This is a genomic window from Blautia sp. aa_0143, assembly GCF_004167315.1.
GTDB classification, from domain to species: domain Bacteria; phylum Bacillota; class Clostridia; order Lachnospirales; family Lachnospiraceae; genus Blautia_A; species Blautia_A fusiformis.
In genome coordinates, this window is the sequence record NZ_RCXU01000005.1 from 1 (window position 1) to 115,343 (window position 115,343).

The 115,343-nt window shown below is 45.3% G+C and carries 101 protein-coding genes, 4 tRNA genes, 1 other RNA gene, 1 CRISPR repeat array and 1 riboswitch (1 of these 108 running past the window's edge); of the genes, 96 read left to right on the forward strand and 10 right to left on the reverse strand.

Features of this window, described 5'->3' with window-relative positions; genetic code table 11:
* The 18 genes from aspS to rnpB all read left to right on the forward strand — a co-directional run.
* On the forward strand, positions 1-841 hold an 841-nt coding region (gene aspS / locus EAI83_RS03215; RefSeq protein WP_129974609.1), incomplete at its 5' end, for an aspartate--tRNA(Asn) ligase.
* Positions 842-855: 14 nt separating this feature from the next.
* Complete coding sequence (gatC, locus tag EAI83_RS03220) at positions 856-1,149, forward strand: Asp-tRNA(Asn)/Glu-tRNA(Gln) amidotransferase subunit GatC (RefSeq protein WP_129974610.1); 294 nt, start codon at positions 856-858, stop codon at positions 1,147-1,149.
* 15 nt (positions 1,150-1,164) lie between these two features.
* Positions 1,165-2,637, forward strand: a complete 1,473-nt coding sequence (gatA, locus tag EAI83_RS03225) for an Asp-tRNA(Asn)/Glu-tRNA(Gln) amidotransferase subunit GatA (RefSeq protein WP_114001433.1) — start codon at positions 1,165-1,167, stop codon at positions 2,635-2,637.
* Positions 2,634-4,073 carry an Asp-tRNA(Asn)/Glu-tRNA(Gln) amidotransferase subunit GatB gene (gatB, locus tag EAI83_RS03230; protein ID WP_129974611.1) on the forward strand — a complete coding sequence of 480 codons (1,440 nt, stop codon included), beginning with the start codon at positions 2,634-2,636 and terminating at the stop codon, positions 4,071-4,073. The genes gatA and gatB overlap by 4 nt, the downstream gene beginning before the upstream one ends.
* Before the next feature lie 6 nt (positions 4,074-4,079).
* Positions 4,080-5,303, forward strand: a complete 1,224-nt coding sequence (locus EAI83_RS03235) for an LL-diaminopimelate aminotransferase (RefSeq protein WP_110102029.1) — start codon at positions 4,080-4,082, stop codon at positions 5,301-5,303.
* A 307-nt stretch (positions 5,304-5,610) separates the two neighbouring features.
* Positions 5,611-5,937 (forward strand): cupin domain-containing protein, encoded by a 327-nt coding sequence (locus tag EAI83_RS03240; protein WP_015525755.1) that lies wholly within the window; start codon positions 5,611-5,613, stop codon positions 5,935-5,937.
* Between the two features lie 272 nt (positions 5,938-6,209).
* Positions 6,210-6,294: transfer RNA gene (locus tag EAI83_RS03245), tRNA-Leu, on the forward strand.
* Positions 6,295-6,432: 138 nt separating this feature from the next.
* The gene (locus EAI83_RS03250) at positions 6,433-8,676 is read left to right on the forward strand and encodes a leucine-rich repeat domain-containing protein (protein WP_161206336.1); all 2,244 of its coding nucleotides are present in this window, start codon (positions 6,433-6,435) and stop codon (positions 8,674-8,676) included.
* Positions 8,677-8,795: 119 nt separating this feature from the next.
* A tRNA-Leu gene (locus EAI83_RS03255) sits at positions 8,796-8,880 on the forward strand.
* Positions 8,881-9,169: 289 nt separating this feature from the next.
* The gene (locus EAI83_RS03260) at positions 9,170-10,180 is read left to right on the forward strand and encodes a deoxyguanosinetriphosphate triphosphohydrolase (protein ID WP_022426754.1); all 1,011 of its coding nucleotides are present in this window, start codon (positions 9,170-9,172) and stop codon (positions 10,178-10,180) included.
* A gap of 19 nt (positions 10,181-10,199) precedes the next feature.
* Positions 10,200-11,993 (forward strand): DNA primase, encoded by a 1,794-nt coding sequence (gene dnaG / locus EAI83_RS03265; protein ID WP_129974613.1) that lies wholly within the window; start codon positions 10,200-10,202, stop codon positions 11,991-11,993.
* A 39-nt stretch (positions 11,994-12,032) separates the two neighbouring features.
* Entirely contained in the window at positions 12,033-13,160 is a 1,128-nt protein-coding gene (gene rpoD / locus EAI83_RS03270) for an RNA polymerase sigma factor RpoD (protein WP_021651146.1), read from the forward strand.
* Positions 13,153-13,881, forward strand: coding sequence for a tRNA (adenine(22)-N(1))-methyltransferase (locus EAI83_RS03275; RefSeq protein ID WP_243113438.1), 729 nt, complete (start codon positions 13,153-13,155; stop codon positions 13,879-13,881). Before rpoD ends, EAI83_RS03275 begins: the two co-directional genes overlap by 8 nt.
* Positions 13,868-14,650, forward strand: coding sequence for a Nif3-like dinuclear metal center hexameric protein (locus EAI83_RS03280; RefSeq protein ID WP_129974614.1), 783 nt, complete (start codon positions 13,868-13,870; stop codon positions 14,648-14,650). The genes EAI83_RS03275 and EAI83_RS03280 overlap by 14 nt, the downstream gene beginning before the upstream one ends.
* A 147-nt stretch (positions 14,651-14,797) precedes the next feature.
* The gene (locus tag EAI83_RS03285; protein WP_192926463.1) at positions 14,798-16,465 is read left to right on the forward strand and encodes a nucleoside kinase; all 1,668 of its coding nucleotides are present in this window, start codon (positions 14,798-14,800) and stop codon (positions 16,463-16,465) included.
* Positions 16,466-16,680: 215 nt separating this feature from the next.
* Entirely contained in the window at positions 16,681-17,715 is a 1,035-nt protein-coding gene (gene selD / locus EAI83_RS03290; protein WP_330547750.1) for a selenide, water dikinase SelD, read from the forward strand.
* Positions 17,716-18,380: 665 nt separating this feature from the next.
* Complete coding sequence (locus EAI83_RS03295; protein ID WP_129974616.1) at positions 18,381-19,754, forward strand: sodium-dependent transporter; 1,374 nt, start codon at positions 18,381-18,383, stop codon at positions 19,752-19,754.
* A 68-nt stretch (positions 19,755-19,822) separates the two neighbouring features.
* Positions 19,823-20,173, forward strand: an RNA gene (gene rnpB / locus EAI83_RS03300) — RNase P RNA component class A.
* 335 nt (positions 20,174-20,508) lie between these two features.
* Here rnpB and EAI83_RS03305 read toward each other — a convergent pair.
* The 3 genes from EAI83_RS03305 to EAI83_RS03315 form a co-directional block, all read right to left on the reverse strand.
* A complete protein-coding gene (locus EAI83_RS03305; RefSeq protein ID WP_015525765.1) occupies positions 20,509-20,946 on the reverse strand; it encodes an aspartate carbamoyltransferase regulatory subunit in 438 nt (145 codons plus the stop codon).
* On the reverse strand, positions 20,940-21,863 hold the full coding sequence (gene pyrB, locus EAI83_RS03310) for an aspartate carbamoyltransferase (protein WP_022426605.1): 924 nt from the start codon (positions 21,861-21,863) through the stop codon (positions 20,940-20,942). The genes EAI83_RS03305 and pyrB overlap by 7 nt, the downstream gene beginning before the upstream one ends.
* A 69-nt stretch (positions 21,864-21,932) precedes the next feature.
* Positions 21,933-22,334 (reverse strand): putative ABC transporter permease, encoded by a 402-nt coding sequence (locus EAI83_RS03315; RefSeq protein ID WP_022426606.1) that lies wholly within the window; start codon positions 22,332-22,334, stop codon positions 21,933-21,935.
* A gap of 252 nt (positions 22,335-22,586) precedes the next feature.
* On the opposite strand from EAI83_RS03315, the gene EAI83_RS03320 reads away from it, so the two are divergent.
* The 5 genes from EAI83_RS03320 to EAI83_RS03340 are packed head-to-tail and all read left to right on the forward strand — an operon-like array spanning position 22,587 to position 30,094.
* Positions 22,587-23,885 carry a bifunctional folylpolyglutamate synthase/dihydrofolate synthase gene (locus EAI83_RS03320; RefSeq protein WP_129974617.1) on the forward strand — a complete coding sequence of 433 codons (1,299 nt, stop codon included), beginning with the start codon at positions 22,587-22,589 and terminating at the stop codon, positions 23,883-23,885.
* Positions 23,882-25,012 (forward strand): prephenate dehydratase, encoded by a 1,131-nt coding sequence (gene pheA / locus EAI83_RS03325; protein ID WP_021650329.1) that lies wholly within the window; start codon positions 23,882-23,884, stop codon positions 25,010-25,012. Before EAI83_RS03320 ends, pheA begins: the two co-directional genes overlap by 4 nt.
* Positions 25,013-25,037: 25 nt before the next feature.
* Positions 25,038-26,354 (forward strand): ATP-binding protein, encoded by a 1,317-nt coding sequence (locus EAI83_RS03330; RefSeq protein WP_044960616.1) that lies wholly within the window; start codon positions 25,038-25,040, stop codon positions 26,352-26,354.
* A 34-nt stretch (positions 26,355-26,388) separates the two neighbouring features.
* Complete coding sequence (locus EAI83_RS03335; RefSeq protein WP_129974618.1) at positions 26,389-27,924, forward strand: Ppx/GppA phosphatase family protein; 1,536 nt, start codon at positions 26,389-26,391, stop codon at positions 27,922-27,924.
* Between the two features lie 16 nt (positions 27,925-27,940).
* Positions 27,941-30,094 carry an RNA degradosome polyphosphate kinase gene (locus tag EAI83_RS03340; RefSeq protein WP_129974619.1) on the forward strand — a complete coding sequence of 718 codons (2,154 nt, stop codon included), beginning with the start codon at positions 27,941-27,943 and terminating at the stop codon, positions 30,092-30,094.
* A gap of 127 nt (positions 30,095-30,221) precedes the next feature.
* On the opposite strand, the gene EAI83_RS03345 is transcribed toward EAI83_RS03340, so the two are convergent.
* Both EAI83_RS03345 and EAI83_RS03350 read right to left on the reverse strand, forming a co-directional pair.
* A complete protein-coding gene (locus EAI83_RS03345; protein WP_129974620.1) occupies positions 30,222-31,385 on the reverse strand; it encodes a ComEC/Rec2 family competence protein in 1,164 nt (387 codons plus the stop codon).
* A 224-nt stretch (positions 31,386-31,609) separates the two neighbouring features.
* Positions 31,610-31,681: transfer RNA gene (locus EAI83_RS03350), tRNA-Glu, on the reverse strand.
* Between the two features lie 213 nt (positions 31,682-31,894).
* Here EAI83_RS03350 and EAI83_RS03355 point away from each other — a divergent pair.
* From EAI83_RS03355 to EAI83_RS03370, 4 genes are all read left to right on the forward strand, one after another.
* A complete protein-coding gene (locus EAI83_RS03355) occupies positions 31,895-33,574 on the forward strand; it encodes a GGDEF domain-containing protein (protein WP_129974621.1) in 1,680 nt (559 codons plus the stop codon).
* A complete protein-coding gene (locus EAI83_RS03360; protein ID WP_243113439.1) occupies positions 33,561-35,465 on the forward strand; it encodes a GGDEF domain-containing phosphodiesterase in 1,905 nt (634 codons plus the stop codon). Before EAI83_RS03355 ends, EAI83_RS03360 begins: the two co-directional genes overlap by 14 nt.
* Before the next feature lie 287 nt (positions 35,466-35,752).
* On the forward strand, positions 35,753-37,678 hold the full coding sequence (locus tag EAI83_RS03365) for a DNA gyrase/topoisomerase IV subunit B (RefSeq protein WP_022426613.1): 1,926 nt from the start codon (positions 35,753-35,755) through the stop codon (positions 37,676-37,678).
* Between the two features lie 15 nt (positions 37,679-37,693).
* Entirely contained in the window at positions 37,694-39,940 is a 2,247-nt protein-coding gene (locus tag EAI83_RS03370) for a DNA gyrase/topoisomerase IV subunit A (RefSeq protein WP_129974622.1), read from the forward strand.
* Between the two features lie 70 nt (positions 39,941-40,010).
* Here EAI83_RS03370 and EAI83_RS17160 read toward each other — a convergent pair whose 3' ends face one another.
* A complete protein-coding gene (locus tag EAI83_RS17160; protein ID WP_173733046.1) occupies positions 40,011-40,151 on the reverse strand; it encodes a hypothetical protein in 141 nt (46 codons plus the stop codon).
* A gap of 150 nt (positions 40,152-40,301) precedes the next feature.
* Here EAI83_RS17160 and cas3 point away from each other — a divergent pair, with 150 nt between their 5' ends.
* The 22 genes from cas3 (at position 40,302) to EAI83_RS03480 (ending at position 62,392) form a co-directional block, all read left to right on the forward strand.
* On the forward strand, positions 40,302-42,437 hold the full coding sequence (gene cas3, locus EAI83_RS03375) for a CRISPR-associated helicase Cas3' (protein WP_129974636.1): 2,136 nt from the start codon (positions 40,302-40,304) through the stop codon (positions 42,435-42,437).
* A gap of 331 nt (positions 42,438-42,768) precedes the next feature.
* Positions 42,769-43,236: a DUF3990 domain-containing protein gene (locus EAI83_RS03380; protein ID WP_015525783.1), complete on the forward strand. Its 468-nt coding sequence runs from the start codon at positions 42,769-42,771 to the stop codon at positions 43,234-43,236.
* Positions 43,220-43,660: a hypothetical protein gene (locus EAI83_RS03385; RefSeq protein ID WP_059085218.1), complete on the forward strand. Its 441-nt coding sequence runs from the start codon at positions 43,220-43,222 to the stop codon at positions 43,658-43,660. Before EAI83_RS03380 ends, EAI83_RS03385 begins: the two co-directional genes overlap by 17 nt.
* 19 nt (positions 43,661-43,679) lie before the next feature.
* Complete coding sequence (cas5c, locus tag EAI83_RS03390) at positions 43,680-44,342, forward strand: type I-C CRISPR-associated protein Cas5c (RefSeq protein WP_015525785.1); 663 nt, start codon at positions 43,680-43,682, stop codon at positions 44,340-44,342.
* Complete coding sequence (gene cas8c, locus EAI83_RS03395) at positions 44,339-46,075, forward strand: type I-C CRISPR-associated protein Cas8c/Csd1 (RefSeq protein WP_059085217.1); 1,737 nt, start codon at positions 44,339-44,341, stop codon at positions 46,073-46,075. Before cas5c ends, cas8c begins: the two co-directional genes overlap by 4 nt.
* On the forward strand, positions 46,072-46,983 hold the full coding sequence (cas7c, locus tag EAI83_RS03400; RefSeq protein ID WP_059085216.1) for a type I-C CRISPR-associated protein Cas7/Csd2: 912 nt from the start codon (positions 46,072-46,074) through the stop codon (positions 46,981-46,983). The genes cas8c and cas7c overlap by 4 nt, the downstream gene beginning before the upstream one ends.
* Complete coding sequence (cas4, locus tag EAI83_RS03405) at positions 46,983-47,648, forward strand: CRISPR-associated protein Cas4 (protein WP_059085215.1); 666 nt, start codon at positions 46,983-46,985, stop codon at positions 47,646-47,648. The genes cas7c and cas4 overlap by 1 nt, the downstream gene beginning before the upstream one ends.
* Complete coding sequence (gene cas1c / locus EAI83_RS03410; protein WP_015525792.1) at positions 47,645-48,676, forward strand: type I-C CRISPR-associated endonuclease Cas1c; 1,032 nt, start codon at positions 47,645-47,647, stop codon at positions 48,674-48,676. Before cas4 ends, cas1c begins: the two co-directional genes overlap by 4 nt.
* 9 nt (positions 48,677-48,685) lie before the next feature.
* Positions 48,686-48,976 (forward strand): CRISPR-associated endonuclease Cas2, encoded by a 291-nt coding sequence (gene cas2, locus EAI83_RS03415; RefSeq protein ID WP_059085214.1) that lies wholly within the window; start codon positions 48,686-48,688, stop codon positions 48,974-48,976.
* Positions 48,977-49,136: 160 nt separating this feature from the next.
* Positions 49,137-50,216: a CRISPR direct-repeat array (repeat unit 32 nt; unit sequence GTCGTTCCCCACGAGGGAACGTGGATTGAAAT).
* Positions 50,217-50,432: 216 nt separating this feature from the next.
* The gene (rimP, locus tag EAI83_RS03420; RefSeq protein ID WP_021650312.1) at positions 50,433-50,897 is read left to right on the forward strand and encodes a ribosome maturation factor RimP; all 465 of its coding nucleotides are present in this window, start codon (positions 50,433-50,435) and stop codon (positions 50,895-50,897) included.
* A 41-nt stretch (positions 50,898-50,938) separates the two neighbouring features.
* On the forward strand, positions 50,939-52,132 hold the full coding sequence (gene nusA / locus EAI83_RS03425; RefSeq protein WP_059085213.1) for a transcription termination factor NusA: 1,194 nt from the start codon (positions 50,939-50,941) through the stop codon (positions 52,130-52,132).
* Entirely contained in the window at positions 52,132-52,410 is a 279-nt protein-coding gene (gene rnpM, locus EAI83_RS03430; RefSeq protein WP_015525795.1) for an RNase P modulator RnpM, read from the forward strand. The genes nusA and rnpM overlap by 1 nt, the downstream gene beginning before the upstream one ends.
* Positions 52,397-52,714: a L7Ae/L30e/S12e/Gadd45 family ribosomal protein gene (locus tag EAI83_RS03435; protein ID WP_021650310.1), complete on the forward strand. Its 318-nt coding sequence runs from the start codon at positions 52,397-52,399 to the stop codon at positions 52,712-52,714. The genes rnpM and EAI83_RS03435 overlap by 14 nt, the downstream gene beginning before the upstream one ends.
* A 42-nt stretch (positions 52,715-52,756) precedes the next feature.
* Positions 52,757-55,450, forward strand: coding sequence for a translation initiation factor IF-2 (infB, locus tag EAI83_RS03440; protein ID WP_129974623.1), 2,694 nt, complete (start codon positions 52,757-52,759; stop codon positions 55,448-55,450).
* A 12-nt stretch (positions 55,451-55,462) separates the two neighbouring features.
* Positions 55,463-55,831, forward strand: a complete 369-nt coding sequence (gene rbfA, locus EAI83_RS03445) for a 30S ribosome-binding factor RbfA (protein WP_015525797.1) — start codon at positions 55,463-55,465, stop codon at positions 55,829-55,831.
* A gap of 9 nt (positions 55,832-55,840) precedes the next feature.
* Complete coding sequence (locus EAI83_RS03450; protein ID WP_022426620.1) at positions 55,841-56,797, forward strand: DHH family phosphoesterase; 957 nt, start codon at positions 55,841-55,843, stop codon at positions 56,795-56,797.
* A gap of 7 nt (positions 56,798-56,804) precedes the next feature.
* Positions 56,805-57,695, forward strand: a complete 891-nt coding sequence (truB, locus tag EAI83_RS03455; RefSeq protein WP_412357322.1) for a tRNA pseudouridine(55) synthase TruB — start codon at positions 56,805-56,807, stop codon at positions 57,693-57,695.
* Between the two features lie 34 nt (positions 57,696-57,729).
* Positions 57,730-58,629: a bifunctional riboflavin kinase/FAD synthetase gene (locus EAI83_RS03460; protein ID WP_015525800.1), complete on the forward strand. Its 900-nt coding sequence runs from the start codon at positions 57,730-57,732 to the stop codon at positions 58,627-58,629.
* Between the two features lie 155 nt (positions 58,630-58,784).
* Complete coding sequence (gene rpsO / locus EAI83_RS03465; protein ID WP_015525801.1) at positions 58,785-59,051, forward strand: 30S ribosomal protein S15; 267 nt, start codon at positions 58,785-58,787, stop codon at positions 59,049-59,051.
* Positions 59,052-59,248: 197 nt separating this feature from the next.
* Positions 59,249-61,342 carry a polyribonucleotide nucleotidyltransferase gene (locus EAI83_RS03470; protein WP_015525802.1) on the forward strand — a complete coding sequence of 698 codons (2,094 nt, stop codon included), beginning with the start codon at positions 59,249-59,251 and terminating at the stop codon, positions 61,340-61,342.
* A 3-nt stretch (positions 61,343-61,345) separates the two neighbouring features.
* Entirely contained in the window at positions 61,346-61,837 is a 492-nt protein-coding gene (gene nrdG, locus EAI83_RS03475) for an anaerobic ribonucleoside-triphosphate reductase activating protein (protein ID WP_044961222.1), read from the forward strand.
* A 42-nt stretch (positions 61,838-61,879) separates the two neighbouring features.
* Positions 61,880-62,392: a deoxyuridine 5'-triphosphate nucleotidohydrolase gene (locus tag EAI83_RS03480; RefSeq protein WP_015525804.1), complete on the forward strand. Its 513-nt coding sequence runs from the start codon at positions 61,880-61,882 to the stop codon at positions 62,390-62,392.
* A 94-nt stretch (positions 62,393-62,486) separates the two neighbouring features.
* Here the strand turns inward: EAI83_RS03480 and EAI83_RS03485 are convergent, their stop codons facing one another.
* Positions 62,487-62,861 carry a DUF1292 domain-containing protein gene (locus tag EAI83_RS03485; RefSeq protein WP_015525805.1) on the reverse strand — a complete coding sequence of 125 codons (375 nt, stop codon included), beginning with the start codon at positions 62,859-62,861 and terminating at the stop codon, positions 62,487-62,489.
* A gap of 200 nt (positions 62,862-63,061) precedes the next feature.
* On the opposite strand from EAI83_RS03485, the gene EAI83_RS03490 reads away from it, so the two are divergent.
* From EAI83_RS03490 to EAI83_RS03525, 8 genes are all read left to right on the forward strand, one after another.
* Entirely contained in the window at positions 63,062-63,817 is a 756-nt protein-coding gene (locus tag EAI83_RS03490; RefSeq protein WP_015525806.1) for an exodeoxyribonuclease III, read from the forward strand.
* A gap of 62 nt (positions 63,818-63,879) precedes the next feature.
* Entirely contained in the window at positions 63,880-65,805 is a 1,926-nt protein-coding gene (locus EAI83_RS03495; RefSeq protein WP_059085211.1) for a Type II secretory pathway, pullulanase PulA and related glycosidase, read from the forward strand.
* Positions 65,756-66,349: a DUF5662 family protein gene (locus tag EAI83_RS03500; protein ID WP_021977109.1), complete on the forward strand. Its 594-nt coding sequence runs from the start codon at positions 65,756-65,758 to the stop codon at positions 66,347-66,349. The genes EAI83_RS03495 and EAI83_RS03500 overlap by 50 nt, the downstream gene beginning before the upstream one ends.
* A gap of 57 nt (positions 66,350-66,406) precedes the next feature.
* Positions 66,407-66,985, forward strand: a complete 579-nt coding sequence (locus EAI83_RS03505; RefSeq protein ID WP_110102003.1) for a DUF6553 family protein — start codon at positions 66,407-66,409, stop codon at positions 66,983-66,985.
* A 141-nt stretch (positions 66,986-67,126) separates the two neighbouring features.
* The gene (locus tag EAI83_RS03510) at positions 67,127-70,048 is read left to right on the forward strand and encodes an insulinase family protein (RefSeq protein ID WP_129974624.1); all 2,922 of its coding nucleotides are present in this window, start codon (positions 67,127-67,129) and stop codon (positions 70,046-70,048) included.
* 68 nt (positions 70,049-70,116) lie between these two features.
* On the forward strand, positions 70,117-71,025 hold the full coding sequence (gene era / locus EAI83_RS03515; RefSeq protein ID WP_129974625.1) for a GTPase Era: 909 nt from the start codon (positions 70,117-70,119) through the stop codon (positions 71,023-71,025).
* Positions 71,026-71,027: 2 nt separating this feature from the next.
* Positions 71,028-71,786 carry a DNA repair protein RecO gene (gene recO / locus EAI83_RS03520; protein WP_129974626.1) on the forward strand — a complete coding sequence of 253 codons (759 nt, stop codon included), beginning with the start codon at positions 71,028-71,030 and terminating at the stop codon, positions 71,784-71,786.
* Between the two features lie 193 nt (positions 71,787-71,979).
* Entirely contained in the window at positions 71,980-73,374 is a 1,395-nt protein-coding gene (locus EAI83_RS03525; RefSeq protein WP_092069375.1) for a glycine--tRNA ligase, read from the forward strand.
* 31 nt (positions 73,375-73,405) lie between these two features.
* Here the strand turns inward: EAI83_RS03525 and EAI83_RS03530 are convergent, their stop codons facing one another.
* Positions 73,406-74,278 carry an AraC family transcriptional regulator gene (locus tag EAI83_RS03530; RefSeq protein ID WP_022426301.1) on the reverse strand — a complete coding sequence of 291 codons (873 nt, stop codon included), beginning with the start codon at positions 74,276-74,278 and terminating at the stop codon, positions 73,406-73,408.
* 461 nt (positions 74,279-74,739) lie between these two features.
* On the opposite strand from EAI83_RS03530, the gene EAI83_RS03535 reads away from it, so the two are divergent.
* The 4 genes from EAI83_RS03535 to EAI83_RS03550 are packed head-to-tail and all read left to right on the forward strand — an operon-like array spanning position 74,740 to position 79,966.
* The gene (locus EAI83_RS03535) at positions 74,740-76,035 is read left to right on the forward strand and encodes an ABC transporter substrate-binding protein (protein ID WP_015525814.1); all 1,296 of its coding nucleotides are present in this window, start codon (positions 74,740-74,742) and stop codon (positions 76,033-76,035) included.
* Between the two features lie 2 nt (positions 76,036-76,037).
* Complete coding sequence (locus EAI83_RS03540) at positions 76,038-76,916, forward strand: carbohydrate ABC transporter permease (RefSeq protein ID WP_092069381.1); 879 nt, start codon at positions 76,038-76,040, stop codon at positions 76,914-76,916.
* Positions 76,916-77,758, forward strand: a complete 843-nt coding sequence (locus EAI83_RS03545; RefSeq protein ID WP_015525816.1) for a carbohydrate ABC transporter permease — start codon at positions 76,916-76,918, stop codon at positions 77,756-77,758. The genes EAI83_RS03540 and EAI83_RS03545 overlap by 1 nt, the downstream gene beginning before the upstream one ends.
* Before the next feature lie 27 nt (positions 77,759-77,785).
* Entirely contained in the window at positions 77,786-79,966 is a 2,181-nt protein-coding gene (locus EAI83_RS03550) for an alpha-galactosidase (protein ID WP_129974627.1), read from the forward strand.
* Positions 79,967-80,056: 90 nt separating this feature from the next.
* Here EAI83_RS03550 and EAI83_RS03555 read toward each other — a convergent pair whose 3' ends face one another.
* A complete protein-coding gene (locus EAI83_RS03555; RefSeq protein WP_015525818.1) occupies positions 80,057-80,935 on the reverse strand; it encodes an aldose 1-epimerase family protein in 879 nt (292 codons plus the stop codon).
* Between the two features lie 271 nt (positions 80,936-81,206).
* Between EAI83_RS03555 and ppdK the strand changes: the two genes are divergently transcribed.
* The 12 genes from ppdK (at position 81,207) to EAI83_RS03615 (ending at position 94,714) form a co-directional block, all read left to right on the forward strand.
* Positions 81,207-83,837 (forward strand): pyruvate, phosphate dikinase, encoded by a 2,631-nt coding sequence (gene ppdK, locus EAI83_RS03560; RefSeq protein ID WP_059085207.1) that lies wholly within the window; start codon positions 81,207-81,209, stop codon positions 83,835-83,837.
* A 195-nt stretch (positions 83,838-84,032) separates the two neighbouring features.
* Positions 84,033-85,085: a 16S rRNA (cytosine(1402)-N(4))-methyltransferase RsmH gene (rsmH, locus tag EAI83_RS03565; RefSeq protein WP_129974628.1), complete on the forward strand. Its 1,053-nt coding sequence runs from the start codon at positions 84,033-84,035 to the stop codon at positions 85,083-85,085.
* Between the two features lie 141 nt (positions 85,086-85,226).
* Positions 85,227-85,691, forward strand: a complete 465-nt coding sequence (locus EAI83_RS03570) for a GtrA family protein (protein WP_015525821.1) — start codon at positions 85,227-85,229, stop codon at positions 85,689-85,691.
* A 62-nt stretch (positions 85,692-85,753) separates the two neighbouring features.
* Positions 85,754-87,091, forward strand: coding sequence for an MATE family efflux transporter (locus EAI83_RS03575; RefSeq protein ID WP_021650998.1), 1,338 nt, complete (start codon positions 85,754-85,756; stop codon positions 87,089-87,091).
* A gap of 144 nt (positions 87,092-87,235) precedes the next feature.
* Complete coding sequence (locus EAI83_RS03580) at positions 87,236-87,445, forward strand: DUF1858 domain-containing protein (RefSeq protein WP_021650997.1); 210 nt, start codon at positions 87,236-87,238, stop codon at positions 87,443-87,445.
* Positions 87,446-87,598: 153 nt separating this feature from the next.
* Complete coding sequence (locus EAI83_RS03585; protein WP_044961185.1) at positions 87,599-88,186, forward strand: anthranilate synthase component II; 588 nt, start codon at positions 87,599-87,601, stop codon at positions 88,184-88,186.
* A 4-nt stretch (positions 88,187-88,190) separates the two neighbouring features.
* On the forward strand, positions 88,191-89,612 hold the full coding sequence (gene pabB, locus EAI83_RS03590; protein WP_129974630.1) for an aminodeoxychorismate synthase component I: 1,422 nt from the start codon (positions 88,191-88,193) through the stop codon (positions 89,610-89,612).
* A gap of 86 nt (positions 89,613-89,698) precedes the next feature.
* Positions 89,699-90,493 carry an aminotransferase class IV gene (locus EAI83_RS03595; RefSeq protein ID WP_129974631.1) on the forward strand — a complete coding sequence of 265 codons (795 nt, stop codon included), beginning with the start codon at positions 89,699-89,701 and terminating at the stop codon, positions 90,491-90,493.
* A 264-nt stretch (positions 90,494-90,757) separates the two neighbouring features.
* Positions 90,758-91,669, forward strand: coding sequence for a 1-phosphofructokinase (gene pfkB, locus EAI83_RS03600; RefSeq protein WP_118608277.1), 912 nt, complete (start codon positions 90,758-90,760; stop codon positions 91,667-91,669).
* A gap of 20 nt (positions 91,670-91,689) precedes the next feature.
* Entirely contained in the window at positions 91,690-93,603 is a 1,914-nt protein-coding gene (locus EAI83_RS03605) for a PTS fructose transporter subunit IIABC (protein WP_015525830.1), read from the forward strand.
* A gap of 38 nt (positions 93,604-93,641) precedes the next feature.
* Complete coding sequence (locus tag EAI83_RS03610) at positions 93,642-93,899, forward strand: HPr family phosphocarrier protein (protein WP_015525831.1); 258 nt, start codon at positions 93,642-93,644, stop codon at positions 93,897-93,899.
* A gap of 71 nt (positions 93,900-93,970) precedes the next feature.
* The gene (locus tag EAI83_RS03615) at positions 93,971-94,714 is read left to right on the forward strand and encodes a DeoR/GlpR family DNA-binding transcription regulator (RefSeq protein ID WP_044961183.1); all 744 of its coding nucleotides are present in this window, start codon (positions 93,971-93,973) and stop codon (positions 94,712-94,714) included.
* A gap of 74 nt (positions 94,715-94,788) precedes the next feature.
* On the opposite strand, the gene EAI83_RS03620 is transcribed toward EAI83_RS03615, so the two are convergent.
* Positions 94,789-95,043, reverse strand: a complete 255-nt coding sequence (locus EAI83_RS03620) for a hypothetical protein (RefSeq protein ID WP_015525832.1) — start codon at positions 95,041-95,043, stop codon at positions 94,789-94,791.
* A 135-nt stretch (positions 95,044-95,178) separates the two neighbouring features.
* Here EAI83_RS03620 and EAI83_RS03625 point away from each other — a divergent pair, with 135 nt between their 5' ends.
* From EAI83_RS03625 to EAI83_RS17475, 23 genes are all read left to right on the forward strand, one after another.
* Positions 95,179-96,045 (forward strand): GGDEF domain-containing protein, encoded by an 867-nt coding sequence (locus tag EAI83_RS03625; protein ID WP_161206337.1) that lies wholly within the window; start codon positions 95,179-95,181, stop codon positions 96,043-96,045.
* An 87-nt stretch (positions 96,046-96,132) separates the two neighbouring features.
* On the forward strand, positions 96,133-96,822 hold the full coding sequence (gene tsaA / locus EAI83_RS03630; protein ID WP_021650988.1) for a tRNA (N6-threonylcarbamoyladenosine(37)-N6)-methyltransferase TrmO: 690 nt from the start codon (positions 96,133-96,135) through the stop codon (positions 96,820-96,822).
* A 143-nt stretch (positions 96,823-96,965) separates the two neighbouring features.
* A complete protein-coding gene (locus tag EAI83_RS03635; RefSeq protein ID WP_015525835.1) occupies positions 96,966-97,247 on the forward strand; it encodes a DUF2325 domain-containing protein in 282 nt (93 codons plus the stop codon).
* Positions 97,248-97,429: 182 nt separating this feature from the next.
* On the forward strand, positions 97,430-98,749 hold the full coding sequence (locus EAI83_RS03640; protein WP_015525836.1) for an aspartate kinase: 1,320 nt from the start codon (positions 97,430-97,432) through the stop codon (positions 98,747-98,749).
* Between the two features lie 334 nt (positions 98,750-99,083).
* Positions 99,084-99,305 carry an HPr family phosphocarrier protein gene (locus tag EAI83_RS03645; RefSeq protein ID WP_015525837.1) on the forward strand — a complete coding sequence of 74 codons (222 nt, stop codon included), beginning with the start codon at positions 99,084-99,086 and terminating at the stop codon, positions 99,303-99,305.
* A gap of 178 nt (positions 99,306-99,483) precedes the next feature.
* Positions 99,484-101,850, forward strand: a complete 2,367-nt coding sequence (locus EAI83_RS03650; RefSeq protein WP_059085249.1) for an ATP-dependent DNA helicase — start codon at positions 99,484-99,486, stop codon at positions 101,848-101,850.
* A gap of 123 nt (positions 101,851-101,973) precedes the next feature.
* Positions 101,974-103,440: a serine hydrolase gene (locus EAI83_RS03655; RefSeq protein ID WP_059085173.1), complete on the forward strand. Its 1,467-nt coding sequence runs from the start codon at positions 101,974-101,976 to the stop codon at positions 103,438-103,440.
* Between the two features lie 94 nt (positions 103,441-103,534).
* Positions 103,535-103,909 carry a RidA family protein gene (locus EAI83_RS03660; protein ID WP_015525839.1) on the forward strand — a complete coding sequence of 125 codons (375 nt, stop codon included), beginning with the start codon at positions 103,535-103,537 and terminating at the stop codon, positions 103,907-103,909.
* Positions 103,910-104,108: 199 nt separating this feature from the next.
* A riboswitch (cyclic di-GMP riboswitch) is annotated at positions 104,109-104,184 on the forward strand.
* Between the two features lie 36 nt (positions 104,185-104,220).
* On the forward strand, positions 104,221-104,364 hold the full coding sequence (locus EAI83_RS17165) for a hypothetical protein (RefSeq protein ID WP_015525840.1): 144 nt from the start codon (positions 104,221-104,223) through the stop codon (positions 104,362-104,364).
* Positions 104,365-104,814: 450 nt separating this feature from the next.
* Positions 104,815-105,978, forward strand: coding sequence for a sn-glycerol-1-phosphate dehydrogenase (locus EAI83_RS03665; RefSeq protein ID WP_243113440.1), 1,164 nt, complete (start codon positions 104,815-104,817; stop codon positions 105,976-105,978).
* Positions 105,979-106,048: 70 nt separating this feature from the next.
* Positions 106,049-106,540 carry a 2-C-methyl-D-erythritol 2,4-cyclodiphosphate synthase gene (gene ispF / locus EAI83_RS03670; protein WP_044961210.1) on the forward strand — a complete coding sequence of 164 codons (492 nt, stop codon included), beginning with the start codon at positions 106,049-106,051 and terminating at the stop codon, positions 106,538-106,540.
* Position 106,541: 1 nt separating this feature from the next.
* Positions 106,542-107,951, forward strand: coding sequence for a cysteine--tRNA ligase (gene cysS, locus EAI83_RS03675; protein WP_021650981.1), 1,410 nt, complete (start codon positions 106,542-106,544; stop codon positions 107,949-107,951).
* The gene (locus EAI83_RS03680) at positions 107,936-108,361 is read left to right on the forward strand and encodes a Mini-ribonuclease 3 (protein WP_022426226.1); all 426 of its coding nucleotides are present in this window, start codon (positions 107,936-107,938) and stop codon (positions 108,359-108,361) included. The genes cysS and EAI83_RS03680 overlap by 16 nt, the downstream gene beginning before the upstream one ends.
* A gap of 10 nt (positions 108,362-108,371) precedes the next feature.
* Entirely contained in the window at positions 108,372-109,097 is a 726-nt protein-coding gene (gene rlmB, locus EAI83_RS03685) for a 23S rRNA (guanosine(2251)-2'-O)-methyltransferase RlmB (RefSeq protein WP_227573913.1), read from the forward strand.
* Positions 109,098-109,133: 36 nt separating this feature from the next.
* Positions 109,134-109,718: an RNA polymerase sporulation sigma factor SigH gene (sigH, locus tag EAI83_RS03690; RefSeq protein WP_022426224.1), complete on the forward strand. Its 585-nt coding sequence runs from the start codon at positions 109,134-109,136 to the stop codon at positions 109,716-109,718.
* Between the two features lie 84 nt (positions 109,719-109,802).
* Positions 109,803-110,156 (forward strand): hypothetical protein, encoded by a 354-nt coding sequence (locus EAI83_RS03695; protein ID WP_059085171.1) that lies wholly within the window; start codon positions 109,803-109,805, stop codon positions 110,154-110,156.
* Positions 110,157-110,320: 164 nt separating this feature from the next.
* Positions 110,321-110,393, forward strand: a tRNA-Thr gene (locus tag EAI83_RS03700).
* A 114-nt stretch (positions 110,394-110,507) separates the two neighbouring features.
* Entirely contained in the window at positions 110,508-112,175 is a 1,668-nt protein-coding gene (locus EAI83_RS03705) for a glutamine--tRNA ligase/YqeY domain fusion protein (protein WP_015525883.1), read from the forward strand.
* 189 nt (positions 112,176-112,364) lie between these two features.
* Positions 112,365-112,970 carry a Maf family protein gene (locus EAI83_RS03710; protein ID WP_022426223.1) on the forward strand — a complete coding sequence of 202 codons (606 nt, stop codon included), beginning with the start codon at positions 112,365-112,367 and terminating at the stop codon, positions 112,968-112,970.
* Positions 112,971-112,978: 8 nt separating this feature from the next.
* Positions 112,979-113,644, forward strand: coding sequence for an HAD family hydrolase (locus tag EAI83_RS03715; protein ID WP_044961208.1), 666 nt, complete (start codon positions 112,979-112,981; stop codon positions 113,642-113,644).
* Entirely contained in the window at positions 113,637-114,440 is an 804-nt protein-coding gene (locus EAI83_RS03720) for a Cof-type HAD-IIB family hydrolase (RefSeq protein ID WP_021650974.1), read from the forward strand. The genes EAI83_RS03715 and EAI83_RS03720 overlap by 8 nt, the downstream gene beginning before the upstream one ends.
* Before the next feature lies 1 nt (position 114,441).
* The gene (locus tag EAI83_RS03725; RefSeq protein WP_015525887.1) at positions 114,442-114,699 is read left to right on the forward strand and encodes a hypothetical protein; all 258 of its coding nucleotides are present in this window, start codon (positions 114,442-114,444) and stop codon (positions 114,697-114,699) included.
* A 120-nt stretch (positions 114,700-114,819) separates the two neighbouring features.
* Positions 114,820-115,343: the 5' portion of a hypothetical protein gene (locus EAI83_RS17475; RefSeq protein ID WP_235812322.1), read on the forward strand. The gene runs 2,491 nt beyond the window's last position; only the first 524 of its 3,015 coding nucleotides appear in the window; its start codon is at positions 114,820-114,822; its stop codon lies off the right edge, out of view.

Genomic DNA, 115,343 nt, shown 5'->3' on the forward strand with positions numbered 1-115,343 from the left:
GATCCACACACCGAAGATCGGAGCCAGAGGTGCAGAGGGTGGTGCAAACCTGTTCAAGCTGAGCTATTTCCATAAACCGGCAGTTCTGGCACAGAGCCCGCAGTTTTATAAACAGATGATGGTAGGTGTTTTTGACCGTGTATTTGAGACCGGTCCTGTATTCCGTGCAGAGAAGCATAACACAAAACGTCATCTGAATGAATATACAAGCCTTGATTTTGAGATGGGCTATATCAACGGATTTGAGGATATCATGGAGATGGAAACCGGATTTCTCCAGTATGCGGTAGAACTTCTTAAGAAAGACTACGCTCATGAGCTTTCCATTCTGAAGGTGGAGCTTCCGAAGGTGGACAAGATCCCGGCAGTACGTTTTGACAAGGCCAAAGAGCTGGTAGCTGAAAAATATAAACGTAAGATCCGCAACCCATATGATCTGGAGCCGGAGGAAGAAGCGCTGATCGGAAGATATTTCAAAGAAGAATATGATGCTGATTTTGTTTTTGTCACACATTATCCGTCTAAGAAGCGTCCGTTCTACGCAATGGATGATCCGTCAGATGAGAAATTTACATTAAGCTTTGACCTTCTGTTCAAGGGACTTGAGGTAACTACAGGCGGACAGCGTATCCATGATTATCAGATGCTGAAGGATAAGATCGCAGCCCGTGGTATGGATGAAGAGGGTATGGAGCAGTACCTGGATACCTTCAAGCATGGAATGCCGCCTCACGGAGGACTTGGAATCGGACTGGAACGTCTTACCATGCAGATCCTCGGAGAAGAAAACGTTCGTGAGACCTGTCTGTTCCCACGTGATATGAACAGACTTGAGCCGTAATAAGGAGAAAAAAGATGGCAAAGATAATCGATGATGAAACAATGAAAAATGTCTGCATCCTTGCAAAGCTTTCTCTGACAGAGGATGAAAAGGAAAAAGCAAAAGAGGATATGCAGAAGATGCTGGACTATGTAGACAAGCTGGATGAGCTTGACACCTCTTCCGTAGAGCCTATGTCCCATATTTTTGAGGACGAAAACGTATTCCGTGAAGATGTTGTGACAAACGGAGACAACCATGAGGCGATGCTTGCCAATGCACCGAAGCAGAAAGAAAACCAGTATCAGGTTCCGAAAACAATTGGATAAGACAGGAGACAGGACATGGATTTGGGAAAATTAACCGCATTACAGCTTGCGGAAAAGATCAAGCAGCATCAGATAAGCGTCCTGGACGGTGTGAAATACGTATTTGATCAGATCGAAGCAAAAGAGGACAAGGTCCACGCTTATCTTGATACTTACAAAAAAGAAGCCTATGCAAGAGCAAAAGAGGTACAGAAGGGCATTGAGGATGGAACCTATACAGGACCTCTTGCCGGTGTACCTATTGCAATTAAGGATAATATCTGCATTAAGGGAAAAACAACTACCTGTGCATCAAAGATCCTTGAGAATTTTGTGCCGCAGTACAATGCCGAGGTTATTGACCGTCTGGAACAGGCAGGTCTTGTGATCATCGGAAAGACAAACATGGATGAGTTCGCCATGGGAAGTACCACAGAGACATCCGCTTACGGCGTCACCAGAAACCCGTGGGATCTGGAGCATGTTCCGGGCGGCTCCTCCGGCGGCTCCTGTGCGGCAGTGGCAGCAGGAGAGACTTACCTGGCACTGGGTTCTGATACCGGCGGTTCCATCCGTCAGCCAAGCTCCTACTGCGGTGTTACCGGAATCAAACCGACCTACGGAACAGTATCCCGTTACGGACTGGTTGCCTATGCATCCTCTCTGGATCAGATCGGACCGGTAGGAAAGGATGTTGCAGACTGTGCGGCACTCCTTGAGATCATTGCCGGACACGATGCCAAGGACAGCACCTCCATGAAGAGAGAGAATCTTGACTTCTCCGCTTCTATGACAGATAAGATCGTGGGAATGAAATTCGGCGTGCCGAAGGAATATCTCTCAGAGGGACTGAACCCGGAGGTAAAAGAGGCCTTTATGAATACGCTGAAGAGCCTTACCGAGATGGGCGCAGTGGTAGAATTTTTCTCCATGAAGACAACAGAATATATGATCCCTGCCTACTACATCATTGCCAGCGCAGAGGCCAGCTCCAATCTGGAGCGCTTTGACGGTGTGAAGTACGGCTTCCGTGCAAAAGAGTACGAGGGACTTCATGATATGTACAAGAAGACAAGGACTGAAGGTTTCGGCGAGGAAGTAAAACGCCGTATCATGCTTGGCTCCTTTGTGTTAAGCTCCGGTTACTACGATGCTTACTATCTGAAAGCACTTCGCACAAAAGCCCTTATCAAAAAGGAATTTGATCAGGCCTTTTCCAAATATGACGTTCTTCTTGCCCCGGCATCACCCTTTACGGCGCCGAAGCTGGGAGAGAGTCTGAAAGATCCTCTTGCCATGTATCTTGGCGATATTTATACGGTAGCAGTAAACCTGTGCGGACTTCCCGGAATCACAGTTCCATGCGGAAAAGACGCAGCAGGACTTCCAATCGGGATCCAGATGATCGGCGACTGCTTCAAAGAAAACAACCTGTTCCGCGCAGCACACGCCTATGAGAAAAAACGCGGTGATTTCGGAACAGCAATGGAAGGGGGAGAAAAGGCATGAAACAGTATGAGACAGTCATAGGACTTGAGGTGCATGTGGAGCTTGCCACAAAAACAAAGATCTTCTGCGGATGCTCCACAGAATTCGGAGGCGCACCAAATACACATACCTGCCCGGTCTGCACCGGTATGCCGGGCTCTCTTCCGGTCCTCAACAAAAAAGTGGTAGAGTTTGCCATCAAGGCAGGTCTTGCGGCAAACTGTCATATCCATCAGTACTGTAAGTTTGACCGTAAGAACTATTTTTACCCGGATAACCCCCAGAACTATCAGATCTCTCAGCTGTATCTGCCAATCTGCTATGACGGAGCTGTTGAGATCGAGACTTCCGCAGGCAAAAAGACTGTACGTATCCATGAGATGCATATGGAGGAGGATGCCGGTAAGCTGATCCATGATGAGTGGGAAGACTGCTCCCTGGTTGACTACAACCGAAGCGGGGTACCACTGATCGAGATCGTATCCGAGCCGGATATGAGAAGCTCCGAGGAGGTTATCGCATATCTGGAAAAGCTCCGCTGCACCATGCAGTATCTTGGAGTTTCTGACTGTAAGCTCCAGGAGGGCTCCATGCGTGCCGATGTCAACCTTTCCGTCCGTGAGGTGGGAAGTGAGACCTTCGGAACAAGAACAGAGATGAAGAACCTGAACTCCTTCAAGGCCATTGCGAGAGCGATTGAAGGAGAGAGAGAACGTCAGATCGAGCTTCTGGAAGAAGGAAGAGCCGTTGTACAGGAGACAAGAAGATGGGACGATAACAAAGAGTCTTCCCATGCTATGCGTTCCAAGGAGGATGCAAAGGATTACCGTTACTTCCCGGACCCGGATCTTCCGCCGATCCACATTTCCGATGCATGGATCGAAGAGCTGCGTACTTCCATTCCGGAGCTTCGTGAAGCCAAGATGGAGCGTTATCAGAAGGAGTATGAGCTTCCGGCTTATGATGCAGGGATCCTGACCGAATCCAGACATCTGGCAGGACTTTTTGAGGAGACAGCAGTTCTTCTCGGAAACCCGAAAAAGGTGGCAAACTGGTTTATGGTGGAGGTTCTCCGCCTGACAAAGGACAAGGGCCTTGATCCGGAAATGGTAAGCTTTACCCCGAAGCATCTGGCAGACCTTCTTTCCATGGTGGAGAAAAAAGAGGTCAGCGCACAGAATGCCAAGAAAGTATTTGAAAAAGTGTTTGACGAGGATATTGATCCGGTTGTATATATAGAAGAGAATGGTCTTAAGATCGTAGAAGATACAAGCCTTCTCACCGAAACTGTGAAAAAGATCGTAGATGCAAACCCTGGACCGCTGGCAGAGCTTCTGGGCGGCAAGGATAAGGTTATGGGATTTTTTGTAGGACAGCTGATGAGAGAGCTGAAAGGCAAGGCAAATCCTGACAGCGTCAGAAAAGCACTGGCAGAGGAAATTGAGAGAAGGAGATAAAATACTATGGTTACAGTAAATCAGAATTATTTAAAACTTCCGGGAAGCTATCTGTTTTCCAATATCGCAAAGAAGGTAAGCGCATATAAGGAGGCCAATCCGGAATTTAAGGATTCTGTGATCAGTCTTGGAATCGGTGATGTGACACAGCCCCTTGCACCGGCGATCATCGATGCCCTTCATAAATCCGTAGACGAGATGGCACACGCAGAAACCTTCCACGGATATGCTCCGGATCTCGGATATGAGTTCTTAAGAAGTGCCATTGCAAAAAATGATTATCAGTCCAGAGGCTGCGACATCAGCGCAGATGAGATCTTTGTTTCCGATGGAGCAAAAAGTGATTCCGGAAACATCCAGGAGATTTTCGGACTGGATAACAAGGTTGCGGTCTGCGACCCGGTTTATCCTGTATATGTAGATACCAACGTTATGGCTGGACGTACTGGCCTTTATAACAAAGAGCGTGAGAATTTTGACGGTGTGATCTACATGCCCTGCAAAGAGGAGAATGGTTTCCTTCCGGAGATCCCGGCAGATGAAGTACCGGATCTGATCTATCTCTGCTTCCCGAACAATCCCACCGGTGGTGCGATCACAAAGGCAGCTCTTCAGGAGTGGGTCGACTACGCCAACAAAAACGGCTGCGTGATCATCTATGATGCAGCATATGAGGCATATATTTCTGAGGAGGATGTCCCGCACAGCATTTATGAGTGCGAGGGTGCAAGAACCTGTGCCATCGAGCTTCGAAGCTTTTCCAAAAATGCTGGCTTTACAGGCGTTCGTCTTGGCTTTACCGTTGTTCCGAAGGAACTGGTGCGTGATGGCGTAGAGCTTCACAGTCTCTGGGCAAGACGCCACGGAACCAAGTTTAACGGTGCTCCGTACATTGTACAGAGAGCAGGCGAGGCTGTTTACTCTCCGGAGGGAAAAGTACAGCTGAAGGAGCAGATCGCTTATTACATGCGTAATGCAAAGACGATCCTGGAGGGCCTTTCCGCAGCAGGATTTTCCGTGTCCGGTGGAAAAAATGCTCCATATATCTGGCTGAAAACACCGGATCAGATGACCTCCTGGGAGTTCTTTGATTATCTCCTTGAGAAAGCACACATCGTAGGAACACCAGGTTCAGGCTTTGGTGCACATGGTGAGGGATATTTCCGTCTGACAGCATTCGGAAGCTATGAGAATACTCTTGAGGCAATTGAGAGAATTAAAAATTTGTAATATGAGTATAAATTGCGGAGTAGGTCTTTGAAAAAGAGCTGCTTCGTTTTTTAACCGGATCAAAGAAGTATCCTGCTTCAATTGCGAATGTCCACTTGCTCTGAATCAAAGAAGCTCCCGGCAGGGCTGCGAAAAGCAATAAACAGTGGAAAAAATTTGCCTGTAAGTTAATTTGCGAAAATAACAATAAGGATTGCGAAAATTTATCATATCATTTATAATTGTACAGGAAGTAAGGCACAGGCCGCAGAAAGCCTGTGTTCATAAAATTTCACAAATTTATGCAATCACGAAAGGGGATTTTATCATGGGTATCAGAAGAGTAGAAAATATGTGCGGCGGTAAAGGTCATGTGATCATCAAAGACATCCTTGAGGGAGACGAGCTGAAGGGAAAATGCGGACTTTACGCACAGGTTACCATCGAAAAAGGATGTTCTCTGGGATACCATGAGCATCATGGCGAGACAGAAACCTACTATATCTTAAGCGGCGAAGGCGAGTACGACGATAACGGCGTGAAACGCCCGGTAAAGGCCGGCGACATCACCATCACACCAGATGGAAAAGGACACGGTCTTACCAATACAGGCGACACAGATCTTGTGTTTATGGCACTGATCATTTTTGACTGATCCATATAGAAGAAAACAGAAGTGAGACAGAAGGGCGGCCTTTTTGAAGAGGCTGCTCTTTTTACGACTGAGGCGTAACCTGTGTCGGAGTATAAATTCTGGGATGAAAGATTCTCTGTCTCAGATTGTTATTAAACGAAATGTATTAATTGTATAAACAAAAAATATTTTTGGATTTTTTTAGAAAAAAACTGTTGACATACAAAAAGCACTTTGCTATACTATCACTTGTCGCGAGGGAGAAGATAAAGAATCCCGAAGAAATGCGATATGCGGAAGTGTCGGAACTGGCAGACGAGCAAGACTAAGGATCTTGTGAGCATTGCGCTCGTGTGGGTTCAAGTCCCATCTTCCGCATTTTTTATTTAGGAAACCTGCATCTGGAAACGGATGCAGGTTTTTTTGTTACCTAAAAATATCTGTAAAAAAGGAATCCGGATAGAATATATCGTGTTTATATGTTATGATAGAAGAAAATGGAAGGAGCATAGTCATATGAGAAGAAAAAGTGCAGGAAAAAAGCTCATGGCCGTACTTATAGCGGCAAGCCTGGCGCTGACTCCGGCAGAGCTGACAGTGGCGGCAGAAATGGAACCAGAGGGTGAGGAAGCAGCATTTTTGGCAGAAGAAAGTGGAGATACTGCATCCTCAGATCCGGAAGATACTGCAGAGACGGAAACAGAGATCACAGATGGATCAGCTGCCATAGAGGAGCAGGAAACCACAGATACAGATACCGGGAACAACGTACAGGAGAATGCGGAAACCGGCGTAATGGAGCCTGGTGAAGAAGCGCCAGAGGGTACTGCGGAAGAGGAAGAACTGGAGGCTCCGGAAGCGGCAATGGATGAAGAGGAAGCGTTGGAGGAATGCGAACAGGCAGAAGAAAACGCAGCTTTTGATGATGGAACGAAGGATGCAGTGCAGGCATCCGCAGAATACTCTGATGGAAAATTTACGTGGGTACTGGACGGGAATGGAACACTGACCATTACGGGAAATAACATGGAGTTGACAAAAAATGAGATATCTGAAAGTGCTTTGGAGAAGGCAGGCATCGATTTTTCTAGAGTAAATAAGCTTGTAATCGGGAATGGGATCACAGGCTTTGATAGATGGGGCATGTGGAATCTGAAAAAATATATTAAGGAACTGGAAATCCATGGAAATGCAGGCATGAATATGCCGGAGCAATGCTTTTACGATGTGCCAAATATAGAGAGTGTGGTGATATCCGGTGCAGTGGATGTGCCGAGAGATATGTTTGGAAAATGTACCGGGCTGAAAAAGGTTACATTAAAAAATGGAGTGAGGTCTATTGGAGAGGATGCCTTTCGAGATTGCAGCAGTCTGGAGGGTGTGATATTTGAGAATACAGTATTGGAAAAAATCAGTGACGGAGCATTTTGGGGCTGCAGTGCGCTGAGTTCTATTGCGTTACCGGATTCCGTAACAGAAATAGAAAGGAATGCATTTTTCGAGACCGGACTCAGAAATATCCAGCTTCCGGAAAAACTGACGCTGATAGGAGGAGGGGCATTTTGTAACTGCAAAAATCTGAAGCAGGTACAGCTTCCGCCTCAATTAAAAGAGCTGGGTGAGGGTGCATTTTTTAACTGCGAAAATCTGACACAGATCCAGCTTCCGGCTCAGTTAAATAAATTAGGGACAGATGCATTCAGAAATTGTACATCATTGGATAAGATTGACATACCTGCCGGTCTGACGCAGATCGAGCCTGATACATTTTGCAATACCGGGCTGACCAGTGTGACCTTACATGAGGGACTGACGAAGATCGAAGATGGGGCGTTTCATGATTGCCTTAAGCTGAAAAAGATCCGTATTCCGAAATCAGTTACAGATATTGGTGGACTGGCATTAGGAATACGTTATAACAGGGGAAATGGTGCAGAGGAAGTTATTCCCGGGGGTTTTACAGTAGAAGGTTATACAGGCTCGGCAGCGGAACGATATGTAAAGAGAATGCATCAATGTGAAAATTTATATCATGTATTTTTTAAAGATGTGAAATTTGTTTCCATTGGTGGACAGACTGCAGCGGTTACCAATATCAGCAAAACAAAGATATCCGCACTTAAGACCGGGGCCTTTACCGGAAAGCCGCTGACCCAGGCACTCACCATAACCTACGGCGGTAAGAAGCTTGTAAACGGAAGGGATTACACCCTTACCTGGAAGAATAATAAAAACATCGGAACTGCATCCGTTACGATCAAAGGAAAAGGAAAATATAACGGTTCTGTTACAAAAAAATTCCGGATCACGGTTCAGAAAAACGCAGTCTATACAGTCAGCAGGCTGAAATATAAGATATCCAATGCAGACACATCCGGCAAGGGAACCGTAGTCTTTACCGGAGCTACGGATAAGGCAGCAAGAAAGACACTTACGATCCCGACGACAGTAAAGATTGGTGGAAAGAGCTTTCGTGTAACAGCCATTGGCACCTCTGCAATGTCCGGAGCGAAGAAGCTGACAACAGTGAAAATCGGAGCGAATATAATGACAGTAGGTGCGAAAGCCTTCTGCGGCTGCAGTAAACTCTCCAATGTAACGATCTTCAGCACAAAGCTTACGACAGCGAAGACCGGAGCCAATGCATTTAAGGGGATCCGTTCCAACTGCAGATTTAAAGTACCGGCTTCCAGGGTAAGTGCATACAAAAAACTCCTCCGTGCAAAGGGTGCCGGACCAAAGATAATCGTGACAAAATAACAGAAAAACCGAAAAAATAGAAAACTTTTGAAAAAAGGTGTTGACATACAAGATCCACTTTGCTATACTATCACTTGTCGCGAGGGAGAAAATAAAAAATCCCAAGGAAATGCGGTCATGCGGAAGTGTCGGAACTGGCAGACGAGCAAGACTAAGGATCTTGTGAGCATTGCGCTCGTGTGGGTTCAAGTCCCATCTTCCGCATGACTTTAAGGCAGAGCTGTGAATCGCAGCTCTGTTTTTGGCTATATGAAAGTAAATTATTGCATGCCTGCACTGGTGAGAAGCTGAAATGGGAAGATCTGCGTGATATATTTGTATTCGTTTCATATACAATAGGATAATTTTGGACATCTTAAGGGCTGATCAGACCGTAACTCCAATATTTTTTGAATTATTTTTTCAGAAAAGAGGAATTTGTGGTTTTGTGTAGAATATAATTAACAGAGGGTATTTTGTCGCCGCTGTTTGTCAGACTGTGGAGGAAATGCTTATGAACATCAGAGAGAGCATGGAACAGAGAGAACGGGAGCTTTTGAGTCCTTATGCTTCTCACAGCGCAGATACCAGAGGCCGGGAGCACCCGGAAGAGGAATGCGATGTGCGGACAACGTATCAGAGAGACAGAGACAGGATCCTTCACTGTAAAGCTTTTCGCCGTATGAAGGATAAGACACAGGTGTTTCTGGCACCACAGGGAGATCATTACCGTACCAGGCTGACACATACACTGGAGGTATCGCAGATCGCCCGGACTATTGCCAAGGCACTTCGCTTAAATGAAGATCTGGTGGAAGCAATCGCTCTGGGGCATGATCTGGGGCATACGCCTTTTGGACATGCAGGAGAGAGAGCACTGGATCAGGTACATCCGGGTGGCTTTGCACACTATAAGCAGAGCGTCCGGGTCGTGGAAGTACTGGAGAAGAACGGAAACGGGCTGAACCTTACCTGGGAAGTCCGCAATGGGATCATGAATCACCGCACCAGCGGAAATCCTTTCACACTGGAAGGACAGGTGGTACGTTTTTCTGACAAGATTGCCTATATCCACCATGATATGGACGATGCCCAGCGGGCAGGGATCATCACAGAAGATGATATTCCTGTCACAATGAGAACTTTTCTGGGCTATACCACGAGAGAACGGCTGAATACTTTCGTACATAATATTATAGAGAACAGTATGGGGAAAGACAGCATCTCCATGTCGCCGGATGTTTTTGAGGCGATGATGGAGCTTCGGGCGTTGATGTTCCGGAATGTCTATGAGAATCCGGTTGCCAGGAAGGAAGAGGATAAAGTGATCCAGATGCTGAGTGAACTGTACGGATATTATACTGACCATCCGGAGGCAATGTCCCGGGAATACAGGGAACTGGTGGAATACCGGGGAGTACCTAAGGAACAGGCAGTATGTGATTATATTTCGGGAATGACGGATCAGTATTCCATGGAGAAATTCAGGGAGATCTATATACCGAGAGCCTGGGAGGTCTATTAAATGGAAAAGAGGGATAAGCATGCGTTATTCAGATGACATCATAGAAGAAGTCCGAATGAAAAATGACATTGTAGACGTGATATCCCAGTATGTGAAACTGACACGGAGGGGGAGTTCCTATTTTGGGCTGTGTCCCTTCCATAATGAGAAAACCCCTTCCTTTTCCGTAACACCATCCAAGCAGATGTATTACTGCTTTGGCTGCGGGGCAGGAGGAAACGTATACAATTTTATCATGGAATATGAGAATTACTCGTTTGGTGAGGCGCTGTCACATCTGGCTGACCGGGCAGGGGTAGAGCTTCCGAAGATCGAGTATTCCAGAGAAGCCAGAGAAAAAGCAGAACAGAGAGCAAATCTTCTGGAGATCAACAAGCTGGCAGCACAGTACTTTTATTATCAGCTCCGGAGAGAAGGCGGAAAGACGGCTTACGGATATCTGACAGGAAGAGGTCTTTCCGAGGAAACCATCCGTAAATTCGGTCTTGGATATTCGGATAAGTATAGTGATGATCTGTACAAATATCTTAAGGGTAAGGGCTACAGTGATGAACTTCTCAGGGAATCCGGCCTGTTCAATGTAGATGAGCGGCGAGGCATGTATGATAAGTTCTGGAACCGTGTGATCTTCCCGATCATGGATGTAAACAACCGGGTCATTGGTTTCGGAGGTCGTGTCATGGGAGATGGCAAGCCCAAGTACCTGAATTCACCGGAGACGAAGATCTTTGATAAGAGTCGGAATCTTTACGGGCTGAATGTGGCCAGGACCACCAGGAAGAATTATCTGATCCTCTGTGAGGGATATATGGATGTGATCGCCATGCATCAGGCAGGCTTTACCAATGCAGTGGCGTCGCTTGGAACTGCACTGACCTCTGGACATGCAAGTCTTGTGAAACGTTACACCAAGGAAGTCCTGCTTCTTTATGACAGTGACGGTGCAGGGATCCGGGCGGCCCTTCGTGCGATCCCGATCCTGCGGGAGGCGGGAGTCACGTCTAGGGTAGTAAGCCTGAAGCCCTGGAAGGATCCGGACGAGTTCATCAAGAATGAAGGAGCGGAGGCCTTTGAGGAACGTCTGGACCGGGCCATGGACAGCTTTATGTTCCGTGTACATATTGCGGAACAGGAATTTGCCATGGATGCACCCCAGGGACAGAATCAGTTTTTTGAGCGGTGTGCCGGGATGCTTCTGGAGCTTTCTGATGAACTGGAGAGGAATCTTTATATAGAAGCCATTGTAAAGGAATACGGCCGCTATGGAGTGGGCACGGAGGATATCCGGAAAAGGGTCAACACGCTGGCTCTGAAGGGAACGCCTGCAGAGAAACGGATCCAGCCAAAGTCCGGGACTCCGGAAACAAAGAAAAAGGAATCCGCCGCAGATAAGGCCCAGAAGCTGATGCTTACCTGGCTTGTGAATTATCCGGGAATCTTTGAACAGGTGGAGAAATATATATCACCGTCAGATTTTGTGGTGCCGCTGTATAAAGAAGTGGCCCAGATGCTGTTTGACCAGCATAAAGAAGGGGAGACCAATCCGGGAAAACTTCTCAATGCGTTTACAGACAGCGAGGAACAGAGAGAAGTAGCGTCACTTTTTAATGCCACCATTCATCTGGAAAACGAAGGAGAACAGCAGAGGGCTTTTTCCGATGCGCTGTTGCGGATCAAGGAAGAAAGCCTCAAAGAAAAAAACCGTACCTGGGACCCGTCAGACATGGCCGGGCTTCAGGAACTGATAAAAGCCAAAAAAGAACTGGAAGACCTTGGAAGAAAGAGGCAGCAGCTGCATATTTCTTTCAATTAAGGATAAAATATAAACACTATATGGAGGTATAGAGCACCTATGGAAATGAATATGGCAAAATTCAGCGAGAAACTTGTAGAGCTTCTTGAACTTGCAAAAAAGAAAAAGAATGTGCTGGAATATCAGGAGATCAGCGACTTTTTCAAGGACTCTCCACTGGAAGTGGATCAGATGGAGAAGGTTTTTGACTTCCTGGAGGCCAGCGGTGTGGACGTTCTCCGTATCACAGAAAACAGCGGTGACGAACTCCTCCTTGATAACGATATGGATATGGATGGGATGGAAGATGAAGAAGAGGTAGAGCTTGATAAGATCGACCTCTCTGTACCGGAAGGTGTCAGCATCGAGGATCCGGTCCGTATGTACCTGAAAGAGATCGGTAAAGTCAGTCTGTTAAGTGCGGATGAGGAGATCGAGCTTGCCAAGAGAATGGAAAAGGGGGATGAGGCTGCCAAGAAACGTCTGGCAGAAGCCAATCTCCGTCTTGTTGTCAGCATTGCAAAGCGTTATGTTGGACGTGGAATGCTGTTCCTCGACCTGATCCAGGAGGGAAATCTTGGCCTTATCAAAGCTGTTGAAAAATTTGATTACAGAAAAGGCTACAAGTTCAGTACCTATGCAACCTGGTGGATCCGTCAGGCTATCACAAGAGCCATTGCGGATCAGGCACGTACCATCCGTATCCCTGTGCATATGGTTGAGACCATCAACAAGCTGATCCGTGTTTCCCGTCAGCTGCTCCAGGAGCTTGGACGTGAACCTACGCCGGAGGAAATCGCTGAGGAGATGGACATGCCGGTAGACCGTGTACGTGAGATCCTTAAGATCTCTCAGGAGCCGGTATCTCTGGAAACTCCTATCGGTGAGGAGGAAGACAGTCATCTTGGCGATTTCATCCAGGATGATAATGTTCCGGTACCTGCAGATGCAGCTGCATTTACACTTCTGAAGGAGCAGCTGGTAGAAGTCTTAAGTACGCTTACTGACCGTGAACAGAAGGTTCTCCGCCTCCGTTTCGGACTGGACGACGGACGTGCCAGAACTCTGGAGGAAGTTGGTAAAGAGTTCAATGTCACAAGAGAGCGTATCCGTCAGATCGAGGCAAAAGCTCTGCGCAAGCTGCGTCATCCCAGCCGCAGCCGCAAGCTGAAGGATTATCTTGACTGATAAAAATATATCCGTACAGCTTTCCATGCGTCTTCGTGCCATTGCCGGTATGGTAACAAAAGGAAACCGGCTGGCAGACGTAGGATGTGACCATGGCTATCTGTCGATCTGGCTTGTCAGTGAAAAAACAGTTCCGTCAGCCATTGCCATGGATGTACGTCCGGGACCGCTTTCAAGAGCTAGGGAGAATATTACCCGTTATGGCCTTGAAGATTACATAGAGACCCGTTTGAGCGACGGGCTTGCGAAGCTTGAGCCGGGAGAAGGTGATACCCTGGTGATCGCGGGAATGGGTGGTCCTCTGATGGAAAGGATATTAAAGGATGGAGCGAAGGTCCGGGAGGGGTTTCAGGAACTGATCCTGCAGCCTCAGTCGGACCTTCCTCATTTCCGACATTTTCTTTCTGAGATCGGCTGGGAGATCGTAAGGGAAGAAATGATAAAAGAAGACGGAAAATTTTATCCTATGATGAAAGCGGTACGTAACAATTCGGGAGAAAAGACTGTTTACACAGAGGAAGAGGCCTGGTTTGGACCTCTCCTTCTGAAAAAATGTCACCCGGTCCTTAAAGAGTATCTTCTACGGGAGGAAATGATCCGTAAGAAAATACTTGCCGGTCTTTCCGGGGCAGAGTCTGTTTCCGCAAAAACTCGTCTGGCAGAAGTAAAGGAGGAAATGGAGCTGATCCATACAGCTCTGAAACGATATGAAAGCATATGAACTGATCGAATGGCTGAATGAGCATCATCCGCAAAAATTTGCGGAGGACTGGGATAATGTGGGACTGCTGGTGGGAGATGACCAGAAAGAGATTTCCCATGTATTTCTTGCGCTGGATCTTACGGAACCGGTGTTGGATGAGGCGGTGGCTGCTGGTGCGGATATGATCCTTACCCATCACCCAATGATCTTTTCCGGAATCAAAAAGATCAACAATCATACCTTTACCGGAAGAAAGATCCTCCGTCTGATAAAGGAGGATATCCCGTATTTTGCCATGCATACCAATTATGATGTGATCGGAATGGCAGATTTAAGCGCAGATCATCTGAAGCTTCAGGATACAAGGGTGCTTACAGTTACCGATGAATCCGGGGAGCAGCCGGAAGGGTTCGGAAGAGTAGGAAAGCTTCCCCATGTTATGACTCTTGGTGAGTTTGGAAAATATGTAAAAGAATGCAATCATCTTCCGGATGTGCGGGTTTACGGTGATCTGGATCGGAAGATCGAGACTGTGGCAATCTGTACAGGAAGCGGAAAGAGTATGATCGGTGATGTAATGGCCGCCGGTGCGGATGTATATGTGACCGGAGATATTGATTATCATACTGCCATCGATACTATGGCAGATGGTCTGGCGATCGTAGATGCCGGACATTACGGTACGGAGTATATTTTTGCGGAAGCTATGGAGAAGGAACTGAATGAGGCATTCTCTGCGCTTAAGACAACCTGCGCCAGTGTGAAAAATCCATATACTGTTTTGTAAAAGCGGATCGCAAAAAGTGCTTGTATTCATGAATATGTAGTGGGACGGAATACGATTATCCGTTTCGGAAAAATGAATTGTGAAACACATGGCTGTCCGAAAAATCGGGCAGCTGTATAAATATATAAGCCTGTGGAGGGGATCGTTATGGAACAGACAATGATTAAAGTGACCATAAACGGAGAAACAAGGGAATACCCCAAAATGACACCGTATTCTGAGATCATAAGGGATTATGAGGGCAAAACAGAGTATCCGGTGATCCTTGTGACTGAGAACGGAAAGCTCCGTGAGCTTCACAAGAAGCTTCAGCATGACTGTACACTGGGATTTATAACCGCAAAGGACAGTGCCGGTCGAAAAACCTATCGGAGAAGTGCGATCTTTATTCTTTTGAAGGCAATTTTTGATGTAGCTGGAAAAGAGAATGTGGATCATGTTGTGATCCATTATTCTATTGGAAATGCTCTTTATTTTACCATGAAAGGCAGTGCTACCCTGGATCAGGAGCTTCTTGACCGGGTAAAAGTGCGGATGCGGGAACTGGTAGACCGGAGGCTTCCGATCTGCAAACGCAGTGTCAGCACGGATGATGCCGTTTCCATGTTCCACAGGCATCATATGTATGATAAAGAAAAGCTGTTCCGTTATCGGCGGGTTTCCAGAGTGAATATTTACAGCCTGGAAAATTTCGAGGATTATTTTTACGGATTTATGGCACCAGATACCGGCTATGTGAAGTATTTTGATCTGCAGCTTTATGATGAAGGCTTTGTGCTGATTCTTCCGAGACAGAAGAACCCGGATGTGCTGGAGCCTTTTGAACCCCAGGATAAGATCTTCCATGTGCAGAAGGAATCGGAAGAGTGGGGTGATAAGCTGGATGTTGCCACTGTAGGAGATCTCAATGACCGGATCACAAGAGAAGGTGTGCAGAGCCTGATGCTGATCCAGGAGGCACTCCATGAGGCCAAGATTTCTTCGATTGCCGAGGAGATCCGGAGAAGGGGCAATGTAAAGTTCGTAATGATCGCAGGCCCGTCTTCTTCCGGAAAGACCAGTTTTTCTCACAGATTATCTATTCAGCTTTCTGCTCATGGTCTGAAGCCGCATCCCATTGCTGTGGATAACTATTTTGTGGATCGTGAACATACGCCGCTGGATGAATTCGGAGAAAAGAATTATGAGTGTCTGGAAGCCATTGACACGAAGCAGTTTAATGAAGATATGCTGAATCTTCTTTCGGGAAAAACCGTGGATCTTCCTACATTTAATTTCAAGACCGGATGCAGGGAATACCGGGGAGACCAGCTTCAGCTTGGAAAAGATGATATCCTGGTCATCGAAGGCATTCACGGGCTTAATGACAAGCTGAGTTATGCTCTTCCAAAAGAGAGTAAGTTTAAGATCTATATCAGTGCGTTGACACAGCTGAACATTGATGAGCATAACCGGATCCCCACAACGGATGGAAGGCTGATCCGTCGGATTGTCCGTGATGCACGTACACGTGGAACTTCCGCAAAGGATACCATTGCAAGGTGGCCTTCTGTACGGAGAGGCGAGGAGCAGAATATTTTTCCGTTCCAGGAGGAAGCAGATGTGATGTTTAATTCTGCTCTTGTGTATGAGCTTGCCTGCCTGAAGGTTTATGCGGAACCGCTGCTTTTTGGAATTGACAAGAGTGAACCGGAGTATCAGGAGGCGAAGCGGCTTTTGAAGTTCCTGGATTATTTTGTGCCGGTGCCCAGTGAGGGTGTTCCGTTTAATTCGCTTCTGAGGGAGTTTATTGGCGGTAGTTGTTTTAATGTATAAATTAATTGTATGAATAAAAAAAGCCATATGTAGATATAAGGCTCTATGCAGTGCAGATATCGGTTGGCACAAAGATGAGAAGATTAGGATTTCTCTGTGCATAGGATCTGTGGTGTGTGGAGCCTTTTGAGTGTGAATCGGAAAAGTTAAAGTCCTCTGTGGTGCTGCGGATGGATGTCGGGATTTACAGGGTTTAAAGGAAAGGGAAAATGATCATGAAAGAAAAAGTACAACTGACAAAACTGGCTCCAAACTGTGGCTGTGCAGCTAAGGTAGGACCGGGGACTCTGGCGGGAGTTCTTGGCGGGCTGCCAAAGTTCTGTGATCCGGATCTTCTGGTTGGAACGGACACTTCGGATGATGCTGCAGTTTACCGGGTGAGTGATGATCTGGCGCTGATCCAGACACTGGATTTTTTTACGCCTGTGGCAGATGATCCTTATGATTTCGGGCAGATCGCAGCAGCCAATGCGTTGAGTGATGTGTATGCTATGGGTGGAACTCCAAAGACGGCTTTGAATATTGTGGCGTTTCCGAAGGATATGGATGTGGAGATCCTCGGGGAGATCCTGCGTGGTGGTGCAGATAAGGTGATGGAGGCCGGGGCGGTTCTTGCCGGTGGCCATACGATCCAGGATGATACACCAAAGTATGGGCTCAGTGTGACGGGTTTTGTACATCCGAGGAAGTTCTGGAAGAATTTTGGAGCGCAGATAGGGGATAAGCTGATCCTGACGAAGGCGCTGGGTGCGGGGATCGTGAATACGGCGATCAAGGCGGAGCTGGTGACGGAAGGTGCACGTAAGGCGGTTTTGGCTTCCATGAAGAAACTGAACCGGGACGCCTGTGAGGTTTTTAAAGACTTTGAGGTTCATGCCTGTACGGATGTGACGGGGTTTGGTCTTGGGGGACATGCTACGGAGATGGCTGTGGCCAGTGACCGGACGGTTGTGATCGATACGGAAAAGCTGCCGGTGCTTCCGGATGTGGAGGAGTTTGCTTCTATGGGATTGCTTCCGGGTGGGGCTTACAGGAACCGGGAGTTTGCTGAGAAAACCGGAGTGAAGAGTTCGGCGGTACTCTGGCGGGAGGATCTGGTGTTTGATCCGCAGACTTCTGGGGGATTGCTGGCGGCGGTTCCGGAGAGGGATGTGCAGGAGATCATGAAGCGGCTGGATGAGGCTGGTCTGCAGGCTGGGGTGATCGGTGAGGTTGTGGATCGGCAGGAGTGGACGTTGGTGCTCCGGTAAGAAATTAATTTACGAACGAATGTTTGGACGATAACGTCAGAGTGGATGGTTGCGTAGGGGGGATACTGCTGGGGAAAGTGGTGGTAGCAGAATGACGGACGACGGACGCCTGGGGGAGAGGATATCGGTCCGGGCAGGGACTCCGTCGGGGGATACTACTAGGACTCCGTGAGTCGGCTAAAAGCATTGCGGCAGGGCCAGAACTCGCCGTTGGCTCAGACAGCTGACCCTGCCGCAATAACGCCGACTCCCGCAGCCCAAGTAGTTATCACCCCTCCTCCGCAGCAGCCCAAACCGATATCCTCTCCCCCAGGCTGGTGCATCCAGCTGGTAGGAAAAACATAAAATGTGCGGAGAGTATGGTTGTGGGATGCAGAACAGGAAAATTACTGTTTACTGATAATATTCCGCGAGGTGTTTTTTGTGAGCGAAGGTCACAGAAAACCCGAGTCATACTGCGCGAATTTATGTGATTAGCATAAATTCTGTGCATCGCGAAGCGTGTTACTGAGAATGGAGTGAACAGTAATTCAGGAAATATAGGCTCTGTATTTTTTTAATATATTGTTTGCCTGAGGGATAAAAGCATGGTATTATCATATGAGCGGAAATTGAGAAGACATAAAGAATATGAAAAACAAATATGTGACGGGAAAGGAAGAATTATGGAGAAACATAAACATGAGAGGAGTACATTTTCCGGGAAGATTGGATTTGTACTGTCTGCAGCTGGTGCTTCGGTAGGGCTTGGGAATATATGGAGATTCCCTTATCTGGCGGCAAAGTACGGCGGTGGAATTTTTTTACTGATCTATATCATTCTGGCATTGACCTTCGGATATTCTATGATCGTGGCAGAGACAGCTCTGGGACGTATGACAAAGAAAAGTCCGGTAGGTGCGTTTGGAACTTTTGGTAAATCAAAGTGGCTGTCTTTGGGCGGTTGGATCAATGCGATCATACCGGTTCTGATCGTGCCGTATTATTCCGTGATCGGTGGCTGGGTAATTAAATACCTGGTGGAATATGTAAAGGGAGGCAGTCAGACTCTTGCTGAAGACGGATATTTTTCTGCTTTTATAGCGGATGGATTTTCTACAGAAACCTGTTTCCTGTTTTTTACACTGCTTACGCTGGTGATCATTTATGCAGGTGTGCAGAATGGCGTGGAACGAGTTTCCAAATTAATGATGCCGATACTGGTATTCTTGTCTATAGTCATTGTCATTTATTCGGTAACAAGACCAGGAGCACTGGAAGGCGTGAAATATTTTCTGATACCAAATATCAAAAACTTTTCCTGGATGACAGTGGTTGCGGCAATGGGACAGATGTTTTATTCTCTGTCGATCGCGATGGGTATTCTGGTAACTTTTGGTTCCTATATGAAAAAGGATGTATCTATTGAAGGTTCTACACAAAATGTAGAAATTTTTGACACAGCGATCGCAATGATGGCAGGTCTGATGATCATTCCGGCTGTGTTTGCATTCTCCGGTGGAAATCCAGATACGTTACAGGCGGGACCGGCACTGATGTTTATTACGATTCCGAAGGTATTCGCAAGCATGGGATTTGGAACTCTGGTTGGAATCCTGTTTTTTGTATTGGTTCTCTGTGCAGCTCTGACCAGTTCTATTGCGCTGACTGAGAGTGCAGTATCTACTTTTCAGGATGAACTGAAATGGGGGCGCAAGAAGGCGACAGTATTTGTCGGAATTATCATGGTTGTTCTCGGAAGTCTTTCTTCTCTTGGCTATGGTCCTTTGGCGTGTGTTAAGATCATTGGAATGCAGTTCCTTGATTTCTTTGATTTCCTGACGAACTCTGTCATGATGCCGATTGCAGCGATTGCTACCTGTCTTCTGATATCCAGAGTAGTTGGCACAAAGAAGATTGAAGAGGAAGTACTGCAGGAAGGTGGTACTTTCCGCAGAAAAAGAATCTTTAATTTTATGATCCAGTATCTTTGCCCAATCTTTGCGGCAATCATTCTTTTCAGTTCTGTGGCAAATGCATTTGGATGGATTTCCATGTAAAAGACATAGGAGACCAAGAAAATTCCAACTTTACAAGTCTATACACCTGTGTTAAAATAGCAGGTGCGCAGCCAGGCCAGGTGATCGCGGCTGGACAGACGAAAGGGTCCAGACGAGGAAAGTCCGGGCTTCACAGGGCAGGATGCCGGATAACGTCCGGTGGAGGTAACTCCCAGACCAGTGCAACAGAAATAAACCGCCCCGTTTTGCGGGGTAAGGGTGGAAAGGCAGTGTAAGAGACTACCGCCGCTGTGGTAACAGAGCGGGCACATGTAAACTCCATTCGAAGCAAGACCGAGAAGAAAGCCATACGGCGGCCCGTCGTGCTTTCAGGTAGGTCGCTGGAGCCTTCTGGCAACGGAAGGCCTAGATAGATGATCACCCAACGACATAACCCGGCTTATCGGTCTGACTGTGTATGATAATAAGCACATAATAAAAGCAACTGTATTTTGCAGATCTGATCTGTGAAATATCAGTTGCTTTTTTGTGAAAAAACTTTTCTATGAAAACACAGCGCCCGGTCCCCACGTCGATATTTAGGCCTTTGCAGGAGCCGTAGTAATACTTGGTCTGCGGGAGACTGCGTTATTTTTCAAAATCATGCTGTCTGAGCGACGTCAGGAGCGAGTTCATGATTTTGGAAAATGTTTTTAGCAGTCTTTCGCAGGCTTAGTATTACTAGGCTCCGAAACAGCCAAATATCGACGTGGGGACCGGACGCGTCCGTTTGTTAATCATGCTCATATGAACTCTATTTATTCCGTTTACCTCTATATTTCTCCTCGCAATACTTACACCGGTAAACCTCATTCTCTTCATCTGCAAGAACAAAAATCTGATCCAGTCCCTGCTCGATGGAAGTAATGCAGCGAGGATTCTTGCACTTGATCACGTTCACAACCTGCTTCGGCAGCTTCAGCTCTTTCTTTGCAACGATCTTTTCGTCCTTGATGATATTTACGGTAATATTATGATCGATAAAACCAAGGATATCCAGATCCAGATCCTCGATGGGGCATTCAACCTTGATGATATCCTTTTTTCCCATTTTCTGGCTGCGGGCATTTTTGATGATAGCAACCGTACAGTCCAGCTTATCCAGCTTCAGGTCATGATAGATCGTCATTGCCTTGCCGGCTTTGATATGATCCAGAACATAACCCTCACGAAGAGCACCTACGTTTAACATGGCAGTTCCACCTCCAGTAATGTAAGAATCAGGGCCATACGGACATACACACCATACTGGACCTGTTTGAAATAAGCGGCACGTGGATCAGAATCCACTTCAACAGAAATCTCGTTAACACGTGGGAGTGGGTGGAGGACATACATATCCTTCGGTGCAAGCTCCATTTTCTGTTTGTCCAGAACATAGAAATCTTTCATGCGGACATAATCCTCTTCGTTGAAGAAACGTTCCTTCTGAACACGGGTCATGTACAGGATATCCAGATCCGGAAGTGCATCCTCCAGACGTTCCTCCTCGACAAACTCGACATTGTTGCGTTTCAGAACATCCTCACGGATATAGCTTGGAATACGAAGCTCCTCCGGAGAGATCAGAACAAATTTCACATTTTCATAACGGACCAGAGCCTCGATCAGAGAGTGAACGGTACGGCCGAATTTCAGGTCACCGCAGAGGCCGATGGTAATATTGTCAAGTCTGCCCTTCAGGGAGCGGATAGTTAAAAGATCGGTTAATGTCTGGGTAGGATGCTGGTGGCCGCCATCACCGGCATTGATCACCGGAATATTGGATGACATAGAAGCTACAAGCGGAGCACCCTCTTTCGGATGACGCATAGCACAGATATCTGCATAACAGGAAACAACGCGAATAGTATCGGCAACGCTTTCGCCTTTGGATGCGGAGCTGGAATCAGCAGAAGAAAAACCGAGAACCTTTCCTCCAAGATTCATCATGGCTGCTTCGAAACTTAAACGTGTACGTGTACTTGGTTCGTAAAACAATGTCGCAAGCCTTTTATCATCACAGGTATGCGCATACTTTTTTGGATTTTTCCCGATGTCGTCGGCGAGATTCAGAAGCTTATCAAGCTCTTCAACCGAGAAATCCAATGGACTCATTAAATGTCTCATGTTGTACCTCCAATTATTTACTGGAAATAAGATTCCTTCCAGTTATCATATAATATAACTGTGAGATTTTCAAGAGACTTTCCGAGGATTTTGTCGAAGAAGCCATTCGAAAAAGAGACCGGTAAAAAACCACAGAGGAGCATAGTCCAGCCGGATCACTCCTTTATACTGAAGCGGAACATGAGAATAATCCCAGGGACAGATGTGAAGCTTCTGAAAAAAAGATCCGCTTAAAAATTCCACGAAAAAAATCCCGCAGCTGTAAATGATCCCCCGTACCATAACCGGAAAGCGGGCAAGCTTGTAGTAAGCCGGACGGATCAGTGCTGCAAGTCCGTAAACAGGGAACATCAGAAGAGAGGTTTTGCCCATCATAGTAAAATGTCCGGTGACAAGAGAGTGCAGTCCTGTCCATAAGATCTCCAGACACCAGCCTGTAAAACCGCACAGAAAAAAATCCTTCTTTTGCATTTTAAAGCTCCTTCTCATCAGCAGAAATCCTGCGCTTTCCGGAAAATGTCAGTTTAACTGAATTAAGAAAGTCCCCTGCGGGGCTGCGAATATCCGCCTGGACTTTAAATATATTTAACGTGGAAAAGCGTCTTTAATAGCCTTCCCTGCCTTGAAAAAAATATACACGTGGGTTATAATGAACAAAATTATTACTGCAAAGTGAAAAAGCAGTAATGGATCATCAACACATGCGGAAGGAGAAAACAGACGATGAATTATGAAGAAAGTCGTGCCTACATCAGAGCTGCGGAACTGAAAAAGGGAATTGTTCTGGGACTGGAAAATATGAGAGAACTGATGAGGCGGCTTGGAGATCCCCAGGATGAACTGAAGTATGTTCATGTAGCGGGAACTAACGGAAAGGGTTCTGTGATCGCATATCTGTATTCCGCTTTATCAGGTGCAGGTTACCGGGTCGGAAGATATATTTCCCCGGCGGTCTATTCCTACAGAGAGAGGATGGAGGTTAACGGAGAACCTGTCAGCAGAGAGAAATTTGCAGCATATGTGACAAGGATCGCGGAGGTGATCGATGAGATCGTAAAAGAGGGAAAACCGCATCCGTCAGTATTTGAAATTGAAACTGCAGCCGCATTTCTTTATTTTCGGGATGAGAAATGCGATCTGGTATTAATGGAAGTTGGTATGGGCGGTGATCTGGATGCCACCAACATTATAAGTACTACAGTTCTTTCCATTCTGGTATCCATCAGTATGGATCATACGGCATTTCTTGGAAATACCCTGGGCGAGATAGCAGAAAAAAAGGCCGGCATCATTAAACCGAACAGTCATATGGTAACTGTAAAGCAGCAGCCGGAGGCAGAGGCGGTCATACGAAGAATATGCGCAGAACAGAATGTGCCATACGAGGCAGTAGACCAGGACAGCGCAGAGGTACTGGAAGCATCCATAACTGGCCAGACCTTTCTTTATAAAGGAGAAAAATATACAATATCCCTGGCAGGTGCCTATCAGAAGGAAAATGCGGTGGCAGCGCTCCGGGCACTGGAAATCCTGAATGAACAAGGATATTCCACAACACTGGTCCAGAGACAGGATGGATTGAAACGTACCACCTGGCCGGGAAGATTTGCACTTCTCGGGACAGAACCGGATTTTGTGGTTGATGGAGCTCATAACCCTGCAGCGGCAGACATGCTGGCTGCATCCATTGAACGGTATTTTAAGGGAAAAAGGATCATCTACATCATGGGAATGTTCCGTGACAAGGATTACCGCAAGGTCATCCGGAAAACAGAAAAATACGCAGATACCATCCTGACGATTGCGGCACCGGATAACCCCAGGGCTCTGACCCCGCAGGAGCTGGCAGATGCGGTGCGGGAATTTCATTCTGATGTAAGGCCCTTTGACAACATCGAAGCCGCAGTGGCAGAGGCCTATCAGCTGGCAGGAAAAGAGGATGTGATCATTGCTTTTGGTTCCCTGGCGTTCCTGGGGGATCTTACAGAAATTATCAGGAAACATAACGGAGGAAACCAATGACGGATTTGGAAAGATACAGAGACGAGATCGATGAGATCGACAGTGAGATCGTACGTCTCTTTGAAAAACGAATGAAGGTGAGTGAGGAAGTCGCTGAATATAAAATAAAAACCGGTAAGCAGGTACTGGATCCGGCACGTGAGAGCCAGAAGATCCATACGCTGAAAAACAAGGCCCACGGGGACTTTAACAGCCTCGGCGTGCAGGAGCTTTTCCGTCAGATCATGGCCATCAGCCGTAAGAGACAGTACCAGCTGTTGACAGAGCATGGGATTTACGGAGAGCGCAATTTCACAACTGTGAAGCATGTTCCCCTTGAAAACGCAACGGTTGTGTTCCAGGGTGTAGAGGGAGCTTACAGCTATGCGGCTATGCGGCAGTACTTTGGGAAAAATATCGAAAGCTACCATGTAAAAACATGGAGGACAGCTATGGAGGATGTAACCCATGGCAAGGCCGATTATGCGGTACTTCCTATTGAGAATTCTACTGCAGGTATCGTGGCTGATATCTATGACCTTCTTATGGAGTACAAGCTGTATATCGTAGGCGAGCAGATCATCCGTGTGGATCATGTGCTTCTGGGCATGCCGGATGCACAGATAGGGGATATCAGGGAAGTCTGCTCTCATCCTCAGGGGCTTGCCCAGTGCAAGGCATTTCTGGAGGAAAACCCTTCCTGGAAAAAGAAGGAAGTGGAAAACACCGCAGGCGCGGCCAAAAAGGTCAGTGAGGTGGGGGACAAAGGCGTGGCAGCTATCGCAAGCCGTGAGGCTGGTGAGGTATTCGGTCTGAAGGTCCTTGCAGAAAATATCTGCAGAGAAAAAGCAAACTCTACACGTTTTATTATTGTAAGCAGGAAACCGGAATACGAGGAAAAGGCCGGGAAGATCAGCATCTGTTTTGAGCTGCCTCATGAAAGCGGAACTCTTTACAACATGCTTTCCCATATTATCTACAACGGACTGAACATGACCAAAATTGAATCCCGTCCGATTCCGGGAAAATCCTGGGAATACCGTTTTTTCGTGGATTTCACAGGGAAACTTGGCGAAAGCGCTGTGGAGAATGCGTTAAGAGGAATCGAGGCGGAGGCGAATGTTCTCCGTGTTCTTGGAAATTATTAAGATACAGAGGAGTTAAATTATTATGTTGGCAAGAATTCAGGAATGTATCCTTTACCGTGGATTTTCAAACGGTGAGATACTGGACGATATGACAGAACTTATTAATCTTTATGAAGCAGATGAAGAAGCACTCAAGGCAAGAGAAGACCAGTTTTTCAAAAGTGTCAACGGGCTGGTGGAGCTGGCAGGAATGTACGGTTTTTCTGGAAATATCTGGCATACATATCTTACCTTCCTTCTGGTAAATCATGAGAACGCTTTCAGTATGGCAAGCGAGATACGAGGAGCAATCAAGGGCAGCATTAACGACCTGGCAAAAAATGATTTCCAGATTTTCAAGGAATTGTATGATTTTGACATCACGGTCTTTGATAAAGTGTTCGGAACTGTATGCTGCAGGGTGATCTGTGATTACCAGACACCGGATGAGAACAGCAAGCTCTTTAATACCAGGATCCGTGACCGTATCTGTCAGATGAGCAAAACCCTGGCAGCAGCCACCACAACCGAAGAATTTATGGATGATATGGTATCCTTCTATAAAGATTTCGGTGTTGGCAAGCTTGGTCTCCATAAGGCATTCCGTATCGGCCACGATGAGGAGGGAAAGGTGGAGATCCAGCCTATCACAAGGATCGCACATGTGAAGATCGATGATCTGGTAGGATATGAGATCGCCAAGAAAAAGCTCATTGATAATACAGAGGCATTTGTACAGGGGAGAAAGGCGAACAACTGTCTGCTCTTTGGTGATGCGGGAACCGGTAAATCTTCCAGTATCAAGGGAATCCTGAACCAGTATTATGATCAGGGACTTCGTATCATTGAGGCCTATAAGCATCAGTTCCAGGATCTTAATGAAGTCATCGCCCAGATTAAAAACCGTAACTATCGTTTTATCATTTATATGGATGATCTTTCCTTTGAGGAATTTGAGATTGAATATAAATACCTGAAAGCCGTGATCGAGGGCGGTCTTGAGAAAAAACCGGACAATGTCCTGATCTATGCCACAAGCAACCGGCGTAATCTTGTCCGTGAGCGTGCCACAGATAAGCTGGAGATCGCAGATGACAATGATCTGCATTCCTCCGACACCGTGCAGGAGAAGCTTTCACTGGTATATCGCTTTGGCGTCCGTATCTACTTTGGCAAACCGGACAAAAAACAGTTCCAGGAGATCGTCCGCACACTGGCAGCCCGTTATGGAGTTACCATGCCGGAGGAGGAGCTTCTTCTGAAAGCCAACCAGTGGGAGATCTCTCACGGCGGACTGACCGGACGTGCAGCGCAGCAGTTTATTGATTACATTGTGGGAACAGAGGAAGAAAAAAAGAAATAGTTTACCTGTGTATTGGGGGAAAGGATGAAAAACTATGGCGGTGACAACCTTTGCAGCAATTGATATAGGCTCCTATGAAGTCAGTATGAAGATCTTTGAAATGTCAAAGCGGATCGGCTTCCGGGAGATCAATGATGTCCGTTACCAGCTGGAGCTGGGCCGTGGAACTTATGCTGCAGGACGGCTAGAGATGGAGACTGTAGATGAGCTCTGCGAGATCCTTAATGATTTTAAACGCATGATGGCTGAATTTGGGGTAGAAAGCTGGCGTGCGTGTGCAACAAGCTCTCTCCGTGAGCTGGAAAATCCGGTGATCATCCTGGAGCAGATCTATCAGAGAACTGGTATCCGGGTAGAGATCCTGAGTAATGCGGAACAGCATTTTCTGGGATATAAATCCATTGCTGCCATTGAATCCGGCTTCAAAAAGGCTATTCAGAAGGGGACGGCGATCCTGGATATCGGAGGAGGAAATCTGCAGATCTCTCTCTTTGATAAAGATGCTCTGGTGCTGACCCAGAGTATCCGTATGGGAAGTCTTCGTATCCGCGAACGTCTGAAAGAACTGGAGAAAACAACTCCACATTATGACCGGCTGATAGAGGAATTTATCCGAAATGATCTGATAAGCTTTCAACGTCTTTATCTTAAGGACAAGGAAATCTCCAATCTGATCCTGATGGGAGATTTTCTCACAGATACGATCTTTCAGGACAGATCCGGAGAGAATATCATCACAAAGGAGGAATTCCTGAAGAAATACGAGACCATTGTAACCATGTCCGATCATGACCTTGCCGAATCCATGGAGTTGGAACCGGAATATGCGTCTCTGATCGTGCCGAACATGGTTATCATCCGAAATTTTATAGAAATCTTTCAGGCAGAAGCACTCTGGATCCCGGGTGTTTCTCTTCTGGACGGGATTGCCTATGACTATGCGGAAAAAAACAAATATCTGAAAAGTGTACATAATTTTGAAAATGATATCCTGGTGGCATCCAGGAACATTGCCAAAAGGTATTCCAGCGGAAAGAACCACATTGCAGGAACTACCGATGTGGCACTGGATATTTTTGACAGCACAAGGAAGATCCACGGCATGGGAAAACGTGAACGGCTTCTTCTGCAGATCGCAGTTCTTCTTCATGACTGCGGAAAATATATCAGTATGAGTGAGGTGGCAGAATGCTCTTACCGGATCATCATGGCTACGGAGATCATAGGTCTTTCCACAGAGGAGCGGCAGGTGATCGCTAGTGCGGTGAGGTACAATACCAGAGAATTCGGCTGCTACAAAGAGATCAACCGTGAAACATCCATGAGCAGGGAAAATTATCTCCTGACTGCGAAGCTGACCGCGATTCTCCGCCTGGCCAATGCTATGGACAGAAGCCATTACCAGAAGGTAAAAGCGCTTAATGTAACCTTAAAAGACAGGATCCTTTACCTGGTGGTGGATTCCGCAAGGGATGTTTCTCTGGAGCTGGGGCTTCTGAAAGATAAAAAGGAATTTTTTGAAGAGGTGTTTGGAATCCGGCTTGTAATGAGACGGAAGGGAAGAAGATAACGGAGGAGGTTTTTGTATGAAATTTAAGGAATTTGACAAACCGGAATATTTTGTAAACAGAGAACTGAGCTGGATCAAATTTGATGATCGTGTGCTCAGTGAAGCCAGAGACAAAAATCTACCTCTGTTTGAGAGACTGAAATTTTTGAGTATCACCTCATCCAATCTGGATGAATTTTATATGGTCCGTGTTGCATCCCTGAAGGATCAGGTTCATGCAGGGTACAAAAAAACAGATATTGCAGGAATGACAGCCAAGGAACAGCTGAAAGCCATCAGCCGGCAGACACATGATCTTGTTCACGTACAGTACAGTACATTAAACCGGTCTCTGGTCCCTGCGCTTGAAAAAGCAGGACTTCATGTGATCTTTGAGCACGAGGCATTTTCCGAGAAGCAGAAAGAATTTGTGGATCAGTATTTTGAAGACAATGTATATCCGGTCCTGACACCAATGGCAATGGATTCTTCCAGACCGTTTCCTCTGATCCGTAATAAAACGTTGAATATCGGAGCACTTCTTTCCAAAAAAGATACCAAAAAAGGAAAAGAAGAGATTGATTTTGCCACTGTACAGGTGCCTTCTGTACTTCCGAGAGTAGTGATCATTCCATCTGAGAAAAAAGGCCATACAACCGTAACACTTCTGGAACAGATCATTGAGCGCAACATCGACAAGCTGTTCTTAAGCTATGATGTGATCTGTGCCCATCCGTACAGGATCATGCGTAATGCGGATCTTCCTATTGACGAGGATGAGGCAGAGGATCTTCTGGTTGAGATCCAGAAACAGCTGAAAAAGCGCCAGTGGGGAGAGGTGATCCGCCTGGAAGTGGAAGATAAGATGGATCCGCGGCTTCTGGATATTCTGAAAATGGAGTTTCAGGTTCATGGAGATGATATCTTTTTTATCAACGGACCGCTGGATCTGACCATGCTGATGAAGGTTTATGGTATTGACGGATACGAGCAGTTCAAGGAACCGAAATACAAACCGGCAGCAGTGCCTGCATTTCAGAATGATAAAGATATTTTCCAGGTGATCAGGGAGGGTGATGTGTTCCTGCATCATCCGTATATGAGCTTTGATCCGGTGGTGGATTTTGTGCGTCAGGCGGCAAAGGACCCGGATGTACTGGCAATCAAGCAGACCCTGTATCGCGTCAGCGGCAATTCACCCATCATCGCGGCACTTGCTCAAGCCGCAGAAAACGGCAAGCAGGTTTCCGTTCTTGTAGAGCTGAAAGCACGTTTTGATGAGGAAAACAATATCGTCTGGGCAAAAATGCTGGAAAAGGCAGGCTGTCATGTGATCTATGGTCTGGTGGGCCTGAAAACACACAGTAAGATCACTCTTGTTGTGAGAAGAGAAGAAAACGGGATTCGCAGATATGTGCATCTGGCAACCGGAAACTATAACGATTCCACAGCCAAGCTTTATACAGACTGTGGTATATTTACCTGTGATGAACGGTTTGGAGAGGATGCAACTGCTGTGTTCAATATGCTTTCCGGATATTCCGAGCCGAAGCGCTGGAATCGCCTGATCGTTGCACCAATCTGGATGAAGGACCGTTTTGTAAAAATGATCGAAAGAGAAGCGGAGCATGCGAAAAAGGGAGAAGAGGCTCACATTGCGGCAAAGATGAATTCTCTGTGTGACCCTGAGATCATTGCAGCGCTGTATTATGCTTCTTCCTGTGGTGTCAGGATCGATCTTCTGATCCGCGGCATCTGCTGCCTGAAGGTGGGCATTCCGGGTATCAGCGAAAATATCCACGTGCGTTCGATCGTCGGTAATTTCCTGGAGCACAGCCGTATTTTCTATTTCCGCAATGGCGGTTCCGATGAAATCTATATGGGAAGTGCGGACTGGATGCCACGTAACCTTGACCGTCGTGTGGAGATTGTTTTCCCTGTGGAAGATGAGCGGATCAAGGAAGAGATCATGCATGTGCTGGATCTGGAATTCCGTGACAATGTAAAAGCACATATCCTGCAGCCCTCCGGTTTGTATGAGAAGCAGGACAAACGTGGCAAAACGCTGATAAATTCCCAGATGGAATTCTGCAGGGAGGCTACCGAGCGGGCAAAGGCAGCAAAAAAGGAGAAAAAAGAAAAGAAGAGAGTTTTCGTACCGGCTGAACCGGCGGAGGATATTATAAAATAGTAAAAGAAAAGGACAGCCTGTCATATCAATTTATGATACAGCTGTCCTTAAATAATGTTCTCAAAGATTATCCATATTACGTCAATACTGCATGATATTCAGAAAACCTGACAGCATGCGGGCGTTTCTAATAACACTTCTTGCAGGCTTTATACCCTGCAGCTTCGGCCTGGGAGCGTGTCATTTCTGTGGCATTATCCGGATTCATATTTCCGCAGTTAGGGATCCGGTGGTACTTGCTTCCGGTAGCGGAGATCCAGACCATATCACCCACTGGCTCTGGATCGGCCTGCACTCCGGTCTGAGGATCTGCAGCAGTCGAATCAGAAGATCCATAGCCGGACACACCGGAATCCTTATAAGCGGAGGAAGGCTGTGTGCCGGTATCCGATTCATCTCCAGCAGAATAATCATTACAGGGACTCTGGTTCCACTGGATATTGCTTCCGTCGCTGACTGCGATCACCGTACCCTGCTCATCAGTACGAAATACCTGTATTCCCATATCCGCAAGCTTATCCATGGTATCCTTATGAGGATGTCCGTAGGAATTACCGGCGCCGCAGCTGATCACTGCATATTCCGGAACAGTCTGCTGGAGCAGATCCCAGGTGGTGGCAGTGGCAGAACCGTGATGTCCCGGAACAATCACATCGCAGGAAAGATCAAGTCCCAGATCACAGATCGCTTCCTCCCCGGCAGATTCTGCATCCCCAGTAAAAAGAAAATGGTTATTTCCGTTTTCCAGCCGGATCGCAACAGAATTGTCGTTATCGTTGCTGCTGATCGATTGAGGAGAAAGCACCGTAAATTTCCCGCCTCCGAAAGTAAAATCCGTTCCGGGCTCCGGATGCTGCACAGTTAATCCCTGAGCGGCAACACTGTTTTCAAAAGATTGATAGATCTTTGTATCCTGTACATAATCTGCACCGATCACATTTTTTACGGAAAAGCTGTCCAGGCATCCTACAAGACCAGCCACATGGTCCTCGTCATAATGGGAGGAGATCATATAGTCAATGATGGAAATATTCTGTTTCTGCAGATAGGAAACCACGAAACTGGAATGTCCTCGGTCACCGCCGTCATACAGGAGATTCTGCCCCTGTGACTGGACCAGGATCGAAAGCCCCTGCCCTACATCCAGAAAGTGTACAGCCATTGTTGTGTCAGCAGAAGCAGCCTCGGCTGTGTAAGCAGCAGAGGGAACTTCTGCGACTGTTAGCAGAACAAGCAGCAGAGAAAGAAAAAATGTCTGCAGCTTTCTGCGAAAAGAACGTTTGTGATGCATGAGAAGTCGCCCCTTATCTTAAGTATTTTCAGGGGAAATTATAAAACAGAAGAGAAAGAAATGCAAAATAATATATGTGAAAATACAGAAAACAGATAAACAGGAAGAACGAAATTTTTATATGCAATGTTCAGAGCAACGTTTGATAGCGATAACAGGAAAAAGTGAAGTATAACAATCACAAAAAAAGCAGTCAGAATAAAATCCTAACTGCTTTCAGCTGATAGCCAGTACGGGAATCGAACCCGTGTTTCCGCCGTGAGAGGGCGGCGTCTTAACCCCTTGACCAACTGGCCATATTCATTTGTGTCGCTTGCTCTTGATTTCTGTTGTTTCCCGCAACCGACTTCGTTAGTATATAATACTTTCTTACAAAATGCAAGCACTTTTTTTCTTTTTTTGAAAAAAATTTTCACCCTGTTTTTTGACAATTTTTTTGACGGAAAAATCGATTGATGATATGATAGATACAAAACGAAATGGAATAAAAAAATATAAAGAGGAAGAGTATGGATTACAGAAAAAAGAAAAATTTGATATGGAAGGGAGAATTCTTTCTTTTTGTTGTGGTGCTGCTGGTTTTTGGCGCGATCTTTGCGGCGATCCACACAGGGGGGCTGATCCAGAAGCAGGACAGTGTACAGCTTCTTAACAAAGGATGGTACTACATAAAAGACGGAAAAAAACAGGAGATCACCCTGCCTGCGGAAATTCCGGCAAAAACAGGTGAAAAGCTGATCCTGTACAATGAAAGTCTGGGAGCGGAAAGCAGAGGAATGACCGTGGTTTCTACAGGAGCCCAGTACGATCTGGTGATACGCCTGAATGGAAAGATCCTGTATGAATATAAGGAGGCCATGTTTTCCAAAAATGTGCAGATGCGTTCCAAGGTGCAGTGCATCGCCGCTCTGGGTAATGACACAGAGGGAAAAGTCCTGACGTTCAGCTATTCTGCGCCTCAGAGAGGAAAATATGTTATAGAGCCGGTATGCATAGGAACCGGAAGTGCAATAGCCTGGTATCAGATCAGAAAAGCAGCCATTCCTTTAGGGGCGGCAACGATCATGATCGTATTAAGTATGATCGCCCTGTGCATCTGCATCTATATGAGAATAAGGCAGATGCCGGACAGACGGTTCCGGGATGTGGCACTGTTCCTTATGATGTGCAGTATCTGGCTGGTGACGGACTCATCACTGGTACAAAGCTACAGCAGATGCCCCGAAGTATTATGTCTCATTTCTTTTTATATGTTCATGCTGCTGGCAGTTCCGATGCTGCGTTTTTTACAGAATATCGGAAACATGAAAAAATACAGGCTCCTGGATCTTGGAATCTTTACATTTTATCTGAATGCTGTTTTACAGGGAGTTCTGGTGATCCTGGGAGCCTTTGAATTTAAGGATATGCTGTTTGTAACACATATCCTGCTGTTTGTGTGGGTCCTGATATCAGCGGTACTTCTGATCCGAGAGTACCGGAAGCATAAACAGCGTGAGATACATCTGCTTCTCATTGCATATATCATCGTGGGAGCAAGCGGTATCATAGCGCTGATCCTGTACTGGCTGTTCGAGATTTCCTACTATGGATCCATTTTTGAATTGGGAAATCTTGTGTTTCTTGTGCTGGTCATTGCAGACGCAGTCATGATGATGGCAGACAACGTCCGTTACCGTCTGGAATCCCAGGCTTACGAACGACTGTCCAGAGAGGATGGGATGACAGGACTTGAGACGAGAGCCAATTTTGAGAAAAAACTGGAAAGTATTTCCGCAGATATGGGCAGATACCGGGATATCCTTCTTATGTATATCGATATCGATCAGCTTCGCGTGATCAACGAAGAATACGGACGGGCTGCAGGAGACGAGATGGTGGTGATCTCGGCCAGATGTGTGGAGAACGTTTTCCGGGAAAAAGGAACCTGCTACCGCATCGGCGGGGATGAATTTGCGGTTCTGGTCTATGATCCGGAAGTACCGGACGAATTCTGGCAGGAACGCCTGAAAGAAGAACTCCGGAATATCGGGAGAGGATGCAGACATCGTTTTTCGTTGTCCCTGGGATGCAGCCATCTGCGAAATAAGGATGGCTCTCTGAAATCCATGGGAGAATGGAAATATGAGGCAGACAGGAAGCTTTATGAGAACAAAAAGAAGGGGGATTTGAAAAATGGAGTATATTAACTGTTTTCAGATCACATCCCTTGTTCTGGTGACGATGATTGCGATACATTATTTTTCTCATAAAAGACTGAACAATGCGGAAAACAGGAATTTTGTATGTTTTCTGGCTTTCAGCGGCGTTTACGTGTTGCTGGATATGCTGAGTGCGGTGATCGCGGGAGGTGGCAGCAGCGAAGGCTGCAGAATGTCAGCGCTGGTCCTGACGCTCTATTATTTCTGCGATGTCATACTTACCTACGGGCTTTTCTGCTACATTCGGATCGTCACCGGAAGACAGAAGGAGAAGTATAAATGGCTGAAGACCGGCTGGGTGGTCCTGCCGGCTGCAATGCTGCTGGCAGTTACAGCAAACTTACGGACGGGATGGCTTTTTTATTTTGACCAGGAAGGTAGATTTATCCGGGGAAGTTTTCATTTTCTGCTCTATGGATATGTATTCTTTTTTATGCTGGTGATCGTTGCATTTATGTTACTTTATGGAAAAACAGCAGAAAAAGAAATACGGCGCACCATATGGAGATTTTGGTTTATCGAAGCAGCCTGCCTGTTTCTCCAGATTGCCGTGGAAAGAATACTGCTTACCGGCTTCGGACTTTCTGTAGGACTTTGGCTGATCTATCTTACTATGAACAATCCAGGTGAATATACGGACAGTATGACAGGTTTATTTGACAAACAGTATTTTGACAAATGGATCGGAGAAAAGCTCTATCGAAAAGAAAGCTTTCATCTGCTTGCTGTGGATGCCCGCAATATGAAGCAGATCAACCGGATCTACGGTACCAGAGTGGGAGATCAGCTGCTGATTCGGGCGGCGAAGGGATTTCAGGAGATCACGGATTCAGTGCAGATCTTTCGTATCACAGGCAATTGCTTTCTGGCAGTGCTGGACTCGCTGACAGATTATGAAAAAGCCAGAGACGGCATAGAAGAATTTCTGAAAAAGCCGTTTTTTATCGAAAACGAAAAGGTGTCGTTCCATGCTGCAATCTGCGGGATCATGAATGCGGAAAAACTGGAAAAAGAGGATAGTATTCTTTCCTATATTGAATATATGATCTCTCTGATACAGAACCGTCAGGATACGGTTCTGATCCAGTCGGACAGCAAGATCCTGGAGGGCTTCCGCTATGAGCAGGAAGTGGAGCATTTTCTTCAGAAGGCTGTGAAAGAGGATCTGTTTGAAGTATATTATCAGCCGGTATATTCTATAAAAAACCAGGATTTTATTACTCTGGAGGCACTGAGCCGGCTGAAACATCCTGTTCTGGGGATGATCCCGCCGGATGTGTTTATCGGGATCGCGGAAAAACAGGGAATGATCTCTGCAGTGGGATGCCTTCAGCTTCACAAGGTCTGCCGTTTTATAAAAGAACATGAATATATCATGAAGAAGATCCGGAATGTGAAATTCAATCTTTCTCCTTCCGAACTGATGAAACCCGGATACAGCCATGTGCTTATCGGGATCATACAGGGGTATGGATTAGATCCGGGATATTTTCAGTTTGAGATCACGGAAAACGTGGCAACCGAATACAGCGAAAGCTTCTGCACAGCCATTGATGATTTTGCAGAAGTGGGGATCCACATGTGTCTGGATGATTTCGGTTCCGGTTATGCAAATCTGAACGCAGTTCTTCGCATCCCGTTTTCAGCAGTAAAAATGGACCGTTCTCTTTTGTCCGGGGTCAGCAGCGATCCTCAGACGGCTACCTTTTATCGCAGCATTGTCATGATCCTGCAGCATATGGGATATAAGGTGATCGCAGAAGGCGCTGAGACCGAAAAGGAGGTAAAGCTTCTGGAAAAATGGGGTGTGGATATGATACAGGGATATTATTTTTCCAGGCCCCTGTGCGAGGAGAAGCTTCTGGAAAAAATTTCCTGAAATGATCAGAAACAGGCGGAAAACATGCTTTCATAAAAAGCAGGGTTTTCCGCCTGTTGTATTCAGGCAGACACAAATTGCTTGAAGTTTACAGTTACTTTTGATAGAATAGATAGGCTGTGGCGGCTGAAGAAAGCGATTTTTCGGAAGACCGGTTCCTTGAACTGCCACGCGTATCTTTTGGAAAAATTGCAGAAAAAAGATGATCATGTGGACTTTACAAGTACATATATTTTGAGTATAATGCAAACAAATGTTCGAATATAAAAAAGAAAGGAATCAGTGGAATGGCAAAAAAAGACACTTATGATGCGGGCAGTATCTCTGTCCTGGAGGGCCTCGAGGCCGTGCGAAAGCGCCCCGGTATGTACATCGGAAGCGTATCCAGAAAGGGACTGAACCATCTGATATATGAGATCGTAGACAATGCGGTGGATGAGCACCTTGCAGGGTACTGCAGCCGTATCCATGTAGTTCTTGAGAAGGACGGTTCCTGTACAGTAGAGGATAATGGACGAGGGATCCCGGTGGATATGCATGCCAAGGGAATATCTGCGGAGCGTCTTGTTTTTACAACCCTTCATGCAGGCGGTAAGTTTGACAATTCCGCATATAAGACAAGCGGCGGACTTCATGGTGTAGGGTCTTCCGTAGTGAACGCATTATCTACGTATCTGGATATTAAGATCAGTCGTGATGGTTATATACATCATGACCACTATGAGAGAGGAATCCCTACCATTGAACTGGAAGCAGGACTGCTCCCCAAATTAGGGAAGACCAGAGGTACCGGAACCTGTGTGAATTTCCTTCCGGATCCGGAGATTTTTGAGAAAACAAGATTTGGAGCAGCGGATGTAAAGAGCCGTCTTCATGAGACTGCCTATCTGAATCCGGAGCTTACCATCCATTTTGAGGATCGAAGAGGGGACACTCCCGAGGATATCGAGTATCATGAGCCGGAGGGGATCGTAGGCTTTATCCGTGACCTTAACAAGAATGCACAGCCTCTCCATGATCCGGTTTATTTTAAAGGAGAGGCAGACGGGATCCAGGTGGAGGTTGCTTTTCAGTTTACCAATGAGTTCCGTGAGAACGTTCTCGGATTCTGCAATAATATCTACAATGCAGAGGGAGGAACTCATCTGACCGGATTTAAGACTACCTTTACAACAGTAATGAACACCTACGCACGTGAGATCGGTGTACTGAAGGATAAAGACCCCAATTTTACAGGTGCAGATATCCGAAACGGAATGACTGCTGTAGTCTCCATCAAACATCCGGCACCCCGCTTTGAGGGACAGACCAAGACCAAGCTGGATAATCAGGACGCATCCAGAGCCACCGGCAAGGTAGCAGGAGAACAGCTGGTACTGTTTTTTGACCGAAATCTGGAAACACTGAAGATCGTCCTTTCCTGTGCGGAAAAGGCGGCCAAGATCCGTAAGACCGAGGAGCGTGCCAAGACAAACCTTCTCACCAAACAGAAATACTCTTTTGATTCCAACGGCAAGCTGGCCAACTGTGAGAAAAAGGATCCGTCACTGTGTGAGATCTTTATCGTAGAGGGAGATTCCGCCGGCGGTTCGGCCAAGACAGCCAGAGATCGTAACTATCAGGCAATCCTTCCGATCCGCGGTAAGATCCTCAACGTAGAGAAGGCTACCATCGACAAGGTGCTGGCCAACGCAGAGATCAAGACTATGATCAATGCCTTTGGCTGCGGCTTTTCCGAAGGCTACGGAAATGATTTTGATATCACGAAGCTTCGCTATGACAAGATCGTGATCATGGCCGATGCGGATGTGGATGGTGCTCATATCTCTACTCTGCTTCTGACCTTGTTTTACCGTTTTATGCCGGAGCTTATCTATGAGGGACATGTGTATATTGCCATGCCACCTCTTTATAAGGTAATGCCGAAGAAGGGGCAGGAGGAATATCTCTACGATGACAAGGCTCTTGAGAAATACCGTAAGAGCCATAAACCGGGAAGCTTCACGCTCCAGAGATACAAAGGTCTCGGTGAGATGGACGCCCAGCAGCTCTGGGAGACTACCCTGAACCCTGAGACAAGAATGATGAAGCGTGTGGAGATCGAAGATGCCCGCATGGCCTCCGATGTGACAGAGATCCTGATGGGAAGCGATGTTCCGCCACGTAAGGCCTTTATCTATGAGCATGCAACAGATGCAGAGCTGGATATTTGATTGGGAGAATAAACTATGAATACGAAACAGGACAATATCATCCGCACCGATTATGCGGAGATCATGCAGAAATCATATATCGATTACGCCATGAGCGTTATTATTTCCAGAGCACTGCCGGATGTACGTGACGGACTGAAGCCGGTACAGCGCCGTACCCTTTACGATATGTATGAGTTGGGCATCCGTTACGACCGCCCGTACCGTAAATGTGCCCGTATCGTAGGAGATACTATGGGTAAATATCATCCCCACGGTGACAGCTCCATTTATGATGCGCTTGTAGTCATGGCGCAGGAATTTAAAAAGGGTCGTACACTGGTGGACGGACATGGAAACTTTGGTTCCATTGAAGGCGACGGAGCCGCAGCCATGCGATACACAGAGGCCCGCCTGGAGAAGCTGACCCAGGAGGTTTTTCTGGAAGATCTTGATAAGAACGTTGTGGACTTTATGCCGAACTTTGATGAAACAGAGAAGGAGCCGGTAGTACTTCCGGTGCGTATTCCAAACCTCCTTGTAAACGGAGCAGATGGAATAGCCGTTGGTATGGCTACCAGCATCCCGCCGCATAACCTGGGCGAAGTGGTGGATGCTGTGAAGGCATACATGAAGAATAATGATATCAGCACCCGTGGGCTGATGCGTTATCTCAAGGGCCCGGATTTTCCGACAGGTGGTATCGTAGTAAATAAGGACGACCTTGTAAAGATCTATGAATCCGGAACAGGCAAGCTCCGTATCCGTGGACGGGTGGAAATAGAGAAGCTGAAGGGCGGTCGCCAGCAGCTGGTGATCACAGAGATTCCTTACACCATGATCGGTGCAAACATCGGAAAATTCCTTAATGATATCGCAACCCTGGTAGAGACCAAGAAGACCACAGATATCGTGGATATTTCCAACCAGTCTTCCAAAGAGGGAATCCGTATCGTTCTGGAACTGAAGCGCGATGCAGACGTGGAGAACCTTACCAACATGCTCTATAAGAAGACCCGACTGGAGGATACCTTCGGTGTCAACATGCTGGCAGTTGCAGACGGAAGACCGGAAACACTGGGACTGAAGCAGATCATTGCTCACCATGTGGACTTTGTATTTGAAGTAAATTCCAGAAAATATACAACCCTTCTTGCCAAGGAACAGGAGAAACGGGAGATCCAGGAAGGCCTTATCAAAGCCTGCGATGTCATTGATCTGATCATCGAGATCCTCCGTGGCAGCAAGAGCCGTGACCAGGTAAAGAAATGTCTGACCGACGGTATCACAGAAGGGATTAAATTCAAGACCAAGACATCCGAAAAAGCGGCAAAATCCTTGAAATTCACAGAAAAACAGGCCGCAGCTATCCTGGACATGCGTCTTTACAAGCTGATCGGTCTGGAGATCGATGCTCTGATGAAGGAGCATGAGGAAACCATGAAGAACATTGCTGCTTATGAGGATATCCTGAATAATTATGACTCCATGGCAGCAGTGATCATGGGTGAACTGGATCAGATCAAGAAGGAATACGGCAGTAAGCGTAAGACTTCCATTGAAAACGCAGAGGAAGCTGTTTATGAGGAGAAGAAGATGGAAGAGACCGAAGTCTGCTTCCTGATGGATCGTTTCGGATATATGCGTCTCATTGACAAGAATGCCTACGAGCGTAATAAGGATGCCGCTCATGCAGAGAGCCGCTATGTCTTTACCTGCATGAATACGGACAAGATCTGTATCTTTACAGATACCGGCAAGCTCCACACAGTGAAGGCAGAGGATATCCCGCTGGTACGTTTCCGTGATAAAGGTGTTCCGGCAGATAATCTGGGTAATTATGACAGTACTTCCGAGCAGATCCTTTATGTGGCACCGCTGAGCCAGGTGGCAGCCTCCACGGTACTCTTTGTTACAGAGAACGGCATGTGCAAGCTGGTAAAAGGAGAAGAGTTCCGTGCTTCCAAGCGTACCATTGTTTCCACCAAGCTTGCAGAGGATGACCGCCTTGTATTCGTAGGAGCAGCCGACGAGATGGACCAGGTTGTGTTCCAGTCTGAAAAGGGTTACTTTCTCCGTATCATGAAAACCGAGATCTCCGTCACTAAGAAAAACGCTATGGGTGTCCGCGGCATGAAGCTTACCGGCGAAGACCGGATCCACCATGCGTATCTTTTGGAAAGCAGGCAGGAGTATGCCATTACCTACCACGACAAACCATATGTACTTAACAAAGTCAAACTCGCCAAGCGAGACACCAAAGGTGTGAAGCCGAGAATCTGATCACCACCCCGCCATCTACCTCACAGCTTACGGTGATCTGGCTGGAACTGACCATTCGTGAGATGCACGCTCATTCCCGGTTTGACGGGCAGATATGAGGGGAAGGCTCTCCTCCCTGAAATACGTAGACAAAGGTCAGCTCTACGAAGCCACCATCCTCAAGTCCCTGAAAGAAGACACCACCCGCCGCACTGTAGTCCTGGTATCCCACAGAGTCTCCACTATGAATGTGGTGTATGAGATGGAGAATGGGAGATTATCATAAGAGATGGCGCTTTGGATACATTGATATAGATGAACTAAAGCAGTATAATATATAACTTGTAGTGAGGGTACGGTGTTGTAAATGGAAGAGAAGAAGATGAATTATATTGCACATTGTGATGGTGAACGTGAACAAAGTATATTAGAGCATTTGCAGGGAACGGCAGAAAAAGCAAAAGATTTTGCAGAAGTTTTTGAAAAAGGAGATTGGGGATATTGCTGTGGAATGCTGCATGATATCGGAAAATATAGCGATAAATTTCAACGTCGGATTCGTGGAGAAGAAATAAAAGTGGATCATGCAACAGCAGGAGCAAGAGTTTGCATGGAATTGGGTGGGATGTATCCGTTTTTGGAGATGTGTATTGCGGGACATCATGCTGGCTTATCCGATTATGGCGTCAGCACAGATACAGGAAATTCATCTACTACACTTGGAAGAAGAAAGAAGAAAATAGAAGATTTTTATGCATACAAAAAAGAAGTGAAGATTCCAGAGTTAAAAACATCACCAGTTAATGTAGAGAAAACGAAGGATTTAAATTTTTCTTTAAGTATGTTTACGAGAATGATGTATTCTTGTCTTGTCGATGCCGATTTTCTTGATACAGAAGAATTTATGACAGAAGAAAGATCGGGACGACAGCAGGGGCAAGAGATACAGGTGCTTCTGGATAAATTGGAAAAATATATAACAGAGTGGCTGAAAAATACAGAAATAGAAAGTGTAAATGGCAGAAGAACAGAGATTTTAAAAGCTTGCCTGGAAAACGGAGAGAGAGAAAAAGGCCTTTTTCGGCTGACGGTTCCGACTGGTGGAGGTAAAACGGTTGCATCGCTTGCATTTGCATTAAGGCATGCAGTTAAGCATCACATGAAACGTATTATTTATGTGATACCTTATACCAGTATTATCGAACAAAATGCAGCAGTTTTTCGAAGGATATTAGGAGATGAAAATGTTCTGGAAAATCATTGCAACATAGATTATGAGGAAGCAGAAGAACTGAAACCTATGCAGCTTGCTTCTGAAAACTGGGATAAACCAGTAGTAGTTACAACGAATGTACAATTTTTTGAATCCTTGTTTTCAAATAAATCTTCAAAATGCAGAAAATTACATAATATGGCAAATAGTGTGATCATATTTGATGAAGCACAGATGTTGCCAAATGACTATTTGAAACCCTGTCTGACAGCAATTGAAGAACTGGTGATAAATTATAAGGTGAGTGCAGTATTATGTACAGCTACACAACCGGCATTGGATGCTTTTTTTTGCAATATAAAGCAGATTACTGAGCTTTGTCCAAGGACAGAGGAACAGTTTGAGTTTTTTAAAAGAGTTCACTTTGAAAACGATGGAAAATTGTCAGAAGAAGACGTGGAAGAATGTCTGTTAAGAGAAACACAGGCATTATGCATTGTGAATACAAAAAAGAAAGCTCAAAAAATTTATAATGCTATGAGAGAAGATGGCGTTTATCATTTATCTACGAGCATGTATCCAAAACATAGAAAGCGTATGTTAAAGCAGATAAAAGAACGATTGAGAGAAGGGAAAAAGTGCATTGTAATTTCAACAAGTCTGGTAGAGGCAGGAGTAGATCTTGATTTTTATACAGTATACAGACAGCTTTCAGGAATAGATTCTATCATTCAGGCGGCAGGAAGGTGTAATCGTGAGGGAAAACGGACGATAGAAGAAAGCAAAGTGGTGATTTTTCAGTTTGATGATGCTGAAAAAGTTCCAGGGCAGAGACAGCAGATGGATGTTTCGAAAGCGCTGCTTGCGAATGAATGTAAAATTGAAGATATGCAGACTGTAACAAGATACTTTGAAATGCTTTATCATATGCGAGGTGAAAGTTTGGATAAAAAGAAAATCTGCGAAGAGTTTAATGGGGGATGGCATCATTTTGCTACAGTGGAAAGAGAGTTTAAACTGATAGATGAAAACACGGTAACCGTTTTTGTAAATCAGGAAGAAGATGCTCAGGAAGTGATACAGGATCTGAAAAATAAAGGTTTTACAAAATCCGGAATGAGACGGGCTGTACAATATTGTGTGAATTTGTATAAACAGGAATTTGAGAAATATAATGATGCGGGGATGCTGAAGCTGGTTTCGGAAGATATAAAGGATTTCTATGAACTGACAGATTTAGAACAATATTCAGAGGAGACAGGACTGAATCTTGAGGTTGACTGTGGCATGGCAGTTTGGTTGTGAAAATATGTAGATTAGAGCAGGGAGATTAAGGTGGAAAAACCTTAATCTCCCTGTTCTAATTCTACACGGTTACATTTAAAATTATTATTTCAATCCACAGGAACCATTTTAATCGAATCAAGCAAGTCGCCTGCCTTCATAGGCATTAAAATGTTTTCTGACATACTATAAATATAATATATAAATAAAAAGAATTCAATAAATTTAAATGTAAATAATTTAGGGGCAAGTATTGTATATTTTGGATGAGTGTAGTATATTTAAGATGACGAGAAAAAATAAAAGAAAATTATTAAAAATAAAAAGAATTTACAGAAAAAAGGAGCTGCATATGATTCTATATCATGGGAGCAAAGAGGTAGTGGAATATCCGGAAATCAGAAAAGCCAGATTTAACAAAGATTTTTATTTTGGTTTTTATTGTACAAATATTGAAAAGCAGGCAGAACGATGGGCTATAAGATATGGTAAAAAAGGATATATTAACAAGTATGAGTATACAGAAAATCAGAGATTAAATATTCTTAAATTCGATAAAATGACGGAAGAATGGCTGGATTTTATTATTTCCTGTCGAAAGGGACAGGCACATCAGTATGATATTGTGGAAGGACCAATGGCAGATGATACAATCTACAATTATCTGCAAAATTATCTGGATGGAAAGATTTCAAGAGCTGCTTTCTGGGAATTGGTAAAATTCAAGTATCCAACGCATCAAATCAGTTTTCATACAATTTCAGCACTGGATACATTGAAATTTGTAGGAAGTGAGGTTGTTTATGGCGAGAAAAAATAATAATGCTTTGTTTTTTACCTGTAGTTTGATCGAGTACATAGGACGAACTCAAAAACAACGTCGGTGGAAAGTTACGGATTATCTTGGAATGGAAAATATAAAGCGAATATATAACTATGCGGATGTCTTTCACTGTGAGCCAATAGAAAAAGTTGCGGCAGAATTTACAGAGCAATGTGATATTCCGGAGGGCGAATTTGACAATGTATCAATATGCAGGTATGCAATTCCGGATTACTGGGATATTGGAGAAGTATATGAGAGATTAATAGAAGACATATACGATGATACAGAACTTGAAAAGGGAATATGGGAAATTTATCATTCCTGGATTGATGCACATATTTCGGACTATAATACAGATTTTTATTATCAATCACGAGATTATATAGCAGCATGTTATAAAGCTGGTGAAATAATATGAGAAAAGAGGGAAAGTGCCTATGGGAATGGGAGTAAAGGTCAGAGTGTGGGGGGATTATGCATTATTTTCAAGACCAGAGATGAAAGTAGAACGGTGTTCTTATGATGTAATAACACCGTCGGCTGCCAGAGGAATTTTGGAAGCAATTTACTGGCATCCGGGCATGAAATGGTGTATAGATAAGATTTATGTGAAGAAACCGGTTAAATTTACCAGTGTAAGAAGAAATGAAGTGAAGAGTAAGGTATCTGCAAGTAAAGTGCTTGAAGCCTATAATGGAGGAATGAAACCCCTATATTTAAGCAGTAAAGAGGAAATTGTACAGAGAGCGTCTTTGTTGTTAAGTGATGTAGAGTATGTTATTGAAGCTCATTTTGAAATGACGGAGAAAGCAAATGAAACGGATAATCCAGGGAAATTCAAGGATATTATTATGAGGAGATTGAAAAGAGGCGCATGTTACAGTATGCCTTATTTTGGGTGTCGGGAATTTCCTGCAAATTTTGAGTTGTGTAATGAAGAGGAAATTCATACTGCATATGACGATGTAGAGGAAAAAGATTTTGGATTTATGCTATATGATATTGATTATTCGGATGAAGAGAATCTTAGCCCCATGTTTTTTAGAGCAATCATGAAACAGGGAGTAATAGATGTGCGAAACTGCGAGGTGGTTCGATGATACTGCAGGCATTGGTGAAATATTATGAAGATTTGGAAAGACAAGAAAAATTACCCAAACAGGGGTGGTGTCAGGCAAAAGTTTCTTATGGAATCAATTTGTCTACAGACGGGGATATAAAGAATATCTTATGGCTGAAGGAGGAGAGACAGGCAGGGAAGAAACAGATTTGGATTTCACAAACAATGAAAGTTCCGGCAATGCTCACGCGATCATCCGGAGTTGCGGCGAATTTTTTATGTGATAATTCGAAATATATGCTTGGAATTGATAAGAGTGGTACAGGAAAAAGAATTACAGAATGCTTTGAAGCGGCAAAGGAGAAGCATCTGAAGTTGTTGAAAAATACTTCCGGAGAAATGGCACAGGCTATATGTGCTTTTTTTTATAAATGGAATCCGGAAAAAGCAAAAGAAAATGCTGCTGTTTTAGAAAACTGGGAGGAGATCACGGATGGTGGAAATCTTATATTCTGTATGGATAAAAAATATGCCCAGGATGACAAGGAAATAGAGCAAATATGGAATGTAGAAAGTAAACAGTCGGAAACAGATATAAGTGGAATTTGTCTGGTAACAGGAGAAAAAACTGAAATTTCAAGAATTCACAGGAATATAAAAGGGGTGCCGGGAGCACAGTCCAGTGGTGCAGCTTTGGTTTCTTTTAATGCACCATCATTTGAATCTTATGGAAAAGAACAGAGCTATAATGCACCGGTCGGAAAATATGCAGAGTTTGCTTACACAAGTGCGTTGAATTATTTGCTGGCACAAAAGAAATATACGTTTCCGCTGGGAGATTCTATTATTGTATATTGGGCAGAGGAGGCAAAGACGGAATATCAGGATGCGCTTTTAGCATTGTTAAATCCGGTAAAAGATAATCAAAGTGAGGTACATGGATTTTTTGAAAAACTCAGAAAAGATGAACAGATCATAATTGATGACATTGAATTAAATCCATCTCAGAAGTTTTATATTTTATGTCTGGCACCAAATGCTGCCAGGTTATCTGTAAGATTTTTTTATCAGAGTTCATTTGGAAATATTACGAAAAATCTGGCATGTCATTATGAACGAATGCAGATGATAAAACCTAAATGGGAAGAGCGGGAATATCTTGGAATTGAAGATATGTTAAAAGAAACAGTGAATATGAATTCACGGGATAAAAAAACAATCTCCAATATGGCCGCTATGGCGTTTTCAGCTATTTTACAAAATTCCAGGTATCCGGCAAGTTTGTATACAGATACATTAATAAGAATACGGGCTGAGCAGGGATGTGTAACATGGGGAAGAGTTTCTATTGTTAAGGCATTTCTGATAAAAAATTATAAAAATACGGAAGGAGAGATCTGTATGGGATTAAATGAAGAATCTAATGATGTAGCATATGTATTGGGAAGATTATTTTCTGTGTTGGAGTCGATTCAGACAGAGGCAAATCCTGGAATAAAATCAACAATTCGAGATCGGTATTTTAATTCAGCATGTGCAACACCGGCATCAGTATTTCCAGTATTGTTTAAATTAAAGAATAGTCATATAAAAAAAATAGAAAGAGATAAAGGGTATTTGAAAAGAAAATATGAAGATCTTTTGGGCGAATTGGTGAGTAAGCTAGAAGCTTATCCAAAACGTTTGCCATTGGAGGAACAAGGAAAATTTATTTTGGGGTATTACCACCAGAAACAGGAAAGTATTTGGGAAAACGGGAGGGAAAATAGATGAGCGAAGTTATTAAAAACAGATATGAGTTTGTAGTTTTATTTGATGTGGAAAATGGTAATCCAAATGGAGATCCGGATGCAGGAAATATGCCAAGAATAGATCCGGAAAGCGGCTTAGGGCTTGTTACGGATGTCTGCCTGAAAAGAAAAATAAGAAATTATGTGGAAACAGTAAAAGAGGATGCACAGGGTTACAAAATTTATATTAAAGAAGATGTTCCGTTGAATCGAAGTGACCGAACGGCATGTGAAAATGTTGGAATCAAAGAAACAGATGATAAGAAAGTAACGGAAGCATTAAAAAAACTGAAAAAAAGTGATCCGGGTGTGGATTCAAAATTGCGGGATTACATGTGTGAAAATTATTATGATATCAGAACTTTTGGGGCAGTAATGACTACTTTTGTAAAAGCTTCTTTAAACTGCGGACAGGTGCGTGGCCCAGTTCAGCTTGGATTTGCCAGAAGTATCGACCCAGTGATCAGTCAGGAAGTTACCATTACCCGTGTGGCAATCACAACAGAAAAAGATGCCGAAAATAAAAGTACCGAAATGGGAAGAAAGAGTATTGTGCCATATGCATTGTATCGCGCAGAGGGCTTTATATCTGCAAATCTTGCACGAAAAACAACAGGATTTACAGAAGAAGATCTGGAACTTCTGTGGGATGCGATCATAAATATGTTTGAAAATGACCATTCAGCAGCCCGTGGAAAAATGTCAGTACGTGAACTGATCGTGTTTAAGCACAGTAAAGAATTGGGAGATTGTCCGGCATATAAATTGTTTGATGCAGTTGAAGTAACACGAAAAGAAAATGTAGAATATCCGAGAAGATATCAGGATTATACAGTTGAAATTCATAATGATAAAATACCGGAATCTGTTGAAGTAAAAAGGATGATTTGATGGAGTATACAGAAGATGATTATTTGATGATATCAGGTATACAGCATTTTAAATTTTGCAGAAGACAGTGGGCATTGATCCATGTTGAGCAGCAGTGGGCAGAAAATGTTCATACAGCTGTTGGAAAACTGATGCACCAGAAGGTACATGATCCATATTTGACGGAAAAAAGAAAAGATACTATTTTGGTAAGAGCTTTGCCGGTTTCTTCAAGAATTATGGGAGTGAGTGGAGAGTGTGATCTTGTAGAATTTCATAAATGTGAAGATGGAATACGGCTTCATGGACATCGGGGAATGTATTCTGTTTATCCGGTAGAATACAAAAAAGGAAAAGAAAAATCAACAGATGCCGATAGATTGCAGCTTGTGGCACAGGTTTTATGTCTCGAAGAAATGTTTTCTGCAACAATACCTGAAGCAGCTCTTTTTTATGGAGAAACAAGACGAAGAGAAGTTGTGGAAATTACAGAGGATCTGAGAAATGCAGTCAAAGATATATTTGAAGAGATGCATCAGTATTACAATAGAGGTTATACTCCGAAGGTAAAAACAGGTAAAATGTGTAATTCCTGTTCATTAAAGGAACTTTGTCTGCCCAAATTAAACAAACAAGTTTCTGTGAAACATTATATAGACCAGATGCTGAAGGAGGAAGAGACATGAAAAAACTTTTGAATACGTTGTATGTAACTTCTGAAAACAGCTATTTGGGTTTAGATGGAGAAAATATAGTTGTTTTTGAAGAGGATAAAGAAAAAGGAAGACTTCCATTACATAATCTGGAAGGGATAGTTTCCTTTGGATACAGGGGCGTCAGTCCGGCATTGATGGGATCTTGTGCAGAAAAAAATATCTCTCTTTGTTTTATGACGCCCCAGGGAAAATTTCTTGCGAGGATAACCGGAAAGACAAGAGGAAATGTGCTTTTGCGAGAACAGCAGTATGCAAGCAGTTTGGATTCAGCAATCAGCCTGGAAATTGCAAAAAACTGTATACTTGGAAAGGTGTATAATGCAAGATGGGTGTTGGAACGCTGTGTTAGAGATCATAGTATGCAGGTAGATGCGGACAAAATAAAAATAGCATCAGAAAAGCTGAAACATACGTTGGGATTAATTCAAACATGTGAATCAAAAGCACAATTAAGAGGTTTTGAAGGGGAAGCGGCCAGCGTGTATTTTGGAGTTTTTGATGAAATGATTTTGCAACAGAAAAAGGATTTTTCATTTCAAGGAAGAAATAAAAGACCACCGTTAGATAATATGAATGCAATGTTGTCTTTTGTATATACGTTGTTGACAAATACGATTGCTTCTTCCCTGGAGTGTGTGGGGCTGGATCCTTATGTGGGATATCTTCATACCGAAAGACCAGGTAGAGTATCACTGGCTTTGGATATGATAGAGGAATTAAGAGCTGTATTGGCAGATCGTTTTGTATTATCGCTTGTTAACAAAAAGATTGTAAATGGAAAGAATTTTACCAAAAAAGAAAATGGAGCTGTTCTGATGGATGATGAGCTGCGAAAAAAGCTGTTGGTAGAATGGCAGAAGAAAAAGAAGGAAACCATCACACATCCGTTCTTGAAAGAAAAGGTGGAATGGGGAATGGTTCCTTATGTACAGGCAATGTTGTTGGCAAGATATTTAAGAGGAGATTTGGACAGTTATCCAGTGTTTTTGTGGAAATGAGGTGACAAAGTGTTGGTAGTGATTACTTATGATGTAAATACAGAGACAACTGCAGGAAGAACTCGTTTGCGTAAAGTGGCGAAGCAATGTACAAATTATGGAAGAAGGGTGCAAAATTCTGTATTTGAGTGTATTTTGGATAGCGCTCAAAGTGTTGCTTTGAAGGGGATATTGTCTGATATTATTGACAAAAATAAAGATAGCTTACGTTTTTATTACCTCGGAAATAATTATCAGACTAAAATAGAACATGTAGGTATAGAACGTGGAATTCCAGTAGATCAACCTTTAATTATGTAGGTGCGAATCAGAAGTACACATAAAATGCCGGCAGGATTCGCACTACAAAAATCAGAAAAGTAACATGAATAACACTAAAGAAAAGAGAGAAGGGATAATAAAAAGTAGAAAAATTATATTTATTGCATAAAAAAACAAAGAATATTTGTGAAAATTTGCCGTCGTTCCCCACGAGGGAACGTGGATTGAAATCCTTGAAACGTTTGTATGTATCAATCACTGTATGTCGTTCCCCACGAGGGAACGTGGATTGAAATAATATGCACAGTGGCCAGATCAAGCTCTCTGCCGTCGTTCCCCACGAGGGAACGTGGATTGAAATTCCATCAACCGAATAAACTATGAATGATACTTTGTCGTTCCCCACGAGGGAACGTGGATTGAAATAAAAAACAGCTTCTCAGTAGATCTGAAGACAGGAGTCGTTCCCCACGAGGGAACGTGGATTGAAATGTCTGCTATCCAGAGGAAGCAATCAGAGAGGTGGAAGTCGTTCCCCACGAGGGAACGTGGATTGAAATAAGATACAAGGCGGCTGCCTCCTCGTAAAAATCGTCGTTTCCCACGAGGGAACGTGGATTGAAATCTCAACAATGGTATAGGTTCCTACTGGAATATAGTCGTTCCCCACGAGGGAACGTGGATTGAAATGGATATGCTTTACCGCAACCAGCCAGCATAGATGTCGTTCCCCACGAGGGAACGTGGATTGAAATCGGCAAGGGGAAAGGAAGATCAAATAAGGACCTCGTCGTTTCCCACGAGGGAACGTGGATTGAAATCTGCTGATTGGGATAACTTAGAGGTTTCTCCATGGTCGTTCCCCACGAGGGAACGTGGATTGAAATGGAAAAGAAGCAATGTCTGGGATGCTTGCTATCGTCGTTCCCCACGAGGGAACGTGGATTGAAATCTGGATATGACCTTAATTTTTTTCGCATTTCGTGTCGTTCCCTACGCAGGAATGTGGATTGAAATCCCGATCACATATGCGATCACTGTAGCTCCAGCCGTCGTTCCCTACGCGGGAACGTGGATTGAAATGCAAAGTAGTTAGCTGCATTCTGGTAATATGCCGTCGTTCCCCACACAGGAACGTGGATTGAAATGAGTGTAGAAGATAGTGATAGCCTGGTTGATGATGTCGTTCCCCACGAGGGAACGTGGATTGAAATATCAACGCAAAGAGATTCGTGGAGATTGAAAGGGTCGTTCCCCACGTGGGAACGTGAATTGAAATAACAAAGAGGAAATCAAACGGTGTGGTACATGGGACATTCCCTATGCGGGGACAAAAACCGGAAATCGCAATTAATACTTGCATTTAACAGACATTGGTGTTACAATGAACGAAACTAAGAACTTGTTGGCATAGGAGTGGGCGAGAGCCCGCTCCTATTTGCTGAGAAGGAATTTGTTCAGAAATAGGCAGAAATAGGAAAGGCAGGTGGGAAGCATGAGCAGACGGGAAGAATATGAACAGAAGACAGAGGCGATCCTTACACCAATCGTGGAGTCCAGGGGCTTTGAGCTGGTAGACGTGGAGTATGTCAAGGAAGCCGGAACCTGGTATCTCAGAGGCTATATCGACAAGCCGGGCGGAATCACAGTCAATGACTGCGAGGACGTAAGCCGTGCATTCAGCGATATACTGGATGAGCAGGATTTCATCGAGGACAGCTACATTATGGAGATCAGTTCTCCGGGACTTGACCGGCCTCTTAAAAAAGAAAAAGACTTTAAGAGAAGCCTTGGCAAGCTGGTGGAGATCCGTACCTACCGGCCCATCGAGAAACAGAAAGAATTCTGCGGTATTTTAAATGCATATGATAGTAACAGTGTGACAATCGATGAAGACGGCACAGAACGTACCTTTGATAAAAAAGATATTGCCCTGATTCGTCTCGCAATCGAATTCTAAAAGAGAATCGAATCTGTAAAATTCAGGAGGAAAAAAGAAAAATGAGCAGAGATTTAAGAGATGCGCTGGACGTTCTCGAAAAAGAGAAAAACATCAGTAAGGATACACTGCTGGAGGCAATTGAGCAGTCACTGATCCAGGCATGTAAGAACCATTTCGGAAAGGCAGATAACGTTCACGTTATGATCGATCCGGAGACCTGTGACTTCAGTGTTTACGCTGACAGAACTGTTGTAGAGCATGTGGAGGATCCGGCGCTGGAGATTTCTCTGGTGGATGCACAGAAAACAAACACGAACGCAGAGATCGGTGATGTTATGAAGGTTGAGATCCAGTCCAAGGAATTCGGACGTATCGCAACCCAGAATGCAAAGAATGTCATTCTTCAGAAAATCCGTGAGGAAGAGCGTAAAGTTCTTTACGATCAGTACTATGGAATCGAAAAAGAAGTGGTAACCGGTATTGTTCAGAGAGTAATGGGCAAAAATGTCAGCATCAACCTTGGTAAGGCAGACGCAGTACTTACAGAGAACGAACAGGTAAAGGGTGAGACCTTCCAGCCAACTGAGAGAGTAAAAGTTTACATTCTTGAAGTTAAGGATACACCGAAGGGACCGCGTATCCTGGTTTCCAGAACACATCCCGGTCTTGTAAAGAGACTTTTCGAGTCCGAGGTTGCAGAGGTAAGAGACGGTACCGTTGAGATCAAGAGCATTGCCCGTGAGGCAGGCTCCCGTACCAAGATCGCTGTATGGAGCAACGATCCGGATGTAGATGCTGTGGGAGCATGCGTTGGTATGAACGGTGCACGTGTAGGTGCAGTTGTTAACGAGCTTCACGGTGAGAAGATCGATATCATCAACTGGGATGAGAACCCGGCGATCCTTATCGAGAATGCATTAAGCCCTGCAAAGGTTATCGCAGTTATGGCTGACCCGGATGAGAAGACCGCACTGGTCGTAGTTCCGGATTACCAGCTTTCCCTTGCTATCGGTAAGGAAGGACAGAACGCACGTCTTGCTGCAAGACTTACAGGCTTCAAGATCGACATCAAGAGCGAGACACAGGCAAGAGAGTCCGGTGACTTCTACGATGATTACGATGAGGAACACGAGGAAGCAGAGGAAGAAATGACAGAAGAGGCTGTTTCCGAAGAGCTTGAAGAAGCAGAGGAAGATACAGAAGAGACAGAAACAGAAGCTGAAGAAACAGCAGATGGAGATGCCGAAGAATAATGAAAACGAGAACCAAGATTCCCATGCGTCAGTGTACCGGCTGCAGGGAAATGAAAAGCAAAAAGGAAATGATACGAGTTCTCAGGACATCAGAGAATGAGATCATCCTGGACGCTACAGGTAAGAAAAACGGACGCGGCGCATACCTTTGTTTCTCAGAGGAATGCCTGGAAAAGGCTATCAAAAACCATGGCCTGGAGCGTTCCTTGAAAATGGCAGTTCCGGATGAAGTGTATCAGAACCTCAAAAAGGAGTTTGGATCAATTGAAAAACAATAAGGTTTTATCACTCATCGGACTTGCGACAAAAGCAGGAAAAACAGTGAGCGGAGAATTTTCCACAGAGAAATCCGTAAAAACAGGAAAAGGTTTCCTGGCACTGGTGGCAGATGATGCCTCCGAAAACACAAAAAAGAAATTTCGGAATATGTGTACCTATTATGAAGTTCCGTTATATTTCCTTTCAGACAAAGAGAGCCTGGGCAGAGCAATGGGCAAAGAATTCCGTGCCAGCCTTGCCGTGCAGGACGAAAATTTTGCAAAGGCGATCATGAAGGCGCTGGAAAAAGAATCTGGCAGATAACCTGCATGATACAGGCGTCTGTAAGGAGGTTTGACGATAGAAATGATAAAAGATAAATTCAACAGATCGGGAAAGGAGCAATATAGACAATTGGATACTCCAAAAACAGAAGAAAAGACAACAACGGTGAATACAGAGGGTAACAAATCTGAAGCACCGAAAAAGAAAAAAAATATCATCCGTGTATTTCATGCACAGAATGCCAGCGATGGCGGTAAAGGAAGAAGAAAACCGGCAGCAGGCGAGAGAAAGGGACCGGCACGTCCACAGAACGGCGGTCAGAGAAGCGCAGGAGCAAACACACGAAACGGTGAGTCCGGTGAGCAGAGAAACGGTCAGAGTGGCCAGAATCGTACTCAGGGCGGAAGACCGCAGGGCAACCGTCCGGAAGGAAGAAGAGACGGAAATCGTGACGGAAGAACCTTCGAGGGAAGAAGCGACGGCGGAAATCGTTTTGGCGGAAACCGTTCCCAGAATGGTGAGGGACGTCCGGCAAGACAGGGCGAGGGAAACAGAGGCCCACGTCAGAATGACGGAAGAGGCGGAAGCCGTTTCGGCGGTGGAGCAAACCGTGGCCAGGGAGGTCAGGGCGGAAGCTTTGAAGGAAGAAGAGACGGAGGAAACCGTTTCGGCGGTGGAGCAAACCGTGGCCAGGGAGGCCAGGGCGGACGTTCCGAAGGCGGAAGAGGCGGAGACAACCGTTTCAGCGGAGCAAACCGTGGTGGCCAGGGCGGCGGACAGCGTCCGGGACAGAGAAGAAGCGGTGGCTCTTCAGATGCTGTATTCACTCCGGAGCTGACCAAGACATCCAAGGACAGCAAGCGTGAGCGTGACAGAGAGAATAAGAACAAGAAGAAAGAATTCGAGAAAGGTACCCAGGGCGGACGCAGACCAAATCAGGGCGGACGCAGACCGAATTCCAGAATCCCGAAAGCACTTCAGAAACCGAATCCACAGCCGAAGCAGGAAGAGAAGAAACCGGAGATCAAGGAGATCACCATTCCGGAGAAGCTTACTATCCGTGAGCTTGCGGACGCAATGAAGATGCAGCCGTCAGTGATCGTTAAGAAGCTTTTCATGGAAGGTGTCATGGTAACCGTAAACCAGGAGATCGACTTTGAAAAGGCAGAGGAGATCGCACTTGGCTTTGATATCATTGCTGAGAAGGAAGAAAAGGTGGATGTGATCGCAGAGCTCCTCAAAGAGGACGAAGAGGATGAGGATGATATGGTTCCGAGACCTCCGGTAGTCTGTGTTATGGGTCACGTTGACCATGGTAAAACATCTCTTCTGGATGCCATCCGTAATACAAACGTAACCAGAGGCGAGGCCGGCGGAATCACACAGCACATCGGTGCTTACGTGGTAAATATCAAAGGTCAGAAGATCACATTCCTGGATACACCGGGACATGAGGCGTTCACAGCTATGCGTATGCGTGGTGCCAACGCTACAGATATCGCAGTTCTGGTCGTTGCCGCAGACGATGGTGTAATGCCGCAGACAGTAGAGGCGATCAGCCATGCAAAGGCAGCCGGTGTTGAGATCATCGTTGCCATCAATAAGATCGATAAACCAAGTGCAAATGTAGAGCGTGTAAAACAGGAGCTTTCCGAGTATGAACTGATTCCTGAGGACTGGGGCGGAAGCACCATCTTTGTTCCGGTATCCGCACATACAGGAGAAGGAATTGAGAATCTTCTTGAGATGATTCTTCTTACTGCTGAGGTTTCCGAGCTCAAAGCCAATCCGAACCGTGAGGCAAGAGGTCTTGTTATTGAGGCTCAGCTTGATAAAGGTAAAGGACCGGTTGCTACCATCCTTGTTCAGAAGGGTACTCTTCATGTGGGAGACTTTATTGCCGCAGGTGCATGCAATGGTAAGGTACGTGCAATGATGGATGATAAGGGACGTCGTGTAAAAGAGGCAGGTCCGTCTACTCCGGTTGAGATCCTCGGACTTGGTGATGTTCCTAATGCAGGTGAGATCTTGATGTCCTTTGAGAGCGATAAAGAAGCCAAGAACTTTGCAGGCGCATTCGTTACAGAGAACAAGAGCCGTCTTCTCGAGGAGACCAAAGGCAAGCTTTCTCTGGATAACCTGTTTGACCAGATCCAGGCCAGCGATCTTAAGGAGCTTCCGATCATCGTCAAGGCCGATGTACAGGGATCTGTTGAGGCTGTAAAACAGAGTCTTACCAAGCTTTCCAACGAGGAAGTTATCGTTAAGGTGATCCATGGTGGTGTAGGTGCCATCAATGAGTCTGATGTCAGCCTTGCTGCAACATCCAATGCGATCATCATCGGCTTTAATGTACGTCCGGATACTACAGCAAAACAGCTTGCTGAGCAGGAGGGCGTTGACCTTCGACTTTATAAAGTCATTTATCAGGCGATCGAGGATGTAGAGGCAGCTATGAAGGGTATGCTGGATCCTGTATTCGAGGAGAAGGTTATCGGTCACGCAGAGGTTCGTCAGCTGTTCAAGGCCTCCGGTGTCGGAACCATCGCAGGAAGCTATGTGCTGGATGGTACATTCCAGCGTAACTGTAAGGTTCGTATCACACGAGGTGAGGACCAGATCTTCGAGGGTGAGCTTGCATCTCTGAAGAGATTTAAGGATGATGTCAAGGAAGTTCGTGCCGGATATGAGTGCGGTCTTGTATTTAATGACTTTAATGATGTCAAAGAAGAAGATAAAGTCGAAGCATATATCATGGTAGAGGTACCAAGATAGGAGTGATTCGTAATGAGAAAAAACAGCATTAAAAATACACGTGTGAATGGTGCAGTTCAAAAAGAACTCAGCACCATCATACACAGCGAGATCAAGGACCCCAGAATTCATCCGATGACTTCTGTGACAGCTGTTGAGGTGGCACCGGATCTTAAGACCTGCAAAGCTTACATCAGTGTGCTGGGCGAGAAACAGGCCAAGGATTCCACCCTCCGGGGCTTAAAGAATGCAGAGGGCTATGTTCGGAGAGAACTGGCCAGAAGACTGAATCTCCGCAATACACCGGAGATCCGTTTTGTTCTGGATGAGTCTATTGAATATGGTGTAAATATGTCAAAGAAGATCAATGACGTAATGAGTGGGATGGAAACAGAGGAATAGGTGGAAAAAATGAAAAACATTTCAGAAATACTGGAAAATGTAAAAACCGTTGGCATTGGCGGTCACATCCGTCCGGATGGGGACTGCATTGGTTCCTGTATGGCTCTGTATCTCTATATCCGGAAATATTTTCCTGATATAGAAGCAGATGTTTATCTGGAAGACCGGAAACCTGTATTTGATTACATTGACAGAATGGATGAGGTTAAGACAGAAGCAGAAGAAGATAAGGTGTATGATCTTTTTATCACCTGTGATGTCAGCGCACTGGACAGGCTTGCTGTTGCTCGGAAATATTTCGATGCAGCAAAAAAGACAGCCTGCATTGATCATCATGTGAGCAATAACGGATTTGCGGATGTCAATCATGTAAGAGGCGAGATCAGCTCTGCCAGCGAAGTTCTTTACGGACTTCTGGATTCAGACAAGATCGATCGTTCCATTGCGGTTCCTATTTATACCGGAATGGCACATGATACCGGCGTGTTCCAGTATTCTTCCACAACACCGGAAACCATGAGGATCGCCGGAGAACTGATGAAAACAGGATTTGATTTCAGCAGGATCATCGATGAGTCCTTTTACCAGAAAACATATCTTCAGAATCAGGTCATGGGACGTGTCCTGGCAGAGAGTATTCTCCTTCAGGGCGGTAAGTGTGTGGTCGGATATCTGAAAAAACGGGAGATGGATTTCTACAGTGTGGAAGGAAAGGATCTGGAGGGAATCGTGAGCCAGCTCCGTCTGACTGCTGGTGTGGAGGTTGCGATCTTTATCTATGAGATGCAGACGCAACTCTTTAAAGTATCTCTCCGTTCCAATGGTAAGGTGGATGTAAGCAAGATTGCCGTATTTTTCGGAGGCGGCGGACATGTGCGTGCAGCCGGCTGTGATATGCAGGGCTCCATGTACGATGTGATCAACAACCTTACCGCTGAAATTGAAAAACAGCTTGCAGAGGAGTAAAGATAAGATCATGGACGGAATACTTGTGATCCGAAAGGAAAAAGGTTATACCTCTCATGATGTTGTTGCAAAGCTGCGTGGGATTCTCCACATGAAAAAGATCGGCCATACCGGGACTCTGGATCCGGCAGCAGAGGGAGTACTTCCTGTTGCACTGGGCAAGGGGACCCGGCTGGTGGAGCTTCTTACAGAAAAAGAAAAAACATATGAGGCGGTTTTAAGGCTGGGAGTTTCCACAGATACCCAGGACATGACCGGAGCTGTTCTTTCTGAGAAACCTGTGACCGTCACGGAAGAGGAAGTCCGTGAGGCAGTGGGATCCTTTGTGGGAGAACAGCAGCAGATCCCTCCTATGTATTCGGCTCTGAAGGTAAACGGAAAGAAGCTTTACGAACTGGCCAGAGAAGGAAAAACCATAGAGCGTAAGCCGCGCCCTGTGGTTTTTTATGAGATAAGGATACTGGATATGGAGCTTCCGCTGGTACGCATAAGCGTTACCTGTAGCAAGGGCACCTATATCCGTACACTTTGCAATGACATCGGAGAAAAATTAGGCTGCGGCGGAGCCATGGAAGAGCTGCTTCGGACCAGGTCCGGAAATTTCACTCTGGAAGAGAGCATGACACTTTCCCAGGTGGAGGAGGCGGTTGCCGATGGGACCATCGGGGAAAAGCTTGTTTCCATCGAGGATGTACTTTCCATGTATCCGGTCCTTACCTGTACACCGGAGGGAGACAGACTTCTCAATAACGGAAACCCGCTTCCGGAAGAACTGGTACAGGGAGGCAGCAGGGAAGAAAAAGTCCGGATGTATAAAAGCAGCGGAAATTTCACAGGAATATACGGCTGGGATGAAAGAAAACAGAAATACGTACCCATCCGCATGTTTTTTGTATGACATTTTATAAAAACTTGCAGGAGCAGCAGAAGATATGGAATACTTGAAGATCGACGGAGAATTTCCGCGCCTTTCAAAGAGTGCGGTGACACTTGGAAAATTTGACGGCATACACCGTGGACACCAGAAACTGGTGGAGAAGATCCTGGAACAGAAAGAAAAAGGTCTGCAGACAGTCCTTTTTTCTCTTGGCATCGGCAGTCAGATGATCTTTACAAAAGAGGAACGATGTCAGCTTCTTGAGAAAGCAGGCGTGGATGTGCTGATCGAATGTCCGCTGGATAACCGGATCCGTCATATGAAGGCAGAAACCTTTGTTAAAGAGATCCTGGTGGGAGATCTTCAGGCGGAGCATGTTGCAGTGGGAGAAGATTTCAGGTTCGGGTATGAACGCAAGGGAACACCACAGCTTCTGGAGACTATGGGAAGGAAGCTTGGCTTTACTGTGGATGTTGTTCCGAAAGAAATGGAAGGCCGCAGAAAGATCAGCAGTACATTTATCCGTGAGGAACTGAAAAAGGGAAATATGGAAAAGGTTAATGATCTGCTGGGAATCCCCTTTTTTGTGGACGGTGTGATCGAACATGGAAGAGGAATGGGACATAAGGTCCTTCTTCCCACTACTAATATCGTTCCTGCAAAAGAAAAGCTGATGCCGCCAAATGGCGTTTATGATACAGTGTCCCATTTTAAGGACAGAACCCTTTGCGGGATCACAAACGTAGGATATAAACCAACCATAGGAGAGAAATTCCTGGGTGTTGAGACCTATCTTTTTGACTGTGAAGAGGATCTGTACGGAGAGCCCTGCAGAGTGGAATTCTTTCATTATTCCAGACCGGAGAAGCGCTTTTCGTCCATAGAAGCACTGAAGCAGCAGCTCCTGAAGGATGCAGAAAAGGGAAAGGCTTATTTCCGCAGCCTCGAAAAATAAAAACTTTCGGGAAAAACTTTTCGAAAAAACAGTTTACAGGTCAGAAACCGTGTGCTATACTGTTCGAGGTGAAAAAAGCCAGTATTCAGAAGCCGGAGACTCCGACCACTTCTTAATACCCGGCGTTTAATTAAAATTTCAAGGAGGAAACAATAATGATTTCTAAAGAAAAGAAAACAGCGATCATGAAAGAGTATGCAAGAACAGAGGGTGACACAGGTTCACCGGAGGTTCAGGTTGCAGTTCTTACAGCAAGAATCCAGGAGCTCACAGAGCATCTTAAAACACACCACAAAGATCATCATTCCAGAAGAGGTCTTCTGAAAATGGTAGGTCAGAGACGTGGCCTTCTTGCTTATCTTAAGAAAACAGACATCGAAAGATACCGTGCACTGATTGAGAAATTAGGTTTAAGAAAATAATTGCTACGGGAGGGGCGGATGATTCCATCCGCCCCATTTTAACATGTGTGATAAACACAGACGGAATTATCGCAGGAGTGATTTCCGAGACTACTGAAAAGCCCATTTCCGGTCGAGATCTTTTTCAAAGGAAGTGGTCTTTTCAGTTGTTTCGGGCTCCTGTCAGATATTAATATAATAAGAAAAGGAGAACGAATATGTACAAAAGTTATTCCATGGAACTTGCAGGAAGAACACTGACTGTAGATATCGGACGTGTAGCGAAACAGGCCAATGGTGCTGCTCTTATGCACTATGGTGATACTACAGTCCTTGCTACTGCTACCGCATCCAAAGAGCCAAGAGAAGGAATCGATTTCTTCCCGTTAAGTGTTGAGTATGAGGAGAAGATGTATGCAGTAGGAAAGATCCCGGGAGGATTCAACAAGAGAGAGGGTAAGGCAAGCGAGCATGCAATCCTTACATCCCGTGTTATCGACCGTCCGATGCGTCCGCTGTTTCCAAAGGATTACAGAAATGACGTAACTCTGGTAGATATGGTTATGTCTGTTGATCCGGAATGCAATCCGGAGATCCCGGCTATGCTTGGTTCTTCCATTGCAACCTGTATTTCTGATATCCCATTTGACGGTCCATGCGCAACCACACAGGTTGGTATGATCGACGGCGAGTTTATCATCAACCCGACACTTGCACAGAAGGCAGTTTCTGATCTTCAGCTTACGGTTGCTTCTACAAGAGAGAAGGTTATCATGATTGAGGCCGGAGCTAATGAGATCCCGGAAGATAAGATGATCGAGGCTATCTACAAGGCTCATGAAGTGAACCAGGAGATCATCAAATTCATCGACCAGATCGTAGCAGAGTGCGGAAAAGAGAAACATTCCTACGAGTCCTGTGCAGTACCTCAGGAGCTTTTTGATGAGATCAAGAAGATCGTTCCTCCGGAAGAGATGGAGGTTGCCGTATTCTCTGATGACAAGCAGACACGTGAGAATAACATCAGCGAGATCACTGATAAGCTGAAAGAAGCTTTTGCAGACAATGAGGAATGGCTTGCCGTTCTCGGTGAGGCTGTATATCAGTACCAGAAGAAGACTGTCCGCAAGATGATCCTCAAAGATCATAAACGTCCGGATGGACGTGAGATCAGACAGATCCGTCCGCTGGCTGCAGAGACAGATATCATCCCGAGAGTTCATGGTTCTGCCATGTTCACAAGAGGACAGACTCAGATCTGTACCGTTACTACACTTGCTCCTCTTACAGAGGCACAGCGTCTTGACGGACTGGATGAGTTTGAGACATCCAAGAGATATATGCACCACTACAACTTCCCGTCCTACTCTGTAGGTGAGACCAAGCCTTCCAGAGGACCGGGACGTCGTGAGATCGGTCACGGAGCACTTGCTGAGAGAGCACTGGTACCGGTACTTCCTACAGAGGAAGAATTCCCATATGCAATCCGTACCGTATCTGAGACATTTGAGTCCAACGGCTCCACATCCCAGGCAAGTATCTGTGCATCTACCATGTCACTGATGGCTGCCGGTGTACCGATCAGAAAACCGGTTGCAGGTATTTCCTGCGGACTTGTTACAGGTGAAACAGACGATGATTACATCGTTCTTACAGATATCCAGGGCCTTGAGGACTTCTTCGGAGATATGGACTTCAAGGTAGCCGGAACACATGACGGAATCACAGCGATCCAGATGGATATTAAGATCCATGGTCTTACAAGACCGATCGTTGAGGAAGCGATCCGCAGAACAAAAGAGGCAAGAGAATATATCCTGACAGAAGTTATGGAGAAATGTATCGACAAGCCTCGTACAACTGTTGGGGAGTTTGCTCCGAAGATCATCCAGATCCAGATCGACCCGCAGAAGATCGGTGATGTAGTCGGACAGAGAGGAAAGACTATCAACACGATCATCGAGCGTACAGGTGTGAAGATCGACATCACAGACGACGGCGCAGTTTCTATTTGCGGAACAGACCAGAAGGGTATGGATGAAGCAAAACGTATGATCGAGATCATCACTACCGAGTTTGAGGCAGGACAGATCTTTACAGGACGCGTAGTCAGCATCAAAGAGTTTGGCGCATTCCTTGAGTTTGCACCGGGCAAGGAGGGAATGGTACACATTTCCAAGATCTCCAAACAGAGGATCAACCGTGTTGAGGATGTTCTCACACTTGGCGACAAAGTTAAGGTTATCTGCCTTGGCAAGGACAAGATGGGAAGAATCAGCTTCAGCATGAAGGATGTACCGGAAGAAGCATAAATGATGAGATACCACAATATTACCAAGGACGATATGTTAAACGGAGACGGACTTCGTGTAGTGCTCTGGGTAGCTGGCTGTTCACACGGCTGCCGGGAGTGCCAGAATCCCATTACCTGGGATCCGAATGGAGGTCTGCCCTTTACGGACAGCGAGCGAGCTGAGATATTTGCAGAGCTGGACAAGGATTATATCAGCGGGATCACCTTTTCAGGAGGCGATCCTCTGCATCCTTCCAATATCGCTGAGGTAACAGCTCTTGCAAGAGAGATCAGAGAGAAGTATCCGGATAAGACGATCTGGCTGTATACGGGTTCTCTCTGGGAAGAAATCCAGCAGTACGAGATCATCCATTATCTGGATGTATGCGTGGACGGGGAATTTCAGGTGGACAAGAAAGAGGTTCGTCTGAAATGGAAAGGCTCCTCAAATCAGAGGGTGATCGATGTACAGGCGTCACTTCGTGAGAACCGTGTGGTTCTGTACACGGAGTGATCAGAGGTTTTTTGAAATTACCTATTGGGAGTGGAACGAAAAATGAAAAGAATTGCGAAATTTCACAAGGTAAGTTTTGAACAGTTTGCAAAGGACTGGAAGGATACCTTTGAACAGTATTCAGAAGAGGAGATCCGGAATATCTACGACAGTCTGAAGCTTCCGAAGAGAGCTACGACCGGAAGTGCAGGATATGATTTTTATGCACCTGTGGATGTGACCATGAAGCCAGGTGAGATCGTAAAGATACCGACTGGTATCCGTGTAGAGATGGAAGAGGGCTGGGTTCTGAAATGTTATCCGAGAAGCGGACTGGGATTTAAATTCCGGCTGCAGTTGAATAACACAGTGGGAATCATTGACAGCGATTATTTCTTTTCCGACAACGAAGGTCATATCTTTGCCAAGCTGACTAACGATACAAGAGAAGATAAAACGATCCAGATCCCGGCAGGAACCGGTTTTATGCAGGGGATCTTTGTGGAATACGGAATCACTGTGGATGACGATGCAGATGCAGTAAGAAACGGTGGCTTCGGAAGTACCACAAAATAAAACAAAAGCCCGGAAGGCGGAGGTGTGAAGACCACATACATCCGATTTTCCGGGCTTGTTTTGTGTAGTTACTGCTTTCCGATAAATGCACTGTTTAGCTGAGAGGTGCGTCTGCCTCCTCGTCTGCACGTGCTTTTTCCACGACTGCGTTAAAGGCATTTGCGGCAGCGTCGTACTCTTCATCATCTTCAATGTTTGCCAGCATCGGATCGCCGTCTGCTGTGCGGGAGAAGCTGTAGAGATAAACCTCACCGGTCTCATTCTGGCCGTTCTCATCCAGTGGGAGAAGTGCGATATATTCTTTGTTCTCTACAGGGAAAATAGTAAGGATGGCACATTCTACCTCAGTATCGTCATCCATAGTCAGGGTAATGGTATGATGTGCCTCATCTACCTTGCTTTCGCAGTTGGCTGTACAGGAAGCGCAGTCGCTTGGTGCACATCCGCTTTTGTTAAATTCATCACTCATAAAAAAATCCTCCGTTCTGCTGCTGCCTGTAAATAAGGGGGCAGCTCTGCATGATATAGAGAACATTTTAACAGATATGACGTAGAACAGCAACAAAATATTTGAGAGCCTGAGAAAACTTTCAAAATATTTTTTGCTTAATCCGACAATGTGAGATATAATAAAAATATGACGAAAAAATGAGGAGAAAATATAAAAATATGAAATTTATTTCCTGGAATGTAAATGGGATCCGGGCCTGTATCACCAAGGGCTTTGAGGAACGCTTTCATGAGCTGGATGCGGATATTTTCTGTCTGCAGGAGACGAAATGCCAGCAGGGACAGGTAAAGCTGGAACTTCCCGGATATCATCAGTACTGGAACTACGCAAACCGCAGAGGCTATTCAGGTACAGCCATTTTTACGAAGAGGGAGCCATTGTCTGCGGCTTACGGGATCGGGATAGAGGAGCATGATAAAGAAGGACGTGTCATCACGCTGGAATTCGATGAGTATTATTTTGTGACTGTATATACTCCCAACTCCCAGAGTGAGCTCCGCCGTCTGGAATATCGTATGAAATGGGAAGAGGATTTCCTGGCTTATCTCCTGAAACTGCAGGAGAAGAAACCGGTGATCTGCTGTGGCGACCTTAATGTGGCACATCAGGAGATCGATCTCAAGAACCCGAAGACCAACCGCAAAAATGCAGGCTTTACTGATGAAGAGAGAGCCTGCTTTACCAGAGCCCTTGAGAGTGGCTTTATTGATACATTCCGCTATTTTTATCCGGATAAAGAGGGCGTTTACTCCTGGTGGTCCTACCGTTTCCGTGCACGAGAGAAGAACGCCGGCTGGCGTATCGACTATTTCCTTGTTTCCCCTTCCCTGAAAGAAAAGCTTCAGGATGCGAAGATCCACGGAGAGATCATGGGATCCGATCATTGCCCGGTTGAGCTGGATATTGATCTGTGACGGATCCGGCGAAAAGGATTTCTATGGATTTGAATAATAAAAAGAGAAAAGGAGGAGTTGCCTTGGCAAGCCGCAGATTAGGTCGAGTGGAAAAAGGTCAGCCGCTGATACTTGGCGCCAACAAAATGGAGGGCGGTTATAATTTTGCAGTGGAGGCATCGGAGGATTCCGAAGTGTCCCTGCTTTTATATAAAAAAAGAGGAGCTGCCGCACCGGTGGAGATCGTTTTTCCAAAGGATTTCCATACAGGACGTGTGTGGGCACTGAAGCTGTGCAGTGCTTCTCTGAAGGAGTTTGAATATAATTATAAAATAGACGGTGAGATCGTGCAGGATCCGTATGCATACGGACTTCACGGGAGAGAGCATTTCGGAGTACCTTACGATCCGGAAAAGGAGGTCCGCTGTCGCTTCCTTAATGAGAATGTTTCCGGCTGGGAAAATGAAACTGCACCGGCAGTAGAATATGAAAATATGATCCTGTACAAGCTTCATGTCCGTGGTTATACGAAGCTTGCCAGAAAGATGGTTTCCCATAAGGGGACTTTTCTTGGCCTGACAGAGATGATCCCTTACTGGAAAGAACTTGGGATCAATGCCATTGAACTGATGCCTGCCTATGAATTCTGTGAGGTTCCGATCAATAAACCGAAGGAAGGCAGTGAACACATCAAGACCCGTCGAAAGGAAAATGTAGTGAATTACTGGGGCTATGCATCCGGCTTCTATTTCAGCCCGAAGAGTGCTTACTGCAGCACCAGAGAACCGGAGCAGGAATTTCGGTATATGATCCGGGAGCTGCACAAGAACGGCATTGCCTGTATCATGGAATTCTATTTTCCAGAGGAAACAGACAGCCTGATGGCTCTTCGAGCTTTGCAGTTCTGGAGAGATTTTTACCATGTAGATGGATTTCATGTGCTGGGAGAGGGCTTTAACCGGGAGATGCTTCTTCGGGATGGGATCCTTTCCGGAGCAAAACTGATCTTCCAGGGCTTTGATTTTGATCATTTTTACAGAGGAAAGCTTCCGGTCAGACGCTGCGGAGCGGAGAGCAATATGAATTTTCTCCAGGATATGCGCCGTTTCCTGAAAAGCGATGAAGGTATGGTGGAGGCTGCAGCGTGGCATATCCGTCATAACAGCGAGAATCATGGAGTGATCAATTACATGGTCTGCCAGGACGGATTTACCATGAATGACCTGGTGAGCTACAATTATAAACATAACGAGGCCAATGGCGAGGGCAATCAGGACGGAAGCAGCTATAATTATTCCTGGAACTGTGGTGTGGAAGGCCCTACCCGTAAGGTTTCCGTCCGTCAGATGAGGGAACGCCAGATCAAAAATGCCTTTCTGATGATGCTGCTGAGTCAGGGTGTTCCCATGATCTATCACGGTGATGAATTCGGCAATTCCCAGAGCGGAAACAATAATGCCTACTGTCAGGATAATGCTACCGGCTGGACAGACTGGAAGGGCCTTTCCAGAAACCAGGGACTGAGGAAATTTGTAAAGGATGCCATTGCTTTTCGTAAGGCCCATCCCGTTCTTCATATGCCGGTGGAACTGAAAGGGGTAGATTATCTGACCAAGGGGTTCCCGGATGTGTCTCTTCACGGGGAACGTGCCTGGTATCTGAGCTATGAGAATACCAGCAGGCTTCTTGGTATGATGTACTACGGAGCCTATGCAAGGGAAAAAGAGGATCTGGAGGCTGCAGAGGATGATTTTATTTACATCGGCTATAATTTCCACTGGGAAAACCGGAGCCTTGCTCTGCCCAATCTCCCGGAAGGCATGTGCTGGAAAAAAATCGCAGATACCTCTCTTCACGGAACAGGATTCTGTCTGGAGGAGGAAGAAGAATATAAAAAATCAATCGAAATAGGCCCCCGCGCCATTGTGGTATTGCTGGGCAGACAGGAGGCGGAGAAAGATGCGATCATGGCACCCGTGGCTGCACTTCAGGACCATCACGAGGCATAAGCTTCTGGTGATGAAATATTGTTTTCGTATCGGGTTATATAAGCAGGGGTTGCTTCATGACCTGTCCAAATATTCCCCGACGGAATTTCTGGTAGGCTGTAAATATTATCAGGGTACAAGAAGCCCCAACAACGCAGAACGTGAGGCAACCGGCGTATCCATGTCCTGGCTGCACCATAAGGGAAGAAACAGACACCATTTTGAACATTGGGTAGACTATTCCCTTGACGGTGAGCATGTGATCATGGGAGCCAGAATGCCCAGAAAATATGTGGCGGAAATGGTCATGGACCGGATCAGTGCTTCCAGAAACTATCTGGGAGAGGAATATACCTATCATGAACCATTGCAGTATTTTCTGAAAAGCAAGGAGAAGCTGTGGTTTATCCACCCACAGACAAAGAAAGAGCTGGAGGGACTTCTCCGGATCCTGGATAAATACGGAGAGGATAAGACCCTGTGGTATATCCGCAATGTATATCTATGTGATAACCGCGGAAAAAAAGTGAAAAGCCCTGGGAAAAAGCTTCGAAATCACAGATAGGGGTGTATTTTTGGCAAGTTGTCTGATATAATATTCAGATATCAGGAGGAAGAATGAATGGATACACCAACAATTGCGAAATACTATAGAGAGAAAGATCCCATGGAGCGCCTGAAGCTTCTGGAGCAGTCCATTGCAGCAGGAGAAGAACCGGAAGAAAACAGGATCCGCAAGGAACTCTGGGAGATCCGTTACAGCGATAAAGCTGAGACTGGTGATACCAGGGCAGACGGTTATCTCGGTCTCTGGATGACCATGGAGTTTAACCGGAATTCCGCTTCCAGATTCTTTGGTACAAGAAGTGCGAAGAAAGAGATAGGCAAGTATCTTAAGAAGCTGAAATTTCAGGAGTTCCAGGAAAAGGGCGGCCTTTATGAGGAGCTTCTTTACCGGGAATGCTGTCATCTGGTTCTGGTCTACATGGATCTCTGTCAGACAGATAAATCCTATAACACAACGATTTTCGGCCTGATCCACATCAAGGAGGACAGTGCGAAGGCCAAGGTCCAGAGAGACATCAGGGAAACAGCTGTGGAGCTTCCGGCTAATCTTGGAATGGAAGCTGAGCTTGGAATCATCACAAGAGCTGCCAGAGAGATCTACAGGCAGTATTATCCCAACGAAGGAAACATTTAGGAGGCCGGAGAGCTTCCGTTTCAGGCTGTCTGACTACTCAGGCAGCCTTTTGTTGCCATGCATCCGATAAAATATTCTGAGATTTTTTGAACGAAGATTCATATCGGGTGTGAAGAGAAACATTCAGGAGGTTACTATTTTATGAATCCCAATCATCTGAACGCATATGAAGTCCTGAAGGAAGAGGAGCTTCAGGATATTCATTCAAAAGGATGGCTTCTGAGACACAAAAAAACAGGAGCCAGAGTGATGCTCATCGAGAATAGTGATGAGAATAAGGTTTTTAACATTGCATTCCGTACACCGCCGAAAAACAGCACAGGTGTTGCTCACATACTGGAACACAGCGTACTGTGCGGCTCCAGGGAATTTCCGCTTAAGGATCCTTTTGTGGAGTTGGTAAAAGGTTCTCTTAATACCTTCCTTAATGCCATGACCTATCCGGATAAGACCTGCTACCCGGTAGCAAGCTGTAATGACCGGGATTTCCAGAATCTGATGCATGTATATCTGGATGCGGTATTCTATCCGAATATTTACAAAAAAGAAGAGATTTTCCGTCAGGAAGGCTGGAACTACCATCTGGAGAAAAAAGAAGGCCCGCTGAAATACAACGGTGTCGTTTACAATGAAATGAAGGGTGCTTTTTCCTCACCGGATGATGTTCTGGAGAGAGAGATCATGAATTCGCTGTTCCCGGATACAACCTATGGCTGTGAGTCCGGCGGAGATCCTGTAAATATTCCGGATCTCAGCTATGAGGAATTTCTGGATTTCCACAGACAGTACTATCATCCGTCCAACAGCTTTATCTATCTCTACGGAAACATGGATATGGAGGAGAAGCTGGAATTTCTTGACAGCCATTATCTGTCTGCCTTTGATTCTCTTGTCATTGATTCCGAGATCCGGGATCAGGAAGCCTTTGCTCAGGTAAAGGACATCCAGAAGTCTTATCCGGTATCAGAGGATGAGGGAGAAGAGGATAACACCTATCTTTCCTACAATATGGTTGTGGGTGAAGCGGCAGATATCAACTTGAGTCTTGCTTTCGAGGTTTTGGATTATGCTCTCTTAAGCGCACCGGGTGCACCACTGAAGCAGGCACTTCTGGATGCAAAGATCGGCAAAGATATCTATGGTTCTTTTGAGGATGGCATCAAACAGACCTATTTCTCCATCGTGGCAAAGGGAGCCAACTTAAGCCAGAAAGAGGAATTTGTCAAAGTGATCCGTGACACCCTCACAAAGATCGCAGAGGAAGGCATCGACAAGAAGGCAGTAACAGCCGGAATCAATTACTATGAATTCCGTTTCCGTGAAGCAGACTTCTCTTCCTATCCGAAGGGGCTGATGTATGGCCTGGATATTTTAAGCAGCTGGCTTTATGACGATACGAAACCGTTCTGCGAAGTACAGCTTCTGGAGGGATTTGAGTTCCTCAAAAAAGCTCTGGAAGAGGGATATTTCGAGGAGCTGATCCGGAAATATCTTCTGGATAACACCCATGGTGCGATCCTTTCCCTGGTACCGGAGAAGGGCCTTGCAGCAAAGAGGGATAAGGAACTGGAAGAAAAGCTGGAGAATTACAGAAAGAGCCTTTCTGATGAAGAGCTTACCCGGATGGTAGAGAATACCAAAGCGCTGGAGGCTTATCAGGAAGCGGAGGAAACTCCGGAAGCGCTGACCTGCATCCCCATGCTCTCCAGAGAAGACATCAAAAAAGAGATCACAGGACTGACAAACGAGGAGCACCATGTGGAGGACAGCTTGTTTCTGTATCATGATGTGTGCACCAATGGTATCGGTTATGCGGATCTTCTTTTTGAGATCCATGACTTTGATGTTGATACAGTCCATTATCTGGGACTTCTGAAATCCGTGCTTGGTGCAGTGGATACGGAGAATTACACGTATGGCGAGCTGTTTAATGAAGTGAATGCGAGAACCGGCGGTATTGCCTATGGGATAGAGGTTTTTGATGATGCCCAGGATACCGATGCGTTCCGTGCCATGTTTGCCGTAAGAGGAAAAGCGTTATATCCGGAGATGGATTTCATGTTTTCCATGATCCGGGAGGTTCTTACAACTTCGAAGCTGGATGACACCAAACGTCTCTACGAGATCATTGCCAGAGTGAGATCCAGAGCCCAGGCCAGCCTTGCAAGTGCAGGCCATTCCACCGCCGTTCTCCGTGGTGCCTCCTACGCATCTCCGATGGCGGCATTCCAGGATGAGATGGCAGGAATCGGATATTATCAGTTTATCGAAAAACTGGAGAAGGATTTTGACAGCTGCAAGGATGAGATCGTGAAAAATCTCCGTAAGGTGATGGAAGAGGTACTTCGTCCGGAGAATTTCTGTGTAAGCTATACCGGAGAGAGAGAATCTCTGGATGTAGTAAAAGCACAGGCTGCCGGGATCAAAAAAGTCTTGTTTAACGGACAGAAGCCGGAGTCTGTGAAGCAGGCCCCCTGCATAAAGAAAAACGAAGCCTTCAAGACCTCCGGCCAGGTCCAGTATGTGGCACAGAACGGAAACTTCCGCAAAAAAGGCCTGGAGTATACCGGTGCACTAGAGATCCTGAAAGTGATCTTAAGCTACGATTATCTCTGGATCAACCTTCGTGTAAAGGGTGGAGCGTATGGCTGCATGAGCGGCTTTAAGAGAAACGGAGAGAGCTTCCTGGTATCCTACCGTGATCCCCATCTAAAGAGAACCCTGGAAGTATACCAGGGAGTGCCGGATTATATCCGTGCCTTTGAGGCAGACGAGCGTGAGATGACAAAATATATCATCGGAACAATCAGCAACAAGGATGTGCCGAGAACTCCGCAGATGCAGGGAAGTATCTCAAAAACCGCATATTTCTCCAATGTTACAGAGGATATGCTCCAGAAGGAAAGAAATCAGATCCTCGGAGCGCAGAAGGAGGATATCCAGAAACTGGCAGCTCTTGTAGAAGCAGTACTTTCCGATGATCAGATCTGCGTAGTAGGAAGTGAGACTGCAATAGAGAAGGCGGAAGATGTATTCATGGAAGTGAAGCCACTGATCGGCTGATGAGAAACAAAGCCTGCTGTCCGTTAAATGGGATAGCAGGCTGTGAAAGGATTATGAGAGGATAAAGAATGGATAATAATTTTAGATCAGGCTTTGTTGCGATCATCGGAAGACCGAATGTTGGAAAATCCACGCTGATGAACCATCTTATCGGACAGAAGATCGCCATCACATCAAACAAGCCACAGACAACCAGAAACAAGATACAGACTGTGTATACCTGTGATGAGGGACAGATCATATTTTTGGACACACCGGGTATCCACAAGGCAAAAAACAAGCTTGGAGAATACATGGTACAGGTTGCGGAGAGAACCCTGAAGGAAGTAGATGCCATTATGTGGCTGGTGGAGCCGTCCACATTCGTAGGTGCGGGAGAGCGCCACATTGCCGAGCAGCTGCAGAAGGTTGGAGTTCCTGTGATTCTCATCATCAACAAGATCGATACGGTAAAAAAAGAAGAGCTTCTTCCTGCAATCGATACCTACCGTAAGATCTGTGATTTTGCAGAGATCATTCCCTGCTCTGCCCTCCGCGGAAAAAACACACAGGATATCATTCCAAGTATTTTCAAATATCTTCCGTACGGACCGATGTTCTATGATGAGGATACAGTTACCGACCAGCCTCAGCGCCAGATCGCCGCAGAGATCATCCGTGAGAAGGCTCTGCATGCACTGGATGAGGAGATCCCTCACGGAATCGCCGTTGCCATCGACCGGATGAAGAAACGTCCGGGAAGAAGCAACATCATAGATATTGATGCGACCATCATCTGCGAGCGTAATTCCCACAAAGGCATCATCATCGGAAAACAGGGTGCCATGCTGAAAAAGATCGGAAGCAATGCCCGCTATGAGCTGGAGCGTATGCTGGAAGCAAAGGTAAACCTAAAGCTCTGGGTCAAGGTGACTAAGAACTGGAGAGACAGTGATTTCCTGATCAAGAACTTTGGATATGATAAGAAAGAAATCTGAAAATGAGTGATCTGATTACCGTACAGGGAGTGGTACTTTCTGCCATGCCGGTAGGGGATTATGACAAGCGGATCGTCCTTCTCACAAGAGAGAGGGGGAAGATCTCCGCTTTTGCCAAGGGAGCGAGACGGCAGAACAGTCCGTTCATGGCAGCAGCTAACCCGTTTGTATTTGGAAGCTTTAATCTTTATGAGGGAAGGACAAGCTATAATCTGAACCAGGTCAGCGTGCAGCATCATTTTGTGGAGCTGGCCACCCGGCAGCCGGGGGTTTACTATGGATATTATTTTCTGGAGCTGGCAGATTATTTTGGCAAAGAGGGAACGGATGAGAAGGAGATGATGAATCTTCTCTATGTGACCATCAAAGCCATTTTGAATCCTCATATAGAAGACCGGCTGGTGCGCTGTATCTATGAACTGCGGACTATGGTGATCCAGGGCGTGATGCCGCAGCTGTTCCAGTGTGCGGGCTGCGGGAGAGAGCTTACGGAGGAAGAAACCGGAGAACTTTTTTTCTCCCAGGACGAGCATGGGATCCTGTGTGCGGACTGCAGTAGGATGGCCATGGACAGGAAACGGATCTCAGCGGCTGCCCTGTATGCCATGCGCTACATAGCCGTGTCCCCCCTGGCAAAGCTGTATACGTTTACAGTGCGGGATGATGTGCTGCGGGAACTGGAACGCCACATTTACCGGTATACGGAGCTGAATACAGACAAGCGGTTTAAAAGTCTGGAGATCCTGGAATTGATGAGATAGATCACTGCCGGCTACGGAATAACCGTAACGATTTATTTTTCAAAAGCAGGACAGGATGCAATGCAAATGGAAATATCCTTGAAAAATCATGAGGATACTAGTATAATAAGACCAAAAATGTAAAAAAGCAGCTTTTTCCGGAGCTTTCCGGACGCATTTGGCGGAACAGCTGCAAGTCAAGAGGAGAGAAATCATGGAAAAGACAATGGAAAAGATCGTAGCTCTTGCAAAAGCCAGAGGATTTGTTTACCCGGGTTCCGAGATCTACGGCGGCCTGGCAAACACATGGGATTATGGAAATCTCGGTGTAGAGCTTAAAAATAACGTAAAACGTGCATGGTGGCAGAAATTCATTCAGGAGTCTCCGTACAATGTAGGTGTTGACTGTGCGATCCTTATGAACCCGCAGACATGGATCGCTTCCGGACATCTTGGCGGATTTTCTGATCCTCTTATGGACTGTAAAGAGTGCCACGAGCGTTTCCGTGCAGATAAACTCATTGAGGACTTTTGTGCAGAGCATGACATTGCCATTGAGGGAAGCGTAGATGCATGGTCCCAGGAGAAGATGATGGACTTCATCAAAGAACACGAGGTAGGATGTCCGAGCTGTGGTAAACACAACTTCACAGATATCCGTCAGTTCAACCTGATGTTCAAGACATTCCAGGGTGTTACCGAAGATGCCAAGAATACTGTATATTTAAGACCGGAGACTGCACAGGGTATTTTCGTAAACTTCAAGAACGTACAGAGAACATCCCGTAAAAAGATCCCGTTTGGTATCGGCCAGATCGGTAAATCCTTCCGTAACGAGATCACACCGGGTAACTTCACATTCCGTACCCGTGAGTTCGAGCAGATGGAGCTTGAGTTCTTCTGCGAGCCGGATACAGATCTTGAGTGGTTTGCATACTGGAAGAAGTTCTGCCTTGACTGGCTGAGTGCTCTCGGACTTAAGGATGATGAGGTTCGTTACCGTGACCATGATAAGGAAGAGCTGAGCTTCTACAGCAAGGCTACCACAGATGTGGAATTCCTTTTCCCATTCGGCTGGGGTGAGCTCTGGGGAATCGCTGACAGAACAGATTATGATCTGACACAGCATCAGAATGTATCCGGCCAGGATCTCACATACTTTGATGATGAGAAGAAACAGAAATATATCCCATACGTTATCGAGCCATCACTTGGAGCAGACCGTATGGTACTTGCTTTCCTCTGCAGCGCTTACGATGAGGAAGTTCTGGATGAAGAGAAGAACGATGTCCGTACAGTCCTTCATTTCCATCCGGTACTTGCACCGGTTAAGATCGGTGTGCTTCCGCTTTCCAAGAAGCTTAACGAGGGTGCTGAGAAGATCTACCAGCAGCTTTCCAAGAAGTACAACTGTGAGTACGATGACCGTGGAAATATCGGTAAACGTTACCGCAGACAGGATGAGATCGGTACTCCGTTCTGTATCACTTATGACTTCGAGTCTGAGAATGACGGTGCAGTTACAGTCCGTGACCGTGACACTATGGAGCAGGTACGTGTGAAGATCGATGAGCTTGATGCATACTTTGCTGATAAATTTACATTTTAAGTAAATACATTTTTTAATAAAAAACCTCCGGCTATTTTCTGGCCGGAGGCTTTTTTTCAATAAGTCTGTTTTTCATCCGCCAGTTTCTTGGCGACATTCCGTATACATTTTTGAAAGCCCGGGAAAAATGCAGCTGATTGGGATATCCGACTGCATTTCCGATATCTGCGATAGACAGGGCTGTGATCTTAAGAAGTTCTGCAGCTTTGGTCATGCGATAGCTGATCAGGAATTCCTGGGGAGAACGTCCGATGGTGTCGTGGAAGATCTTACCGAAGTAGCTTCGGTTCAGGCCGCAGCAGGCTGCGATATCCTCAATGGAAATATCATTTTGGAAATTCTGTTCAATAAAAGAGAGCGCCTCCTTGATATAAAAATCACGGATACTTCCATCCTGTTTCATGCGGACAGTTTCAGTAGAGCGCATAAAGTAATCCAGAAAAAGCCAGGTATGTCCGATAAGATGAAAGGGTGATTCCTGGGAATTATGGCTGATATAAAGCATTTCCTCCATCATTTTCTGGCGGAGATCTGCAGAGTGGCTGTGATAGACCGGATGGTCCGGACTTAAACCTGCAGTTTCCACGATCTCTTTTGCCCGGAGCCCGTCAAATTCCACCCAGGTGTACTCCCATGGAAAGTCGGTATCTGCAATGTAGGTGTTGATCTGACCGGGAAAAAGCATGAAACCCTGGCCGCTTTTTACCTGATAGGTGATGGTCTCTCCTGCGGAATTGTCTGCCATCAGAGTTCCGGTACCGGAGATCACATAATGAAAAATATAATGGTTTCGTGCGGCCGGGCCGAATGAATGTGCCGGAGCGCAGTGCTCCCAGCCGTATTGGTATAGTCCGATATCAACAAAGTTTTCATTTGGAAAAACGGAGAAGAGAAGGTCATTCATATTTTTATCCTTTAGGCGTATGATTTTGTCTGGTTTCAGTAACATTATATATTAAAACAGCAGGGAACTTCAACATATGTATAAAAATGCAATTACAAAAACAGCCTGTAAAATATACTAAAAAGAGAAGGATAATCGATAAAACTTTGTGAGAAAATTAAGTTTCTCGAGAAACTTGTTGATTTTCGATAAATTCGGAATATACTAATTTTAGATAAAAGTAGTGATATAGGTGTAAAATATATCAAAATGCTAGATGACTTTAATGAAGACAGAGAAAAATTGCATTTTGGTATAAAACAAGAAAAACACTGCTATTTATGCAAGCATAAAGCTATGTTAAAATAGCTTTCAGAAAAAAGAAACCAGAGAATAAGTATTGGAGAGCCCGGATAGCCATATCAGTTAAATGGGTGATATCCGACTTATCAAATAAAAGGAAAAGGAAGGAGCATTACAAGATGCGCAACAGAAGTAAATGGATCCTCTGTATGGGACTTGCCTTTACCATGGCAGCTTCCGTTACATTGAGCGGATGCGGCACAGGTAAAAAGGACAGCGGAAAGACAGAGATCGAACTTGTGCAGTATAAACCGGAAGCGGTTAAGGCATTTGAAAAACTGGAAGAAAAATTCAATGCCACTCATGATGATATCCATCTTACCATCGAATCACCAAACGATGCTATGACTGTATTGAAGACAAGATTTATCCGTGAGGATAATCCGGATATCATTGGAATCGGAGGCGATGTTAACTTTTCCAATTTTATTGATTCTGATATGCTGATGGATATTTCCGATTATCAGGGACTGGATTCGATCAAAGATGCATATAAAGAAATTGATAAAGCGCTGGAATTCGTTCCGGAAGACGGAGTCTATGCGGTTCCTTACGTGGCCAATGCCGCCGGAATCCTTTACAATCGTGAGCTTTTCAAGGAGCATGGCTGGCAGATCCCGACTACATGGGATGAATTTATGAGCCTTTGCCAGGAAATTCAGGATGCAGGTATCCAGCCGCTTTATTTCGGATTTAAAGATACCTGGACCTGTCTTGCACCGTGGAATTCTATTGCGGTAGATCTTGCACCAGCCGATGTATGCCGCCAGGTAAACCAGGGAAACACTACTTTTGCAAAAGAGTATAAGGAAGTAGCAGACCGTATGCTGGAGCTTATCCAGTATGGACCGGATGATCCCTTTGCCTATGATTACAATGGAGCCTGCACCGCTTTTGCAAAAGGGGAGGCTGCCATGTATCCCATCGGAAGCTATGCGATCCCACAGATCCAGAGTGTAAATCCGGATATGGATATTGATTCTTTTGTAACACCGGCAAGCAATGATCCGTCAGAAAACAAACTGAATTCCGGAGTTGACCTTCAGTTCTGTGTGATGGATGACTGTGAGAATAAGGAAGCTGCATATGAAGTGCTGGATTTCCTTCTTGAGGATGAGAATATACAGACATATCTGGATGACCAGAAGGCAGTTCCCTGTAAAGAGGGTGATTTCACACTTCCCTCTACTCTGGATGGTATGAAGGAATACATAGAAGAGGGAAGGATGGCCGATTACCAGGATCATTATTATCCTACAGAGATGGCTGTGGATGCACAGATCCAGACCTTCCTGATGAAAAAGGATAAAGATGCATTCCTGAAAAAATTTGATACAGACTGGACAAGATATAACCGTGACATTATCCGTAAAGTACAGGACTATGAGGAGAAGAACGGGGAAGGAGAGAACTGATCATGGGAAAAAAATCTATGAGTGGAAGAAAGCTGACCTTTCTTCTGATCACCATTCCGATCGTGGCATTATTTTTCTGCTTTAACACACTGCCTCTGATCAAGGGTGTGATCTACAGCTTTACAAACTTTAAAGGCTATGGAAGCTATGACTGGGTAGGACTTCGAAACTATAAGGATCTTTTTACAGACAGCCGTGTTGGCGGTTCCTATCTGTTTACCTTTAAGCTGGCCATCGTGGCAACTATCGTAACGAATGTACTCAGCCTGATCCTGGCACTTGGACTGAACAGCAAGATCCGTTTCAAGAGTGCAATGCGTGGAGCTTATTTTATTCCTAATGTACTTGGCGCACTGGTCGTAGGATATATTTTCAATTATTTCTTTACATATATCCTGCCTGCATTCGGAAAGATGATCGGAAATAAAACATTGTCTTCCAGCATGCTTTCCAGTACGAGCCTTGCATGGGTAGCCATCGTGATCGTTTGTGCATGGCAGTCCATCGCAATGAATACGATCATCTATATTTCGGGCCTCCAGACAGTGCCGGAGGATGTATACGAGGCAGGAGCTATTGACGGTGCTACCGGATTCAGTAAGTTCCGTTACCTGACATTCCCGCTGATCGTTCCGTTTTTCAGCATCAACATGGTTCTCTGTGTGAAAAACTTCCTGATGGTATTTGATCAGATCATGGCTTTGACAAAGGGTGGTCCTGCACAGAGTACAGAATCTATTTCTTACCTGATCTATAACAATGGTATGAGTGGAGGACAGTTTGGATTCCAGAGTGCCAATGCGGTTATATTCTTTATTGTGATCGTGATCATTTCTGCAGTGCAGTTGACTATCACAGGGAAAAAGGAGGAGCAGCTGTAATGAAAACGAAAGTAAGAGAAAAAGCGAACTGGCCGGTAACGATCCTTCTGATCCTTGGCCTTATCACAGTGGTATTTCCGCTTTATATGACAATTGTGATCGCATTCAAGCAGCCGACAGAGATGACCAATAGTGTAGCCGGGATCCTGTCTCTGCCAGAGAAATTCAGTCTTGCCAATTTCAGGGAAGCTATGGAGGTAACAGACTTCTGGCATTCTCTTGGAAACAGTGTATTGATCACTGTGATCACAGTGGTTCTTGCTATTGTAATTCATTCACTTTTAGGTTATGCTATAGCCAGAAACAAGAGAAGTAAATTTTATAAATTTATCTATCTCTATGTAGTGAGCGGTATGTTTGTTCCGTTTGCTATCCTGATGATGCCGCTTGTAAAGCAGACTGCTGAGATGGGCCTTGATAACAAAGTCGGTGTGATCATTCTTTACACGGTATTTTATATGCCTATGAACGTGCTTCTTTATTCCGGATATCTGACAAACATTCCAATGGCCCTTGAGGAGGCTGCCTGTGTGGATGGAGCCAGCACCTGGAAAACATATTGGAAGATCATCTTTCCGATCATGAAGCCGATGCATGCCACAGTGGCAGTTCTGACAGCACTTGGAACCTGGAATGATGTTATGACTCCATTGGTTATCATGTCCGGATCTACGGGTGGAACCACATTGCCTCTGGCACAGCTGAATTTCCAGACTCAGTTCGGAACAAACTATAACCTTGCGTTTGCCTCTTATCTGCTGGCACTGCTTCCGATCCTTCTGTTTTATCTGATCTGCCAGAAGCACATTTTAAATGGTGTTGTAAACGGTGCCGTAAAATAAAAACACAAGAAAAAGGAGGATTCACATATGGGAATCATCTACTGCGAGAAAGACAGAACGTTTACCCTGCAGACAAAAGAAACTACATATCAGATGCAGGTGGATCAGTACGGATTTCTTCTTCATCTCTATTATGGTAAAAAGGCAGAAGGCTGCATGGATTATCTTCTGACCTACTATGACAGAGGATTTTCCGGAAATCCCTATGATGCGGGAACAGACAGAACCTATTCCATGGACTCTCTTCCACAGGAGCTTTCCTGCTACGGAAACGGAGATTTCCGCAGTGCATCACTGATGCTGGAAAACGGTGACGGAAGCATGAGCTGTGATATGCGTTACAAGAACTATACTATCCGTGACGGTAAATACAGCCTTCCGGGGCTTCCGGCGGTTTATGCAGATAATGATGAGGCACAGACTCTGGAGATCGTACTGGAGGATCCGGCTACCGGCGTGGAGGCCATGCTTCTTTACGGTGTACTTCCGGAACTGGATATCATTACAAGAAGCGTCTATATCCGCAATCAGAGCAGTGAGAAGATCTATGTGAACAAGGTGATGTCCGCAGAACTGGATTTTCTTTACGGAGATTATGACCTGCTTACTTTTTACGGAAGACATGCCATGGAGCGGAATCTGCAGAGAGTACCGGTGGCTCATGGAAGTCAGATGATCGGCAGTGTCCGTGGCACATCCAGCCATCAGTATAATCCGATGATGATCCTGGCAGAGAAGGACACAACAGAGGATCATGGAGGCTGCTATGCTATGTCCTTTGTATACAGTGGGAATTTCCAGGGTGAGGTTCTTAAAGATCAGTACAATCAGACAAGAATGCTCCTTGGTGTACAGGAGGAGTGCTTCCGGTATCCGCTGGAAGCCGGGGAGACCTTCTATGCACCTGAGGTGATCTTAAGCTACACAGATCAGGGAATGAACCATCTTTCCCAGAATCTGCACAGTTGCATCCGTCATCATATCTGCCGTGGTAAATATAAGACAGAGGTCCGTCCGGTGCTGGTAAACAGCTGGGAGGCAGCATATTTTGATTTTACAGGGGAGACTTTATATAATCTGGCAAAAGAGGCAAGGAGCCTTGGTATCGATATGCTGGTTCTGGATGACGGCTGGTTTGGAAAACGTGACGATGACAACAGTGGTCTTGGGGACTGGTATGTCAATGAGAAGAAGCTTGGAGAGACTCTCGGCGGACTGGTAAAAAGAGTCAATGACCTTGGAGTGAAATTCGGTATCTGGATCGAGCCTGAGATGATCTCTGAGGACAGTGATCTTTACCGTGAGCATCCGGACTGGGCACTTACGATTCCGGGAAGAAAACCAGTGAGATCCAGAAATCAGCTGGTACTTGATTTTTCCAGAAAAGAAGTTGTTGACGGAATCTTCGGACAGATCAGTGCGGTATTGGATAATGCCAATATTGAGTACGTTAAATGGGACATGAATCGAAGCCTGATGGATGTTTTTTCCGTAATGACCAAGGATCAGGGACGTGTAATGTATGATTATGTCCTGGGATTGTACGATTTTCTGGACCGTATGGTGAACCGTTATCCGGATCTTCTGATCGAGGGCTGCAGCGGCGGCGGCGGAAGATTTGACGCAGGTATGCTGTATTACACACCGCAGATCTGGTGCAGCGACAACTCCGATGCTATTGACAGGCTTCGGATCCAGTATGGCACTTCCTTCGGATATCCGGTATCGGCCATGGGAGCACATGTATCTGCAGTGCCGAACCATCAGACAGGAAGGATCACTCCGTTACATACCAGAGGTGTGGTTGCCATGTCCGGAACCTTCGGCTACGAGCTGGATCTTCTGAAGCTGACTGAGGAAGAAAAAGATGAGGTCCGCAGCCAGATCGGGGAATTCCGTAAATATGCGCCACTGATCCAGAACGGACGGTACTATCGCCTGACAGATCCGTTTAAGAGTGAGGTCTGTGCATGGGAGATCGTTGGAAATTCTCAGGAAGAATTTCTGCTCAATGTTGTCATGGAGGAGATCCATGGAAATATGACTGTGAATTATGTGCAGCTTCGCGGCCTTGATGAGAGTGCACTTTATAAGGAACAGACTACCGGCAGAATCTATTCCGGAGCTGCTCTGATGCATGGTGGAATGCCGCTTCCTGCAGAGTTTGGGGAGTACAGAGCTTATCAGTATCATTTTGTGAGAGAATAAGAGCGTATTGAGACAGTAAGATAAATAAAAGGATCCGTCATACAGACAGCTGAAAAAGCCGATGTATGGCGGATCTTTTTTTATCATAGCTCAGTGTACGGTGATCTGATAGCTCTTGATAAATTCCTCATCCGGTTTCAGCACATTGATATTTGCTTTTTCGGAAAGAGGTTTTTCAAAACCACAGTCATCACAGCGTCCCATCCACGGCTCCAGGCATACGAAGGGAGCACCGGGTACGGACCAGATACCGAAATTCGGGAAGCCCTCACTGGTAAGTGTCAGATATGGAGTTCCGTCCGGGAAGAGGATACCGGCCTTTTGGATCTGGCCGTTATCAAAAACAAGAGCGTCTTTATCAAACATGTGAGGAGCAATGGAACAGGTTCCGTTTTCAAGGGAAAGTGTATGTGGCTCGTCAGCAAGGACTGTTCCTACAGACGTATCGATAAGGAGATAGGTAAGAGTGTCCAGGCCTTCAAAAGCAAGACGGTAATCACTCTGGGATTCGCCTTCACGTACCGGAACACGGAATGCCGGATGGCCGCCGATGGTAAAATACATAGTTTCAGAATCATTATTAACTACTTCCCAGCATACTTCCAGGTCGTGCTTCTTCAGAGTGTAGGTGATCTTCAGAGCGAAAGCAAACGGATAAACATTCAAGGTTTCTTCAGAGGACTTAAGGACAAAGGAAAGGGAAGTATCGGTGATATCCGTGCAGATAAAATCGCTGTCCCTTGCAAAGCCGTGCTGGCTGGAAGGATATTCCTTTCCGTTCAGACGCCAGATATCTTTGTAGTTACGTCCCACGTTGGGAAAAAGTACAGGCGCATGGCGTTTCCAGTAAGCCGGATCTGCCTGCCAGAGGATCTCCCTGTCATTAGTCTTGTCATAGATGCCGGTGAGTTCAGCACCGTGATCGGAAACGGAAATCTTAAGAAAGCTGTTTTCAATCGTTCGTGTCATGATAAACCTCCTGTATGACAGCATTCGGGTAATATTACCTCGGAATTGCTGCATGTTTTTTTCTATTTTAGCACATTTTTCAGATGATAACGAGAAAAATACAATCTGTGAAAAATATAACTGGAAAATCTGTCATATTTCACAAGAGAAATTGCTGTTTTTTGGAAGAATAACCTTGACTAATGAAGGATAAATCTATAAAATAATTATGTGCGTAGAAAACATACATTTTTTATGTTTTAAAGAACAATAATTAGGAGGAAAATGTAAAATGGCAAAATGGGTTTACATGTTTACAGAAGGTAATGCTACTATGAGAAATCTTCTGGGCGGCAAAGGTGCCAACCTTGCTGAGATGACAAACCTCGGTCTTCCTGTACCGCAGGGCTTCACAATCACAACAGAGGCCTGCACACAGTACTACGAGGATGGCAGATCCATCAACGATGAGATCATGGCTCAGATCATGGAAGCAATTACCAAGATGGAAGGAGTTACCGGTAAGAAATTCGGTGACAAAGAAAATCCTCTGCTTGTATCCGTTCGTTCTGGTGCGAGAGCATCTATGCCAGGTATGATGGACACAATCCTCAACCTTGGTTTAAATGAAGAAGTTGTTAACACTCTTGCTGAGAAATCCGGCAATGAGCGTTGGGCTTGGGACTGCTACAGAAGATTCATCCAGATGTACTCTGACGTAGTTATGGAAGTTGGTAAGAAATACTTCGAGGAGCTCATCGATGAGATGAAAGCTAAGAGAGGTGTTAAGCAGGACGTTGAGCTTACAGCTGCTGACCTGCATGAGCTTGCTGACCAGTTCAAAGCTGAGTATAAATCCAAAATCGGTTCTGATTTCCCAACTGATCCGAAGGAGCAGCTGGTAGGCGCAATCAAAGCCGTATTCCGTTCCTGGGACAACCCACGTGCGAACGTATATCGTCGTGACAACGATATCCCATATTCCTGGGGTACAGCTGTTAACGTACAGATGATGGCATTCGGTAACATGGGCGATGACTGTGGTACAGGTGTTGCCTTCACACGTGACCCTGCTACAGGTGCTAACGGTCTGTTCGGTGAGTTCCTTACCAATGCACAGGGCGAGGACGTAGTTGCTGGTGTTCGTACACCTATGCACATCTCCGAGATGGAGCAGAAGTTCCCGGAAGCATTCGTACAGTTCAAACAGGTTTGCGAGACTCTTGAGAAACATTACAGAGACATGCAGGATATGGAGTTTACTGTAGAGCATGGTAAACTGTATATGCTTCAGACACGTAATGGTAAGAGAACTGCACAGGCTGCTCTTAAGATCGCTTGTGACCTCGTTGATGAGGGAATGAGAACTGAGGAAGAGGCTGTTGCAATGATCGATCCTCGTAACCTTGATACACTTCTTCATCCGCAGTTCGATGCAGCTGCTCTTAAAGCTGCTACACCGATGGGTAAAGGTCTTGGTGCTTCTCCAGGAGCTGCTTGCGGTAAGATCGTATTCTCTGCAGAGGACGCTGTTGAGTGGGCTGCAAGAGGAGAGAAAGTTGTTCTTGTTCGTCTTGAGACATCCCCAGAGGATATCACAGGTATGAAAGCTGCTCAGGGTATCCTGACAGTTCGTGGTGGTATGACATCTCACGCAGCTGTAGTTGCTCGTGGTATGGGATCCTGCTGTGTATCCGGATGCGGCGATATCGCTATGGATGAGGAGAACAAGAAATTCACACTTGCTGGTAAAGAGTTCCATGAAGGAGATGCAATCTCCATTGATGGTACAACAGGTAACATCTATGACGGACTTATCCCGACTGTAGATGCTAAGATCGCTGGTGAGTTCGGACGTATCATGGGATGGGCTGACAAGTACAGAACAATGAAAGTTCGTACAAACGCTGATACTCCTGCTGATGCTAAGAAAGCTCGTGAGCTTGGTGCAGAGGGAATTGGTCTTTGCCGTACAGAGCATATGTTCTTTGAGGGCAACAGAATCGATGCATTCCGTGAGATGATCTGCTCTGAGACAGTAGAGGAGAGAGAAGCAGCACTTGCTAAGATCCTTCCGGAGCAGCAGGGAGACTTCGAGAAACTCTATGAGGCACTTGAAGGAAATCCTGTAACAATTCGTTTCCTTGATCCGCCACTTCATGAGTTCGTTCCTACAGAGGAAGAGGACATCAAGAAACTGGCTGATGCTCAGGGCAAGACTGTAGAGCAGATCAAGACAATCATCGCTTCCCTTCACGAGTTCAACCCGATGATGGGACATCGTGGATGCCGTCTTGCTGTTACTTATCCAGAGATTGCTAAGATGCAGACAAGCGCTGTTATCCGCGCAGCTATCAACGTTAAGAAGAATCATCCGGATTGGAACATCAAACCGGAGATCATGATTCCGCTTGTTGGTGACATCAAAGAGCTTAAATATGTTAAGAAATTCGTTGTAGAGACAGCAGATGCTGAGATCAAAGCAGCAGGTTCTGACCTTGAGTACGAGGTTGGTACTATGATCGAGATCCCGAGAGCAGCTCTTACAGCTGATGATATCGCTAAAGAGGCTGACTTCTTCTGCTTCGGTACAAACGACCTTACACAGATGACATACGGATTCTCCCGTGATGATGCTGGTAAGTTCCTTAACGCATACTATGATGCTAAGATCTTCGAGAACGATCCATTTGCTAAACTTGATCAGGTTGGCGTTGGTAAGCTCATGAAGATGGCAATCCAGCTTGGAAAACCGGTTAACCCGAAACTTCACGTAGGTATCTGCGGTGAGCACGGTGGAGATCCGTCTTCCGTAGAGTTCTGCAACGAGATCGGACTTGACTATGTATCCTGCTCACCGTTCCGTGTACCGATCGCTCGTCTTGCAGCAGCACAGGCAGCAATCGCTAAGAAGAACGCATAAGTAAGAATACATTTCAGGCTGAAGTTTCAGTCTGAGCATATATAAAGCTTCTGGCAGTCTGTAGAAATACAGATTGTCAGAGGCTTTTTTTTCTTTATGATATTTTTTGAAGTATTCCGAAGGTTTACGAAAAATAGGATTCATGGTATCATGAAAGAAACAGGGCAGATAAAGCCGGAGGATAAGGAGAATTTTATGAATCAGGAATCACAGACACCTCATAAGAGACGTGTACGATATAAAGGAAAATATCCGAAGAAATTCGAGGAGAAATATAAAGAGCTTCAGCCTGAAAAGTATAAGGATACCATTGAACATGTGATCAGCAAGGGAAACACACCGGCTGGAATGCATATTTCCATTATGGTAAAAGAGATCATTGATTTTTTGGAGATTAGGCCGGGACAGGTTGGATTTGATGCTACACTTGGTTACGGTGGGCATACAAAGGCCATGCTGGAATGTCTGAGAGGTCAGGGACACATGTACGCCACGGATGTGGACCCGGAAGAATCTGCCAAGACAAGAAAACGTCTGGCAGAGCAGGGATTCGGAGAAGATATCCTGACAATTAAACTCCAGAATTTCTGCACCATTGATGAGATCGCAGAGGAAGTTGGAGGCTTTGATTTTATCCTTGCGGATCTTGGGGTGTCTTCTATGCAGATCGACAATCCCAAGAGAGGGTTTTCCTTTAAGGTGGATGGTCCTCTGGATTTAAGGCTGAACCAGGAAACCGGGATCAGCGCAGCACAGCGTCTGGATACCATTTCAAGAGAAGAGCTTGCCGGAATGCTGGATGAGAATTCCGATGAGCCGTACTGTGAGGAGATCGCGAAGGCCATCACAGATGAGATCCGAAGAGGAAACCACATAGATACCACTACGAAGCTTCGTGAAGTCATTGAGAAGACATTGTCTTTCCTTCCTGAAAAAGAGAGGAAAGACACGGTGAAAAAAACATGCCAGAGAGTTTTCCAGGCACTGCGTATTGATGTGAACCGGGAATTCGAGGTCCTCTATGATTTTATGGAAAAACTTCCCGGAGCGCTGAAGCCAGGCGGCCGTGTAGCAATCCTTACCTTCCATTCCGGAGAGGACAAGCTGGTAAAGAAAGCCTTAAAGCAGGGCTATAAAGACGGCATCTATTCCGACTATTCAAAAGATGTGATCCGTCCTTCCGCACAGGAATGTGCACAGAATGGGCGCGCCAGATCCACGAAGATGCGCTGGGCTGTGAAGGCCTGAGTGAAGAGTGAAAGAGCAGTTCTGATACAAATACAGAAACAGAAAAATCCTGGAATGCGTTGACATTCGGGATTTTTTTTGCTATGTTATATAAGTTTACATATGATAAAGCTACGGCTTAAACTGAATAGGAGAAAGGGTATGGATGTGGAGGAAAAGAAGGACATTTTTGATAAACTGATGCATCTTCCGGTGCTGAATATATTTGAACCTTTTTATAAGAAACATAAGGAAGTTCTGATGTATCTGTTCTTTGGAGGGCTCACATTTTTTCTGAACATTGCATTGTATGCATGGCTGGATAAGGGCCTGGGCATGAATGCGCTGATTGCCAATGTGATCTGCTGGGTGGTCTGCGTACTGTTCCAGTATTTTACAAACAGGACATGGGTATTCGACGGGCAGGTGGATTCCGCCGCCGGATTTTTAAAGCAGATGGCTTCGTTTTTCGGAGGACGGCTCTTTACTCTGATTGTGGAGGAAGCAATCCTTGCGGTATTTATCACCTGGCTTGGATTTAACAGCATGGCAGTGAAACTTGTTGCTCAGGTGGTTGTGATCGTATTGAATTATGTGATCAGTAAATTGATTGTTTTTAAAAAATAAAAGATAGTTATATTTGTGGAAAAGGAGTTGGACTGAAATTGACAAAGGACAAGACCAATGATATGACCGTGGGAAATCCGGTGAGCCTGATCATCCGCTTTATGATTCCCATGTGTCTCGGAAATATTTTTCAGCAGTTTTATAACATTGCGGATTCCATTGTTGCGGGGCAGTTCCTGGGAGTAGATGCGCTGGCTGCAATCGGAAGCACCGGTTCACTGATGTTTTTTGTTACCGGATGGCTTAACGGACTGAGCAGTGGCTTTGCCATTCTGGTATCCCAGTGGTTCGGGGCGAAGCAATATGATAAGATGCGTCATTACGTAGCTATGTCCATTTATCTGGCAGCAGCCTTTGCCATTGTGATGACCATTGGCTTTGAGGCTTTGAATGAACCGATTCTGCGGCTGATGAATTCACCGGAGGATCTGATGGGATCTGTGAAGGGATATATGGGAATTATTTATGCAGGCCTGATTGTAACAGCGGCATATAATTCACTGGCAGCGTTTCTCCGTGCACTTGGAGATTCAAAATCTCCGCTGTATTTTCTGATCATTTCGGCAGTGATCAATGTGTTCCTGGATATTCTGTTTATTGTAAAAATCGGGATGGGAGTGGAAGGCTGTGCCTATGCTACGGTTATCGCGCAGGCAATTTCCGCAGTCTGCTGCCTGATCTATATTATCAAAAAGTTCCCGATCCTGCATCTGAAGAAAGAAAACTTTGAAGTTTCTTTTACCAGCTTCCGTTATCTGCTGGCCCTTGGTATTCCCATGGGACTTCAGTTTTCCATCACAGCGATCGGAACCATTATTGTGCAGGGTGCGGTAAATATTTACGGTTCTGTATATATGGCAGGATTTTCCGCTGCGGGAAAAATACAGAATATCATTGCGACGGTATTTGTAGCTTTTGGTGCGACGATGGCAACCTATGTAGGACAGAACCGGGGCGCCGGAAAGATGGACCGTGTAAAAGCAGGAATGAAATATACCCAGATCATGATCTTGATCTGGAGTGTGATCACTATGATCATTATGTTCTTTTTCGGAAAGTACATGACCTGGCTATTTATTGACAAATCCCAGACGGATGTTATTAATGTTTCTGTTACTTATTTTCATACGGTATTCTGGGCATATCCGTTCCTTGGAAGTATCTTCCTCTACCGAAACGGACTTCAGGGACTGGGATATGGCTTGGTTCCCATGCTGGGCGGTGTGTTTGAACTGGCGGCAAGAAGTGCGATCGTTATGTTTGTTGCAGGAAAAACAAGTTTTGCAGGTGTATGTCTGGCAGATCCTGCCGCATGGATCGCAGCGCTGATCCCTCTGATCCCGTATTATATTTATGTGATGAAAAAGTGGAGCAGGGGAAAAAAGGAAACTGCTGCCTGAGTGGGTATAATACAGAAAATGAAAAGAATAAATTTAGGCTTGCAATTATGGAAGATACAGTTATAATGATATTATAACTGCGGAAAAAACCAGGAAACCGGGATTCCGGGTAAGATTACAGATCCAGAAGGGAGAATATAGATCATGGAAATCACAAAGGAAACAACAATGGGCGAGATGCTTGCATACGATGAGAAGATCGCATACATTCTTATGCAGGAAGGAATGCACTGTATCGGCTGTCCGTCTTCTATCGGTGAGTCTCTTGAGGAGGCATGTATGGTACACGGACTTGATGTAAACGCTGTACTGGCAGACATCCATCATTATGAGGAAACCAAGAAACAGAAATAATCAGCAGTACAATTTATATTAGAACGTACAGATTACGGACCGCAAGGGGATAACGACTGTGCATGTCTTTTGGGCATGCCGTCGTTATCCCTTTTTTTGTGAGCAGACGATAAAGAGAGTCTTAAATATCTGCTTGATATGGAGGAAAAAAGCATGTATGTGATGATCGATAATTTCGATTCATTTGTTTATAATCTCAAGGCATATTTTCAGGAACTTGGAAGAGAGATCCTGGTCAGACGCTGCGACGAGATCACCCTGGAGGAGCTGGAGGAGCTGAACCCGGAAGGAATCATCCTTTCTCCGGGACCGAAGCGTCCCTGGGATGCGAAGCTCTGCGTAGATACCGTAAAAAGATTTCAGGGAAGGATTCCTGTTCTTGGTGTCTGTCTGGGCCATCAGGTGATCGGCCACTGCGCGGGAGCAGTAGTGGAAAAGGGCGTGTGTCCCATGCACGGAAAAGTAACAGAGATCCACAACCATGGAACAGGAGTGTTTGCAGGCCTGCCTGAGAAATACAAGGTGACAAGATACCATTCCCTGATCGTGCGGGAAGACAGCATTCCGGAGGAGTATCAGGTGGATGCGCTTTCTGATGATGGTGCTGTTATGGGAATTTCCCATAAAGCATTGCCTATCTATGGTGTGCAATTCCATCCGGAAGCCGTTCTTACGGAATATGGACATGAGCTTCTTGAGAATTTTTGCAGGATCGCGGAGAATTTTCAGAAGGAGGAGTAAAAATATGTACAAAAATCAGCGAAGAATAAAAGAACTGACTCCATATATCCCGGCAGTGGACATTTTTCGGATCTACGAGAGAGAACCCGGAGCAGCGTTTCTGGATTCCTCCCTTGTCAATGAGCTGGGACATTATTCCGTGATCGGAAGATGTCCGTATCTGAAGCTGGTAAAGGACGGAGAGAACTTTACTATCAACGGAAGGCCGGAAACAGAAACAACCTTTGAAGACTATATGCGGGAATATTTAAATACCCATGAAGACAAAAATAACAGCGGACTTCCCATCGTATCCGGTGCAGTAGGATATTTTTCCTATGATTACGGAAGAAAACAGATGGGAGTACCATCCGGAGAAAAGGATCTTGTGACTGTTCCGGAGGCAGTTCTGACGTTTTATGACTGTTTTATCATAGAAGACTGTCAGGAAAAAAGAACCTATCTTGTGTCAAACGGAATCAGTGCAGACGCTGCAGCAGAAATCGGAGCGATGGAAAAAGCAATCCGGGAATTTACAGAGGCGGGGAAACAGGAAGGATCGGAAACAGGGGAAAAAAAGGAATCCGGAAACAGGATGGTCACGGAAAATTCTCACCGTGAGAAATTCAGGATCCAGGTTCATCCCAACTTTGAGAAAGAAGAATACAAACAGGCAGTAGACCGGATGATCCGCTATATTATAGAGGGCGATATCTATATTGCCAATATGACGCAGCAGCTGACCATTGAAAGCGAAAAACCACCTCTGGATGTTTTTTATGATCTTCGGAAAAATAATCCGTCTCCTTTCGGCGGATATCTGGATTTCGGAGATTATCAGATCGTCTGTGCATCTCCGGAACGTTTTCTGAAGATGAAAGACCGCCATGTAAATACCCGTCCTATAAAGGGAACAAGAAAACGTGGCGTAACATCTGAGGAAGATGAAATGCTCCGTCGGGAGCTTCAGGATTCCGGAAAAGATAAGAGTGAACTTCTTATGATCGTAGACCTGGAGCGAAATGATCTGAACCGGGTGTGTACACCGGGAAGCGTGAAGGTAACCGAGCTTTTTACAGTGGAAGCATACGCTACGGTTTTTCATCTGGTATCGGATATTGAAGGAAAACTGGAAGAAGGAAAAAATGTTATGGATCTTCTGAAGGCTGCATTCCCCGGCGGTTCTATTACCGGTGCGCCGAAATACCGTGCCATGGAGATCATTGACGAGCTGGAACACGGAAAGAGAAATCTTTATACAGGCTCTATCGGTTACCTGACACTGGACGGAAGCTGCGATTTCAACATCGTGATCCGTACAGCTCTTCATAAAAACGGAAAATATCACCTTGGCGTTGGCGGCGGGATCACAGCAGAGTCAGATCTGGAATTTGAGTACGATGAGACTCTGCAGAAGGCGAAAGCAATCCTGGATGCACTGCAGTAGAGAAACATACAGAACGGTAAAAGTGAAAGGTTCTGTGGACAGATCAGAGAATCTGACAGGGACACTTCATAAGGAGGTCAAAGGAAATGAACAACATAACCTTAGACGAATGTTTTCAGTTCGGTCTGGGAGCATTTGAGACCATAGGAATAGAAAAGGGAACCCCCATACTTCTGGAAAAGCATCTGAAAAGACTGGAACGAGCGGCAGATTTCCTGAAGCTGGGTGATCCGGCAGTGCGTGGGATCACAGCCGGGAGGATCGAAGAATATCTGGAAGAACAAAAAAAACGCCCGGAGGTGCAGAAAGAATTTGGCGGACTGGAACACTGTGCGCTGAAGCTTATGCTTACAAAGGAAAATGCAGTGTATTCTCTTCGTGCCAATCATTATACGCCGGAGAATTATGAAAAAGGCTTTATCATGGATGTCAGCAAGGTAAAACGAAATGAAACATCACCTCTTGTATATCACAAAACCATGAATTACGGAGATTGTATCCTGGAAAAACGAAATGCTACAGCAGCAGGAATGGATGAACGGTTGTTTCTGAATACAAAGAAACAGATATCGGAAGGGACAGTAAGTAATGTATTCTTTGTGCGAAATGGCATGATCTATACACCAAAAGTCAGCTGCGGACTTCTCCCGGGAATCCTCCGTGAATATCTCTGTGACACGGAAGAGGTGGAAGAAACCTATATCTATGTTCAGGATCTTAAATGGTATCAGGAATGCTTTGTCACAAATTCCCTGATGGGAATCATGCCGGTGCGTCAGATCGGAGGAATCCAGTTTGAGGAAGACAAAGTGACAAGGGAGCTGATGAGAAGATATCGGAAGATGGTCAGAGATACTGCGAATAAGAAACAAATCAGATAAATGTTATTGCGAAACTATCACATTCAGGAAAGGTGATGGAATTTGAATGAAAGTGACCAATACAGTCAGGGATAAACGTGCATTAACCAGGGAAAGCTAAGGTTGATGCACGTTTTTTGTGCAAACTCAACCAAAAACGTTCATGAATTTTGTGGAGTAATTTGATTGACTTTGAATGAATTTGGAAGTATACTGAGTTCAATAAATGAAAAACAACAAAAAGCGGTCAAAAACCGCAGGATAAAAGATATGGGAGGAGAAAAAATGATCTGCACAGTTACTTTTAATCCGTCTCTGGACTATATCGTTTCCGTGGAGGATTTTAAACTCGGACTTACCAACCGGACAAGCTCTGAGCTGATGCTTCCGGGCGGAAAGGGAATCAACGTTTCCACCGTGCTGATGAATCTTGGAATCGAGAATACAGCACTTGGTTTCATGGCAGGATTCGTCGGAGATGAGATTGTAAGAAAGCTTGAGGAGATGGGAGTGAGATCTGATTTTATCAGGATCCCAGAAGGCGTTTCAAGGATCAACCTGAAGCTGAAATCTATTGATGGAACTGAGATCAACGGAATGGGACCGGAGATCAGCGCTGAAAAGGTTCAGGAGCTGATGAAGAAGCTTGACACACTGAAAGAGGGAGATGTGCTTTTTCTGGCAGGAAGTATTCCTTCATCTATGCCGGATGATATGTATGAGAAGATCATGGCGAGACTGGACGGAAAAGGCGTGATGATCGTTGTGGATGCAACGAGAGATCTTCTTGTAAATGTCCTGAAGTATCATCCGTTCCTGGTGAAGCCCAATAACCATGAGCTTGGAGAAATCTTTGGTGTAGAGCTTAAGACCCGTCAGGATGTGATCCCTTACGGAAAGAAGCTCCAGGAAAAAGGAGCCAGAAATGTGCTGATCTCAATGGCCGGAGAGGGAGCTGTCCTGGTAGCGGAAGACGGTCAGGTATTTGAGAAACCGGCACCGAAAGGAACACTGGTAAACGGAGTAGGAGCCGGAGATTCCATGGTAGCAGGCTTTATGGCAGGCTGGATGGAAAAACAGGATCACGAATATGCATTCCATATGGGAATTTCCGCAGGAAGCGCAAGTGCATTTTCTGAAAATCTTGCCACAAGGGAAGAAGTTCAGGCAGTATATGAACAGGTAACAGAGGGGTAAAGAAGAAAGGAGAAGGGAAGATGAGAATCACAGATCTGCTTGACAAACGAAGCATATCACTGGATGCTGCACCGAAGACGAAATCTGAAGCTCTGGACATGGCCGTAGATCTTATGGTAAAAAGTGAAAAGATCAGCGACAGGGAAGCTTATCGGAAACAGGTGTATTTAAGAGAGGAAGAAAGTACGACAGGAATCGGTGAGGGAATCGCTATTCCTCATGGAAAATGTGATGCGGTAAAGAAACCGGGACTTGCTGCCATGGTAGTAAAAAACGGCGTGGAATTTGAGGCACTGGATGATGAGCCGGTTACCCTTCTTTTCCTGATCGCAGCACCGAATACAGAAGATAACATTCATCTGGATGTACTCAGCAAGCTTTCCGTAATGCTGATGGATGATAATTTTACAGAATCCTTACGTAACGCAGGTTCTGTAGATGAATTTATGGAGATCATCGACAAGGCCGATGAGGAGAAAAAAGATATTGATGAAAGATTGGCAGATACAGGAAGTTCCGAAGGAGCCAGAGCTAAACTGCTGGCAGTTACCTCCTGCCCCACAGGTATTGCCCACACCTACATGGCAGCAGAGGGACTGGAAAAAGCAGCAAAGGCGAAAGACTGTTTCATTAAAATAGAGACACGAGGCTCCGGTGGAGCAAAAAATGTACTTACGGATCAGGAGATCCGGGAGGCAGACTGCATCATTGTAGCTGCAGATGCCAAGGTTCCCATGGATCGTTTCGATGGAAAGAAAGTCATCGAATGTCAGGTTTCAGATGGAATCAGCAAAGCGGACCAGCTTGTTGAACGTGCGATTTCCGGAGATGTTCCGGTATATCATGCAGCAGCAGGCAGTCAGAGCTCTTCCTCAAATGCAAAAGCAGGCGGCGGAGCAGGCCACAAGATCTATATGCAGCTGATGAACGGGGTATCTCATATGCTTCCACTGGTTGTAGGCGGTGGTATCCTGATCGCTCTTGCATTCCTGATCGATGGTTTAAGTGTAGATTTGAGTTCCCTTCCTGCAGACCAGAGAGCAAACTTTGGTACCATCACACCGGTAGCGGCTGTTCTGAAAAACATTGGTGGAACCGCATTTGGTTTCATGCTTCCGATCCTGGCCGGATTTATTGCAATGGCCATCGGTGACAGACCGGCACTTGCAGTTGGACTTGTGGGCGGTATGATCGCGGCAAACGGAAAATCCGGTTTCCTCGGAGCACTTCTTGCAGGCTTCCTTGCAGGATATCTGATCCTTGGACTTCGTAAGGTTTGTGATAAGCTTCCGGAAGCACTGGAAAAAATAGCGCCTGTACTGATCTATCCGGTTGTTGGTGTCCTTCTTATGGGACTCTGTATGACCTTCGTTGTAGAGCCGATCATGGGCGGTATCAATACAGGATTAAATAATGCCTTGACAGGCATGGGAAATTCAAGTAAAGTAATTTTAGGGTTGGTTCTTGGTGGTATGATGGCCATTGATATGGGCGGCCCGTTCAACAAAGCAGCATATGTATTTGGTACAGCAGCTATTGCGGCAGGCAACTATGACATTATGGCAGCAGTTATGGTGGGAGGTATGACTCCTCCGTGTGCCATCGCACTCGCATCCCTGCTGTTTAAAGACAAATTTACAAAAGAAGAGCGTGAGGCAGGACCGACCAACTTTATTATGGGACTTGCATTTATCACAGAAGGTGCGATTCCTTTTGCGGCATCTGACCCGGTCCATGTACTTCCGTCCTGTATCGTCGGTTCCGCAGCAGCCGGAGCGATCTCCATGTTCTTCAACTGTACACTGATGGCACCACATGGCGGAATCTTCGTATTCCCGGTTGTAGGTAATGCAATGATGTATCTGGTCGCACTGGTTGTGGGAACTCTGATCTCAGCTGTACTTCTCGGGGTACTGAAGAAAAAAGTTGCTTAAATTTTTTTAAATTAAAATAAAAACTGGAGGATAAAGAAATGAAAGAATTCAAGTATGTAGTAACAGATAACGAAGGAATCCATGCACGTCCGGCCGGAGAGCTTGTGAAGCTTGTAAAAGGTTTCGAGTCCAAGATCACTATCGAGAAGGACGGCAAGACTGTAGAGTGCAGAAAGCTTCTTGCACTTATGGGACTTGGCGTAAAGAAGGGACATGAGGTTACCTTTACATTCGATGGTGCAGATGAGGATGCAGCATACGAGGCAGTAAGCAAATTCATGCAGGAGAACCTGTAATCTCAGAATGAGTGAACAGAAGGCATCCCGGTCCGGTCGATCGGGATGTCTTTTTTGAAGGAGGAAAAGGAATGCTGACGGAGCAGAGATACGAGATCATACTCGGCCTTCTCAGAGAAAAAAACAGTGTTACGGTAACAGAACTGAAAGATATCCTGGATGCATCGGAATCTACGGTCCGCAGAGACATCACGGCGCTTTACAAGGCGGGGAAGCTGACCAGGGTTTTTGGCGGTGCGGTGGCGCTGGAACATACTGTCAATGCCTATGAGCCTACCGTAGCCCAGAAAGTTGAGCTGAATATTGAAGAAAAAAAGAAGATCGCAGCCTATGCGGCAGCTCTGATCCGTCCGGAAGATTTTGTGTATCTGGATGCGGGAACGACTACCGGATATATGCTGGAGCATCTGGAAGGCTCCGGGGCGACTTTTGTCACCAATGGTGTTTCCCATGCCAGGGCTCTGGCTCAGATGGGAGTCCGTGTGCTGCTGATCGGCGGAGAACTGAAGGGATCTACGGAAGCTGTGATCGGAAGTCAGGCCATGCAGATGCTGAAGAATTATCATTTTACAAAGGGCTTTTTCGGGACCAACGGGATGACTCAGAGAGAAGGCTTTACCACGCCGGAATCCAATGAAGCACTGGTAAAGCGAACCGCCATGGAGCAGTGTCTGGAAAAGTACGTAGTGTCTGACAGCTCCAAATTCGGACAGATCAGTGCGGTGACGTTCTTTTCATTTGACGGAGCAGTGATCCTGACGGAAAGCTGTTCCAAAGAATATAAAGATTGCAGAAATATACAGATCGTATCATAGAAAGATCGCAAAAAAAACCGGTTTGGAAGAAAAAATTCTTCGTAAACCGGTTTTTTGTTTGCTGAGGATCTGTTTCAGGCTTCCCTGGAGATCATGGCTTCTAGATCTTCTACGGAAATGTCTTTTTTGTGCATCAGCTTGAGCAGACGTTTCAGTTCAGCAGCTTCCTTTGCCTTTTTTTCAGCTTTGCGGATCTCATCCAGCTGAGCTGCCAGTGCAGTTTTTTCATCCTCCAGCGCTGCTATCTTTTCGGTGCAGGCAGCAATCTTGGAATCTACTTTGGAAATTTTCTCATTGAGTACTTCTATCTTTGTACGTCTCTGTGCCATATGAAACCTCCTGATAAAAATATTACTTCTTATACACTATACAATAGCATAAACGACGATGAAATACAATTGTGAATTGATGTGCAATATGTTATCATGAATGTATATAATATTTCAGAAACGCAGGAAAATACTATGGATAAAGATAAGGGTGTATTTATGACTGCCCGGGAAGTAAATATGGAAATAGAAATGCTGAAGACGGTTTTTGACATTGTAAGACTGGTGGATGTCAGCCGTACAGCTCCGGTAAATATTGGCTTAGACGATTGCTCTTATGAAGCAGAACATAAATGCTTTGCAGTGTGGAATAAAGGCAGAAGATGTGAGAACTGTATTTCTGCCAAAGTTTTTGCCCGTAAAAACAAAATGACGAAATTTGAGTTCGTCAATGATGACATTTATCAGGTAATCGCCAAATATGTGGTTATAGACGGGACACCTCTTGTCATGGAAATGGTCTTTAAAATGACGGATAAGATCTTTCTGGGAGCTTATGGAAGCGGATTTCTGATCGATAAGATCAGCAGATTCAACCGGGAATTATATGAAGATCCGCTGACTGGTGCCAGAAACCGGAGATATTTTGAGGAACAGCTGAAATTCCTGGATAAGATGGGGGCTATAGCTATGATCGACGTGGACAATTTTAAACAGATCAATGACAGCTATGGCCATGTAGCTGGAGATGCGGCGCTTTGTACCATTGTCAGAACAATTTTTGAGCATGTGCGGGCAGATGACGTGGTACTGCGTTATGGAGGAGACGAATTTCTTCTGATGTTTGAAGAAATCCCGGAAAAGGTATTTCAGCAGAAGCTGGAAGACATCCGGGAAGAGATCGCAATGGCAGATGTGCCGGAATACAAAGAAATCCGGCTTTCCATGAGCGTGGGAGGTGTATATGGAAGCTGTAAGGTCAGAGATGGAGTGATGGAAGCGGACAGGCTTCTCTATCAGGCCAAGCGGCAAAAAAACTGTGTTGCCTACAAGAGGATCTGACGGAAATGACATGACAGTCATTGAAAGCAGAATTATGTAACAGGCGCATGAGGTGTATATCTGGCAAGTGAAAGGGGGAATAGGGATATGAAGATAATCGCAAGGATCAGAAGTGATTTTCCGACAAAATTCGGAATCCCGCGTCAGAGCGGTCGAGTGGAAGAACTGACAGCCTGTATTGTTTTTGAACCGGAATACCGGGTACGGGAAGCGGTAAAAGGACTGGAAGATTTTTCGCATATCTGGCTGCTGTGGGAGTTTTCACAGTCGATCCGTGAGAACTGGTCCCCTACAGTACGTCCGCCACGCCTGGGCGGAAATGAAAGGATGGGCGTATTTGCCACCAGATCGCCCTTCCGTCCCAATCCTGTAGGCTTATCCTGTGTGAAGCTTGAAAAAATCGATCTGGAAAGCAAAGAAGCTCCTGTACTGATCGTATCCGGTGCGGACCTGATGGACGGAACCCCCATCTATGATATCAAGCCATATCTGCCTGTGGCAGACTGCCATCCGGAAGCGCTGGGCGGCTTTGCGACGAAGGTGGAGCAGCATTTTCTGCAGGTAGAGATCCCGGAAGAATGGAAGGCAAGGATTCCGGAGGATAAGCTTACTGCGTTGGAAGGCGTGCTCAGAGAGGATCCGAGGCCTGCCTACCAGAAAGATCCGGAGAGGATATACGGAATGCCTTTTGCAGGAATGGATGTTCATTTTCAGGTAAAAAACGGCATACTTACAGTATGTGAGATCACAGGATATAAAAAATCAGACAGAATTTAAAATTACCTTTGACAAACTTTTTGTGAGATGGTATTATAATAATTGAGTTAGCAAGTGCTAACTCAATATTTTAAAAGCAAAGTTAGTTTAAAATAACCTTGAAACAGTCATATAAAAGTTCAAAGATCAAAGGAGAGTGAATTATGAGCGTTGTAATTGTAGGCGGTAATGAAAGAATGGTATGTCAGTATGAGGATATCTGCAAAGGCTTCGGATGCAAGGCGAAAGTTTTTGCCAAGGAAAAAGGAGCCATGAAGAAAAAGATCGGGGTGCCGGATCTGATGATCCTGTTCACCAGTACCGTTTCCCACAAAATGGTAAACTGCGCAGTAGAAGAAGCAAAGAAAAAATCCATTCCGGTATGCCGCTGTCACACAAGCAGCGCTGCAGCTCTCGAGAACATTCTGAAGCAGTACTGTGCATAAGAAACAGATCAGGAGATACTTTTCTCTTGTATAATTTGACTTTTTTTGCAGAAATGTTACGGAAAGGCTTGCAAAATTATAAATTATTCAATAAAATAGCCGTAGGTTTCTGTGGTAAAGCGTTGCAGTGAATGGTGAAAAGGCGGCGCTGGAAGTCGAAATTACAGGTGAGAGGTGTTATCATGAAAAAAGTTGTAAAATTCGGTGGAAGTTCTCTTGCAAATGCGGAGCAGTTCCAGAAAGTGGGCGATATCATCCGCAGTGATGAGAGCCGCCGTTATGTAGTTCCGTCAGCTCCGGGAAAGAGATTTGACGAGGATATCAAAGTGACGGATATGCTTTATGGATGTTATGACGCAGCATCCAAAGGGGAGGATATCACTGAGAAGATCAATGCGATTAAGGCGCGATATTATGAGATCATTAAGGGACTCGGACTGAGCCTTTCTCTTGAGGAGGAGTTCAAGAAGATCGATGAGGATTTCCGTGCACAGGCAGGAATCCAGTATGCGGCATCCAGAGGAGAGTTCCTCAATGGTAAGATCATGGCTGCATATCTTGGATATGATTTTGTGGATGCAGCTTCTGTGATCCGTTTTGATAAAGCTGGTAATCTGGAAGCGGAGGAGACCAATAAACTCCTTTCCAAAAAACTCAGCAAATCCCAGCATGCGGTTATTCCGGGATTTTACGGCGCATGTGCAGATGGCACAGTAAAGACATTTTCCAGAGGTGGTTCTGATGTGACAGGTTCCCTGGTTGCAAAAGCTATCCATGCAGATATTTATGAGAACTGGACGGACGTTTCCGGTTTTCTTGTAACAGATCCGCGTATCGTTCACAATCCGGAGCCTATCGAGGCGATCACATACAGAGAGCTTCGTGAGCTTTCCTACATGGGAGCTACTGTTCTTCATGAGGATGCCATTTTCCCGGTTCGTAAAGAGGGAATTCCGATCAATATCCGTAACACAAACAGCCCAGAGGATAAAGGTACTCTGATCGTAGAGAGCACCTGTAAGAAGCCGAAATTTACTATTACCGGTATCGCCGGAAAGAAAGGCTTCTGCTCTATTAATATCGAGAAATCCATGATGAACAGTGAGATCGGGTTCGGACGCAAGGTACTTCAGGTATTTGAAGATCAGGGGATCAGCTTTGAGCATGTACCATCCGGAATCGATACCATGACTGTATATGTTCATCAGGACGAATTTGAGGAGAAAGAGCAGCAGGTTATCGCAGGTATCCACCGTCTGGTGCAGCCTGATTTTGTGGAGATGGAATCTGACCTTGCACTGATCGCAGTTGTTGGTCGTGGAATGAAATCCCAGAGAGGCACTGCAGGAAGGATCTTCTCTGCTCTTGCCCATGCAAATGTAAACGTAAAAATGATCGACCAGGGTTCCAGTGAACTGAATATCATCATCGGTGTAGAGAATCGTGATTTCGAAAAAGCAGTCAGAGCAATCTACGATATTTTTGTTCTGACACGGATATAAACAAAATCCGGAAACGGATTTTGTTTATGAGGAAGTAGCGAAGCGGATTCCGAATATCCGATTTATATAAATCCGGAAACGGATTCCGAATATCCGATTTATTTAAAACCGCCGCAGTACGTGTAACATACCGTCCTGCGGCGGATTTTTTTGGAAAAAATCCAAGATTTATCTAAAAATAATACAATCAAATTCAACAGGATTTCCAAAGGAAAGACAAAGATATTGTACATTGTGTCGAAAAAAGTTTGATATGAAATAAACAGTATTGACAAAAACTTAACTTTTGTGTAAAACTGAAATATGAAAAAATCAGAAAGGCAGGCGGTCAGCTATGGAGAAACAGATCAAACTGGATGAAAAAAGTGCACAGGAGTTTGTCAGTGCAGCCAGCAGATGTAATTTTGATATTGATGTATTTTATAACCGTATTATCATTGATGCAAAGTCGATCCTCGGACTTTTGAGTCTGGATCTGACAAAGACTCTGACAGTAAAGTGTTACGGAGAAGATGAGGATTTTAATCGTGTTCTTTCCAAGTATGCAGCAGGTTGAGAAATATGAATAAAGAAAAACGGTGATAAAAGGGCGCAGTTCATGAGAAGAAAAGCAGAACATGCGTCCTTTTTATTATGGGAAGCTTTCGGATCATATTTTATGGTATAATCCTGGTATAGCATGGAAAAAGAATAGCTGCCGGACTGGAATTCCGGCAGCTGCCGGGAGTGAAAATATGGAAAAACCAAGAGTGCGGATTTCTGTCAGAAATCTTGTGGAATTTATACTGAGGAGCGGAGATCTGGATAACAGCAGTGGGACATCCGGAGATAAGGAAGCCATGTTAAAAGGCGGAAGGCTTCACCGCAAGATACAGCGGAGTATGAAGGGCGATTATCAGGCAGAGGTTTCTCTGAAAAAAGAAAGTGAATACGACGATGTGGTCATTCAGGTCGAGGGCCGTGCAGATGGGATCTTTACAGAGGACGGAGCCGTTTATATTGATGAGATCAAGGGGACTTACGGAAATGTCCAGGCAATGGACATGCCAATACCTGTCCACCGTGCCCAGGCCATGTGTTACGGAATGATCTGGGGAGAAAAAGAAGGGATTTCTGAAATCCACATTCAGATGACATACGCTCATCTTGAGACGGAAGAAACCAGGAGATTTCGTGAGGATTTTTCCATAGAGGAGCTTAAAGGCTGGTATCAGAAGCTTCTGGATGCCTATCACAAATGGATCGCATATTCTCTTAACTGGAAAAAAGAGAGAAATGCATCCATGAAGGATCTGCAGTTTCCGTTTCCATACAGAGAAGGGCAGCGGGATATTGTTAGTGGTGTGTACCATACGGTTTCCAGCGGGAAGACCTTATTTGTTCAGGCGCCTACCGGTGTGGGAAAAACCATGTCTGCCATTTTTCCGTCCGTGCGCGCCATCGGTGAGGGAAAAGGTGAAACACTTTTTTATCTTACCGCAAAAACCATCACAGGAACTGTGGCGCAGGAGGCATTTCACATCCTGCGGGAAAAAGGTCTGAAATTCAAGGTAACGGCGATCACGGCAAAGGAAAAGCTGTGTTTTCAGGATACTCCGGAATGTACACCGGAGAAATGTCCTTATGCAAAGGGGCATTTTGACCGGGTAAATGATGCGGTTTATGAGCTCTGGACCACTGAAGAGGTATATTCCCGAGAAGTGATCCGTGCTCATGCAGAAAAATGGCAGGTGTGCCCTTTTGAAATGTGTCTGGATCTTTCAATCTGGGTAGACGGGATCATCTGTGATTATAATTACGTGTTTGATCCCAATGTTCATCTGAAACGTTTTTTCGGGGAAAATATTTCCGGGGATTATATTTTTCTGATCGATGAGGCACATAATCTGGTAGAACGTGGCAGAGAGATGTACAGTGCCGGTATTTCCCGTCAGAGTCTGGTAGCACTTCGAAAGAAGATAAGAAAGAGATTTTCAAAACTGGCCAGAACACTGGATAAAGCAAATCGCCAGATGATGGAACTGGAAGAGAATCTTGCGGAAACAGGAAAAGGGTATCAGGTGCTTCCCAATCCCGGAGTACTGCCGATCACATTTCTTACAATATCAGGTGAACTGGAAGAAATACTGGAGGAAAAAGAACTGGAAGAAGAACTACGCAGGGAAATACTGGAATTTTATTTTATAGTGCGTGATTTTTTAAATGTTTCAGAGCTGGTAGATGAAAATTATGTAGTATATACCGAAAACAACGCAGAAGAAGGATTTCGTCTGAGGCTGTTCTGTGTGAACCCGGCAGAAAATCTGGGAGAATACCTGAAAAAAGGGAAAAGTGCTATTTTCTTTTCAGCTACAATGTTTCCCATGCTCTATTACCGGGAGCTTTTGACAACAGACCGTGATGCCTATGGGATTTATGTGCAGTCTCCTTTCCCAAAAGAAAACCGCAGGATTCTTATCGGCAGCGACGTAAGCAGCCGGTATACCCGGAGAAATCGTGCAGAATACCGGAAGATCGCCGGATATATTGCCAGATGTGTCTGGCAGAGGCAGGGAAATTATATGGTGTTTTTTCCGTCGTATCGTCTTATGGAAGACGTACTGCAAGTTTATGAGGAAGAATTTTCCGTAGACTGGGTGCGCTGCGTGTGTCAGACGCCGGATATGACAGAACAGGAACGGGAAGGATTTTTGGAGGAATTTCAGGAACGGGAAGGTACCCTGGTAGGGTTCTGTGTCCTTGGAGGAATTTTTTCTGAGGGTGTTGATCTGACAGGGGAAAGTCTGATCGGGGCAGTGATCGTAGGAACCGGACTTCCCCAGATCGGCAGTCAGCGTGAGATCTTGAAAGAGTATTACGATAAAAAGAATCACTGTGGTTTTGATTATGCATATCGCTACCCGGGTATGAACAAGGTGCTTCAGGCCGCCGGGCGCGTGATCCGCACAAAAGAGGACAAAGGCGTGATATTGCTTTTGGATGACCGCTTCTGGGATCGGGATTACCAGGAAATCTTTCCCAGGGAATGGCAGGACCGTACAGGCTGCAGGCTGGATACGGTAGAAGGTGCAGTGGAGACGTTCTGGAAGAGGTTTACTTGACAGAACGGAGAAATCCGATATACTTATAGAGTCTTTATCTGGAAAATCACTGGAGGAATGTGTGGATGCCGGATCAGGACAAGAAACTGTAAAATAGGATCATAAGAAAAGTGAAAGAAGTATATGAGACGAAAAAAAATATATAAAGCATTGGCATTTTGTCTGAGCACAGTGATGCTCGCACAGCCGGTTTTTGCGACAACAGTGCAGCAGACGGCACAGGGAAGCCTTGGTTCTGTTACGGAGGAGTCCCAGATACTTCCAATTCCCGGTGAAAGCGGGAAATATATTCTGAAAAGCAATGGCTTTTACTGCCTGAATGAAGATGGAACCAAAGAAAATACTCCGGCAGTGTATTATTTTGATCATTTTGAGATCGACGGAACGGTTTTTGATGGATATTATTATCACGACGAAAGCGGTAAATTTACAGCGGGAAACTCGCATATGGTCCAGATCACCGATCTGAAGGCTCCGGCAAAAGACGGTAGCGGTGAGGAAGTTTCTTTTGACGGCTGTTATATGGTAAACAATCTGGGAAAACTCAGCGCTTCTCCACAGGTACGTTATATGGATGAGCTGGTGGTGGACAAAACAACATACAACGGGCTGTATTATTTTGATGAATATGGAAAAATGGTTACAGATCCAGGTATCCATTATCTGGAAATGAATGCTGCAGGACAGATGTTTGACGGATATTATTATTTTGGCGGAGAAAACGGCGTTCTGCTCCAGGAAGAGGGAGAGACTCCGGAGGGATTTTCCGTGGATAAATCCGGAAAAGTCGAGACGAAAGATCTGGGAATGGATGGCCTTGAGAAACGGCTTGCGGATCTTCTTGGAACCTATGAGGGTACATGGAGCGTTTATGTAAAGGATCTAACCAGTGATCAGGAGTTTGAACAGAACAGTCAGTCACTGTACTCAGCCAGTCTGATCAAAGTGTTTGTCATGGCCCAGACCTATGCCAACATGGATGCAGTCCTTCAGAACGAAGCGGCAAAAATGAAAAAAGATGTTACAGATCCGTCCGTATCCACAAAGGTCAATGACCTTCTCTGGAATATGATCACAGTCAGTGACAATGAATCCTTTAATGAGCTGGTACGTCTGCAGACAGCATCGGGTGTTTTTAAGGACGGAGCACAGGCTGTAAATGGATTTCTTGCGGAACAGAAATTTGCAGATACTTCCGTACAGCACATCTTAAGCCCGTCCTCTTCAAAGGATGTCGGCCTCGGTGGCAGGAACACCACTTCTGTAAAAGACTGCACAGAGCTTCTTTCCCGGATCTATAAAGGAGAATGTGTATCGAAAGAAGCTTCGGAGGCTATGCTGAACCTGCTTCTGAACCAGCAGGTTACTACTAAGATCCCCAGCGGGATATCTGTGTCCGTGGAAATTGCAAATAAGACTGGAGAAACGGATACGGACCAGCATGATATCGCCATTATATATGGAGAAAAGATTACATATATCCTCTGTGTGATGTCAGAAGACTGTAAACCTGGGGACGCAGTTTCGCATATCCGGGATATTTCCGGTATTGTTTATAATTATCTGAATATGGACCTTGACCAGGGGTGATCTGTGAGTTAGAATAAAAAACAGCTGAGTAAGATCCTGATGGATATTTCCGCCAGAGAAGTATCCGAAATGTTCATGAAAGGGGAATTCTATTATGAAGACAGTACATACAGACAAAGCACCTGCAGCAATCGGACCATACTCCCAGGCTATCATCCATGGAGATACACTTTACACATCCGGTCAGATCCCGGTGGATCCGGCAACTGGAGAGGTAGTTGGCACAACCATCGAGGAGCAGGCTGACCGTGTTATGAAGAATCTCGGAGCAGTTCTGGAAGCTGCCGGTTCCAGCTATGAGAATGCGATCAAGACAGTATGCTTCCTTGCAGATATGAACGATTTTGCGGCATTTAATGAAGTATATGCCAAATATTTCGTAAATAAACCTGCACGTTCCTGTGTTGCAGTCAAGACACTGCCAAAGAACGTTCTCTGCGAGGTAGAAGTGATCGCAGCGATCGGATGATCTGATAAAAAATCCCTGTTGTCTGATTTCAGTCAGACAGCGGGGATTTTTTTTCGTGGTGATAAAGTATTTTTCTCTGTTTTGGAGCAATCTCTTTTTTGTGTTTTCAGGCGTTAAAACGGTAATGTTTTTTCTTGTGTAAAGTAGAACGCTGTAGTATAATAAAACCAGTTTTTTAGGATACGTATAAAAGCTTAATAAGGATGATCGGCAAACCAGATGAAAGTCTGGGACGCAAAGCTACAGGGCCTGTAAAATGGCAGCCAGTTGCATGAAATGAGGTGCACTGTCTGTGAGACGGTGTTTTTTTTATGATGTTATTCGGTTATGAGCAAGTAGCGAAGCGGATTGCGAATATCTGTTTGACAGACAGTGGGGTTGTAGGTCTGGATGCTGCAAAAGAGTTTTTTGGGCAATTAAAGACTTTAAGTGAAGCAGACGCTGAATGGAAATAAGCGGAGGGGAAGGATGCAGAAGAGCAAGAGTACAGAATGAATTGAAAAAGCTTGAAAATGTAATGTAATAATCAGAGCCACTTCCCTTTATTGTGAGTGGCTTTTTATTATGACAATTTTTGTGACAAACAAAAGAAAATAGACGCAACCAGGCGAAACATTGTTTGGCGTAGAAACACCGGAAATCCTTGAAAATAAAGGATTTTTGCTATATGATGAAACAAGTTGAACTCTATCATTGCGTAATAAAAAAAAATCCTGTATAATACCAAACTGTAATATTGTATCATTCAGCGGACAGAGAAATACGCTGTGAATCATTAAAAGAAGTCAGGAGGACATAAGTACATGCGAGTCGATGCGGACGATTTTGCCCGACCTTGCAGCTGCGGGAGGGAGCACCACATAGACGTTAGAGAAATTGTAATTGAATCAGGAGCTATCGGGAAATTGGAAAAGGAAATGTCAGACGGTGATCTGAAAGAATGTATTTCCCCGCTTCTGATCTGTGACACGAACAGTTACAAAGCTACAGAGGAACTGATGGAGGATATCTATGACCGGTGTCAGGTACTGATCCTGGATGCTGAAGGTCTTGAGGCAGATGAGCGTGCCGTGGAGATCGTGGAGAATTATATGGAAGAGGACATCGATCTTGTTCTTGCAGTTGGAGCGGGGACGATCCATGATCTCAGCCGTTTTGTCGCCCATCAGTACCGGATCCCTTTTGTCTCTGTGCCCACCGCAGCCAGTTCAGACGGATTTACTTCCACAGTAGCAGACATGACCTGGAATGGTGTAAAAAAAGTATTTCAGGCATCTGCGCCACTTTTTGTTTTTGCGGATACGGATATTTTTGCTAAGGCGCCTGCAAGGCTTACAGCAGCCGGGGTGTCAGATATTCTGGGAAAATACATTGCGCTGGCAGACTGGAAGATAGCAAGTATTCTTATGGATGAATACTATTGTACAGCGGTGGCAGACCTGGAAACAAAAGCGATCCGGACTGTTAAGGATAATCTGAAAGAAATTGCAGCAGGAGAGAAAGATGCATGTGAGAAGCTGATGTATGCGCTGATCCTTTCCGGACTGGCCATGCAGATGACAGGAAACTCCAGACCGGCATCCGGGGCGGAGCACCATATGGTCCACCTCTGGGATATGGAAGTGGTCAATGGCCACCTGGATGCTCTTCACGGGGAGAAGGTTTCTGCAGCAACCATGTTGGTCCTTCTGGAATATAAAAAGCTTGCAGATGCTATCCGAAGAGGAGCCTGCAGAGTGCATGCCTTTACAGACGGAGACACAGAACTCCTGCAGGAGACCTTCGGCAGAAAAGGGATTCTTGGAGCACTTGAAAAAGAAAACACCCCGGAACTTCTGGACGATGTAAGCACAGAAACACTTTCCGGTGCACTTCCGGAAATCCTTAAGATCATAGATCTTCTTCCTGCAGTTACAGATATGCAGGAGATGATGAGTATCGTCGGCTGCGTGAGCAGAGTCCGGGATATCGGCTTGCCGGGAAAAGCGATCGAGGAGAGTCTCAGACTTGCACCGTATACAAGAAGAAGGCTGAGCCTTCTGAGACTTCGGAAGATGCTCACATACTGAGCAGGAACAGCTCATAAAAGGTTCTTTTGACTTGACATAAATTTCAGGAAAGGCAGTGATGAACGGTTTGATGAGAGTAGGAATGGGATATGATGTACATAAACTGACAGAGGGCAGGAAACTGATTCTTGGTGGTGTTGATATTCCCTGGGAAAAAGGTCTTTTGGGCCATTCGGATGCGGATGTTCTGATCCATGCGATCATGGATGCACTTCTGGGAGCTGCGGCTCTTGGAGATATCGGAAAGCATTTTCCGGATACAGACCCTGCATATAAGGGAATCTCCAGTGTGAAACTTCTGGTGCATGTTGCCGGATTACTGAAGGAGAATGACTATGCGATCGGAAATATCGATGCCACCATCATCGCTCAGAAACCGAAGATGGCACCACATATTCCGACGATGAGAGAAAATATCGCAGAAGCACTTGGGATTAAAATATCACAGCTGAATATCAAGGCGACAACAGAGGAAGGCCTTGGATTTACAGGACAGGGAGAGGGAATCTCCTCACAGGCGATCTGCTCCCTGTACAGAATCGGGAAATTGGAGGAAGAGTAACATGAAGATTTTTAACACACTGACACGCAGAAAAGAGGAATTTGTACCTCTGGAAGAAGGAAAAGTAAAAATGTATGTCTGCGGACCTACGGTATACAATCTAATCCATATCGGAAATGCCCGCCCTATGATCATTTTTGATACGGTGCGCAGATATATGGAATATAAAGGATATGAAGTAAATTATGTATCCAACTTTACCGATGTAGATGACAAGATCATCAAGAAGGCCATTGAAGAGGGCGTTTCCGCAGAGGAAATCTCTACCCGTTATATCAAAGAGTGCAAGAAGGATATGGCAGATATGAATGTAAAACCTGCTACAACGGCACCCCAGGCTACACAGGAGATCCAGGGCATGATCGACATGATCCAGACTCTTATTGATAAAGGATATGCATATCCGGCAGCTGACGGGACCGTTTATTTCCGTGTAAAGAAATTCAAAGAGTATGGCAAGCTTTCTCATAAGAATCTGGATGATCTCCAGTCAGGATTCCGTTCTCTTAAGGTATCCGGTGAGGATCAGAAGGAAGATCCGTTAGACTTCGTGCTTTGGAAACCAAAGAAAGAGGGCGAGCCGTCCTGGCCGTCACCGTGGTGCGACGGACGTCCTGGCTGGCATATTGAGTGCTCTGTTATGTCCAAGAAATATCTCGGAGAAGAGATTGATATCCATGCAGGCGGTGAGGATCTGATCTTCCCGCATCATGAGAATGAGATCGCACAGAGTGAGTGTTGCAATGGTAAGATTTTTGCAAGATACTGGATGCATAATGGTTTCCTGAACATCGACAACCGCAAGATGTCCAAATCTCTCGGAAATTTCCGTACCGTTCGTCAGATCGGTGAACAGTATGATCTTCAGGTTCTCCGTTTCTTTATGCTGAACGCACATTACAGAAGTCCGCTGAATTTCAGCGCAGATCTGATGGAGGCAGCAAAGAACTCTCTGGAGCGTATCCTTGAGGCGGCAGGCAAGCTCAGCGACCGTAAAGACAATGGGGCGGCAGAGAATATTACAGAGGAAGAGCTTGCGCTTCTCAAAGAAGCAGAAGGTTTTGTTACCAAATTTGAAGCTGCCATGGATGATGATTTTAATACTGCAGATGCACTTGCGGCAATTTTTGAGCTTGTAAAATTTGCCAACACAAACGTAGACGAGAACAGCTCAAGGGAGTTTGCCGGTGGCCTTTATGAGGAACTTTTTAAGCTCAGTGATGTGCTGGGACTGAAAATCGAGAAAAAAGAAGAGATTCTTGACAAAGAGATCGAGGATCTGATCCAGGAGCGCCAGGCTGCAAGAAAGGCAAAGGATTTCAAGAGAGCAGATGAGATCCGAGATGAGCTCCTGAAAAAAGGTATCATCCTTAAAGATACAAGAGAAGGTGTGAAATGGCAGAGAGCTTAAAGAAACTGAAAGAGCTGTTTGATCTGAAAGACGCAGACCTTCGGACCTATTCGCCGCTGACGCTGGCCTATATCGGGGATGGCGTTTATGAGCTGGTGATCCGTACTATTCTTGTGAAAAAAGCGAATTGTCCGGTAAATCGTCTCCACAAAAAAGCCAGCAGCCTTGTAAAAGCATCTGCGCAGTCGGGTATGATGGAAATCCTCGAACCACTTTTGACAGAAGAAGAAAAAAGTGTATATCGAAGAGGAAGGAATGCGCATTCCGCTACCATGGCCAAACATGCCACCATGGCGGATTACCGGCGTGCCACAGGGTTTGAGGCGCTGATGGGATATCTTTACCTGAAAGAGGATTTTTCAAGGATACTGGAGCTGGTCCATGCAGGACTTGAGAAGGAGGAAGTTTAAATTGACTGAAATGATAGAAGGAAGAAATGCGGTCCTTGAGGCATTTCGTTCCGGTAAATGTGTTGATAAACTGTTTATTCTGGATGGCTGTCAGGACGGACCGGTCCGCACCATCGCAAGAGAAGCCAGAAAACATGATACCATTGTAAAATTTGTTCCAAAGGAACGATTGGATTCCATGAGCGAGACAGGTGCACATCAGGGTGTGATCGCACAGGTTGCGGCTTATGATTATTCTACAGTGGAAGATATCCTGAAAAAAGCAGAAGATAAGGGAGAGCCTCCGTTTATCATTCTTCTTGATAATATTGAGGATCCTCATAATCTGGGAGCTATCATCCGTACCGCAAATCTCGCAGGTGCTCATGGTGTGATCATTCCCAAACACAGAGCAGTAGGACTGACTGCTACGGTTGCCAAGACCTCGGCAGGCGCACTGAATTATACACCGGTTGCCAAGGTTGCTAATCTGGGACAGACTATTGATGAACTGAAAGAAAAGGGCATCTGGTTCGTATGTGCAGATATGGACGGAGAGGTGATGTACCGTCAGAATCTGACAGGACCTATTGGCCTTGTGATCGGAAATGAGGGAAATGGTGTAAGCCGCCTTGTAAAAGAGAAATGTGATTTTACTACCGCGATCCCGATGAAAGGGGATATCGATTCCCTTAACGCTTCTGTAGCAGCAGGGGTGCTTGCTTTTGAAATCGTGAGACAGAGACTGTCAAAATAAATACATCAAATACAGCCATAGCTGTTCGGAGAAAAAATGTGCCGATATAATGAGATGACGGATGAAGCTCTTATCGAAAGACTTCGTGCAGGGGAATCTGCAATTGCAGATTATCTGATGGAAAAGTATAAAGGTCTGGTCAGAAAAAAAGCCCGTGCCATGTTTCTGATAGGTGGGGACACAGATGATCTGATACAGGAGGGGATGATCGGACTGTTTAAGGCAGTCCGTGATTACCAGCCAGACAGGGAGTCGTCTTTTCAGTCTTTTGCAAATATATGTATTGACAGACAGATATATACTGCAATTAAAAGTTCAAACCGCCAGAAACATCAGCCACTGAACACTTATGTGTCTTTAAGCGACGGAGAGGCGGAGGAAAACTTCAGAGATTCCTGTGTGGAGCATGATAATCCGGAATCGATCCTGATCGACCGGGAAAATGTGGCGGCTCTCGAAAATGAAATGAAAAAGAGCCTGAGCCCTCTGGAAAACAGGGTACTGCAGTTGTATCTGGATGGAAATGGATATATGGATATTGCCCGGATCCTTGGAAAAACACCGAAATCCATTGATAATGCACTGCAGAGGATCCGTGGGAAAATTAAAAGCTATTTTTGAGAAGAGTAAATACCTCTTTCCTTTTGAATATAAAAGTATTAAAATAATATTCATAAGGAGCAGAATAAGAAAGGAGACCAAATTATGGCAAAGATCAATAAATATTGGGGACTTGTTGCAGTAGGAGCGCTTACCGCTGCCGCAGCAGGAGCTATCGCAGCACTTGTATCCAGACGATCTGTATGCGAAGAAGACTTTGAGGATGATTTCGAAGATCTTGATGATTTCAAGGATGATGAGAAGAAGGAAGAAAAAGAAGAGAAAGAAGTCTTCCAGGACTGGGACAAGACTGCATCTGAGACTGTAGAAGTTTCCAAAGAGGCAGAGGATGCTGAAGAGGCACCAACAGAAGCAGAAGAGGAAACACCTGCAGATGATGAATCGGAGGCCGAAGCGGAAGAAGAGACAGAAGCAGAAGAGACAAAGACAGAAGAGTAAAAAGAGAATCCTGCGTGCTGTGTCTGTGAGCGACAGCACACAGGATTTTTTGTGCTATAATCATGAAAATATGAATTTTTAAAAAAATAAAAATAATGTATTGACAATATGACAATCATCTGATAATATAAACAACTGTGAGCGGCACAAACGTCGCGAAACAAGCTGCTGTGGCTCAGTCGGTAGAGCGTCGCCTTGGTAAGGCGGAGGTCACGGGTTCGATTCCCGTCAGCAGCTTTTTTTGTGTCTAAAAACAGACAATTTTTTGTTTAGATACAGGTTTTGCGGGTTTCAAAAACTCCGGATTTATGATAAGATAAAACATCAGGATGATATTTAGGAGGGAAAGCAATGGAGAACGAAACAGTTTCCAAAAACTTTATTGAAAATATTATAGACAAAGATCTTGAAGAAGGCGTTTATGACACCGTGCATACACGTTTCCCACCGGAACCTAACGGCTATCTTCATATCGGACATGCGAAATCCATTCTTTTAAATTATGGACTGGCTCAGAAATACAACGGAAAATTCAATCTCCGTTTTGATGATACCAACCCTACAAAGGAGAAATCCGAATTTGTAGAGTCCATCAAGGCTGACGTGAAATGGCTTGGTGCAGACTGGGAAGACAGACTTTTCTTTGCATCTGATTATTTTGATCAGATGTATGAGGCAGCAGTGAAGCTTATTAAGAAAGGCAAGGCCTTTGTCTGCGACCTGACTGCAGACCAGATTCGTGAGTACCGAGGAACTCTTACAGAGCCAGGTAAAGAGAGCCCGTACAGAAACCGTACTGTAGAAGAGAATCTTCAGCTTTTTGAAGAGATGCGTGAGGGCAAATACGGAGATGGCGAGAAGGTTCTCCGCGCCAAGATCGATATGGCATCACCGAATATGAACATGCGTGACCCGGTCATTTACCGTGTAGCCCGCATGACACATCACAATACAGGAGATAAATGGTGCATCTATCCGATGTACGACTTCGCTCATCCGATCGAGGATGCCATTGAGGGTGTGACACATTCTATCTGTACTCTGGAGTTTGAGGACCACAGACCGCTTTATGACTGGGTGGTAAAGGAACTGGAATATCCGCACCCACCGAAGCAGATCGAGTTTGCAAAGCTGTACCTGACCAACGTTGTTACAGGTAAACGTTATATCAAGAAGCTTGTTGAGGACGGCATCGTAGATGGATGGGATGATCCGAGACTAGTATCCATCGCCGCACTTCGCCGCCGTGGATTTACACCGGAGTCTATCCGTAAATTTGTAGAACTCTGTGGCGTTTCAAAGGCGAACAGTTCTGTAGATTATGCAATGCTCGAGTACTGCATCCGTGAGGACCTGAAGCTGAAACGTCCGCGTATGATGGCGATCCTTGATCCGATCAAGCTCGTGATCGATAACTATCCGGAAGGACAGGTTGAGTATCTTGAAGCTCCGAATAATATGGAGAATGAGGAGCTTGGAACCAGAAAGATTCCGTTCAGTGGAGAACTTTATATTGAACGTGATGATTTTATGGCAGAGCCTCCTAAGAAATACAAACGTCTCTATATTGGAAATGAAGTTCGTCTTATGAATGCATATTTTGTAACCTGCACAGGTTATGAGGCAGATGACGACGGAACGATCCGTGTAGTCCACTGTACCTATGACCCGGAGACCAAGGGCGGAAATGCACCGGACGGACGTAAGGTAAAAGGAACGATCCACTGGGTGGAAGCATCCAATGCAGGTAAAGTTGAGGTAAGACTTTACGAGAATATCGTAGATGAAGAAAAAGGTGTTTACAATAAAGAAGATGGTTCTCTTAATGTAAATCCGAATTCTCTTACAGTAACAAGTGCTTATGTAGAGCCGGAGCTTCTGAAAGCAAAAGGTTATGACAGCTATCAGTTTGTACGTAACGGTTTCTTCTGCGCAGATATCCATGACTCCAGGGAGGGAGCACCGGTATTTAACCGCATTGTATCTCTGAAGAGCTCTTTCAAATTACCGAAAGCATAAAAACTGTCAAAAAGAATACGAAACATATGACAGCAGTACACCGTGAACAGGTATCAGGGTGTACTGCTTGTTTTGTTTTATCGTCATCAGGAATAAATGGATAAGTACAAAATGCTCCTGCAACGATTTCGGTTGCGCCCATTTACAGAAACGGTTATACTGATAACACAGGAAAGAGAGGAATTACACATGAAGAAAATCGTGCTTGCTTCCGCATCTCCCAGGAGGCGGGAACTTTTAAGCCAGGTAGGAGTCGCCTTTGAAGTGAAGCCTGCCAGCGGGGAAGAACGGATCACCAGTGCAGAGCCTGCGAAAGTGGTGGAGGAACTTTCTCGTCAGAAAGCTATGTTTACGGCATACGCGCTGGAGGAAGAGGAGAACCGAGATCTGAGAGATGTGGTTGTGATCGGTGCAGATACCGTTGTATCTTATGAGGGTAAGATTTTAGGTAAACCGGCAGATGAGACAGCTGCAATAGAGATGCTCGCTATGCTGCAGGGGAATACACATCAGGTATATACCGGTGTAACTTTGTTGATAAGAGAAAAAGGGAGATGGAAAGCTCATACCTTCCATGAGTGCACAGATGTGAGCTTTTATCCGGTGACAGAGGAAGAAATAAAGGAATATGTAAACAGCAAAGACCCAATGGACAAAGCCGGAAGCTATGGGATCCAGGGCGCCTGGGGAGCCTATGTGAAGGGAATCCGTGGTGATTATAACAACGTGGTGGGACTGCCTGTGGCAAGACTGATCTATGAGACAAAAAAACTGGGAATGAACCTGAGAGGATGAAAGACAAAATGATAAAAGCTTGTATATTTGATCTGGATGGAACAATTGCGGATACACTGGAATCTATGGCATATGTGGCGAATGAGATCATGGAAAAGTTTTCCCTGAAACCACAGCCGGCAGATAATTTTCGTTATTACAGCGGTGAAGGTGCAGATATGCTGATCAGAAGATGCCTGATCGATGCAGGAGATCCGGAGCTGGTACACTACGAAGAAGTCAGGGAACTTTATCGCAGGAAATTTGATGAAGATCCGTTGTATAAAGTTGTGCCATATAAAGATATGCCGGAAACCCTTCAGAAGCTGAAACATACAGGCCTTAAGATGGCTGTATGCTCCAATAAGCCTCATGTTGCGGCGCAGAAAGTGGTAAAGGCGATCTATGGCGATCTGTTTGATGAGGTGATGGGACAGCAGGAAGGGATCCGCAGAAAGCCGGCGCCGGATGGTCCGCTGAAGATTGCAGAAGATTTCGGCGTAAAGCCGGAAGAATGTATGTATATCGGAGATACAAAGACAGATATGCAGACAGGAAGTGCTGCCGGAATGTATACCGTTGGTGCACTATGGGGATTCCGTGACAGAGAAGAGCTTGAAAATAACGGTGCAGATATTGTAGCAGCTGTACCTGGTGATCTGTTTACTATCTATGAGGAGAAGCAGCATGATTAAGATGGTTGCCAGTGATCTGGATGGAACGCTGCTTATCGGTGGAAGACAGACGCTGCCGGAAGAGATTTTTCCGCTGGTAAAGGAACTGAAAAAAATGGGAATCCTCTTTGTGGCAGCCAGTGGCAGACAGTATGCCAATATGAGGAATCTTTTTGCGCCGGTAAAGGACGAGATGGCATTTATCAGTGAAAATGGCGGGCTTGCTGTCCAGAATGAGAAGCTTCTGTACTGCGACAGCTTTGACAAAGAACTGGTCAGAGAGATCATTCAGGCAATATGGGAAAAGCCCGGAGCGGAATTTTCCTGTTCTACAAAGGATTTTTATTATATCATGCCCAAGACAGAACATTATCGCCATCTGATGATCGAAGAAGTAAAAAATCAGTGTAAGATCATAAAGAGTTTTGATGAGATCACAGAGCCTTGTATGAAGGTTGCAGTTTATGAGAGAGAAGGAATGACGGAGGAATCCATCCGGTACTGGAGAGAACGGTTCAAAGACAGATGTACTGTTGTGACATCCGGATTTGCGTGGGTGGATTTTGTTCCATTTACCACGAACAAAGCAAAAGGGATCCGTAAATACCAGGAACTTTTGGGAATCGGACCGGATGAATGCATAGCGTTCGGGGATGAATACAATGATATTGAAATGATGAAATCTGTAAAATACAGCTTTGCCATGAAGCATGCGAAGCCAGGGGTAAAGGCGGCGGCTTTCTACGAGACAGAGAAGGTGGAACCAGTACTTCGCAGACTGATCGCGGCGGGCGGAGATATAAAGGAGGTACTTTAATATGTACAAGAAAGAATATGTCCAGACATTTCTGGAAAAACAGGGTCAGCTTTTTGATGAGCCGGTAGCAGAGGATTTTGAGGAGGCAGAGGAATTTCTAGAGGATTGCATGGCAGTTGTGCTGGATTCCCTGAAGGATGTTAAAAAATATCTGGATGGAATGGGCGCAGATGTGGAGGGGATTTCCCTGAAGGAGCTGGAAGAAGAAAGTGAAGTATTCAAACTCCCGGACGGAAAATATATGATCGTAGAAGGCTGACGGAAAGCAGGGATTACACCTCTGAAAATTAAATATGATAAACTTGCATCAGCAAAAAGAAAGCCCTGCGTAGAAAGGGTAAATGTGGGGAAAATAAAATGATGTAAAGGAGGATGGGATATGAAAAAAAGCAGAGTGCTGGCAGTCGTCATGGCTGTGCTTATGATGGTAACGCTGCTTCCATCGATGGTATTTGCCACTGCAGCTCCATCGGGAACTCTTGATGGAAAGCTGAAGGTCAAAGGAACACTTGCGATCGGGTCTACCTTAAGTGCAGATTATTCAAAGGTCAAGCCGGAGGGGATCACAGATGATAATGTGAGTTTTTCCTGGTCATTAAAGGACGGAGACCTTCTTACAGAGGTAGGAACTGATAAGACTTATAAAATCGATGAAAAAGATCTGGGTCTTCCGATCGTTCTGAAGATCACCGGAAAAGAAGAGACGGGAGTCAGTGGTGAGCTTACGGTGACGACCCAGGAGGTTTCCGAAACAGAGGAGGAAGCCAAAGCACTGGCAGAAAAGAAAAAGGAAGAAGCCAAAGCAGTAGGAGAAGATCCGGATGCGGAGGAAAGTGAAGCTTCGGCAGATTCGGAGTCTTCAGAGAACACGCCGGATACAGAAGCTGGAACGTCAGAGGAGCC

Excerpts from the sequence above, each read along its gene's own strand:
- EAI83_RS03320 (WP_129974617.1), top strand. The coding sequence starts at position 22,587 with ATGAATTATGAAGAAAGTCGTGCCTACATCAGAGCTGCGGAACTGAAA.
- EAI83_RS03680 (WP_022426226.1), top strand. The coding sequence starts at position 107,936 with ATGGCAGAGAGCTTAAAGAAACTGAAAGAGCTGTTTGATCTGAAAGAC.
- gatB (WP_129974611.1), top strand. The coding sequence starts at position 2,634 with ATGAAACAGTATGAGACAGTCATAGGACTTGAGGTGCATGTGGAGCTT.
- EAI83_RS03490 (WP_015525806.1), top strand. The coding sequence starts at position 63,062 with ATGAAATTTATTTCCTGGAATGTAAATGGGATCCGGGCCTGTATCACC.
- EAI83_RS03260 (WP_022426754.1), top strand. The coding sequence starts at position 9,170 with ATGAACATCAGAGAGAGCATGGAACAGAGAGAACGGGAGCTTTTGAGT.
- pabB (WP_129974630.1), top strand. The coding sequence starts at position 88,191 with ATGTACAAAAATCAGCGAAGAATAAAAGAACTGACTCCATATATCCCG.
- cas3 (WP_129974636.1), top strand. The coding sequence starts at position 40,302 with ATGAATTATATTGCACATTGTGATGGTGAACGTGAACAAAGTATATTA.
- rbfA (WP_015525797.1), top strand. The coding sequence starts at position 55,463 with ATGAGAAAAAACAGCATTAAAAATACACGTGTGAATGGTGCAGTTCAA.
- EAI83_RS03250 (WP_161206336.1), top strand. The coding sequence starts at position 6,433 with ATGAGAAGAAAAAGTGCAGGAAAAAAGCTCATGGCCGTACTTATAGCG.
- cas8c (WP_059085217.1), top strand. The coding sequence starts at position 44,339 with ATGATACTGCAGGCATTGGTGAAATATTATGAAGATTTGGAAAGACAA.
- EAI83_RS03655 (WP_059085173.1), top strand. The coding sequence starts at position 101,974 with ATGAGACGAAAAAAAATATATAAAGCATTGGCATTTTGTCTGAGCACA.
- EAI83_RS03570 (WP_015525821.1), top strand. The coding sequence starts at position 85,227 with ATGGATGTGGAGGAAAAGAAGGACATTTTTGATAAACTGATGCATCTT.
- EAI83_RS03535 (WP_015525814.1), top strand. The coding sequence starts at position 74,740 with ATGCGCAACAGAAGTAAATGGATCCTCTGTATGGGACTTGCCTTTACC.
- cas7c (WP_059085216.1), top strand. The coding sequence starts at position 46,072 with ATGAGCGAAGTTATTAAAAACAGATATGAGTTTGTAGTTTTATTTGAT.
- EAI83_RS03720 (WP_021650974.1), top strand. The coding sequence starts at position 113,637 with ATGATTAAGATGGTTGCCAGTGATCTGGATGGAACGCTGCTTATCGGT.
- rpsO (WP_015525801.1), top strand. The coding sequence starts at position 58,785 with ATGATTTCTAAAGAAAAGAAAACAGCGATCATGAAAGAGTATGCAAGA.
- EAI83_RS03635 (WP_015525835.1), top strand. The coding sequence starts at position 96,966 with ATGAGCGTTGTAATTGTAGGCGGTAATGAAAGAATGGTATGTCAGTAT.
- pfkB (WP_118608277.1), top strand. The coding sequence starts at position 90,758 with ATGATCTGCACAGTTACTTTTAATCCGTCTCTGGACTATATCGTTTCC.
- EAI83_RS03610 (WP_015525831.1), top strand. The coding sequence starts at position 93,642 with ATGAAAGAATTCAAGTATGTAGTAACAGATAACGAAGGAATCCATGCA.
- EAI83_RS03705 (WP_015525883.1), top strand. The coding sequence starts at position 110,508 with ATGGAGAACGAAACAGTTTCCAAAAACTTTATTGAAAATATTATAGAC.
- EAI83_RS03525 (WP_092069375.1), top strand. The coding sequence starts at position 71,980 with ATGGAAAAGACAATGGAAAAGATCGTAGCTCTTGCAAAAGCCAGAGGA.
- EAI83_RS03580 (WP_021650997.1), top strand. The coding sequence starts at position 87,236 with ATGGAAATCACAAAGGAAACAACAATGGGCGAGATGCTTGCATACGAT.
- rsmH (WP_129974628.1), top strand. The coding sequence starts at position 84,033 with ATGAATCAGGAATCACAGACACCTCATAAGAGACGTGTACGATATAAA.
- EAI83_RS03695 (WP_059085171.1), top strand. The coding sequence starts at position 109,803 with ATGGCAAAGATCAATAAATATTGGGGACTTGTTGCAGTAGGAGCGCTT.
- EAI83_RS03605 (WP_015525830.1), top strand. The coding sequence starts at position 91,690 with ATGAGAATCACAGATCTGCTTGACAAACGAAGCATATCACTGGATGCT.
- EAI83_RS17165 (WP_015525840.1), top strand. The coding sequence starts at position 104,221 with ATGATGTTATTCGGTTATGAGCAAGTAGCGAAGCGGATTGCGAATATC.
- ispF (WP_044961210.1), top strand. The coding sequence starts at position 106,049 with ATGAGAGTAGGAATGGGATATGATGTACATAAACTGACAGAGGGCAGG.
- EAI83_RS03550 (WP_129974627.1), top strand. The coding sequence starts at position 77,786 with ATGGGAATCATCTACTGCGAGAAAGACAGAACGTTTACCCTGCAGACA.
- EAI83_RS03370 (WP_129974622.1), top strand. The coding sequence starts at position 37,694 with ATGAATACGAAACAGGACAATATCATCCGCACCGATTATGCGGAGATC.
- EAI83_RS03585 (WP_044961185.1), top strand. The coding sequence starts at position 87,599 with ATGTATGTGATGATCGATAATTTCGATTCATTTGTTTATAATCTCAAG.
- infB (WP_129974623.1), top strand. The coding sequence starts at position 52,757 with ATGATAAAAGATAAATTCAACAGATCGGGAAAGGAGCAATATAGACAA.
- EAI83_RS03385 (WP_059085218.1), top strand. The coding sequence starts at position 43,220 with ATGGCGAGAAAAAATAATAATGCTTTGTTTTTTACCTGTAGTTTGATC.
- recO (WP_129974626.1), top strand. The coding sequence starts at position 71,028 with ATGAGTGATCTGATTACCGTACAGGGAGTGGTACTTTCTGCCATGCCG.
- EAI83_RS03280 (WP_129974614.1), top strand. The coding sequence starts at position 13,868 with ATGAAAGCATATGAACTGATCGAATGGCTGAATGAGCATCATCCGCAA.
- cas1c (WP_015525792.1), top strand. The coding sequence starts at position 47,645 with ATGAAAAAACTTTTGAATACGTTGTATGTAACTTCTGAAAACAGCTAT.
- EAI83_RS03650 (WP_059085249.1), top strand. The coding sequence starts at position 99,484 with ATGGAAAAACCAAGAGTGCGGATTTCTGTCAGAAATCTTGTGGAATTT.
- EAI83_RS03235 (WP_110102029.1), top strand. The coding sequence starts at position 4,080 with ATGGTTACAGTAAATCAGAATTATTTAAAACTTCCGGGAAGCTATCTG.
- EAI83_RS03575 (WP_021650998.1), top strand. The coding sequence starts at position 85,754 with ATGACCGTGGGAAATCCGGTGAGCCTGATCATCCGCTTTATGATTCCC.
- EAI83_RS03285 (WP_192926463.1), top strand. The coding sequence starts at position 14,798 with ATGGAACAGACAATGATTAAAGTGACCATAAACGGAGAAACAAGGGAA.
- EAI83_RS03340 (WP_129974619.1), top strand. The coding sequence starts at position 27,941 with ATGAAATTTAAGGAATTTGACAAACCGGAATATTTTGTAAACAGAGAA.
- rpoD (WP_021651146.1), top strand. The coding sequence starts at position 12,033 with ATGGAAATGAATATGGCAAAATTCAGCGAGAAACTTGTAGAGCTTCTT.
- pheA (WP_021650329.1), top strand. The coding sequence starts at position 23,882 with ATGACGGATTTGGAAAGATACAGAGACGAGATCGATGAGATCGACAGT.
- EAI83_RS03360 (WP_243113439.1), top strand. The coding sequence starts at position 33,561 with ATGGAGTATATTAACTGTTTTCAGATCACATCCCTTGTTCTGGTGACG.
- rlmB (WP_227573913.1), top strand. The coding sequence starts at position 108,372 with ATGATAGAAGGAAGAAATGCGGTCCTTGAGGCATTTCGTTCCGGTAAA.
- cas4 (WP_059085215.1), top strand. The coding sequence starts at position 46,983 with ATGGAGTATACAGAAGATGATTATTTGATGATATCAGGTATACAGCAT.
- EAI83_RS03335 (WP_129974618.1), top strand. The coding sequence starts at position 26,389 with ATGGCGGTGACAACCTTTGCAGCAATTGATATAGGCTCCTATGAAGTC.
- ppdK (WP_059085207.1), top strand. The coding sequence starts at position 81,207 with ATGGCAAAATGGGTTTACATGTTTACAGAAGGTAATGCTACTATGAGA.
- tsaA (WP_021650988.1), top strand. The coding sequence starts at position 96,133 with ATGAAGATAATCGCAAGGATCAGAAGTGATTTTCCGACAAAATTCGGA.
- EAI83_RS03505 (WP_110102003.1), top strand. The coding sequence starts at position 66,407 with ATGGATACACCAACAATTGCGAAATACTATAGAGAGAAAGATCCCATG.
- cas5c (WP_015525785.1), top strand. The coding sequence starts at position 43,680 with ATGGGAATGGGAGTAAAGGTCAGAGTGTGGGGGGATTATGCATTATTT.
- EAI83_RS03615 (WP_044961183.1), top strand. The coding sequence starts at position 93,971 with ATGCTGACGGAGCAGAGATACGAGATCATACTCGGCCTTCTCAGAGAA.
- EAI83_RS03315 (WP_022426606.1), bottom strand. The coding sequence starts at position 22,334 with ATGCAAAAGAAGGATTTTTTTCTGTGCGGTTTTACAGGCTGGTGTCTG.
- nrdG (WP_044961222.1), top strand. The coding sequence starts at position 61,346 with ATGAGATACCACAATATTACCAAGGACGATATGTTAAACGGAGACGGA.
- EAI83_RS03625 (WP_161206337.1), top strand. The coding sequence starts at position 95,179 with ATGGATAAAGATAAGGGTGTATTTATGACTGCCCGGGAAGTAAATATG.
- era (WP_129974625.1), top strand. The coding sequence starts at position 70,117 with ATGGATAATAATTTTAGATCAGGCTTTGTTGCGATCATCGGAAGACCG.
- EAI83_RS03510 (WP_129974624.1), top strand. The coding sequence starts at position 67,127 with ATGAATCCCAATCATCTGAACGCATATGAAGTCCTGAAGGAAGAGGAG.
- EAI83_RS03540 (WP_092069381.1), top strand. The coding sequence starts at position 76,038 with ATGGGAAAAAAATCTATGAGTGGAAGAAAGCTGACCTTTCTTCTGATC.
- EAI83_RS03645 (WP_015525837.1), top strand. The coding sequence starts at position 99,084 with ATGGAGAAACAGATCAAACTGGATGAAAAAAGTGCACAGGAGTTTGTC.
- EAI83_RS03450 (WP_022426620.1), top strand. The coding sequence starts at position 55,841 with ATGAAAAACATTTCAGAAATACTGGAAAATGTAAAAACCGTTGGCATT.
- EAI83_RS03640 (WP_015525836.1), top strand. The coding sequence starts at position 97,430 with ATGAAAAAAGTTGTAAAATTCGGTGGAAGTTCTCTTGCAAATGCGGAG.
- EAI83_RS03500 (WP_021977109.1), top strand. The coding sequence starts at position 65,756 with ATGCGATCATGGCACCCGTGGCTGCACTTCAGGACCATCACGAGGCAT.
- EAI83_RS03710 (WP_022426223.1), top strand. The coding sequence starts at position 112,365 with ATGAAGAAAATCGTGCTTGCTTCCGCATCTCCCAGGAGGCGGGAACTT.
- EAI83_RS03240 (WP_015525755.1), top strand. The coding sequence starts at position 5,611 with ATGGGTATCAGAAGAGTAGAAAATATGTGCGGCGGTAAAGGTCATGTG.
- EAI83_RS03660 (WP_015525839.1), top strand. The coding sequence starts at position 103,535 with ATGAAGACAGTACATACAGACAAAGCACCTGCAGCAATCGGACCATAC.
- EAI83_RS03480 (WP_015525804.1), top strand. The coding sequence starts at position 61,880 with ATGAAAAGAATTGCGAAATTTCACAAGGTAAGTTTTGAACAGTTTGCA.
- gatA (WP_114001433.1), top strand. The coding sequence starts at position 1,165 with ATGGATTTGGGAAAATTAACCGCATTACAGCTTGCGGAAAAGATCAAG.
- EAI83_RS03530 (WP_022426301.1), bottom strand. The coding sequence starts at position 74,278 with ATGAATGACCTTCTCTTCTCCGTTTTTCCAAATGAAAACTTTGTTGAT.
- EAI83_RS03305 (WP_015525765.1), bottom strand. The coding sequence starts at position 20,946 with ATGTTAAACGTAGGTGCTCTTCGTGAGGGTTATGTTCTGGATCATATC.
- sigH (WP_022426224.1), top strand. The coding sequence starts at position 109,134 with ATGTGCCGATATAATGAGATGACGGATGAAGCTCTTATCGAAAGACTT.
- selD (WP_330547750.1), top strand. The coding sequence starts at position 16,681 with ATGAAAGAAAAAGTACAACTGACAAAACTGGCTCCAAACTGTGGCTGT.
- EAI83_RS03620 (WP_015525832.1), bottom strand. The coding sequence starts at position 95,043 with ATGGCACAGAGACGTACAAAGATAGAAGTACTCAATGAGAAAATTTCC.
- EAI83_RS03355 (WP_129974621.1), top strand. The coding sequence starts at position 31,895 with ATGGATTACAGAAAAAAGAAAAATTTGATATGGAAGGGAGAATTCTTT.
- gatC (WP_129974610.1), top strand. The coding sequence starts at position 856 with ATGGCAAAGATAATCGATGATGAAACAATGAAAAATGTCTGCATCCTT.
- pyrB (WP_022426605.1), bottom strand. The coding sequence starts at position 21,863 with ATGAGACATTTAATGAGTCCATTGGATTTCTCGGTTGAAGAGCTTGAT.
- dnaG (WP_129974613.1), top strand. The coding sequence starts at position 10,200 with ATGCGTTATTCAGATGACATCATAGAAGAAGTCCGAATGAAAAATGAC.
- EAI83_RS03295 (WP_129974616.1), top strand. The coding sequence starts at position 18,381 with ATGGAGAAACATAAACATGAGAGGAGTACATTTTCCGGGAAGATTGGA.
- EAI83_RS03380 (WP_015525783.1), top strand. The coding sequence starts at position 42,769 with ATGATTCTATATCATGGGAGCAAAGAGGTAGTGGAATATCCGGAAATC.
- EAI83_RS03470 (WP_015525802.1), top strand. The coding sequence starts at position 59,249 with ATGTACAAAAGTTATTCCATGGAACTTGCAGGAAGAACACTGACTGTA.
- nusA (WP_059085213.1), top strand. The coding sequence starts at position 50,939 with ATGAGCAGAGATTTAAGAGATGCGCTGGACGTTCTCGAAAAAGAGAAA.
- EAI83_RS03595 (WP_129974631.1), top strand. The coding sequence starts at position 89,699 with ATGAACAACATAACCTTAGACGAATGTTTTCAGTTCGGTCTGGGAGCA.
- cysS (WP_021650981.1), top strand. The coding sequence starts at position 106,542 with ATGAAGATTTTTAACACACTGACACGCAGAAAAGAGGAATTTGTACCT.
- EAI83_RS03545 (WP_015525816.1), top strand. The coding sequence starts at position 76,916 with ATGAAAACGAAAGTAAGAGAAAAAGCGAACTGGCCGGTAACGATCCTT.
- rnpM (WP_015525795.1), top strand. The coding sequence starts at position 52,132 with ATGAAAACGAGAACCAAGATTCCCATGCGTCAGTGTACCGGCTGCAGG.
- EAI83_RS03725 (WP_015525887.1), top strand. The coding sequence starts at position 114,442 with ATGTACAAGAAAGAATATGTCCAGACATTTCTGGAAAAACAGGGTCAG.
- EAI83_RS03485 (WP_015525805.1), bottom strand. The coding sequence starts at position 62,861 with ATGAGTGATGAATTTAACAAAAGCGGATGTGCACCAAGCGACTGCGCT.
- EAI83_RS03365 (WP_022426613.1), top strand. The coding sequence starts at position 35,753 with ATGGCAAAAAAAGACACTTATGATGCGGGCAGTATCTCTGTCCTGGAG.
- rimP (WP_021650312.1), top strand. The coding sequence starts at position 50,433 with ATGAGCAGACGGGAAGAATATGAACAGAAGACAGAGGCGATCCTTACA.
- EAI83_RS03715 (WP_044961208.1), top strand. The coding sequence starts at position 112,979 with ATGATAAAAGCTTGTATATTTGATCTGGATGGAACAATTGCGGATACA.
- EAI83_RS03555 (WP_015525818.1), bottom strand. The coding sequence starts at position 80,935 with ATGACACGAACGATTGAAAACAGCTTTCTTAAGATTTCCGTTTCCGAT.
- EAI83_RS03345 (WP_129974620.1), bottom strand. The coding sequence starts at position 31,385 with ATGCATCACAAACGTTCTTTTCGCAGAAAGCTGCAGACATTTTTTCTT.
- EAI83_RS03460 (WP_015525800.1), top strand. The coding sequence starts at position 57,730 with ATGGAATACTTGAAGATCGACGGAGAATTTCCGCGCCTTTCAAAGAGT.